Origin of the sequence: Erwinia artemisiae (assembly GCF_051400835.1) — a bacterium.
Taxonomy (GTDB): Bacteria; Pseudomonadota; Gammaproteobacteria; order Enterobacterales; family Enterobacteriaceae; genus Erwinia; species Erwinia aeris.
Genome location: NZ_JBLFFM010000004.1, coordinates 327611 through 442953 on the forward strand (window position 1 = coordinate 327611; position 115343 = coordinate 442953).

The following is a 115343-nucleotide window of genomic DNA, read 5'->3' on the forward strand; positions in this document are numbered from 1 at the left end:
AAGAAAAATGTTATCGGGCAGTCAGCCATGTTCAGGGGTGAATTTAAACTGGAAAATGCTCTGCTGCAAAGCTTTTCCGGTGGTAATACAATGCTTTTCAATGATGCGCTAAAAAAGATAATTGAACCACTTCCTGAAGATATTTCCATTGTCTCTCACGACTGGTATCTTTATCTAATCTGTTCGGCATTTGAAGGCGAAAATATTTACGATGCCGAGCCGCAAATTCTTTATCGTCAGCATGCTAATAATTTAGTAGGCAGTAATTTGGGCTTCTTATCAAGGCTGAATCGATTGATAAGCCTTTATAACGGCGAGTTTGCTAAATGGAACAGACTTAATAAACAGAGTCTTGATTTTTTTTATAACAGATTAAGTGAAAAAAATAAAATCATCATAAATAATTTTTATGCATGTCAAAACAAAAATTTGGTTGCCAGGGTAAAAGGTTTTCGGGAGTCAGGCGTATATCGCATGTCTAAAGTAGAAACGCTGACTTTCACTATGATAAATATGCTGGGAAGATTGTTTTAAATATTAATTAGATGGTGGGAAGAAATGAAAGGATTATTGCACAGGTTCTACCGATTCATGTCCAAAGCAACTATTTTTAGCTGGTATGGCATAAAATCATACCGTGATTCGGTTAAAACTAAAAGATTCCAAAACATCATTCATAAGAATGAGTTTCAGGGTGGAAACGTAATGCTGTTTGCACTTTATGAGAAAACAGCGTTACGTCCGGATACCATTGAACTGCTGAAAGAAGCCAAAAGGCAAAATATCTTTGTTTTGGCTGTAAATACGTTAAAATTAACCAGTGAAAACTACCAGCCTGAGCTTTTCGATGTTTATATCGAAAGAGATAATTTTGGCAGGGACTTTGGTAGCTATCAGGAAGGGATGAAATATTTTTACAGCAGCGGCATTGCTGATAAGTGCGATCGCCTGCTTATTCTTAATGACAGCGTCTTTTTCTCAAAGCTGGGCCTCCCTAAATTCATCAACGACCTCTTTTCGACCGAGGTTGAAGTGCTGGGCGCCACTGAAAATCGGGAGATCTCCCATCATTTGGGATCCTTCTGCATTTCAGTAACGGGCAAAATTGCCAAAAGCGCTAAATTTAAAAAGTATTGGCACGATTATAAATCCTCTAATGTCAGGCCACTGGTAATCAAAAGAGGCGAGTTTACGCTGAGCAAAGTATTAAAATCATTAGTAAGCTCGGAAGATAATTTTAAAGCTTTATATGATGTAGTGTTTTTTGAAAAAGCGCTGTCACAGGATAGTAAATTGTTCCAGGAGTATTACTACTTCCGTCGTGAGGGCGCAAGAAGCTACTGGACTAACCGCTATCTTATGGACTACTTCCAGCATGATGTGGTGCTTAAATCTTTTTATGAAAAATATATTGAAAGCATAAAAGAGAAAGCTCCGGATCTTAAATATTCTGGCTATAAAGAGCAGGATAATAAAAAAGACGACGAAGTTGATTTCGTTGATTTTGCCACCTTTATGTCAACCATAGACTATACGACGCTTCCGCATGGGCATGTCTTAAAACAGCGTCTGGCCAGTATCTACCTGGATGACTTTACGCGCGGCTCGCAGATTCATAATAACTGTATTGCCCTGCATCGTCTCGGGTTACCGATCATTAAGCTGGACCTGGTTTATCGTTCTGTCTGCAACTTCAACGATATTATTAAACTGAAAGAGCAGCTTGATCCGTCTCAACAAGATGAATTTATGACATTAATGACAAACAGACTTTCCGGCGAAAAATTCCTTTTTGGCCTGAACAGGAAAGCCTTCGACTGTGGAATTTTATAAATGAGTTTGCGAGAAAAATCACCAGGGCTCGACGATCTTATCGGCGCCATAAAATCCTTTCACGTTATTCGCGTAATGGGCGGGCAGGATATTCGTCAACGTTACAAGCGTTCCCGGCTTGGCCCATTCTGGATAACGATCAGTATGGCGGTGATGATCACCACCATGGGACTGGTATTTGGTAATCTTTTTAAAACGCCTTTACATGATTTTCTGCCTTATCTGACGTTAGGACTGATTATCTGGGGCTTTTTATCAGGCTGTATTACTGAGGGCTGCGACGCCCTCATTTCTGCAGAAGGGATCATCAAGCAGCTGCCTGTACCCCTGCACGTTCATGTTCTACGCGTCGTGTGGAAAAATTCTATTATCTTCCTGCACAACATTGTTATTTTCCCGCTGGTGCTGCTGGCCGTGGGTAAGGGCATAAGCTGGTATGTGTTGCTGGCGATCCCGGGCTTTATTCTGCTGGCGTTGAATATTTCCTGGTTACTGGTTGTTATGTCAATGATCTGCGCGCGTTTTCGCGATATGACTCAGATAATTATGAGTATTATGCAGGTTATTTTCTACTTAACGCCGGTGATCTGGATGCCTCAACTTTTGACGCACAGAGTTGGCGCTGCGCTGCTGAATTTTAATCCATTCTATCATTTACTCGATGTAGTCAGGGCACCGCTGCTGGGACAGATACCTTCAGCTACCACCTACTGCGTTACGATTATTATGGCTGTGCTGGGTATTATTTTTTCTACTTTGATGACCAGTAAATTTAAATACCGCGTTCCATACTGGGTTTAGGGATTTCAATGGCGATAATAAAGTTTGAGAATGTTGGCATCGATTTTCCTATTTTCGATGCGGCATCAAGATCTATTAAAAAGAATTTTATGAGTTTTGCCACCGGAGGCAAGGTTGGTGAAAACAATGGTAAAGTAGTTGTTTCAGCCTTAAATAACCTCAACTTTGAGATCCAGGACGGCGAGCGCGTCGGGCTAATTGGCCATAACGGCGCAGGCAAAACGACACTGCTGCGCATGTTTAGCCGAGTTTATCATCCAACTTCAGGTAAAGCGATAATCGAAGGCGATATTGGCTCGCTTATCTCGATTTCGTTGGGGATTAATCCTGAGTTTACCGGGCGGGAAAATATTTACATCCGGGGCGCTTTACTCGGCCTACGTAGAAAAGAGATTGACAGTAAAATTGATGAGATAATCGATTTCACCGATCTTGGCGATTTCATTGATATGCCCGTAAGGACTTACTCTTCTGGGATGCAAATGAGATTAGGCTTTAGCGTGTCGACTATATTTACGCCCGAAATCCTGCTGATGGATGAATGGCTCTCTGTAGGCGATGAGGGATTCAAGGAAAAAGCGGAAACCCGATTAAGCAATATTATTAATGCTACGAAAATTCTGATTCTGGCCAGTCACAGCCGCGATTTGATGGCTAAGGTTTGTACAAGGATTATCTGGCTTGAACATGGCACGGTAAAAATGGATGGCAAACCGGAAGACATTTTGCCCTTGTATTTCAAAACAAACATTAAAAAAGCGGATATGTTGGCGGAGTGACGGCGAAATCCCTGAATTCTACAGGGATTGATATTTCTTAACCTACTCATTTGCAACAAAGATTACCAATCGCACCAATCACTACCTTTCATCAGCTATCCTGAGTTAACATGTTTGCCACTTTGACACGCGGCGTCTTGAACTGACGCCGTGAGTGACCTTCAGACAGGAGTATGTAATGTCCAAGCAACAGATCGGCGTTGTAGGTATGGCGGTAATGGGTCGTAACCTGGCTCTAAACATCGAAAGCCGCGGCTATACCGTATCCATCTTTAACCGCTCTCGCGAAAAGACTGACGAAGTCATCGCCGAGAACGAAGGCAAAAAGCTGGCGCCTTACTACACCATCGAAGAGTTTGTTGAATCCCTTGAGAAACCTCGTCGTATTCTGCTGATGGTGCAGGCAGGCGAAGCGACTGACAAAACTATCGCTTCTCTGACGCCACACCTCGATAAAGGCGATATCCTGATCGACGGCGGCAACACTTTCTATAAAGACACCATTCGCCGCAACCGCGAGCTGTCTGAGCAGGGCTTCAACTTTATCGGTACCGGCGTTTCCGGCGGTGAAGAGGGCGCACTGAAAGGCCCATCCATCATGCCTGGCGGCCAGAAAGAAGCTTACGAGCTGGTTGCACCGATCCTGGATAAAATTGCCGCGCGTGCCGAAGGCGAAGCCTGTGTTGCCTACATCGGCCCGGACGGCGCTGGTCACTATGTGAAAATGGTGCACAACGGTATCGAATACGGCGACATGCAGCTGATTGCAGAAGCCTACTCGCTGCTGAAAAACGCCCTGAACCTGAGCAACGAAGATCTGGCTAAAACCTTCAGCGAATGGAACGAAGGCGAGCTGAGCAGCTACCTGATCGACATCACCAAAGACATCTTCACCAAGAAAGACGAAGAGGGTAACTACCTGGTTGATGTGATCCTGGATGAAGCGGCCAACAAAGGCACCGGTAAATGGACCAGCCAGAGCTCTCTGGATCTGGGCGAGCCGCTGTCGCTGATCACCGAATCCGTATTCGCACGCTACCTCTCCTCACTGAAAACTCAGCGCGTTGCCGCTTCCAAAGTTCTGAGCGGCCCGACCGTGCAGACCGTTTCCGGCGATAAAGCAGAGTTCGTTGAGAAAGTGCGCCGCGCGCTTTACCTGGGCAAAATCGTTTCCTACGCACAGGGCTTCTCTCAGCTGAAAGCGGCTTCCACCGAAAATAACTGGGATCTGAACTACGGCGAGATTGCTAAAATCTTCCGCGCTGGCTGCATCATCCGCGCACAGTTCCTGCAGAAAATTACCGATGCCTATGCGGATAACGCCGACATCGCTAACCTGCTGCTGGCACCGTACTTCAAGAACATCGCGGACGAATACCAGCAGGCGCTGCGTGACGTTGTGGCCTATGCCGTACAGAACGGTATCCCAACGCCAACCTTCTCCGCCGCTATCGCTTACTACGACAGCTACCGTTCAGCGGTGCTGCCAGCGAACCTGATCCAGGCGCAGCGTGACTACTTCGGCGCGCATACCTACAAGCGTACCGATAAAGAAGGTGTGTTCCACACCGAGTGGCTGGATTAAGTTTCTCCGCAGGCTGAAACAGCATAAAGTAAAACCCCACGCTCTGCGGTGGGGTTTTTTTTTGCCCGTTGCCGCTATGCTTTTAAAATATCAGCCGGGAGCGACGGCGCGATACGCTGATAATCCTGCGCGTTCAGCACCACTGATTTCTCCAGCAGTCCGGCGTTAAACGCAATCTCGCTGTTGCGCTCGCACAGCGTGGGATCGACGACGACTTTCAGCTCATCATGAAAGCTGAAGGGCGGTATCGCACCAAACACGCAGCCGGTCAGCCGATCCACTTCCGCCGGGCTGGCCAGCGAGGCGCGCAGGCCGCCGACCGCTTTTGCTACCTTGCTCAGGTCAGCCTGCTGGTCGGCAGGCAATATCGCCAGAACGTACTGTTTAACGCCGTTGCCTTTGACATGGCACACCAGCGCCTTGGCACCCTGACCGACAGCGGTGCCGCGGATTGCCGCAACTTCTTCACATTTGCCGGTGGGCTCATGCGTCATGATCTTATAACGCGCCTGCTGGCCGTCCAGCAGAGTGATTAACTTGTCAAACGTGCTCATCTTGCTCCCTTCATTAACAAGGCCGGTTTCCCGGCCTTGCTGTTTGTTGCTATACCCCGGCTCTGTTACTTATGCCGCTGACGCAGGTTTTCGATTACCGCACTCAGATTAAGATCCTGATCCTGAAGCAGCACCAGCAGGTGATACACCAGGTCGGAAGCCTCGTTAGTCAGCTCATCGCGATCGTTAACGGTGGCCGCCAGCGCGGTTTCCACGCCTTCTTCACCGACCTTCTGCGCGATGCGCTTGGTGCCGCTGGCGTACAGGCTGGCAGTATAGGAACTGGCCGGATCGGCGTGCTTGCGTTCGGCCAGCAGCTGTTCGAGCTGATACAGGAAAGCCCAGTCGGCGGCGGCAGGCGAGAAGCAGCTGCTGGTGCCGCGATGACAGGTTGGCCCAACCGGGTTGACCAGCAGCAGCAGCGTATCGTTATCGCAGTCAGGCGTGATGCTGACAACGTTAAGAAAGTGTGCCGAGGTTTCGCCCTTGGTCCACAAACGCTGTTTGGTACGCGACCAGAAGGTCACTTTACCGGTCTCCAGCGTTTTCGTCAGCGCTTCCTGATTCATATAGCCGTGCATCAATACTTCGCCGGAGACGGCGTGCTGCACGATAGCCGGCATCATGCCGTCGGTTTTTGCCCAGTCAAGCTGGGTAAGCTGTTGTTCTGTTAACACGCGCGGATCTCCACACCCTGGTCGAGCAGAAAAGCCTTCAGCTCGCCAATATTAATAATTTGCTTATGGAACACGCTGGCTGCCAGCGCGCCATCGACGTTGGCGTCGCGGAAAGCCTCAAGGAAATGCTCCATGGTGCCCGCGCCGCCGGAAGCAATTAATGGCACCTTGCAGACCTCGCGGACTTTCTGCAGCTGGGTCAGATCGTAGCCGTTACGCACGCCGTCCTGATTCATCATATTCAGCACGATTTCGCCCGCGCCGCGCTGCTGTACTTCCTGTACCCAGTCCAGCGTTTCCCAGGTTGTGACCTGGGTACGCGCTTCATCGCCGGTATACTGATTCACATGGTATTTGCCGCTTTCGCTGTCGTACCAGGTATCGATACCAACCACGATGCACTGCACGCCAAAGCGATCGGCCAGCCGCGTGATCAGCTCAGGATCGGCCAGCGCCGGTGAGTTAATCGAGATTTTGTCGGCACCGAAAGAGAGGATCTGCGCCGCGTCTTCCGCCGATTTAATGCCGCCCGCCACGCAAAAAGGAATATCGATCACTTCCGCTACGCGAGCTACCCAGCTTTTATCCACCACGCGACCGGCCGAAGAGGCGGTAATATCGTAAAATACCAGCTCGTCCGCGCCTTCCTGCGCGTAGCGCTGCGCCAGCGGCACGATATCGCCGATGATCTCATGATTGCGGAACTGCACGCCTTTGACCACCTGGCCGTCACGCACGTCCAGGCAGGGGATTATCCGTTTTGCCAGCATGTTATTGCCTCCGATACGTTGAATTTACCTTCCAGCAGAGCACGGCCGACAATCACGCCCGCAGCGCCACAGCCGCGCAGGGCACGAATATCCTCCAGCGAGCCGATGCCGCCGGAAGATTGAAAGGCGATTTGCGGATAGCGGGCCGAGACTTCACGATACAGCGCCACGTTAGATCCGCCGAGCGTGCCGTCGCGGGAGATATCGGTGCAAAGCACATGTTTCAAGCCATAAGGCCGGAACTGTTCGATAACTTCTTCCAGCGTCACGCCAGCCGCTTCCTGCCAGCCGCTGATCGCTACTTCTTTGCGGTTAGCCGCGTCGATACGCACATCCAGCGCCAGCACGATCGCCTCCGCGCCGTACTGCTTAAACCAGCGCTGCACTTCTTCGGGGTTTTTTACCGCCGTAGAGCCAACCACCACGCGCGTGGCGCCCGCCTCCAGCAGCGCCTCCACATCTTCCCGCGTGCGGATGCCGCCGCCAACCTGTACCGGCACGCCGACGCCCGCCAGCAGGGTTTTCAGCAGCGGGATCTGCCGCGCCGCCGGATCTTTCGCGCCGGTCAAATCGACCAGGTGCAGTACCTGGGCGCCCTGAGCCTCGTATTCCTGCAGGCGCGGCAGAGGATCGCTGCCGTAGTCGCGCTGCTGACCGTAATCGCCCTGATGCAGCCGCACCACTTTTCCTTCAATTAAATCCAATGCGGGAATAATCACTTACATCTCCAGGAAGTTTTTCAGCAGCTGCGCGCCAGCCGCGCCGGAACGTTCCGGATGGAACTGGACGCCGAAGAAGTTATCTTTCTGCACCGCGGCGGTAAAAGGCTCGCCGTAGTTGCACTGCGCGATGGTGCAGGCATTTACCGGCATAGCGTAGCTGTGCACAAAATAGAAGTACGCGCCGTCGGGAATGCCGCGAAACAGATGGTTGCCCGCCTGAGCGGTAATCTGGTTCCAGCCCATATGCGGCAGCGGCAGCCCGCAGTCGTTCATCTGCTCAACCGCTTGATCGATAATCCCCAGCGTGGTGACGCCGTTGCTCTCCTCGCTGTGCGAGCCAAGCAGCTGCATCCCCAGGCAGATCCCCAGCACCGGCTGGGTACAGGCTTTAATCAGCTCGATCAGCTCGCGCTCGCGCAGCTGATCCATCGCCGCCTGCGCCGTACCGACGCCCGGCAGCAGCAGCTTGTCGGCCTGTAGCACGACGTCGGCCTCACGGCTGACCACTGGCTCATAGCCCAGGCGCTGGATCGCCCATTTAACGGAGGAAAGGTTGGCGCAGCCGGTATCCAGGATCACCACGTTCATTACAGCACTCCTTTCGAGCTGGGCAGGGTATTGCCTTCCACGCGGATCGCCTGGCGCAGCGTGCGGCCAAAGGCTTTAAACAGGCTCTCCACGCGGTGGTGATCGTTCTTGCCTTTGGTTTTCAGGTGCAGCGTGCTGGCCATGGTATAGGAAAGCGAGCGGAAGAAGTGTTCCACCATCTCGGTGCTGAGATCGCCCACGCGCTGATAGCTGAACTCGGCTTTATATTCCAGGTGCGGACGGCCGGAGATATCGAGCGCGCAGCGCGCCAGGCACTCGTCCATCGGCAGCACAAAGCCGAAGCGGCCGATGCCGCGCTTATCGCCCAGCGCTTTCAGCAGCGCCTCGCCCAGCGCCAGGCCGGTGTCTTCCACCGTGTGGTGATCGTCGATATAGAGATCGCCTTTCACCTCAATATTCATGCGGAAGCCGCCGTGGGTGGCGATCTGATCCAGCATATGGTCAAAGAAGCCCACGCCGGTATTGAACTGGCTGTTGCCTTCGCGATCCAGCCAGACCTCTACTTTAATCTGTGTCTCTTTGGTGTTGCGGTTCACCAGCGCGTGACGATCGCGTTTGGTCAGCTGCTGCCCAATACCCTGCCAGTTAAGGCCTTCCTTAGAGTAGTGCAGCCCCTGAATGCCCATATTACTTGCCAGCTGCAGGTCGGTGGTGCGATCGCCGATAACATAGCTGTTAGCGGTATCCAGCACGCCTTCCGCCAGCCATGCCGTGACCAGTTTGGTTTTCGGTTTACGGCAGTCGCAGCCGTCTTCCGGCAGATGCGGGCAGATCAGCACGTCATCAAAGCGGATGCCCTGCGAGCTTAAAACCTGCATCATCAGCTGGTGCGGGCCGTCAAAATCCGCCTGCGGGAAGCTGGCGGTACCCAGCCCGTCCTGATTGGTGATCATCACCAGTCGATAACCGGCATTTTGCAGCGCCAGCAGGGCAGGGATCACGTCCGGCTCAAAGGCCAGCTTCTCCATGCGGTCAACCTGATAATCTTCCGGCGGTTCGGCGATAATCGTTCCGTCGCGATCGATAAAAAGAACTTTCTGGCTCATGCTTGCTCCATGGATGCGGACGCGCCGGATAACTTTTGCAGCGCGGAGATAACGCGGTCACACTCTTCAGCCGTGCCGACGGAGATGCGCAGGCAGCCCGCCAGTCCCGGCTGTTTGTTCTGGTCACGCAGAATAATGCCCTGATCCCACAAGGTTTTAAAGACCAGCGCGGAGTCAGTGAAGCGGGCCAGCACGTAGTTGGTCTCGCTGGGGAAAACTTTTTCCACGCAGCGGCAGTCGTGCAGATCGCTAATCAGCTTGTCACGCGTCGCCAGCAGCTCGTCGACGTGCTCTTTCATCAGGGCGACGCCCTGTTCGCTCAGCGCCTGGGCAGCGATATCGGCTACCGGCGTGGAAAGCGGATAAGGCGCGATAACTTTTAATAGCAGCGCAATAACTTCGGCGTTGGCCAGCGTAAAGCCGCAGCGCAGTCCGGCCAGCGCAAACGCCTTAGAGAGCGTACGCAGGATCACCAGGTGCGGATATTCCTTCAGCCAGCCGGTCAGCGTCGCCGTCGGGCAGAACTCTATATAGGCTTCGTCTGCTATCACCAGCGCCTTGCCGCGCGTCATCTCCAGCAGCTGGCGGATGGCCTCCGGCTTCACCAGGTTGCCGGTAGGATTGTTCGGGCTGCACACGTAGACCAGCTTCACGTCGTCAAGTTTTTCAGCAATGGCGGACAGGTTAAGCTGCCAGCCCTCCTGCACGGGCACGGTGCGGTATTCCACGCCCAGCGTTTCGGCGCTGACGCTGTACATGCCGTAGGTCGGCGGACAGAACAGCACGGCGTCTTTGCCCGGCTCGCAAAATGCGCGCATCAGCAGCTCGATGCCTTCGTCCGCGCCACGGCTGACCAGCACCTGCTCAGGCGACAAACCCGCATAGGCCGCATAGCGCTCAATTACGGCTTTCGGCTGGCACTCGGGATAGCGGTTCAGCGTCTGCTGACGGAGGTCGAACGGCACCGCCAGCGGATACTCATTGGCGTTGAGCCAGACATCGCCGCTGCCGCCAAGACGACGAGCGGACTGATAGGGCGTCAGCTGGCGCACGTTGGCGCGGGCGAGATCTTCAATCTTGCTCATTGCTTCTCCTTCAGCGCGGCAACGCGCAGCGTCACGGCGTTTTTGTGGGCGGTCAGCTGCTCGGCGGCGGCCAGGGTTTCAATGGTCGGCGCCAGATTTAAAAAGCCCTGCGGCGTCAGCTCCTGCACCGTCATCCGCTTCTGGAAATCGGCCAGACCCAGGCTCGAACAGGTCGCCGTAAAGCCATAGGTCGGCAGCACGTGATTGGTGCCGGAGGCGTAATCGCCGGCGGACTCCGGCGACCAGTCGCCCAGAAATACGGAACCGGCGCTGGTGATGTCTGCAACCAGATCGCGCGCCTGGCGCGTCTGGATAATCAGGTGTTCCGGCCCGTAGCGGTTGCTGATTTCAACGCACTGCGCCAAATCTTTCGCCACGATCAGGCGGCTGGCGGCCAGCGCCTGACGAGCCGTTTCGGCGCGCGGCAGGCTGGCCAGCTGCTTTTCTACCGCGTCGGCGACCGCTTCGGCCATCTGGCGATCGGGCGTCAGCAGGATCACCTGCGAATCGGGGCCGTGCTCCGCCTGAGAAAGCAGATCGGAGGCGACAAAATCCGGCGTGGCTGCACCATCCGCAATCACCAGCACCTCGGAAGGGCCGGCAGGCATGTCGATCGCCGCGCCGTCAAGACGCTGGCTGACCTGACGTTTCGCTTCGGTCACCCAGGCGTTGCCCGGCCCGAAGATTTTATCGACCTTCGGCACGGATGCGGTGCCCAGCGCCATGGCGGCGATAGCCTGCGCGCCGCCGACCTGAAACACCTCCTGCACGCCACACAGCTTAGCGGCATATAAAATTTCGTCGGCGATCGGCGGCGGCGAGCAGAGCACCACGCGCTTGCAGCCGGCAATGCGGGCGGGAGTCGCCAGCATCAGCACGGTAGAGAAGAGCGGGGCAGAGCCGCCGGGAATATACAGGCCGACGGACGCCACGGGGCGGGTGATCTGCTGACAGCGCACGCCGGGCTGGGTTTCAATATCCACTTCCGGCAGCTTTTGCGCCTGGTGAAATTTATCGATATTGGCCACCGCCACCGCCATCGCCTGTTTGACCTCATCGCCAAGCCGCGCTGACGCCGCCTCTATCTCTTCGCTGGTGACGCGCAGCGCCTCAACTTCGGTCTTGTCAAAAGCGGCGCTGTAGTAGCGCAACGCCTCGTCGCCTTCCGCTTTTACCTTTTCCAGGATAGCGCGCACGCTGGCGGTAATGTTTTCAGAAGCGGAGATAGCCGGACGAGTCAGCAGCACCTGCTGTTCTTCGGCGCTGCACGCCTGCCAGTCAATCGGGGTCATCATCGCTTACTCCATCATCTTCTCAATAGGCAGCACAAGGATGGAGCTGGCGCCCAGCGCTTTCAGTTTCTCCATCGTTTCCCAGAACAGCGTTTCGCTGCTCACCATGTGCATGGCGACGCGGCTCTTGTCGCCCGCCAGCGGCAGAACGGTTGGACGCTCCGCGCCCGGCAGCAGAGCGATGATATCTTCCAGACGCTCGCTCGGCGCGTGCAGCATGATGTACTTGGATTCACGTGCCTGGATGACACCCTGAATGCGGGTCATCAGCTTGTCGATTAGCTCCTGCTTGGCGGCAGGCATTTCGCCGTCGCGCTGGATCAGACAGGCTTTAGAGCGGTAAATAACTTCGACTTCACGCAGGCCGTTGGCTTCCAGCGTCGCGCCGGTGGAAACCAGGTCGCAAATGGCGTCGGCCAGGCCGGCGCGAGGTGCCACTTCGACGGAGCCGTTCAGCAGGCAGGATTTAAAAGCGACGCCCTGTTTGTCGAGATACTTTTTCAGCAGGTGAGGATAAGAGGTGGCGATACGGGCATTTTGCAAACACTGCGGGCCGGTATATTCATCATCAACCGACATTGCCAGCGACAGGCGGCAGCCGCCGAAATCAAGACGGCGCAGCAGGGCATAACGAGGATCTTCGCCCTGCGCGCGGCGGGTCAGCAGCTCTTCTTCCAGCACGTTTTCGCCGATAATGCCCAGGTCCACGACGCCATCCATCACCAGCCCCGGAATATCGTCATCACGCACGCGCAGGATGTCGATCGGCATGTTCTCGGCAAAGGCGATCAGACGCTGCTGCTGCAGGTTGATTTTGATGCCGCAGCGGGCCAGCAGCTCGCGTGATTCATCGCTTAAACGGCCTGATTTCTGCATAGCTATGCGTAAACGTTTGTTATCTAACATCGGTGCTTATCCTCTTTTCCTGTCTGCTCGATTTAACCGGCCAGCGTTGTTCATCCTTTCAGGCCCGGGCCTGCGCCCATAAAAAAAGCCCCCGGAAGGCGATCTTCCGGGGGCTTTTTTTGCGTTCTGCACCGCTGGAAGATCTGAATGTCTCCCAGCACACATCGCCTGAAAGACTAGTCAGGATGATGGTGATGATGGTGGTTGAACTGAACGCGTGTCATAGTCTTCTCAAATAGGGTTGAATGATTATTCATTTCGTGACCAATAACCTAACTCAGGACAAATGTCGGGCGCAACACTTTTTTATCATTGATGACAGATAAAAAGGCTTAACCGATTGTTGTTGACGAAAGGCTGGCGTAGTTTTAGGGCATGGTTGAGAAAGCAGGGAACAAAGATGAAAAAAGTGGCGATTGTAGGACTGGGCTGGCTGGGGATGCCGCTGGGGCTGGCGATGACGGCGCGAGGCTGGCGGGTCACCGGCAGCAAAACCACGGCTGATGGCGTGGAGGCGGCGCGCATGTGCGGGCTGGAAAGCGTGCTGCTGACGCTGACGCCGGAACTGGAGTGCGACCCCGACGATCTTGACGCGCTGCTGGACGTGGAGGCGTTGGTCATCACCTTACCTGCCAGCCGCACGGCGGAGGGCGGAGAAAATTATCTGCTGGCGGTTCAGCAAATCGTGGACAGCGCGCTGGCGGCAAACGTGCCGCGCATTGTTTTTACCAGTTCCACCTCTGTTTACGGCAGCGGAAACGGCGAGATGAATGAAGACAGCCCGCTTGAGCCGGTTACGGTAGCGGGTAAGACGCTGAAAGAGCTGGAAACCTGGCTACATAATCTGCCGGGCACCTCGGTAGATATTCTGCGGCTGTCCGGCCTGGTGGGGCCGCAGCGGCATCCGGGCCGCTTCCTGGCGGGTAAAACCGATTTAGGCGACGGCTCACACGGCGTTAATCTGGTGCACCTTGAAGATGTGGTTGCCGCTATTATCCTGCTGCTGGAAAACGGCGAAGGTGGAAGAACTTATAACCTGAGCGCGCCGCATCATCCTGCCCGCAAAGATTTTTATCCGGCGGTTGCCCGCCAGCTGGGGCTGACGCCGCCGACGTTTCTTGCAGATACGGGCGGCGGGGAAGGCAAGATTATTGACGGTAGCCGCATCTGTAAAGAGCTGGGGTTCCGCTATCGCTATGCGGATCCGGGAAAGATGCCGGTTAGTTAGTGATTAACTCGTTAGCAGCCAAAGAGAGGGGTAAGTATTTTATACTTTTACTCCTCTAATAATTTGCTACAAAAGGGGAAATTGCGTGGCCGCTTTTGCTAATTACAAAACATAGCGTAAAAATTTTATCTTTCTGCCCATAAAAATCAGAGCAAAAGAAAGTGAAAAAATAACCACCGTATTTACTAAAGGATCGATTATAGCTCTACCATGAAGCAGTAGACCTTTCTGTTCTATAATTAAATAAATGATCCAATGGGAAAGATATATGCCAAAAGAGCACTCGCCAGCTTTATAAATGAAATTGCGAAGGCTGGGTGAAATGAATTTGAAATTTATGTTCATTAGGGTGTTAAATAAAATAAAAGAGGAGATAAAAACCAGGGCGGTGGTAAAACCATAGAGTAACTCATCCGGTGCGCCCGTAACGTCCGAAGTTTTTACATTAAGCAAAAGATTTATGCCAATGATTGCAATATAGGACATTATCCCGAGCCTGATATTTATTTTCTTGTAAAAATATGGAAATGCAATCCCATATACCAACAGCGCAGGTAAAGTCATATTAAAGTGACTCAGGCCCGATATGAACTTATAATCACCACTCATTATTCTGGATAGCGGTATAAATGTAGGTGCGATAATCGAGAAGAAAAAGATAATATAAAAAAGATGGCGGAATTTTTCTTTATCATCATCGAAAAATATTTTCTTTAACGCGGGAAGAAGAAGAATGTAGCCAATAAATGATGGGATAAACCATAAGTGAAAGGCCGTGTTATCCCCAGCTAATTTTTTGAAAAATTCTGCAATGCTGGTACCGCCAGAGTAAATATAGTAGATACATGACCAGGTAATATAGGGAAGCCCAAGCCGAATCAGTTTCTGCTTCCAGTTCTTTTGGGAGTTACTATTGAAGGTAATGTAGGCAGTAATAATGAAAAATATGGGTACACAAAATCGCGTTGCCGTATAATAGATATGGTTAAAAATCCAGGCTGTATAATTTGTTCTCATCAAACTGCTATCATAAAAATGTGACATTGACATATGAATAAGAATAACGGCCAGAATAGCAATAAAGCGAAGTAACTCAATGTTGAAGTTTTTAGAATAACTCATTTAAGTACCCTGTAAGCATCATATCCATCATCCTGAACAGATTCACGGCATTCATGATCTTGTGTCCGCATTCTGTAATCATCAAAAGGAATGTCACAATTCGCTTTCAGAGTATTAATTAAATTGTTGCTTTTATGCAACTAAAATCATCAGTTTTATTTATGTTTTTTCTGGGGGCATCACACCAGGGTACCTGTTTGGTACCTAAACAGGCTATGGTCACAGCGCTAAAGCATGGATGAGGGTAAAAGTGTAGGAAAGCTTCGGTGGTAAAAATATTTTATTCTTAAGGTGTTATAGGATTATGTATCTGTATCCAGAACGATACTGCACCCTTATAAGATTATAAAGGTGCAGTGTTTATCATTTGTTATAAGGGCTCAGCTGCGGGCCTATTTTAACGATCATAACGCCGTCATGGAGGAAAACAGAACCACGATTTGGCCAGGCAGGCAGTTCGTCACCGAATTTTGAAGCGCGAGCGACCTCTTCGGCATCAGGGTGAACAAAATCCGCGATGTTAGCGCTTTTCAGCCAGGCATATATTCTGCTGTTATTACCGCCATCCCATTCAAAGAAAGAAGCACCAAAGGCGTCTGCGCAAGCAAGACGCCAGGCGTTGGCAGGAGTATAGCTACCGTAAAAAAACACTGGCGTTTTTTTAATGTCAAAATCGGGATACTTACTATAAATGGTATCAATAATCTGTAATGAAAAATGGGCATCAGCCTCTCTGGCCATGTAGTCGCTATAAAATAATTTATTTGATGAGATCGCCCCGCTAATGAGAAAAATCGCAGGGATACACGATATAAAAATTTTGTGCCGATCCAAAATAAATCCTGTCGAAACCAGTACTGCGGCAAACAGTCCTGCGAAGATTACCGGCGCCTGAATCATTGTTCTGGGTGGTAACCATGCGCCGAGGATAACATTCATGATAAAACATGAAGCGATAGTCACGATGCACAGGGTTAAAATAAGAAAGAATTGTGATCTTTTTCTTAGAGCAAGGAGGCAGATGGCCATCATCCAAAATAGAGTAAAAGGTAACGCATTCATACCGAATGGGGCATTGAATGTGAAGCAGTTATAGATATAGCTGCCAACAGTGAAAATAATCTCGCCTGGCGATAGTTTACCCCAACCTATCATGGAGGTTAGATAGCTGGAAGTAGGAATATTATAATAATAAGCACAGAGTTTAGATAACAGTGAATTAAGAATTAACGCAACCAGCGTAAGCCCTATATATATGGCTGTTTTTTTTACCAGTTGAGATAATTCTGTTTCTTTTCTGATCGCCAATATGGTAAATCTAACACAGAGTAAAGAGGCTGCAAATAAAAAAACGGATTGATAAATCGAAAGAGAAGCAATTGTCAGTACAATAAATTGCACATAGCCTTTCAGGCGATGAGCATCAAGGGTGAAGAGGGAGAGTGTTGAGAAAAGGATTGACAGAGCTACTGTATCTGACTGATTGCTAAATTGAATTTGATAAGCCAGTTGGGGTAAAGCAGCCAGCATAACAATGTATGCCGCAGACTGATATTTATTTAGTTTAAGATACAAGGCAGAAAGCACGGCTGCAACAGATAAAAAAATTAGACACAGGGCCGTAGTAAAAAAAGGAACAAAGGGCTCAGGTAATAAATAGTGTCTGATTAAAGCATGCCCCCACCGGCCCAGCATCATTGTCTGGGTGAAATTATCAAAAAACTCTTCATCAATAGAAAGAGTGAAGTGCGTCAGTTCAAATCCATACACTAATACGTAGGAGAAAAGCGCTATAAAAAAAAGATTTTTATAATGATTTAGCTCTGTAAGTGCTGAACTATTTTTATCTTTGGACAGGATCGTATTCATCATGTGCCTTTTATTTTTTACCGGACTTAATAGAGTTTTTGATTATGTATCTTGGACGTTGTTTGGTTTCAATATAAATCCTTCCAATATATTCACCTAAGACGCCAATGCCTACGAGCTGTACGCCACCCAGGAAAAGAATGGAAACCAGTAAAGAGGGATAACCGGCAACACTGTTTCCCCAAACCACTTTATCTACTATCATCCAGAGGCCATAGAGGAACGATAACATGGCAACTATAAATCCGATATAGGTCCACATTCTCAACGGGATGGTTGAGAATGAGGTTATCCCTTCAAGAGCAAGATTCCATAACTTCCAACCGTTAAACTTTGTTTTACCGGCAACACGGTCTGCCCGTATGTATTCTACAATTTCCGTTTTGCCTCCAACCCAGCTCAGAATCCCTTTCATAAAAAGGTTTTTTTCCTGCAGCAGCTTGATATTTTCTACTATTTCCCGCGTCATCAAACGGAAGTCACCTACGTTTTCTTCAATCATAGGCGAACTTATTTTATTATGTAATTTATAAAACCATTCGGCCGTTTTCCGCTTTATATGGCCATCAGAACTTCTGTCGATGCGCTTTGCCAATACTACATCGGCGCCCGCTTGCCATTTTTCTATCAGCATTGGAATAACTTCGACTGGATCCTGCAGATCGACGTCTATTGGAATAATGGCGTCACCTGTCGCAGACTCCAAACCGGCAAACAATGCGGGTTCTTTACCAAAGTTACGGATAAAAGAAATATGTTTTACAAGACTATCCTTTGCTTCAAGATCGTTTAACACGCGCTCCGTATTATCATGGCTACCGTCATTTATAAAAACCATCTCAACTTCATAATTTTCTAGCGCAGTTAAATCCCGCACGGCAGCATAAAAAAGCGGAATGGCTTCTTCTTCATTGAATACAGGAACAATTAAGGAAATCTTCAAATCTTCCTCCTAAATATAAATAGCTTTGAATAAGCAAAGCCGCAAAATAAACTTATGGCAGAGAAGGCGAGCAGGGTAATAACGGCAGGTGCATGCATTTTATCGGCGCTCCAGCCTACAATGGCTGCCATTGCACCCATAAAAGCTACATAAAGCAGGTAGCGTGAAGTGGTAGCTTCAGCGTTGAAAGTCCATTTTGCATTTGCAATAAAGGAAAATGTTACTGCCACACAAAACGCTGTTAAATTAGCCAATGACTGTTTCGGATAAAAAGCGTAGACGACAGCAAATACTATCCAGTGGATGAGAGTATTAATAACGCCCACGGAGGCGTATCTGGCAAACAACTTAAGCATTGTGCTACCCAAAAATCAAAGAGTTCGATCTTGCCATTCTGTCACTGTTATAGCAAGGATTCGTAATGGCATTTGCAGGATCATGTCAGTAAGTTGTTTAAGCAGTCTGCCGCCACGCTTAGGTTTTAATGATGGTTGTTAAAATTGCCAATTCCGTGCCTGACTGAATGCCAGGCGGTAAGAAGACAAAATTTCATTTTGTCTGGCGAAGTAGGATTTAGTGTTGAAGGCGCAATTGTAGGTGTCTGTTGAACATGGCTGCGCCTCTGGGATGCTGACAAGTAATCCCTTTGGAAAGTATCAAACCCCCAATCTGTCCCTCAACGCATACCAGGCGGCGCCCAGCGCCGTCAGAGGCGCGCGCAGGCGGCGACCGCCCGGGAAAGGCAGATGCGGCAGGCGGGCGAACGCATCGAAGCGTTTTGGCTCGCCCTGCAACGCTTCACAAACCAGCTTGCCCGCCAGATGCGTCCAGGTCACGCCGTGCCCGCTGTCGCCCTGCATATAGTAAACGCCGTTTTCCAGCCTGCCGATCTGCGGCATACGGGACAGCGTCAGCAAAAAGTTCCCGCTCCAGGCATAATCAAATTTTATTCCTTCCAGCTGTGGAAAGGTCTTTAGCAGCCTGGGCCGGATCAGCTCGTGGATGTTGCCCGGCTCGCGCGCGCCATAGCTCACGCCGCCGCCATACAGCAGGCGGTTGTCGGCCGTCAGGCGATAGTAATCCAACAGATAGTTACGGTCTTCTACACAGTAGTTGTCCGGCAGCAGCGCCAGCGCCTTATCGCGTGAGAGCGGTTCCGTGACGACGATCTGCGAGCTACAGGGCAGGCTTTTGCTCGCCAGTCTGGGTTCCAGCTGCGGCGCCAGATAGGCATTACCGGCAAAAATAACGTATTTAGCCAATACGCTACCCTGAGCCGTCCTGACGCGATGCGGCGTGCCGTAGGTCACGGCGGTCGCCTCTGACTCCTCATAAATCCTGCCGCCGTGACGGCGAATCGCCTCCGCTTCGCCCAGCGCAAGATTAAGAGGATGCAGATGACCGCCGCTGCGATCCAGCAGGCCCCCGACATAGCGTTCGCTGGCGATTTTACGCCGGATGCCCAGCTCGTCCAGCAGCTCCAGCTGATGATTGCCATAGTGCTGCCAGCGTTGGTGCTGCTGCTTTAAATGGCTAAACTGACGGCTGTTAAGCGCGGCAAAAACGCCGCCCGGCCGGTAGTCGCAGCTAATGGCGTAGCGATCGATACGGTCGCGGATCGCCGCTGCGCCTTCAAACATCATGCTGCCCAGCAGCCGTGCGCTTTCTTTGCCGTAGCGGCGCTCAATAACGTCAATATCACGGCTGTAGGAGTTAACCACCTGCCCGCCGTTGCGGCCGCTGGCGCCAAAGCCAACCCTGGCCGCTTCCAACACCACCACGTCATAACCCGCTTCGGTAAGGTAGAGCGCCGAGGAAAGGCCGGTAAAACCGCCGCCGATGATGCAGACGTCGCAGAGAATATCATCCGCCAGCCGCGGCCAGCGGTCATGAGGATTGGCCGTAGCGGCGTAATAGCTCTGCACATGTTCCATAGCTTTCTCCAACAAAAAGCGCGACGCGGCGTCAACTGGCGATCAAAAGGTGGTTGGGGTATGCGCGCTGACGATCCGGCAGGGCTGCGCAGAGGTGTTATTAAAGCTGTGGGGATGGCCGGTATCGATAACGTAGCTTTGGCCAGCCCGAAGCTGATAGCGCTGGCCGTCGACGGTTAAGGTGATTTCGCCTTCCAGCAGCGTGCCGATCTCTTCGCCCTGATGACGAATTTTTTCGGTTGTCGCGCCGGGTTCATAGGTTTCTAACATCATCGCCAGCGTCCGCTCGGGGCTGCCGTTATGGATCAACCGCAGCGATACCCCCTGGCTGCCAATATCAATCAGCTCGTTTGCCTCTATTACCACCTTTGGCCTGGCAGGCTGGACCGGCTCGGAAAAGAATTCGGAAAGGGAGAGGCCATAAACTTTTAACAGCTTCTGTAATGTACCGACGGCGGGACTGACCTTGTCCTGCTCGATAGTGCTGATGGCGCTGTGCGTCAGGCCGGAAAGCTCGGCCACGCGCCGCTGCGACAGGCCCTGCTGCTGGCGGATTTCAGCCAGGCGACGGCCGGGGGCCAGAGAAATATCGCTCATCGACGGGTTTCCTTTTGCTGCCGAAAAAACGCACGTAAAGGCGTTAATAAATAGTCTTCCTTAAGGTCAAAGCCAGCATACCCGGTTGGGTTTTGCCATGCCGGGCAGGCATCGGGAAGCGCCGTCGTCAGGGCCTGTTTGCTGAGGCTTGCCTGATACATTATTACGTCAATCAAGGGGTTGTTCGAAATAATGCCCATCCCAACTCTCCGTCCGGTTTTAGTGAGCGCGGAAAGGCAGGACGGATCCGTGCCTTATCCAGCCAATCTGGCACTCTGCAAGGCAATATGCAAAAGATTTTGCCTGGAAAATAAACTCTGTCATAACATTTGCCGCGCTGAATAGTTGACGCTATGTTAAGAAGGCGGCGCTTATTTTGAGCGGCGCGCAAACATCAGACTGAGCGAAGGCGGGTGGCATCATGACCAATATCGTCGAAGTGGAAGATTTTACGCGGCATGGCGAGCGAACCAGCGCGTTCCAGCTTGAAGTAGAAACTTATCTGGAACGCTATCCTGAAACACAGCATGTTGATGTTCTGCTTAATGATTTAAACGGTGTTTTTCGCGGCAAACGCCTCCCGATCGGCAGTTTGCTCAGGCTGGAAAAAGGCTGTTATTTTCCCGCTTCCGTCTATGCCATGGATATTCTCGGCAACACGGTGGAAGAGGCCGGACTTGGCCAGGCGCTGGGTGAACCGGATAATATCTGCTTTCCCGTCGAAGGCACGCTGACTCCCTCCGCAACCGATCCGCAGCGCCTGGCGCAGCTTTTGCTGACCATGCGTAATCAAGATGGTACTCCCTTTGACGTTGAACCCCGGAATGTCCTGAATCACCTTTGGCAGCAGTTGCGCAATCGGGGGTTATTTCCGGTGGTAGCGGTAGAGCTGGAGTTCTATCTCGTCGATAAAAAACGCGATGCGGAAGGCGCCATTCAGCCGCCGTGCTCGCCGGGCAGCGACGATCGTAACCGGCAAAGCCAGGTTTATTCGGTTGATAATCTCGACTGTTTTGCCGCCGTGCTCAATGATATCGACAGGCTGGCCAGACTGCAGGGTATTCCGGCCGACGGCGCGCTGGCGGAAGCCTCGCCAGGCCAGTTTGAAATCAATCTGCGCCATACCCGCAACGTGCTCAGCGCCTGCGATCATGCCGTGCAGCTGAAGCGGCTAATCCGTCAGGTGGCAGAAAATCACGGGATGAACGCTACCTTTATGGCAAAACCCTACGAGGCCTGGGCCGGTAGCGGAATGCACGTTCATATCAGCCTGCTGGACGCCGCCGATCATAACGCCTTTATCACCGATGACGGCAGCGATTCGCCCCTGCTGAAGCGAGCGCTGGCCGGGATGATCGATCTGATGCCCGCCTCCATGGCGCTGCTGGCGCCTAACGTTAATGCCTATCGTCGCTTTTTACCGGAAGCCTTTGTGCCTCTACAGGCATCCTGGGGGCACAACAACCGTACGGTAGCGTTGCGTATTCCCTGTGGCGAAGCGGAAAACCATCGCGTGGAGTACCGCGTGGCAGGCGCGGATGCCAATCCTTATCTGGTGGTCGCCGCGGTGCTGGCGGGCATTCTGCACGGCATCGATAATCAGCTGCCGCTGCCGTCGGCCATTACCGGCAACGGCCATGAAGCCGACGGCAGACCGTTGCCGATCAGGCAAAGCGATGCGCTGGACGAATTTGCCCAAAGCTCTCCGCTGCAAAAGCTGCTGGGCGAGCGCTTTGGGTTTGTCTGGCACAGCTGCAAACATCATGAACTGATGCATTTTGAACGGCTGATCACCACCACCGAAATCGACTGGATGTTGAAAAATGCCTGACGTTTCCTGTAAAGAAATGGCGCAGAAAGGCTTTAAAAACTTGTATTCTGTCTTACAGCCTGGCAAAATATACGGACTGTAAATGAATAACCGACGCTTAACGCGCCGGTTATTTTTTTTGCACAAAAAAACGAAGCCAAAGAGGCCGGCTCAGCCGGACTGATACACACTGACAGTGTTTTTGAGGAAATAAAGATGGGGCAACACTTCATTACGCCGGCCGCAGCCGGTAAACATCTGCGCGACGACTACGGCGCAGCGGCAGCCGTCACCTTCACGCCTGCCTGCTTTACCTTCCCAAATCAGAACAACGCTCGCATAAAGCGAAGTTTCCCTGTGGTTCAACCCAGAAAGGTTGATGCTATGGGGAGGCTGAATCATGTCGCATAATTCCCAGACCGCCGCGCCGCGCGCGCACCTGAAAAAAACGCTGACTCTGATGCCTGTAGTGATGATGGGCCTGGCTTATATGCAGCCAATGACCCTGTTCGATACGTTCGGCATCGTTTCCGGCCTCACAGACGGTCACGTAGCAACCGCCTACGCCTTCGCGTTAATCGCAATCCTGTTTACTGCGCTGAGCTACGGCAAGCTGGTTCGCCGCTTCCCGTCTGCCGGCTCGGCCTATACCTATGCCCAAAAAGCCATCAGCCCGCACGTCGGCTTTATGGTGGGCTGGTCCTCGCTGCTGGATTACCTGATCATGCCGATGATCAATATCCTGCTGGCGAAAATCTATTTTGAAGCGCTGGTGCCGGGTGTCCCGTCATGGATATTCGTGGTGCTGCTGGTTGGTTTTATGACCCTTTCTAACCTCAAGGGCATTAAAACCGTCGCCAATTTCAACAGCATTATCGTGGTGCTGCAAATGGCGGTCATGGTGGCGATTACCGGTATGGTAATTTACGGCGTGTCCCATGGCGAAGGGGCCGGCACCCTGACCAGCAGCAAGCCGTTCTGGTCTGAGCAGGCGCACGTGGTGCCTATGATCACCGGCGCGACCATTCTGTGCTTCTCGTTCCTGGGCTTTGACGGCATCAGTTCGCTGTCGGAAGAAACCAAGGATGCGGGTCGAGTGATCCCGAAAGCGATCTTTTTGACCGCCCTGATTGGCGGCGTGATCTTTATCGTGGTTTCTTACTTCCTGCAGCTTTATTTCCCGGATATCTCGCGCTTTAAAGATCCGGACGCGTCGCAGCCGGAAATCATGCTCTACGTGGCGGGTAAAACCTTCCAGTTCGGCATTCTGATTTTCTCCTGCATCACCGTGCTGGCTTCCGGCATGGCGGCGCACGCGGGCGTTTCCCGCCTGATGTATGTGATGGGGCGTGACGGCGTGTTCCCGGAGCGCTTCTTCGGCTATATTCATCCGAAGCTGCATACGCCAGCGCTGAACGTATTGTTGGTAGGCGCTATCGCGCTTTCCGCCATTACCTTCGACCTGGTGACGGCGACGGCGCTGATCAACTTCGGCGCGCTGGTGGCCTTCACCTTTGTTAACCTTTCGGTGATCTCGCAGTTCTGGATCCGTGAAGGGCGCAACAAGACGCTGAAGGACAACATCAACTTCCTGCTGCTGCCGCTGTGCGGCGCGCTGACGGTGGGCGCGCTGTGGATCAATCTGGAAGAAAGCTCGATGATCCTCGGCCTGGTCTGGGGCGCAATTGGCCTGGTCTATCTGGCCGTGGTGACGCAGCGCTTCCGCAAACCGGTGCCGCAGTACACCGAAGAGCCGATGTAACCCAGCCCGCATTTAGCGTGGTGATGGGCTAAAAAGAAGGGCGCGGTTCTGTGAACCGCGCCCTTTTTAATTGCCGCTGCCCGTAGCCGAAAAATCAGGAAACCAGTTCGCGAGCGTAATCAAACAGCGCTTTCAGCTGCGTCATCTTCGCCTTATCGCCGTCGTACTGATTAAACAGCATCTCCAGCTCCTGCACATAGTTCTGCACGCGTTCCGGGCTGAGCGCCTCACGGCGATGCTGCAACCAGCGCTTTTGCTCGGCCTCATCCAGCGTGCCGGGGAAGTTGCGCGCCCGAAAGCGGAACAGCAGCTTCTCAATACGCTTATCGTTAAAGGTCAGATCCAGCGCGGGCAGGTTTTCCGGCGTCGTTTGCCGGATAATATTCATGGCGCTGCGATCGGCGTCGCTGAAAAAGCCGTCGTAGAGCTGGGCGTCCACATCGTCAGAAGCCACAAACGGCTCCGCTTCTGCATAGAGCGCCACCACTTTTTCACGCGCCTCCGGGTGCTGACGCAGCAGCGCCAGATTATCCAGGCAGCGCTGACGATCGATCCCCAGACGCTCCGCATCTTCCGGGCGTAACGTATTGGCCGGTGCGACGACCGGACATTTATTGATATGCACCAGCTTGATCGGTACGGGGGCGGCATCGCCCAAATCTTCCCGGCGCGTGTAGAGTCTCTCACGCAGCGCATCGGCATCCAGCGCCAGGAGCGGAGAAATATCCTGGGCCAGATCGCAGGTAATCAGCGCGTTTTTATTGGTGGGATGCCAGGCGAGCGGGGCGATCCAGCTGGTATTGCCGCGCTGGGCGCCAAACATGCCGGAGATGTGCATCAGCGGCTTCATCTGCGGAATATCGATAAGCGTCATAATTTTCTGCTTGTTGCGATGGCTGAACAGAAAATCATACAGGCGCGGCTGCTTCTCTTTTACCAGCTTTGCCATAGCGATGGTTGCGTAAACATCGGACATCGCATCGTGCGCGTTTTCGTGCGCCACGCCGTTGGCTTTGGTCAGATGTTCCAGGCGAAAGCTGGGAAAGCCGTCGTCATTTTCCGGCCACTCGATACCTTCCGGCCTCAGCGCGTAGCAGGCGCGCATCACGTCCAGCAAATCCCAGCGGCTGTTGCCGTTCTGCCAGCTCCAGCCGTAAGGATCGTAAAAGTTGCGGTAGAGCAGATTGCGCGTGACCTCGTCGTCGAAACGGATATTGTTATAGCCGACGATGCAGGTATTGGGCTCGCTAAACAGCTGGTGAATACGCTGGGTGAAAGCGGCCTCGTTCATGCCTTTGGCTTTCGCCAGCTGCGGCGTAATGCCGGTGATCATCACGGCTTCCGGCTGCGGCAGATAGTCGTCTGCAGGCTGGCAGTAGAACACTTCCGGTTCGCCAATAATGTTAAAATCCATATCGGTGCGGATGCCGGCAAACTGCGCAGGGCGGTCCAGCGATGGGCTTTTCCCGAAAGTTTCGTAGTCGTGGAAAAGGAACGTAGGTTGATTGCTTTCGTTTTTCACTGTTTATCTCGGTTCACTTCTGTTTGTTGATGTGCTGAAAGCGCAAGGCTTTAGTGCTCCATTATGGTCTGATTTGCTCGCGGGCGCAGTTGCCAGCCTGACAGCTATCAATCGTTTACCAATCGTGCAACCTCACTCAATCAAGGTACGAACGCATCGATATAACAACGTGGCTAAATTCAATCTTACATGGTAAACCATAATCAGGCAGTCCTGAAGCGACGAATGCAAACAGATACGATCAAAACAGACTGTTAAAAATAAATATATGAAAATTAACTTATCAAGGAAAAATTTGCAATATCATTATTTTCATAGCAAAGAGTTATTGTGGTAAAAACTCTTTGCTTGTTCTACAGAGAGATTTAATTTTATAAAAGGAGGTTGCAGTAGCCCGGATTTATAACCGTGTTTGGGCTGGCAGGCTGACTTAAAAATTTGTCAAACCTCTCAGGGTTATAGTCCTGCAAAAATCCTGTCTTTAAAATTTTGGGTTTCGAAGTTAACTGGTCGTCACTGCTAAAATAATGAAATTCATTTAATGAATTGATGATATTATGAGTGCCTTCACAGGTGAAAATATTTACTCCCTTTTTATAAATCTCATAGTTAAGCAGACAGGTTGAAAGGGTAGATATTCCGTATTCGCAATAGGGGATAAGATCATCTGTGCAGTCCAGACCATGAAAATAGATATCTTCCTTAATGCCATATATATGAATGTTTTCCGGGAGATGCTCACGTAAAGCAGAAGTATAAGTGTCAGCATTTAATTCTGCAGGATGCGGAGACCAGATAAACATATGATTAGAATTTTTCTTAGCAAAGGAAAATACAGAGCTATAAAATTTACGCTTATCTTCTAATGAGTACAAATACCAGTTTGTATTACTGCTAATTAATGTAAAAGAGGGTAGTATACGTTTTTTAAATAGATTTTTCTTCATCGTTGGAGGATAACCAATTCCGTCCTCGCCATACCATTTTACGCGGTTTCTTGTTATGGGAGGAAGATTGATGCCTATACCATCGTAGTAAGATGTTATGTCTAAAGTGGCAGCGTCATCAATAAGATTATAGCCGGTTTGAAAAAGACCGTGCGGTACTTCATAAATTGCTATGTTGCTATCTATTGCTGTTCTGATTATTTTTTTATAAATTTCTGGCGCATTAATACTAATGTGGGGAATAAAGCAAACGAGTTTATTAAAAGCAGGAAGCATAGCAGAAACAGTTACAGCATTGTTTACCAATCTATATGAGTGGCTTTCTTCTGATGGAGTATTCTGATATCCATCATAGTAAATGAAAGATGTAAACCTGCTGTTTTCAGCCATGATCTTTGCCATGTTATAATGAGATGAATTGAGTGGCAAATATAATACATGATCTGTAGACTGACTTAGTGGGTCATATTCAGAAAAATTAGCTATAATGTTTCTTTTCATTTTAACTCCTTGCTTTTATACGACCTGTAGCTATAAAGAAAAATTCGCTAAGGCATTATGGTAAGCTTTCATACCGGTTTCAAAAGTTCTTTCCGGATTTGCTATTAAGTATGCAAGCCGATCGTACCATTCTTGTTCATTACTGCACAGCCAACCGTCGTTGTCATCCTCAATCGTGTTCACAAATTCAGTAGCTGTAGAAGCGATAACAGGGACTCCCTGAGAAGCGGCCTCAATAAATTTAATATTTGATTTAGCATTATTAAATTCACTGTTCTCTAATGGTACAAGCACAACGTGGTGCTCGCCAATAATATCCAGCATTTTTTGAAAGTGTTCATAACGGATATGTGTGGATGCAATGTTCAATGAACGAAAAAGCAATGACTGATCCTTTAATTGGCCCATGAAATTTATTTCAAATTTTCCTGGGTGTTTTTGCGCTAATTTTGTCAATACACCACTAATAATACTATAATCTTTAAGGTGTGTTGCAGTACCGGAAAGATATAAAATCTTTAGTTTTAATTCAGCTTTGATGTTAGCATTTTTATCGCTTCTTCTTGCATTATTAAAGTAACTTTTTGGTAGTTTATTTTTAATGATTGTGTATTTCTTTATGGAGGATTTGTATGTATCGGCAATCTTTTGCGTTGTACAGGTTAGCTCATCTGCTCTGATAAGTGCAGCAGAATTTAAAACTAAATCTGTGCGTAATGTATTGTAATTAGCTAAGCCTGAGCGAATTCCGCCTTTTTCATCTACATATTCGGGGAGCATAAGGTCATCAATATCAAATGTGATTTTGACATTTAAATAATAACAAAGCGTATACAGGTAAATGTTTTTTTCGCTATGGACTGGCCTGATAAAGACAACCTCACGAGCTGAGAAAATGGCTGCTACAAGATCCGTTATTTTTGAATGGTAGGGTACATTTAAAGATTCTGGCTCATTTACCATACGAAACAGGACGCGATAAAGGAATATACCGTTATCAGGCTGCATGTCTGAAATATAAACCTTTTTTCCTTCTGTCAATTGAGATGCCACATGTCTCTCTGAGATTTTGGGCGCATAGAAAACTCGCCCCTCTTTTTCACCATGGTTATAATAGTGATCTACAGCACAAGCGCCTGCTTCAAGAACATCAGGATAAGAAGAAAAGTACTTATCACTATCCAGTATGATTTCTTTTATTTTATAAAGTTCCAGGTCAGGGCGGAAAGCCTGAAGTGTGGACAGAAAGTTTTGTTCTATTATAACTTCATGTCGCTTTTTATTTAGCCATCTAAAGGTAGGTTTCATAAGGTACCTAGCTTTTTAGTTAATAAAGGAGGTTATTCTATCTCATTTTTTTTGATTACACAATGCAGGTCATTTAAACGTCTTCACCGTATATATAAAGGAGCAATGTTAGTTGTTTTATTAAGTAACGATCGATATTGCAACCTGTGTTTTCTAAATTTCTCTTTAGTTTTTTCACATGAAAATAATAATGGTTGTAATAAATAAATTTATTGAAATTAATTGAGAGGAATATGCCTGCTTACGCCTGCGGATTAGTAGAGCCCAGGGCGTTAATTTCAATTAAACACATTTTAGTGCGTGGGTATTATTCACTCTTGTAAATATCATTTCAGGTAATAATAAAAATGTATCATGTTTAGGGGCAATAACCATCCTGATTTAATTTTAGTAATGATGGAAAATTCACCAGAATGGCATGGTGAAATGAATTAATATTTTCTTGCACTTTTTTAATACGTTACGACGGCGGATCCCGTACAACAGGCTGTTTTTTTCCAGTCTATTGAGGATTTACCGTTGAAGAAGCGTCAGCTTGCAAGTATCAGCCTGGTTCTGGCCGTGGTCGCCGTAGCCCATGCTGAAGATAACCCCTTAGCTTTTCCCCTGACCGCGCCCGCTATCGACGCCGCTTCCTGGGTGCTGATGGACGCCACGACCGGTCAGGTGCTGACGCAGGGCAATGCCGACGAACGCCGTAATCCGGCCAGCCTGACCAAGCTGATGACGGGCTACGTGGTGGATCGTGCTATCGACAGCAAACGCATCAGCCGCGACGACATGGTCACCGTGGGTAAAGATGCCTGGGCCGCCGGTAATCCCGTGTTTAAAGGGTCTTCGCTGATGTTTCTTAAGCCCGGCGAGAAAGTCTCGGTACGCGATCTGAGCCGCGGCGTCATCATTGATTCCGGTAACGACGCCTGCGTGGCGCTGGCGGATTATGTGGCGGGCAGCCAGGCCGCTTTTGTCGGGCAGATGAACCAGTATGTGGTTAAGCTTGGCCTTAAAAACACCCATTTTGAAACGGTCCACGGCCTGGATGCGCCGGGACAGTACACCACGGCTGGCGATCTGGCTAAGCTGTCACGCGCCATTATCTCCGGCGAGCCGGATTTTTATCAGATGTACAGTGAGAAATCGCTGACGTGGAACGGTATTACCCAGCAGAATCGTAACGGTTTGTTATGGGATAAAACGCTGCACGTCGACGGCCTGAAGACCGGCCACACCGAAAGCGCGGGTTTCAATATCATTGCCTCCAGCGTGGACGGCCAGCGCCGACTGATCGCCGTGATCATGGGCGGTAAAAGCCCTAAAGGGCGCGAAGAGCAGGCGCGCAAGCTGCTGATCTGGGGACAGAACAATTTTGATACCGTGCAGCTGTTCCATGCTGGTAAAGAGATCGGCCATGAGAATGTCTGGTACGGCAATCCGCATCAGATAGCCGTAGGCAGCGATAAAGATGTTTATCTCTCCTTGCCTCGTGAAGACGTCAAAAAAATCAAGGCCAGGTACGTCATTGACCGCAAGGATCTTGAGGCGCCGCTGAAGCTGCATGAGCAGGTCGGGACTATCCAGCTGGTGGATGGCGACAAAGAGCTGGCCTCTTACCCGTTGGTTACGCTGAAACCGGTGGAAAAAGCGGGCGTGATTACCCGCATTACCGACTACATCAAACGCAAGCTGTAACCCCTGATGGCGATCCGCAACGGGTCGCCATTTTGCCTGTTTGTTGAGCTGCTGTTGCACCACTGTTATCGTGAGACGGCAATACGCAAAAAAGCGGGCGAAGCCCCGCAGGGCAGGGTATGATGCCGGAAAATAGCCCGCCCCTGGAGAAAGTTTTGCGTCCCGACAAGCCGCTATCGGCCTTTGAATTCACCCTCTATCGTAACTATCGCACGGTGCACGGCATTCGCATCGCGCTGGCGTTCGTGCTGACGTTTCTGCTGATCCGCCTGTTCTCTATCCCGGAAGGCAGCTGGCCGCTGATTACGCTGGTGGTGGTGATGGGGCCGATTTCCTCCTGGGGTAACGTCTTTCCGCGTGCGATCCAGCGCATCGGCGGTACGATATTCGGCTCGGTTTCGGGGCTGATTGCGCTCTGGCTGGAGCTGTGGTCGCTGCCGGTAATGCTGGCCTGGTGCACGCTGGTGATGTTTTTATGCGGTTTTCTGACGCTGGGCAAGCACCCTTATATGGCGCTGCTGATCGGCATTACGCTGGCGGTGATCTGCGGCGGCGCGCCGGGCGATATGACCATGGCGCTGTGGCGAGGCGGCGACGTGATCCTGGGTTCGGTGCTGGCGCTGTTTTTTACCAGCATTTATCCGCAAAAGGCCTATACCCACTGGCGCATCAAGCTTTCCGATTCCCTGCTGGAAACCGCTAAAATTTACCATGCCGGCTGTTCACCTAACCTGGTGGACAAGCCTCGGCTGACGCGCCCCCTGCAGCGGCTGCTGACCGGCGTGGTGAAAATGCGGTCGCTGATCGATCCCGCCAGCAAGGAAACGCGTATTCCGCGTTCGGTTTTTGAAGGTATTCAGACGCTGAACCGCAATATGGTCTGCACGCTGGAGCTGCAGCTGAACGCCTGGTGGTCCTCTCGCGAAAGCCACCTGATAATGCTGAACGCGCCTACGCTGAGGCGCACCCAGCAGATGACGGAAAATACGCTGCGCGCGCTGTCAAATGCGATAGTGGCGGGCAGCACGGACCAAATCTCCGCCAACAGCGCGGAGCTGGCGGAAATCACCCGCGAGCTGCGGCAGCTGATCAAAGCCTCCAACAGCGACGAGCTGGTGGAAACGCCGATCCACGGCTACGTCTGGCTGAGTCTGGAGATGGCCGCGCAGCTGGAAAGGCTGTCGGATCTGATGCGTCTGGTGCTGCGTAAATAAACGATTAATAACAACTTACTGCGAAAAGCGCCGGTTCGCGCTAAGATAACGCCAGTCCGACTCTACAACTAATCGCCTCGACAGCGGTTCGCCGCTACGCTGAGCGCAATGATAATAATGCCTGCCTTGCAGGCCTGAACAGAAGGTGTTTCCATGGAAAATGCAAAGCAATCCTTTCAGGACGTACTGGAGTTTGTGCGGATGTTCCGTCGTAAGAACAAGCTGCAGCGTGAAATCCACGATATTGAAAAGAAAATCCGCGACAACCAGAAACGCGTGCTGCTGCTGGATAACCTGAGTGAATATATCAAGCCCGGCATGAGCGTCGAAGCCATTCAGGAAATTATCAGCAGCATGCGCAGCGATTACGAAGATCGCGTTGACGATTACATCATCAAAAACGCCGATCTTTCCAAAGAGCGTCGTGAGCTTTCCAAAAGGCTCAAGGCGCTGGGCGAGCCTAAAGCGCAGTAGCCAGGGCTGGAGAACCAAAAAAGGCGATCGACGATCGCCTTTTTCGATCGTACAGGGCACGGCGCTATCCGCAGGGGAAAATCACTTTTCTCCGGAAAAGACTTTGCATATCAGAGCGCCTTTTACCATCATCAGTAGAGTCTTCTCCATTTCTGGCAGGCAGCACTTTGCAAATATTCCGTATTTCTCCGTTAGAGGCCATCAGGCGTACGCCCTGGTATCCTAAAAGACGTTCTTATCGGGTTCTGTTCTGGCGAGAAATCACGCCGCTGGCGGTACCGATCTTTTTTGAGAACCTTTGCGTGCTGTTGATGGGCGTGCTGAGCACTTTCCTGGTGAGCTGGCTGGGCAAGGAGGCGATGGCGGGCGTCGGGCTGGCCGACAGTTTTAATATGGTCATCATCGCTTTTTTCGCCGCTATCGATCTGGGTACCACGGTGGTGGTCGCCTTCAGCCTGGGCAAGCTTAACCGCGAACGGGCCCAGGCGGCCGCCCGCCAGTCGCTGGTGCTGATGACTATTTTCGCCGTGCTGCTGGCAATAGGCATTGAGTTTTACGGCGAGTGGATCATCAATCTTATCGCCGGTAACGCAGAACCGCGTGTAAAAGAGATGGCGCTGATCTATCTCAATATCACCGCCTGGAGCTATCCGGCCGCCGCGATTGCGCTGATTGGCTGCGGCGCGCTGCGTGGCGCGGGCAATACCAAGATCCCCATGCTGATTAACGGCGGCATGAATATCCTGAATATTATTTTCAGTACGGTGCTGATCTACGGCTGTTTCTCCTGGAAAGGGATGGGCTTTGTCGGTGCCGGACTGGGGCTGACTATCGCCCGCTATATCGGCGCGGCGGCGGTAATTTATGTGCTGGCTATCGGCTTCAATCCGCGCCTGAAAATCACGCTGAAAAGCTATTTCACCCGGCTCAACACCAATATCCTGATGGAGGTGCTGAGCATCGGCGTGCCCGCCAGTATTGAATCGGTGCTGTTCAACGGCGGCAAGCTGCTGACGCAGGTTTTTGTCGCGGGAATGGGCACCGACGTGATCGCCGGTAACTTTATCGCCTTTTCCATTGCCTCGATGATCAACCTGCCGGGCAACTCCCTTGGCTCCGCCTCAACCATTATTGTCGGCACCCGCCTGGGCAAAGGACAGCTGAAGCAGCCGGAAAGGCAGCTGCGGCATATTTTTTGGCTTTCAACCATCGGGCTGTGCGCGCTGGCGGCGTTGACGGTGCCTTTTGCGGGCATTCTGGCTTCGTTTTATACCCGCGACGAGGAGGTTATCCACGTGGTCAAAATCCTGATCTGGCTGAACGCGCTGTTTATGCCGTTCTGGGCCGCATCCTGGGTTTTACCGGCGGGGCTGAAGGGCGCGCGCGACGCCAGGTTTACCATGTGGGTTTCGCTGTTGGGCATGTGGGGATGCCGCATTGTGGCGGGCTACGGACTGGGCGTGGTACTCGGCTTTGGCGTGGTGGGGATCTGGCTGGGCATGTTTCTGGACTGGATTGTCCGTGGTATCTTCTTCTACCGCCGCATGACCAGCGGACGCTGGCTGTGGAAATATGCGCCCCGGCAGGAGCCGGCCGCTCAGGATTTGGCGCTGTCAAAAAAATAACCGGAAATCACCATGCAATCGCCTACTTCCGCCGGGTCGGAATCGCTGTTTCACCATCGCTCTTTTGTCGCTTTCTGGCTGGCCCGCACCAGCTCCAGTTTCGGTTTTCAGATGCTCTCTATCGCGGTCGGCTGGCAGATTTATGCGCTTACCGGCCGCGCCTTCGATTTAGGCTTAATCGGGCTGGCGCAGTTTCTGCCGGCGGTGGTGCTGGCCTTGCCGGCAGGGCACGTTGCCGATCAGTTTGACCGTCGTCGCGTCGTATTACTGGGGCAGTTTACCGAACTGCTGGCGATTGCCGCGCTGGCGGTGCTGACGCTGATGCACCTGACCAACGAGCTGGTGATCCTGGCGCTGATTTTCGTGCTTTCCATCGCCAAAACGTTAGAGGCGCCGTCGCTGCAGTCCATGCTGCCCGCGCTGGTGCCGCCCTCAATACTGGCGCGGGCGACGGCCGCCAACGCCGCATCGATGCAAACGGCTTCCATGCTTGGCCCGGCGCTCGGCGGCTTTTTATACGTTGCCGGGCCGCAGGCGGTCTATATCACCACTGGCGTACTCTATCTTATCTCCGTCGTGATGGTCAGCCGCCTGCGCTACGACCATGCGCCGCCGCCGCGCACGCCCGCCACCTTCGCCAGCGTCTTTGCCGGGGTGAAATTTATCCGTAACCGGCCGGACGTGCTGGGCGTCATTTCGCTGGATCTGTTTGCGGTACTGCTGGGCGGGGCGACGGCGCTGCTGCCCATTTTCGCCAAAGATATTCTGCATACCGGGCCGTGGGGGCTGGGCCTGCTGCGCGGCGCGCCAGCGGTTGGCGGCCTGCTGGTCGGCTTCTGGCTCAGCCGTCGTTCGCTGGAGCGCAACGTCGGTAAAATCATGTTTGCCTCCGTAGCCGGTTTCGGCGTGGCGACGCTGGTGTTTGCGCTCTCTGAAGAGCTGTGGCTGTCGCTGCTGGCGCTGTTTGCGCTGGGCGGGTTCGATATGGTCAGTATGGTGATCCGCGGCTCGCTGGTGCAGCTGGATACGCCGGATGAGATGCGCGGACGCGTCAGCGCGGTTAACTCTATTTTTATTAATACCTCTAATCAGCTTGGTGAATTTGAGTCGGGGATGCTGGCAGCCTGGCTGGGCGCGGCGCCGGCGGCGGCAGTCGGCGGTATTGGCACGCTGATCGTGGTCGGCCTGTGGATGGCCTGGTTCCCGAGCCTTCGCAAGCGCCAGCGGCTGCACGATCCCGTTTCTTCTTCCTGATCCCACCCTTAATAAGCGCCGTTAATGATTAACGGCGCCGTTACCGCTTTTCTCCCCCTCGTTTTTTTCGCCAGGCTGGCCGCGCCGATAGGTTATCGACAGCCTGTTTTTTCCGTGGTCGCTTCCTTTTTTCCTTATCTTTTCTGCGGGTTAAGACCAAGCGGTACGTCTCGACGGTCTGAAAAACGTGATGATTTCTTATTGCAAATGAAAACCATTATCAATAAAATCGACGCCTTGCAGTTCCTGTTTTCATGGCACTAATGATGGAAGATGATGATATGACAGGCGGTTGGGATAGCGACGCGCAGGCGAGCTGGCAGCACAAGCTGAGCCTGGGGTCGCCAGCGGTCGTGACGGAAGGTGACATCTGCACCGTCACCTTTTACTGGCGGGATCCCGCCGGAACGGAACAGACTTCGCCGGTGCGCCGGGTATGGATTTATATCACCGGCGTCACCGATCATCACCAGCAGCGCGCGCCGCAAAGCCTGCAACGCATCAGCGGCACGGCTATCTGGCAGTGGCAGGTTCGGCTAAATGCGGGCTGGCGAGGCAGCTACTGCTTTATCCCTTCCGTAAACGAAAATGATTTTCCCCCCGAGGCGCTGCAAAGTCCGCCGGACCGCGCGGCGCTGCGCGAAGGCTGGCGCAGGCTGCTGCCGCAGGCGATAGCCGATCCGCTTAATCCCCATACCAGCTGGCGAGGCGGACGCGGCCATCCCGTCTCCGCGCTGCATCTGCCGCAGGCGCCTGTGCAGCCGGGTTGGACAGAGCGCGTTGAGTTCGCTGCGCCGTGCTGCCTGACGTGGGAAAGCAAAAGGCTGGGCAATCAGCGGCGGGTATGGCTTTTCACCACTGGCGAAAGCCAGCCGGAACAGCGCCCGCTGGCCGTGCTGCTGGATGGCCAGTTCTGGGCGGAGCAGATGCCGGTCTGGTCTGCACTGCAGGCGCAAACCGATCGCGGTCAGCTGCCACAGGCGGTTTATCTGCTGATTGATGCCATCGACACGCAGCATCGCGGCGAGGAGCTGACCTGCAATCCCGACTTCTGGCTGGCGGTCCAGGAAGAGCTGCTGCCGCTGCTTGCGCAGCACGCGCGCTGGCGCGACGATCCGGTGACCACCGTGGTGGCCGGACAGAGCTTCGGCGGTCTTTCCGCCCTCTATGCCGCGCTGCACTGGCCGCAGCGTTTCGGCTGCGCGCTCAGCCAGTCCGGCTCTTTCTGGTGGCCGCATCGCCAGCGCACCGGCGAGGACGGCTGGCTGACAGAGCAGCTGATGCAGGGCCGGCTCAGCGTTGCGCCGCTGCGCATTTATCTGGAAGCGGGCCTGCGCGAACCTGTCGTTTTGCAGGCTAACCAGCGCATTTATCCGCTGCTGCAACGGGCCTGCCCGACGCTGCACTATCGCCTTGTTGACGGCGGCCACGACGCGCTGTGCTGGCGAGGCGGCCTGATTAACGGGCTGACCACGCTGTGGCAGTCTGTCCCTGCTAAATCCGGAGTTTCCGATGGAACAGAGTAATCCTTTCGATCGCCCTGAGGGGCCGTTTTTCGTGCTGCAAAATCATCTGGGCTACAGCCTGTGGCCAGCCCACTGCGCCCGGCCCGCTGGCTGGCAGCCGGCGTATGGCCCGGCGACGCAGCACGAATGCAACGACTGGCTGGCGCGCTGGCAAACGCTGACCCCGGCCCATTTTGCGGCGGGAGTCACAGCGTGAAAAGTGAAATGAGCGAGGCGCTGATGCATAAAGTGCAGCAGCAAATGATGCCGCTGGTAGCGGCGCAGTCCGGTATCTGGATGGCGGAACAGCTTTCGTCACAGGTAAATGCCTGGAGCGTGGCGCACTATGTGGAGCTGAAGGGCGCTTTGAATGAGCCGCTGCTGCGCCAGGCCGTGGTGCGCGGGATGCAGGAGGCGGACACGCTGCGGATGCGCTTTACCGAAAGGGACGGCGTGCCGATGCAGTGGGTCGATGCCGACGCTGACTTTACCCTGCCGGAGTGCGTCGATCTGCGCCACGAGGCCGATCCCGCAGCGGCGGCGCTGGCGCGTATGCAGCAGGATCTGGATCAGGATTTGCGCATCAGCAGCGGCAGTCCGATCTACCGTCATATTCTTTTTCGCCTGAGCGAAAGCCGCTGGTACTGGTATCAGCGTTTTCATCATCTGGTGGTGGACGGCTTCAGCTTTACCGCCATCACTCGTCGCATTGCGGAGATTTATACTGCGCTTTGCACCGGCAGCGAGCCGAAGCCTTCGCCTTTCGTCCCTTTCAGCGACGTGGTGGAGGAGTACGATCGCTATAGCGCCTCCGCGACCCGCCAGCGCGATGCCGCCTTCTGGAAAGAGCAGGCGAGCCAGCTGCCGATGCCCGCCAGCCTGTCGCCGCTGCCGCTGAACGGACAAAGCGCCACCACGCATCTTATTCGTCAGCATTTGCAGCTGAGCCGCGAAGATTTCCGCGAGCTGCGGGCGCAAAGCCAGCTCAGCGCGTCGGAACTGGCGCTGGCGCTGGTTGCGGTGTGGCTGGGCCGCCTCAGCGCGCGGGCGGAATACAGCGCGGGCTTTATCTTTATGCGCCGCCTGGGATCGGCCGCGCTGAGCGCCACCGGGCCGGTGCTCAACGTGCTGCCGATGGCGATACGGCTCGATCCTCAGGCCACGTTGCCACAGCTGGCGGAGGCGCTGCAGCAGCAGTTAAAAAAAGCGCGTCGCCATCAGCGCTACGACGCGGAGCAAATCCAAAGGGATATCGGCCAGCTGAGCGAGCCGCTGTTCGGCCCGGTCATTAACCTGAAAATGTTTGACTACCGGCTGGATTTTGCCGGTATCGAAGGCGTGACCCACCAGCGGGCTTCCGGCCCGGTACGCGATCTGGAAATCGCGCTCTACCCGGACGAAGAGGGCAACTTCTCGCTGGAAATCCTGGCGAACGCGGAGCGCTATCAGGCGGAAACGCTGCGTGAGCATCTTGCCCGCCTGCCGCTGCTGCTTAGCCAGTTCGCGGGCCATCCGACGCTGTCCTGCGCGCAGGCGACGCTGCTGCACCCGCGTGAGGAAAAGCGGCTGCGGCAGATTAACGATACGGCGATCGAGGTGCCGCAAACCACGCTGAGCAGCCTGATTATGGCGCAGGCGCAGCGCACCCCGGACGCGGACGCGCTGGCGGATGACCAGCATAGTTTTACCTACCGCGAGATGCGTCAGCAGGTAACGGCGCTGGCTCAGGCGCTACAAAAGCGAGGCGTGCAGGCGGGCGACATCGTGGCCGTGGCGCTGCCGCGTTCGGTATTTTTGTCGCTTGCCCTACAGGCCATTGTGGAGCTGGGCGCCGCCTGGCTGCCGCTGGATACCGGCTATCCGACCGATCGGCTGAGCATGATGCTGGAAGATGCTAACCCGCGTCTGTTAATCACCACCGAAGAACAGCTGGGCCGCTTTGCGCAGCTCGAAAATCTGCAAAGCTTCTGCTACCACCAGCCGCTGCCGACAGTGGATCTTGCGCCTGCTCAGGATCTGTCACTCCCGCACCATACCGCCTATGTGATTTATACCTCCGGCTCAACCGGACGGCCAAAAGGCGTCATGGTCGGCCAGCAGGCGATCGTAAACCGCCTGCTGTGGATGCAGGACCACTATCGATTGACTACCGACGATGTAGTGCTGCAAAAGACGCCGTGCAGTTTTGACGTCTCGGTCTGGGAATTTTTCTGGCCGTTTCTGACCGGCGCGCAGCTGGTGATGGCGCCGCCGGAAGCGCATCGCGATCCGCAGGCGCTCCAGGCGCTGCTCAGCCGTTACGGTGTCACAACTACGCACTTCGTTCCTTCCATGCTGGCGGCGTTTGTCACCGCGTTAACCGATGACGAGGCCGTGGCCCACTGTGCTTCTTTACGGCGGGTATTCTGTAGCGGCGAGGCGCTGCCGACCGATCTCTGTCGCCAGTGGCAGGACAAAACGGCCGTGCCGCTGCACAATCTTTATGGCCCGACCGAAGCGGCGGTGGATGTGAGCTGGTATCCGGCCTACGGCGAAGCGTTGGCCAACGTAACGGGCGCAAGCGTGCCGATTGGCTATCCGGTCTGGAACACCGGGCTGCGCATCCTGGATGGCAATATGCAGCCGGTGCCGCCGGGCATTGCGGGCGATCTCTATCTGACCGGCGTGCAGCTGGCGCAGGGCTATCTGGCGCGAGCCGATTTGACCGCCAGCCGTTTTATTGCCGATCCGGAAGGCGAGGGCGCAAGAATGTACCGCACCGGCGACGTGGCGCGCTGGCTGGAGAACGGCGCGGTGGAATATCTGGGCCGCAGCGACGATCAGCTTAAGATCCGTGGGCAGAGGATCGAGCTGGGCGAGATCGATCAGGCGCTGCTGTCGCTGGATAATGTGGCGCAGGCGGTTACCCATGCCTGCGTGCTCGGCAACGCCAGCGCGGGCGGCGGCGATCAACGGCAGCTGGTGGGCTACGTGGTAGCCGCGTCCGGCGAACTGGATACGGCCGCGCTACGCGAGCAGCTTAGCGATCGCCTGCCCGCGCACATGGTGCCGGTGGTGCTGGTGCAGCTGGCGGCTTTCCCGCTAAGCGCCAACGGCAAGCTGGATCGCAAGGCGCTGCCGCTGCCACAGCTGGCCCACGCCGCAGGTCGCGCGCCGGCAGAGGGTGTGGAAACCGTGGTGGCCGAAGCCTTTGCCCGCCTGCTGGACTGCGAGATCCGCTCGGTTAATGATGACTTCTTTGCCCTCGGTGGCCATTCGCTGCTGGCGATGCGGCTGGCGGTCGATCTGCGTCGCCGTCTCGACAGACCGGTGACGCCGGGGCTGATTATGGTGGCGTCCACCGTCGGCGCGCTGGCGGAAAAGCTGACGCGGCAGAGCGAAGAAGAGGCGAGCCGCGCGGGCATGGAAACCATCCTGCCGCTGCGGCGTTCGCACGGCCCCACGCTGTTTTGCTTCCATCCGGCCTCCGGCTTCGCCTGGCAATTCAGCATTCTGCAACGCTATCTGGACGCGCGCTGGTCGCTGATCGGCATTCAGTCGCCGCGCCCGCACGGGCCAATGCGGCAGGCGGAAAATCTTGATGAGCTTTGCGAGCGGCATCTGGCCACGCTGCGCGAGCAGCAGCCGCACGGCCCTTACTATCTGCTGGGCTATTCGCTGGGCGGCACGCTGGCGCACGCTATCGCGGCGCGCCTGCAGGCGCAGGGCGAAAAAGTCGCCTTCCTGGGGCTGCTGGATACCTGGCCGCCGGAAACGCAAAACTGGTCACAGAATAACCAGCTGGATGCCGAAGTGCTGGCGGAAATCGACCGCGAGCGTGAAGCCTTTATGGCCGCCCAGGCGTCGCTGCGCGAGTCGCTGGCGGCCTCGGCCAGCCAGGCGCTGTTTGGCGCTATCGAAGGCAACTACGGCGATGCGGTCAGGCTGCTGGCGACCGCGAAAAGCCGCCGCTTCGTCGGGGAAGCCACGCTGTTCGTCGCGCAGAAAACGCTGAAGCCGGGGCAGGATGCGCACACCGCGTGGGCGCCATGGCTCGACGCGCTGCAAACCTTCCCGGTGGAATGCGCGCATGTGGATATTATTTCGGCAGAGGCGTTTACCCATATCGGCCCACGCCTTAACCAACTGCTGGATCAGGCAACACAATGAAAAAACAGACCTTTATGCTCAGCCTCAGCCTGCTGAAGACGCACCCTGATTTTCGGGCGGTGTTTATCGCCCGCTTTATCTCTATCCTGGCGCTGGGCCTGCTTGGCGTCGGCGTGCCGGTGCAGATCCAGCAGCTGACCGGTTCTGCCTGGCAGGTAAGCCTGGCGGTCACGCTGACCGGCGCGGCCCTGTTTACCGGTTTGATGCTGGGCGGCGTGCTGGCGGATCGCCACGAGCGTCGGCGGCTGATCCTGTTCGCGCGATCGACCTGCGGGCTGGGCTTTATCGGCCTGTGCGTCAATGCCGCCATGCCGTCCCCGTCGCTGACCGCCATCTACCTGCTGGGCATCTGGGACGGCTTTTTCGGCGCCATCGGCGTGACGGCGCTGCTTGCCGCCACGCCCGCGCTGGTGGGCCGTGAAAACCTGATGCAGGCCGGGGCGATCACCATGCTCACGGTCAGGCTGGGTGCGGTGATCTCGCCGATGGTGGGCGGCGTGCTGCTCGCGGCGGGCGGCGTATTCTGGAACTTCGCGCTGGCGGCGGCGGGCACCTTTATTACGCTGATCCCGCTGCTGCGTCTGCCGTCGTTGCCGCCGCCGCCGCAGTCGCACGCCAGGCCGCTACGGTCGCTGGCGGAAGGCTTTACCTTTCTGCTCGGCCATCGTCTGATCGGCGGCGTGGCGCTGGTGGGCGCGCTGCTGACCATGGCGACGGCGGTACGCGTGCTTTATCCGGCGCTGGCTATTCGCTGGGAGCTGAGCGCGCAGCAGATCGGCTTTCTCTATGCTGCCGTACCGCTCGGCGCGGCCGCAGGCGCGCTGACCAGCGGCAATCTGGCACAGCATCCGCGTCCGGGCAAGGTGATGCTTTTCACCGCCGTCGCCGCTTTCGTCGCGGTAGGGCTGTGCGGCCTGATGCCTTACTGGGAGGCGGGCGCGCTCTGTCTGATGCTGTTCGGCTACCTGAGCGCCCTGAGCGCGCTGCTGCAATACACGCTGATCCAGACGCTGACGCCGGACGCAATGCTGGGCCGTATCAACGGCCTGTGGACGGCGCAAAACGTGATGGGTGACTCGCTGGGCGCGCTGCTGCTGGGCGCGATGACCACGGTGATGCTGCCCGCCACCGCCGCCAGCAGCAGCGGCCTGGGGCTGGCCATCGTCAGCCTGGTGCTGGCCGCCGCCTTCGGTTCGCTCCGACGCTATCGCCAGCCCGCGCCCGCTTCGCCGGGAGAAAGCGTAACTGAATAACATCGGGTTTTAGTCCTTCCTTGCCTGCCCTGGCGGCAGGTAATGCTGCCAAATGATGCTAATAACGGCGCAAACGTTGCGCCCGGTCGCGGCGTGGTGTTTTGCACTGTTTTAAACTGCGAAACGTTGCTTGACATCACAAAGAATTTACTTAAAGTTACGCGGTAATAATGCAAATGATAATCATTATTATACTTTTTATCGTTGTGGCTGGAGGCCGTTATGGAGACGCTTTGCGCTGATGCAGTTAAACCATCAGTTTCTCTCTCATCTGAGAGCTTTTTCTTCGCATCGCCGTGGAAAAGCTTTATCACCACTGGTCGCTTTGCCGAAATTACCTGTCCCGCCGCCGACGGCGACAACCTGCAGGGCGCTTTCCAGCAGCAGGTACGCAGCGCCTTTGCCGCGGCCAGGGCCAAAGGGATTACGCGCCCGGTGATGGTTGGCGCCATCCCCTTTGATACGCGCCAGCCTTCCGCGCTATTTATTCCTGAGCGTCATGAGGCATTCTCCCGCCAGCAGCAGCCAGAGTCGGCGCAGCAGGCGAGCTCTGCCGTAGAGCCGGTAATTACCGCGCGCCAGAACATTCCTGAACAGGCTGAATTTATGGAGATGGTGGCGAAAGCAGCGGAAGCGACCGCCCAGCCTGGCCTGGATAAAGTGGTGCTCTCGCGTCTGATCGATATCACTACCGCCGAGCCGGTGCAGGCTACGGCGTTAATGGATCGCCTGATTGCGCTCAACCCTGGCAGCTATCACTTCCATGTTCCGCTGGCCGACGGCAGCACGCTGCTGGGCGCCAGCCCGGAGCTGCTGCTGCGTAAGTCGGGCGAAACCTATACTTCGCTGCCGCTGGCGGGCTCGGCCAGACGCGATCGCAGCGACAAATCGCGCGATCTTGCGGTAGGCGAAAAGCTGATGTACTCGCAAAAAGATCGCTACGAGCACCGCCTGGTGACCAGCGCCATGTACGACGTGCTGAAACCGCGCAGCCGCTCTCTGGCGGTGCCGGACAAGCCGGAGCTGATCACCACTTCGACGCTGTGGCACCTTGCTACCGCGATTGAAGGCAAAGCCGCAGCGGCTGAGGAAACGGCGCTGTCGCTCGCCTGCCTGCTGCATCCTACGCCCGCGCTGAGCGGTTATCCGCACGCTGCCGCTTGCGAGTGGATTGAAAAGCTGGAGCCGTTTAACCGCGAGCTGTTCGGCGGCATCGTCGGCTGGTGCGATGACGAAGGCAACGGCGAATGGGTGGTGACCATTCGCTGCGGCACGCTGGCCGGAAAAAACATTCGCCTGTTCGCCGGCGCGGGCATCGTTCCGGCCTCTTCGCCGGAATCGGAATGGCGCGAAACCGGCGTCAAGCTCAGCACCATGCTGCACGTATTTGGACTGCAATAAGGCTATTTTATGACGATTTCCTATTCCCGCTGGCCCGACGATTTTGCGGCTCGCTACCGTGAAAAAGGCTACTGGCTGGATCTGCCGCTAACGGATATTTTGACTCGCCACGCCAACAGCGCGGCAACGGCGCTGATCGAAGGCGACCGTAAATACAGCTATCAGCAACTTGAGCGCGCCAGCACCCGTCTGGCGGCGGCCTTACAGCGTCGCGGCCTGAAGTGCGGCGATACCGCGCTGGTGCAGCTGGGCAACGTGGCTGAATTCTATATCGTGCTGTTTGCACTGCTTAAGCTCGGCGTGGCGCCGGTCAACGCGCTGTTCAGCCATCAGCGCCAGGAGCTGGACGCCTACGCCAGCCAGATTGAGCCTGCTTTGCTGATCGCCGATCGTCAGCACGCGCTGTTCGCCACCGACGACTATCTGCAACCGCTGCGCCAGCGCTATCCGTCGCTGCGTGAGGTGGTGCTGCGCAACGCTCGTGAGGACGATACCTCGCTTGCGGCCTTAATTGACGAGGCGCAAGGCGAGTTTGTCGCTGCGCCTTCCGCCGCTGACGAAGTCGCTTTTTTCCAGCTTTCCGGCGGCAGTACCGGCACGCCCAAGCTGATCCCGCGTACCCATAACGACTACTACTACAGCATCCGCCGCAGCGTGGAAGTCTGTTGCTTTAACGAAAAAACCCGCTATCTCTGCGCTTTGCCCGCCGCGCACAACTATCCGCTCAGTTCGCCGGGCGCCTTCGGCGTGTTTTATGGCGGCGGCCTGGTGGTGCTGGCAGGCGATCCGAGCGCCAACCTTTGTTTCCCGCTGATTGAAAAACACCAGATTACGGCGACGGCGCTGGTGCCGCCAGCGGTCAGCCTCTGGCTACAGGCGATTCAGGAGTGGGGCAGCAATCGGGCGCTTGGCTCGCTCCAGCTGTTGCAGGTGGGCGGCGCGCGCTTAAGCGAAGCGCTGGCGGCACGCATTCCGGCAGAAATTGGCTGCCGGCTGCAACAGGTCTTCGGCATGGCGGAAGGGCTGGTCAACTATACGCAGCTGACCGACGACGAGTGGCACATCTTCTCGACGCAGGGCACGCCGATGAGCCCGGACGATGAGGTCTGGGTCGCGGACGAGCAGGGCAATCCGCTGCCGCAGGGCGAAACCGGACGGCTGATGACGCGCGGCCCGTACACCTTCCGCGGCTATTACCGCAGCCCGGAGCACAACGCGCAGGCCTTTGACGCCAACGGCTTCTATTGTTCCGGCGACCTGGTCTCCATTACGCCGGACGGCTATATCTGCGTGCAGGGCCGCGAAAAAGATCAGATCAATCGCGGCGGCGAGAAAATTGCCGCTGAAGAGATCGAAAACCTGCTGTTACGCCACGAGGCCATTCTGCACGTTGCGCTGGTTTCGATGGAGGACAGCCTGCTGGGCGAAAAAAGCTGCGCCTTTATCGTGGGCAAACGTCCCGTGCGCGCCGTAGAGATCCGCCGCTATCTGCGCGAGCTTGGCGTGGCGGACTACAAGCTGCCCGATCGTATTGAAACCGTTGACGAACTGCCGCTGACGCCCGTCGGTAAAGTGGATAAAAAACGCCTGCGTCAACAGCTGGCCGCCAGCCAGACCAACTGAATTCCGGAGAAAAAATGACTATTCCTGCACTGAAAGCCTATGCGCTGCCTGCCGCCGCCGACCTGCCAGAAAACAAGGTCAAATGGACGTTTGAACCCGCCAGGGGCGCGCTGCTGATCCACGATATGCAGAACTATTTTATTAATTTCTGGGGCGAAGACTGCCCGATGATCAAACAGGTCATCAGCAATATCGCCGCGCTGCGTGAATACTGCCGCCAGAACGGCATTCCGGTTTACTACACGGCGCAGCCTAATCATCAAAGCGATAAAGACCGCGCGCTGCTGAACGATATGTGGGGGCCGGGGCTGAATAAACATCCGGAGCAGCAGAAAGTCGTAGCCGAACTGGCGCCGGAAGAGGGTGACGAAGTGCTGGTGAAATGGCGCTACAGCGCCTTCCATCGCTCGCCGCTGGAGCAGCACCTGAAAGAGACCGGCCGCGACCAGCTGATTATCTGCGGCGTGTACGCGCATATCGGCTGCCTGACCACCGCTATCGATGCCTTTATGCGGGATATCCAGCCCTTTATGGTGGCGGATGCGCTGGCTGACTTCAGCCGCGACGAGCACCTGATGGCGCTGAAATACACCGCCGGTCGCGCCGGGAAAGTGGTGCTGACGGAAGATCTGCTGCCGGTGCCGCTGAGCATGGCGCAGCTGCGCGCGCTGGTGCAACCGATGCTGGATGAGGACGAAACGCCGGAAGAGGATGAGAACCTGATCGATTACGGCCTGGATTCGGTGCGCATGATGGCGCTGGCGGCGCGCTGGCGTAAAGTTTACGTCGATATCGATTTTGTGATGCTGGCGAAAGAGCCGACGCTGGCGGCCTGGTGGCGTCTGCTGTCGCGGGAGCGCGCATGAGCCTCGATTTTACCAATAAACATATCTGGGTAACCGGTGCCGGTAAAGGCATTGGCTATGCCACCGCGCTGGCCTTTCACGAGGCGGGCGCGACGGTAGTCGGGCTGGATCTCGCTTTCCCGCAGGCCGATTACCCGTTTCAGACCGTGGAGCTGAACGTGGCCGACGCGCAGCAGGTAAAAGCGGTATGCCAACGGCTGCGGCCGGAAACGCCGCGACTGGACGTGCTGGTCAACGGCGCGGGCATTCTGCGGATGGGCGCGACGGATGAGCTGGACGTGGCGGACTGGGAAGCGGTGATGGCCGTCAACGTCGGCGGCGCGTTTAACCTGTTCCAGCAGACCATGCCGTGGTTCCGCGAGCAGCGCGGCGGCGCTATCGTCACCGTGGCGTCGGACGCTGCGCACTGTCCGCGCATCGGCATGTCGGCCTACGGCGCGTCGAAAGCGGCGCTGCGCAGCCTCAGCCTGACGGTTGGCCTGGAGCTGGCCTCTTTCGGCGTGCGCTGCAACCTGGTGTCGCCAGGCTCGACCGATACCGATATGCAGCGCACGCTGTGGAAAAGCCCGGATGCCGAGCAGCAGCGCATTCGCGGCTTCGCGGAGCAGTTTAAAGTCGGTATTCCGCTGGGCAAAATCGCCCGGCCAGAGGAGGTCGCCAGCACCATCCTGTTCCTTGCGTCCGATCAAGCCAGCCATATCACGATGCAGGATATTGTGATCGACGGTGGCAGCACGCTGGGGGCGTAATGACAAAATCTATCTGGAAGCGCCAGCTGAGTCTGGATGAGCTTAACCGCATGGGCGACGGATCGATGGTCGCCCATCTGGGCATGACCTTTACGCTGCTGGAAGAGGCCAGGCTGGAGGCGACCATGCCGGTCGATGCCCGTACGCAGCAGCCTTTTGGCCTGCTGCACGGCGGCGCGTCGGTCGCGCTGGCGGAAACGTTAGGATCGATGGCCGGCTTTTTGACCAGCCAGGAAGGGCAGTGCGTGGTCGGCACGGAGATTAACGCCAGCCACCATCGCGCCGTGACCGGCGGCCTGGTGCGCGGCGTGTGTCAGCCGCTGCATCTGGGCAGAAGCCAGCAGGTCTGGGAAATCGCTATCTATGACGACAGGGACAGGCGCTGCTGTACCGCAAGATTGACCACGGCGCTGCTGGGCTAATTTTTGGCCCGCCGCCGCAAGACAGCGCATCGGGCCGCTTTACCTCTGATCATTCAGTTACATGGAGAGAATATGAACGCTACCTTCAGCCGTGGAAAAGGCTACCTGTTAACGCTGGCGCTGTTTGCCGCCGCGATCCCCGCCCACAGTGAAACCGCTGAACCGCTGCGCCAGCCCGTTGCCAAAGGCGCTTATGAAATGGCTTACAGCCCGTCGCAGCAGGCGCTGTATGTGGCAACCTCCGGCAGCCGCCAGCTGGATAAGGGCGGCGTGGTTTACCGCCTCGATCCGCAGACCCTGGCCATTACTCAGGCGATCCACAACGACCTCAAGCCCTTTGGTACGGCAATCAACAATAAAACCGACACGCTTTTTGTCGGCAACACGCTGGACAGCACGGTCACCGCGATCGATGTAAAAAGCGGTCAGGTAAAAGGACGTCTGGTGCTGGATGCGCGTCCGCGCAGCGAAAATTTCCGTCCGCTGGCGCCGCGTGAGCTGGCGGTAGATGAAAATACCAATACGGTTTATATCGGCGGCGTGGGCGAAGAGAGCCGCATCTGGGTGGTGGATGGCGATAAGCTGACGCTGCGCCATACGCTGGAGGGCTTAGGCAAGCACGCTACCGGCCTGACGCTGGACACCGCCGCGCACCGCCTTTACGCCACCGGCGGCGATAACGAACTCTTCACTTTCGACACCGCCAGCAACAGGGTGCTTGGCAAAGTGAAGCTGGCAGAGGGCGAGCACTTCTTTCTGAATATCAGCCTGGATCCGGCCACGCATCGCGCCTTTATCACCGACTCTAAGCAGCCTGAGCTGCTGGTGGTGAACACCGAAGACGGCAAGGTCATACAGAAGGTCGCCGTGCCAAAATCGCTGGCGGTGCTGTTTAATCCGCAGCGCAATGAAATTTATGTGACCCACCGTGAGGCGGGCGAAGTCAGCATTATTGACGGCAAAACCTATAAAGTTGTCAAAACCCTTAAGGCGCCGACCCATCCAAACAGCCTTGCGCTGTCGCCGGATGGTCAGACGTTGTATATCTCCGTTAAGCAGGCTTCTTCCCGCAAACAGGAAGCCGCCGCGCCTGACGAGGTGATGCGCGTCGCGCTGTAATCCGTTGCCCCGATCGCTGACGTCGGGGCTTTATCTTTACGTTTCCGTTCAAAAAGCGACCTTGTCAGTAATGATGGTTATGTTATATTGATCATAACTACCATCACCAAGGATAAAGCTATGAGCGCCATTCCGGTTTCTTCAGGTATCGCCACGCTGGTAGGCACTCCGAAAGAGATCCAGGCCCGTTTAAATAAGTCTCAGGCCGATCGCGTATTGGCCATGACCTTTGTTCATCAACAGCCGGGCGTGGTCGAGACGTTAACGGAAAACATTATGAACATGACCGTTTCTTTGCTTGAGGTGCTGCGGGAGCGTCAGGAGCAGTCATCGCTGGAGCGGCTGGCGGAAATCATGTTGCCGTCGGCGCCGGTCTCGCCAACGCTGCTGAAAGAAGCCGCTATGCTGATCCAGGCCCGTAAGGCCGTACTGGAAAGCGGAGACTGGCTGACGGCGGCAGAAGTGGCCGGGCTGGCCGGGTTCAGCGCGCGCAACCCCAGCGCGCAGCCGCATAAGTGGAAAAAACAGCAGCAGATTTTTACCATTCAGCATCACGGTATTGATTACTATCCTGCCTGGGCCCTGGCGGCGGACACCGGGTTCCGGCCCTGTAAGGCGCTGGCGGAAATCATAAAAATCTTCACCGATAGCAAGGACGGTTGGGGAATGGCCTACTGGTTTCGGGCCGACAACAGCGCCCTGGGCGGCAGGCGTCCGCAGGATTTGTTGCTCAGCAGCCCGGAACAGGTAATAGAAGCAGCGAAAGATGAGGTAGAAGGCGTTGAACATGGCTAGCTCTGCCGATGCTTTACTGCTTCCCGCTCCCACGGCAGAGCTTGCTGTTACCCTGACGCTCCTTAACGCCGGTGAAAAGCTACACCGTATCCATCTGGATAAATATCAAGCGACGCAGTTTAATCCGGGCCTTAAAGGCAATGCGCGATTCAGCCCCATTAAAGATGAGAAAGATCGCGCTATTCCCACGCTGTATGCCGGTACGACGTTTTCCTGCGCGCTGATGGAAACGCTGTTTCACGACGTTCCGCATACCGCCGGGTTCAAAAGCATGGACAAGGCAAAGTTTACCGGCCAGCAGCACTCGGTTATTGAGGTAACGGAAGCGCTGAGGCTGGTGGATTTACGCAGCCTGGCTTTACACAAGCTCGGCCTGAAGCGTAGCCAGCTAATCGATACCGAAAAAGATTGCTATCCGGCCACCCGAAAATGGGCCGAAGCTATTTATTGCCAGTGTCCGCAGGCGCAGGGATTGCTCTGGATATCCAGACAGGATGACGCGGCGCGCGCCATCGTGCTTTTTGGCGATCGCCTCGGCGTAAAAACGCTACGGCCCACGGGCGTTTCCCGTTCTCTGCTACAGGATCACGGTACCTGGTTTAAAGTGCTGGAGCTGGCAGAACGCATAGCGCTGACCATTGTGCCCGCACGGCATTAATCGGCTTCTTTCCTGTCTGCCATCCTGCTTTTGCTTTAAAATCGTCGCTGGTACAAATCTTGTCATCAATTGCCGTTAAAACTTGCCGTTTTAAAAAGGATGAATGCAATGAAAGAAAGATTTCCGCAAGGCTTTATGTGGGGCGGCGCGACCGCCGCGAATCAGGTAGAAGGCGCCTACAACGAGGATGGCAAAGGGCTTTCCATCGTGGACGCCATTCCCGGCGGCAAGTCCCGCCTGGCTATCGTTTCCTCGCCTGATTTTGATTTCACCCTCGACCCTTCCCGCTACACCTATCCCAACCATAAAGGCATCGATCACTATCACCGCTTCCGCGAGGATATCGCGCTGTTTAAGGAGATGGGCTTTAAGTGCTATCGCTTCTCCATTGCCTGGACCCGCATCTATCCAAACGGCGTTGAGCAGCAGCCCAACGAAGCGGGCCTGCGTCATTATGATGAGGTGATTGCTACCTGTCTTGCGCACGGCATCGAGCCGGTTATCACTCTTTCCCATTATGAAATGCCGCTGCATCTCGCCACCGAATTCGGCGGCTGGAAAAATCGTGAAATCATTGAGCATTTTGAACGCTTTGCCCGGACGGTGCTGGAACGCTACGGCCAGAAAGTAAAGTACTGGATGACCTTTAACGAGATCAACAGCGCGGTACATTTCCCGATGATGAGCCAGAGCCTGACGGTAAAAACCGGCGCGCTGGATCCGCAGGCGAAGTTCCAGGCGTGGCATAACCAGTTTGTCGCCAGCAGCATGGCGGTGAAAATCGCGCACGAAACCAATCCCGCCATTCAGATTGGCTGCATGATTATCTACGCTACCGCCTATGCCTTTGACTGTAACCCGCTTAATCAGCTGGCCACGCTGAAAGAGATGCAGTCGTTTAACTTCTACTGCGCCGACGTGCAGGCAAAGGGCGACTACCCTTATTACGCCAAAAGCCTGTGGAAATCGCTGGGCGTGACGCTGGATATCCAGCCGGGCGACATGGCGTTAATCAAAGCGCATACCGTGGATTACATCGGCTTCAGCTACTACATGTCCACCACCATCAATAAAACCGCGGAAGCGGAATCCGCTCAGGGCAATCTGCTGGGCGGCGCGCGTAACCCGTTCCTGGAGGCCAGCGACTGGGGCTGGGAAATCGATCCTGTCGGCCTGCGCATCGGGCTGAATCAGCTCTACGATCGCTACCAGAAGCCGCTGTTTATTGTCGAAAACGGCCTGGGCGCCATTGATAAGCCGGATGAAAACTTCCGGGTGGAAGACGACTACCGCATCAACTATCTGCGCCAGCATATTGAAGCGATGGCGGAAGCGATTGACGACGGCGTCGAGCTGATGGGCTACACGCCGTGGGGCTGCATCGACCTGGTCAGCATGTCCACCGGCGAAATGAGCAAGCGCTACGGCTTTATCTATGTCGATCTGGACGACACTATCTCCGGCACCGGCAACCGCTATAAGAAAAAATCCTTCTACTGGTATCAGCAGGTGATTGCCAGCAACGGCAGCGATCTGGAGTAGGGTATGGGCCGTACAAGATCTGTTCTGTACGGCCCAACGCCGCCGGCGTCAGAACGATAGCCGCTCTTTTAGCTCGTTAACGAAAGAGACATCATCCAGTTCTGCGCTCAGTTCATGACGAATAGCATTGCTGAAATTACCTGAACCCTCGCAGCTGTGATGATAACCATGTGACAGCCAGTTCCAGCTACCCAGGGTGATGTAGCGTCCGTCAACAACCAGCAGTTTTTCGTGCGTCCCTTCCGGCAGGCGGATGACATTCTCTTTACCCAACTGGTCGCAATACTCTGCAACCAAATCGTTATCGTTATCTTCGCCCCGATCCAGCCGCTGATGATGATAGCCATAACAGACTTTTACCGTTATGCCGCGACGCTGTGCGGCCACCAGCATCGCTAATTCCGGCCGCTGCCAAAGGCCGCCGCGTCTTATCCATGGCGTTACTACCAGCAGTTCCTGTTCGCAAGTGGCCGCCTTAGCGGCAAAAGCCGCAATGTGCTCACAATCTTTATAGTATCGCTGTAGCCGTGGCGTCTGGCTTATCCGTTCGAAATCGGGGTGTTGGCTACCTTGTTCAAGGAGAAAATCATCGGCCAGCGTTTGCGCCACTATTGCCAGATAGCCACCAGCCTGCTTCAGGCGGCGGTAATTTCCCACTACGATAAATTGTTGCCTGGCTCGGGATACGACGACGTTCAGCATATTGGGCGCATCGTTCTGAAAACCTTCTTTATCCAGAGGATGAAAAATGACCGGACTATAAATAATGACTTCAAAACCTACGCCCTGAAACTGATGAACTGTCCCGATACAGTTTTTTTCCCAGTGGTTCATTCTTTTAGCAAAACGTTGGACCAGTAAAGACTTTTGATTGCTGTAAGGCGTCACAATGCCTACGTCGGCGCACAGGTCGTAACCTGCGTCTTCAAGTTTATCCAGCAGCTGGCCAATGGCTTCCGCCTCATCGAGATTGGTATTGGCGACGCGGCCTTTCTGGCCTTCCACGCTGTAAAACATCAGATGATGACCGCCCGCCTTTTCAAAAGCCTGGGCTATTCTTTTATCAGGTGGCGCCGTTTCTACCGTGACGCCTTGATAGCCCGCCACGCGCGTGAACAGCCTGGCGATAGGTAACTGACAGCGGCGATGCTCGTCCAGAATTATACCATTGCCTATATCGCCAGCACGGCCGGTAGCGCTGCCAGCTGCCCGATGATAGGCGGTGACGGTGGCAGGCGAGACTCGCTCATAAAGGAGATTATTGGTAGCGAAATGACGCTGGCGTAACAGCTGTTGCGTTCCTTCAGAAAGCGTACGGATAGGTTCGATTTGCAAAGGATCACCTACAATCATCGCTTTTTCGCTGCGGCTCAGTAACGGTACCAGCGACTCTGCCGAAATCATGCCCGCCTCATCACAAAGCGCCAGTGCCCAAGGCTTATGGCCTTTCAGTTCGCTGAGTTTAGCGTATCCCGCCATTTTGTAAGCGGAGACCAGCGTGGTCGCCATGATCGGATAAACCAGCGACAGCGCGCTATAAAAATCATCCAGCCTCTCCAGCCAGCGGTAGTAGCCTGCGCCTGTTTTCTGACGAGATATAAGCGCGCGCCAGTGCGTGACTACCTCTTCCAGATCGTGTTTACGTTTCAGCTGTTCCTGCCAGAGATAACCTGTAGCATCTGCAAACATTTCACGGTGTTGTCGGATAAAGCGTTTACGTAAAATGTCGCACCAGCTGCCTTCAGGATAACGCTGCGCATGTTCGTCGATGTAGTGCTGCGCCAATTCAACCCTGCGCTGTAACGTCATTAATTCAGCAATTTCTTTTTCCAGCGCGTCCAGGGTTATCAGTTCTTCAGGATCCGGTTCAGGCGTCAGCAACAGCTTTAGTAACTGAACGGCTTCTTTGTCTGCCGATAGGTTTGCGCCAGCGTCTGCCAGTTCGACTAGCTGCTGGTGGGAAAACTCAATAAGCATCATTCGCTGATAGCTATCAGCATAGCGTGCGCGCATCTTATCGCAGCGAGTCTGATATTTGCCTGTTAAAACACGCGCCAGTAAATGTCGGATGCCCTGGCGTGGATAATCATGGTAATTTTTTTCCAGCACTGGGCGCAGCGGGTCGTCCAGCCAGGCGACGATAGATTGCCAGTTATGCGGCAGTGGCCAGGTTGACTCAATCTCCATGGCCAACTGCCATGCCTGCTTACGCCGCCGTTTTGCTTCAATAAACGCCTCTTTTTGTAGCTCAATAGCCAAATCAAGCGAAAAGAGATCGTCAGACTGCGTGACCAGCAGAGGAGGGAAATTGGCTGCCTTGACGAAAAAGTTCGCTACTTTCGTTGCTAAAGCAGCCTTTACTTCCGTGATATCGGTCGTCGGGAATCCACAGTCGCTTATACTCTGTAACGTGCAGGCCTTATGGTTAATATATTCTTGATAACACGCGTTAATTTGCTGGCGGTGCTGGTTTAAACTTTCCAGAAAGGCCTGCTGACGTTCCGGCTCATAGCTTCCCTGTCGCCAGCGGTCTATTAATCTTTCCAGGCGAGAAAATTCTTGTTGTATCTGTTTATTTGAGCCGCCCTGAAACCATAGCCAGTCAAGATTCTGAGTAACCGGATCTTTACGAAGATCGTCGATAATATTTTCTACGGCTTTGATAGCCGTTGAGGTCACCAGCATACCGCAGTTGCGATCCTGACCATCGGCGATGGCGAGAGCCCGCTCTACGAGCTTTTGTGCAATCAGTGATTTAAAAAGCGTGGTTTTACCGGTGCCTGGGGCGCCCTGAACTGCGATCAGCCGCTCCTCCTGATTTATCGCCTGTATCGCCTGCATCTGGCCATGGCCCAGAGGATACTTTTGCTCAAACAAGCCATGGGTAGGCAAATCAAAACAGGCGGGAGCTTCATCCGCTGAATGCTCATAAGTCAAATACTGTTCCAGCAGAGGAAAAGTCCCCTCGGGCTTATCGCAGAGCCACTGATAATCCTTACCGTCGCGTTGGGTAGTAAAATCTTCATTATGTAACGGCGCGATAAGAGCATTGAAAGCCGTTTCAGGCGTCTGGCGCTGTTGACTAATCCACTGTAGCAATCCCTCAAAAGCAGCGTAAAAACCCTCATACTTATGGCCGGTCAGCGCGCTGACGATGCTCATCATATGCCGGTTTTCTCCCAGCTCTGCCAGCTCAATAGAAAACGTATTGCGGAACGCAAAAGGGAAGGCGCTGACCTGCTGACCATCATTTACCGGGATCAGCAGCGTATTGTCTTGCGAGGTAAAAAAGGATTTAGGAACAGGGAAAGAGAAAAGCGGCAGATATTTCGCATTAGCGTTACCATTTTCTGCATCAACGCAGCGTATGATGGGGAAAAGAAAGCTAATGGGTTCGATATGACTGATATAACCTTTATCATCATACTTAACGAAGCGTCGACGCCAGCTTTCGGCCATTTCCGCAGGGATAGTCAGGCGGACGCCGGACTCTTCGTCGCGGCAGTGCTGTCTGGTAATAAAAAGCTGTTGATATTCGTGCACCTTACTCGCAGGTATTTTACTTTTTTCTGCGCCACTATGCTGGACATAGTCTTGCCAGGCAGTAAGGATAAGGTTAGAAGTATTATTCATTAGAAGAGGCAAATCCTTGTAGGTCTTTGTCCTGTCAAATTGCATTTCAGGCAGAATATCACAAAATAACAGCGGCTTTCAGCCCGCAATTTTTTTTAGCGCGCTGCGGCTTTATAGCTAAAAGGTAAGGGGGATTTATACAAGCGTGCAGAGAAGCCACGCTATCGCAGCAAGCAAAAGCAAAAAGCCTGCTTACGTTTTTCACGCAGGATTTTCAAATCAAACCCTCTGCCTGAACCCGACCCGACGATACAAGAATTCATTGTTCTGCGGGCTGAAATATAAGCAAAGCTTGGAGTAAGGCTTACATTCACGCTATGTCGGATTGTTGCTACGAAAACGCTTACTCACAAGGATGAAAAGCGTCGTTATCGATAGTGAATGATTGGCGGCATTCTGGCAGACCACGGCTTAGGCCGACGGATATAGAATCCGGGCGTGCTGACCTCTCAGGCGAATGCAGCAGCAGGCTTGACGATAACGGCCCAAATGAAAATGCGAAACAGCAAAAAGCCCGCTCAGGTAACCCTGAGCGGGCTTTTCAAATCTGGCTCCTCTGACTGGACTCGAACCAGTGACATACGGATTAACAGTCCGCCGTTCTACCGACTGAACTACAGAGGAATTGTTGGAACGGGGCGCATAATATCTATAGCGATTTGCGATGTCAAAGCCTGTTTGCACTTTTTTCGCTGACTGCTGCATTAATCGGCAATTAAGCGGCGGGCATCGCCCGACGCGAAAAACGCCGTCGGCCAGGCTTTGCGTAGCGCCTCGCAATCCGTGAATGTAACCGCTGAATAACGCAGCAATTTTCGTCAGCATGATCACGTTTATTTCATTTTCACATTGTTCAGACGGATTTTGAAATATACATTCCATCGACGCGCCTCGTTCACCCGTAAGGAACCCCAATGAAAAAGGTCAGGATAGGTTTGATCGGCACCGGCTATATCGGACGCTGCCACGCGATTGCTTATGCGCAGGCGGCCACCGTCTTTGCGCTGAAAGGCGAGATCGTGCGCGAGATGGTGGCGGAGGTCAGCCCGGCGGTCGCCAAAGCGCAGGCCGCGGCGCTGGGTTTTGCCCGCTGGACAGGGGACTGGCGCGAGCTGGCGGCAGACCCGGCGATCGACGTGGTGGATATCTGCGCGCCCAATTTTCTGCACAAAGAAATGGCGCTGGAGGCTATCCGCCACGGCAAGCATGTCTATTCTGAAAAGCCGCTGGCGCTGAGCGTGGCGGATGCCGAGGAGATGACGCGGGCCGCCGCGCAGGCCGGGGTGAAAACGCTGGTGGGCTTTAATTATATGAAAAACCCTACCAGCCAGCTGGCGAAAGAGATTATCGCCAGCGGCGAGATAGGCGAGGTGGTGCATTTTTACGGCACGCATAATGAAGATTATCTCGCCAGCCCGCAGGCACCGCTGGACTGGCACTGTCAGAAGGCGCTGGCCGGGCTGGGCGCGCTTGGCGACCTGGGCGCGCATATCGTTAATATGGCGCATTATCTGGCAGGCGAAATCCGCGAGGTTTCTGGCGATATGCAGACGGTGATCGGGCAACGTCCCGATGCAAAAAATCCCGCCGTGCTGCGCGAGGTAGAAAACGAAGATCAGGCCAGCGCGCTGCTGCGCTTTGCCAACGGCGCGCACGGCGTGATTGAAACGTCGCGTATCGCCTGCGGCAGCAAAATGGGGCTGACCTACGTGGTGACCGGCACGAAAGGAGCGATCCGCTACAGCCAGGAGAGAATGGCGGAACTGGCGCTTTATCAGCATGAGGACGCCGCCGGACGACAGGGGTTTAAAACCATTCTGACCGGCCCGGCGCATCCTGATTATGCTGCCTTTTGCATTTCTGCCGGACACGGCATCGGCTTTAACGATCAAAAAACGGTGGAAATCCGGGATCTAATCAACGGCATCGCGGCGGGCGATCCGATGTGGCCAGACTTTGCCGAAGGGCTACAGGTATCGAAAGTGTTGGAGGCGATAGCCGTTTCTGCGCTGGAGCGTCGCTGGATTGAGGTGCAGGGCACGTCCCGGTTTTAATGCGGCGTTTTTATGCTTTTTCGCCGGAGATAAGAATGACCACTTTAGCGATACCAGCTGCTGGCTTTGGCGACATCAGTCTCTGACAGGCGGAGGCTTCTACCTCCGCCCTGTTGCTCAGCGGAACGGCGGCTCGTTAAAGGTGCGAAGCTTACGCGAATGCAGCTTATCGCCCTCCGCGCGCAGCAGATCTATCGCGCAGATGCCAATCTGTAGATGTTCAGAGATCGCGCCTTCGTAAAAACGGTTAGCCTGGCCGGGCAGCTTGATCTCACCGTGGATCGGCTTATCGGAGACGCAGAGCAGCGTGCCGTAAGGCACCCGAAAGCGATAGCCCTGGGCCGCGATGGTGGCGCTTTCCATATCCACCGCTACCGCGCGGCTGAGGTTAAACCGCAGAGCGGAGGCGGAATAGCGCAGCTCCCAGTTGCGATCGTCCGTCGTCACCACCGTGCCGGTACGCAGGCGCTGTTTAACTTCTTCGCCCGGCATGCCGCTAACCTGTTTGGTGGCGTCAAACAGGGCGCGCTGCACTTCGGCAATGCTCGGTACCGGAATATCGGGCGGCAGTACCGCGTCCAGCACGTGATCGTCGCGCAGGTAAGCGTGAGCCAGCACGTAGTCGCCAATCGTCTGGCTTTCACGCAGGCCGCCGCAGTGGCCAATCATCAGCCAGGCATGCGGACGCAGCACCGCCAGATGATCGCAGATGGTTTTCGCATTGGAGGGGCCAACACCGATATTAATCAGCGTAATGCCCTGGCCCTCTTTGGCAATTAAATGCCAGGCCGGCATCTGGTGGTTTTTCCACGCCAGGCCGGAAATAGTGGTCTGGGGATCCGGCGTTTCGGCAGTCACGCAGATATTGCCCGCGCAGGAAAGCGCTTCGTAAGGCGAATCCGGATCTGCTATCTGCTCGCAGCTCCAGCGCACGAATTCGTCAACGTAGCGGGTGTAGTTGGTAAACAGCACCCACGACTGAAAATGCTCGACCGGCGTGCCGGTATAGTGACGCAGTCGCGCCAGTGAAAAGTCGGTGCGCAGCGCGTCAAAATGCGACAAAGGGAACTTTTCGCCCGGCTGGTAAAGGCCGTCCGCGTTCTCATCGCCAATTTGCGCCAGCTCGGTAGTCGGAAAATGCTGCGCCAGCCCGGCGCTCATGCTGCGATCCAGCCCCAGGTTGGAGCCGTCGATAACGTAAGGGAAAGGGATCTCCTGCTGCGAAGGCCTGACTTCCAGCGTTACCGGATACTCGCTGCAAAGCATGGAAAGCTGTTCGGAAAGATAGTGGCGAAACAGCGCGGGGCGGGTGATGGTGGTGGCATAGCTGCCGGGGCGGGTAAAACGGCCAAAGGCGCGCGACAGCTTGTGGCCCGCCGCATCACCCTGCCAGCTGACGCGCAGCTCCGGGTAAACAAACAGGCCGGCGGCGCGGCTGGCCGCATCCGGCAAGGTGCCTTCGCTGACATAGGTGGTAATCGCCTGGCGCAGCGCGCTGACCGCTGCCTCGTACAGGGCATCCAGCTTATCCAGCGCCTCGTCTACGGTTAATCCTGATGGTGGCCGCGTCATAAGTCTCTCCTGGGCGGTTATTGTTTTCTTAACAGCATGTTAGCTGAAATAAAGCGTGCGCGCTCAGGCGCAGTCTGAATTCATCCCCACAGGGGATAATTTGCGCTACGCTGGTAGCCCCGAACGTTAATAAGGGGAATGGGATATGGATAAGCATGAGCACAGGGAAAAAACGATCGGCGTTCTGGTTATCGCGGCCGGTCAGGGACAGCGGTTTACCGAAGCGGGTGGCGCAACCGATAAGCTCCAGGCGGCGTTCGCCGATGCGTCAGGGCAGGTAAAATCGGTGTTTGTTCACAGCTGCCAGGCGGCGCAGCAGAGCGGCCTGCCGGTATGCGTGGTGACGCGGCCCGCGCAGCAGGCCATTCGCGACTACTGTGAGCAGCAGGGCATTCCGACGGTGCTGGTGGAAAATACCCGCATGGGCGAATCGATCGCCGCCGGCGTTCGCCAGACGGCGGCATGGGACGGCTGGCTGATCCATCTGGCCGATATGCCCTTTATTTCTGCGGCCACGCTGCGGCTGGTAGCCAGTAAAGTGGTTGAGGAGGGGATCGTGCGTCCCGTTTTTCGCGCCAGTCCGGGGCATCCGGTGGGGTTTGGCCGCTGCGCTTTCAGGGCGCTCAGCGCCTTGACCGATGAGCAGGGCGCACGCAGCCTGCTGGTGCAGTTTCCCCTGTATACGATTGAGCTACAGGATGCGTCAATTTTGCAGGATATCGATCTGCCTTCACAGCTGCCAGCAGGAGAGAGCCCTGCTGTCGCTCAACGATCGGGTTATGCGCCAGGCGCTGAGCTGGACTAAAGATCGGCCCGTCTGGCTCTGTATCGTCATCAAAACCTGGGGATCGTCGCCTTGGGCAGTGGGATCGCTGCCGATCGTTGACGGGGGCGGTGCGGTTTGCGCCGGTAGGGCTGGCGATCGGCAGCAAAACGCCAGCCGAAACAGCGCTGGCGCCGCATAAAAATCGCGGGCCGTTTGCCAGCCCGCCTGCGGTTATAACAGCTTGTCCTGAGTGATGGGTAAATCGCGGATGCGTTTGCCGGTGGCGTGCCAGACCGCATTGGATATGGCGGCCGCCACGCCGACGATCCCCAGCTCGCCGACCGCTTTGCCGCCCAGCACGGTAGCCAGGTAATCCGGCTTGCCAACGTCAATCGTGGTCAGTTCAGGGATATCCGCGTTGACCGCTATCAGATAGTCGGCCAGGTTGGCGTTGGCTATCCAGCCGTCGCGATCGTCTATCTGTCCCTGCTCCAGCAGCGCCTGGCCAATGCCCATTACCATGCCGCCAATCCACTGGCTTTCTGCCAGCTTAGGATTGTAAACCCGGCCGGAATCAAAGGCGCCGACCATCCTTTTGACCCGCACCGTGCCGAAGTCTTCATCTACCGCGACTTCGACAAAGATAGCGCTCCAGCTGTGAGCCGACACGCCGCCATCGGTAGGCGGCAGCATCATAGTGGAAGTACGATCCGCTTTGTTGCGATCTTCCTCGCTGGCGGTTTTATCGAAGGTATCCTGATGCGCCACCAGCTTTTCGCGGCCGCTAAGCTTCAGCAGCTCGGCAAAGCTAATCCGTAATCCCGGGCTGTTGCTCAGCCAGAGATAACCGTCGGCCAGCGAGAGGGCGGAAGGCGGCTGCTGCCACAGCGGCGATTTCTCCGTGGCAGTCGCCAGCGTTATCAGCCTATCGCGCAGCGCCTGCGCGGTCTTATGCACCGCGCCGGTCAGCAAATTCGCCAGCTGCGAACCGCCCGCAACCGGCGCACGGGGCAGCAGCGTATCGCCAAGCGACACGGTGATGCTTTCCGGGGCAACCAGCAGCACGTCCGCCGCCGTCTGCGCCAGAATAGTGTAGGTGCCCGTGCCGATATCCACCCCGCTGCTCTGCACCTCAATACTGCCGTCAGCGGACAAAACAATCTGCGCCTCGCCGGGCGTACGGCGTACCGGATAGGTACCGGAAGCCATTCCCCAACCGATCAGCTGGCGGCCTTCGCGCAGGCTGCGCGGCTCAAGAGGACGTTTACTCCAGCCAAATGCGTCGGCGCCCTGTTGATAAGCCTCGCGCAGCTGGCGAGAGCTCCAGGGGATCCTGGCCTGCGGATCCTGCTCCGCATAGTTTTTCAGGCGCAGCGCCAGCGGATCCATTTTTAGCGCCCACGCCAGCTCGTCCATTGCCACTTCCAGCGCAAAGGCGCTCGGGTTTTCGCCCGGCGCGCGCATCCAGCTTGGATTGACGGTATTCAGGTGGATCAGCTTGTGGTGCGATAAAAAGTTTGGCGAGGCGTACATCAGCGCCGTTACGGAATTACAAGGCTCCTTGTGCACATCGTTCAGCGCGGTTTCGTTCCAGCTGTCGTGCACGATAGCCTGTAACAGCCCGTCACGGTTGGCGCCCAGCGCCAGCTGCTGATGCGTGCGCGGCCTGCCGCCGAAAGCGGTAAAGGTCTGCGGCCGGGTCAGCGCCAGTTTAATCGGCCGGTTAAGCTCGCGCGAGGCCACGCAGGCCAGCGCGCTATGCGGCTGTATCCCGCCTTTGCAACCGAAGCCGCCGCCGACAAAGGGTGAAATCACGCGCACCTTGTCGTGATCTATCGCCAGCCATTCCGATACTACCTGACGCGCGCCGCCCGGCCACTGGCTCGGTTCCCACAGCGTCAGGCTGCCGTTTTGCCAGTGCGCGATACAGCCGTGCGGCTCAATGGGCGAGTTATATTCTCTGGGCGTGGTATAGATGCCGCCTACCTGCACCTCCGCCTGGGCCAGCGCGGGGATGGCGTCGCCCCAGTCAATCGTTAACGCATCCACCGTTTCTGGTTTAGCGTTGGGGTGGGTCGGATGCACCACAGGCGGCTGTTGTTCATATTCCGTCTCAATTAGCGCGGCGGCCTCGGTGGCCTGCTCCAGCGTTTCGGCCACGACCAGCGCAATATGCTGACCGTTCCACAAAACCTTATCGTCCTGCAACGGCAGAAAAGCCTGCGCCGCCGCGCCGCCTTCGCCAAAGGTTTTGGCTGAATGAATGGTTAATCCGCTTTCGTGGTTATACACCGCCAACACGCCGGGCGACTGGCGCGCTCGCTCGGTATGCATCGCGGTAATACGTCCATAGGCGATGGTTGACTGAACCACTACCGCATAAGCGAGATTATCCAGCGATTTTTCGACAGCGTAGGTCGCCAGCCCCTGAATTTTCAGCCTGCCGTCGGCGCGATCCAGCGGGCTGCCTAAAGCCTGCTGACGACCGATCGATGACGTTTCGAGCGTGCTCATACCAGACCTCCCACGGTCATCAAAGCCCTGGCGATAACGCGAGGCGCAAGAATAATTTTGTGCCCGTTATGCTGGCGGGCAATGGCGCCTTCCGTCACTTTTTCCGCCGCTTTGCGCAGCGTTTTCTCCTCCAGCCGCTGGCCTTTCAGCGCCTGCTCTACCTGGTAAGCGCGCCAGGGTTTGGTTGCCACGCCGCCCAGCGCGACGCGTACCTCTTTGATGGTCAGGTTATCTTCTTCCATCTCCAGCCCTACGGCCGCGCTGGCAGCGGCGAATTCGTAGGAGCTACGATCGCGCACTTTAAGGTAGTGCGAGCGGGCCAGCGCGGCGCTACGCGGCACCGTCAGGCTGACGATCATCTCGCCAGGCGCGAGCTGGTGTTCAAGATCGGGACGATCGGACGGCAGGCGGAAAAAATCGGTAACGGGAACGGAACGCAGTTCGCCCGCGCTGTTTTGCAGGTTCAGCACCGCGTCGAAAGCGGTCAGCGCCACCGCAAAATCGCCGGGATAGAGCGCGATGCAGCTGTCGCTGGTGCCCAGCACCGCATGATTATGATTCAGGCCGTTCAGCGCGGCGCAGCCGGAACCGGGGTTGCGCTTGTTGCAGGCGGACCAGGCCTGCGGATCGCGAAAATAGCTGCAGCGGGTGCGCTGTAGAATATTGCCGCCCAGCGAGGCCATATTGCGCAGCTGCGCCGAGGCGGCGAGCGAAAGGCTTTCCGCCAGCGCGGGCGCAAAAGTTTTTACCGTTTTGCTGTCGGCCGCCTGGCTCATCTTTACCAGGGTGCCGAGCGTCAGCTCACCGTCGCTGAGCGTAATATCATGCAGATCCTGCAAATGCGTAATATCCACCAGCGTGGCGGGACGCTCGACGCCGCACTTCATCAGATCCAGCTGCGTCGTGCCGCCGGCGAGAATGCGCGCCTCTGGCTGGCTGGCCAGCGTCGTGGCCTGGCTGACGTCGGTCGCGCGTTGATAGTTGAACGATCTCATGATGTGGCCTCCTGGCTCAGGCTGGCCGCCGCGTCCTTCACGGCTTTGACGATATTGGGATAGGCGCCGCAGCGGCATAAATTCCCGCTCATATATTCGCGGATTTCGTCATCGGAACGGGCATGACCTTCTTTGATGCAGGCGACGGCCGACATAATTTGGCCGGAGGTGCAATAGCCGCACTGGAAGGCATCGTGGCGCAGGAAAGCGGCCTGCACCGCGTGCAGCGTCCCGTCCGGCGCGGCCAGACCTTCAATGGTGGTAATATCTCTGCCCGCCGCCTGGGCCGCCAGCGTCAGGCAGCTCAGCACGCGTTCGCCGTCGATATGCACGGTACAGGCGCCGCACTGCCCCTGGTCGCAGCCCTTTTTCGAGCCGGTTAAACCAATGTGCTCCCGCAGCGCATCCAGCAGGGTAGTGCGCGGATCGACCATCAGCTGACAGCTTTCACCGTTGACGGTGAGCTGCAAAGGATAAAGTTGAGTCATTGTCGTCTCCAGATTGGGGAGGTCACTGACAGTGTGCGCAGCGCTTACTCATGTCGACACTGCCTCATTGCTCGAAATACAGGCACGCCTGAAAAGGTGAATGCGATCGCTCTTTTTAGAGGAGCGTATCGGAAAGATAAGGATAGTCAGAATTGGGAAAAAGGGGCGCGGCAGTTTGCAGGCGCAACGGCTGCATCGTTGATCCCTGGGTGCGGGGGTTAGCGTTTAACGGTATGATTGGTAAATAATTTATTTTTCCTGTACGGGGAATGGCATGAAAAAATACGGCTACCCGCGGCTGTTCTTCTGGACTTGTTTTTTTGTCGCGGCGCTGTTTCTGTTCTGCTTATGGAAAAACATCGTCTGGCAAAATACGTGGGGCAATCCGCGTTCGCTGCGGCTGCTTTGCCTGCTTTCCGTGCTGGCTACCGTCGCGCTGTTTAGCTGGCTCAGGTTGAAAAATGTCGTTAAGGGCCTGCGGGTGCTGGCAGGGCTGTTTATTCTCTCTTTATTTATTATCACCGTTCCCTGGTATACGACGATCTACTTAACGGCACATCATGAAAGCCGCTATACAATCGCCGCCCATTGGGTCGCTGGCGGTCGCCGCAGCTGCTCCGGTATGGAAATTCGGGAGCCTGCGTTAAAGCAAAAGATTACGGTCTGTCATCCTGATGGCGGTACGCCGTCTGCAGAAAATCTTATCGTTTATAAAAGAAGCAACGGCTATGGCATGGTTATCCGGGCAGCCTGGGCTTTCTGACTTTAGCCGCAGTGGCGAATGTGCAGGTGTCGCTGGTGGCGTTATTCACGCGCGGGGATAAATTTCCTTCGCCCGCTGAATAAATACGCCCGGCAGCATTCTGACCATCAGGCTGAAAAAAGGCGCGAGGGTCAGCCGCAGCAGGCCGTTAGAGAAGCGATATTTCACCGCAAAAGTCACGGTGCAGGTTTCTTCTCCCGTGGCCTCAAAAAACCAGTCGCCCTCAAACTGCGACAGAAAGGAGCCGCTCACCAGACGCAGATGCAGCGAAGAGGGGGGATGGAAAGTTGCGCGGGTGGTCAGGCTGAGCTCGGGAAACTGCTGAAAGCGCAAACCAATGCGCACCAGTCTGGCGTCCGGTTGATTATCAAGGATCTCGACCTGCCGACACCAGGGCAAGAAGTCAGGGTAAGCGGCAACGTCGGCGACAAGGTTATACATCTGGCTCTGGCTGAAATTAACCTGAATACGTTTTTCAAAAGTCGTCATCTTAACCCTTAGCCCGGCTGGCATTGCGCGCAGCCAATGTAGCCGCTGCACAAGGCTAATAAGTTACTTTCCAGCGCTTATTGATCGACCGCAAAAGAATCCGTAACAGACGAAGATAACGCTTCGCCTTTTGATTTTCGGAAAGGCGTCGGCACGCTATTTATTACTCAGGGTCACAGGACAGGCGTCTCCCTTACGGCGACGGCTTCAGGTTAGGCGGCACAGGCCGAATGCGTTTTGCGAGCCGCGTCTTATTGCGATGCAAGCGCGTCAGGCTTGCCTCTTTTCTCAGGAAAGCGCCTCTGATTTCGGCCAGTCGGTAGCGGCACGTCATCAAAAAAGGCGTCATTATAGTTTTACACCTATATAGGTCTGGAGCTATATTGACGGAGGCCGCGTATGTGGTTGCTCAAAACAACGGACAGGTTTGACTGGTGGTTCAGCACGCTTCAGGAGCACGAAAGGGCAGCCGTACTGGGTTCGCTGCTGGTGCTACGGGCAAGAGGGCCGGGTCTGCCGCGCCCCAGGGTCGACAGCATTCAGGGTTCGCGCTACAGCAATATGAAGGAACTACGCGTGCAGTGCGGTGGCAAACCGATACGGATCTTTTTCGCTTTCGATCCACAGAGAACCGGCGTGCTGCTTTGTGCGGGCGGCAAAACAGGCAATGAAAAGCGTTTTTATCGCGTGATGATCCCGATAGCCGATCGGGAGTTTACTGACTATCGGCATAAGACCAGAGGTAACGTATGCGTACATTAGAACAGATGCTGGCGGAAGAAGAACCGCACGTCGTGGCAGAGGCGGAAAAGCTCGCCGCAGAGATCCAGCTGGATATTCAGCTTGCTGAACTGCGCGAGCGGGTGCAGAAAACCCAGAGCGAGATGGCGCAGGCGCTGGGAGTAAAACAGCCTACCGTGGCGGGCATGGAAAAGCCGGGCCGCGATATCAAACTTTCCACGCTGAAACGCTATATCGAAGCGGCAGGCGGCAAGCTGCAGCTCAGTATTGAGCTGCCGGACGGCTCGCACTATGGTTTTAAGGTTTAAAGCCCGTTGAAAAAAGGGCATAGGCAACGGGTCAGCCAGCCGTTATTATTTCCCCCTCTTTTTTCAGGGGTAAAGGCAGGGAGGCAGTAGCTGGCGGCATGAACAAGAAAGCCACAGGGCGCGCGGCGTCCAGATATAACGTCTACCGGGGCAGTGCGCAGGGAGGCCGGCGTGAAAGCTGATGCCGCTATCCCGCCCCGGCAACATGTGTTTCGCTATGCGCCGTTCAGAAATCTTTTTCTGGCCCGTTTCCTTACGGTGCTGGGCAACAGCATTGCGCCCGTTGCGCTGGCTTTTGCCGTGCTGGATATCGGCGGCTCCGCCACGGATTTGGGGCTGGTGGTGGCGGCGCGCTCCATTTTCAACGTCGCTTTTCTGCTGTTCGGCGGCGTGCTGGCGGATCGCTATTCGCGCAGCCTGGTGCTTTTTTCCTCCTCTGCCGTGGCCGCTCTGTCTCAGGGCGGGGTGGCGTGGCTGGTACTGGAAGGGATGGCGACCATCCCGATGCTGGCTCTGCTCAGCATGGTAAACGGCGCGGCGGCCGGTATCGCGCTGCCCGCGTCTTCAGCGCTGGTGCCGCAAACCGTCCCCTCGCCAACGCTGCGTCAGGCGAACGCCTTTATTCAGGTGGGCATTTATATCGGGACGGTGCTTGGCGCGTCGTCTGGCGGCGTGCTGACCAGCGCGGTAGGGCCGGGCTGGGGGCTTACCGTCGACGCGCTGGGGTTTGCCGCCGCCGCGCCGCTCTATCTGTGTATCCGTATTGGCTGTCGGCCTGTGGATCCGTCCGGTAATCTCTGGTTGGATCTGCGCGACGGCTGGCGCGAATTTACGGCGCGTGCCTGGGTCTGGGCGGTTGTGGCGCAGTTTGCAGTGGTGAACGCCGCTTTTACCGGCATGGTAATGGTGCTGGGGCCGGTGATCGCCGACGCGTCTTTTGGTCGGGCGCGCTGGGGCATGATGATTGCGGCGCAAAGCGTCGGGTTGATCCTCGGCTCCTGCATCGCGCTGCGCTGGCGACCGCAGCGCGCTATGTTTATCGGCGTCATGCTGGTGGCGCTTTGCGCCGTCCCCATTTTGCTGCTGGCGACCGGCGCGACGGCGCCGGTGCTGATGGGCGGGTTTTGCCTGGCAGGCATTGGCTTCGGGCAGTTTGGCGTGGTCTGGGCACATGCGCTACAAACGCATATTCCGCGTGACAAGCTGGCGCGCGTTTACGCTTATGACGCTATGGGGTCGTTTGTCGCTATCCCCGTTGGCGAGCTGGCCGCCGGGCCGCTGGCGATGCACTTTGGCAACGCCAGGGTTTTGTGGGTATGTGCCGTCGCGGTAATGATAGCGACCGCTGTCACCAGCCGGATACGCGCTGTTCGCCAGCTGTAAAAAGGCGGCGACCCCAAAAAGATCTATCTTCTGCGCGTCTCCAGCCAGGTGCTGATGAGTCTGAAAACCTCGGCGGGATTTTCATATAAAAAGAGGTGGCCGCCTGTAACAGCTTTCATTTCAATATTGTCGGCCTCGCCGGATTTAAGGCTGTAGGCCGGCTTGATAACCAGATCCTGTAGGGCATAGATGGAAAGACAGGGGACGGCGCAGAAAAACGGCGGCTGACGTATCAGGTGCGCCATCGCGCCCAGCTGGTTTAGGCAGGCGGCTGCAGAAGGCGGATCGCGTAAAAACGCTTCCCTTAACGTTGCCATCAGCGCCATATCATTTTTTGCCGCCGGACTGAGTAAATTCCAGGTAGCGATCCGATAAATATCCTCCATCGGCAGGGTAAACAGGTACGCATTAAAGGCGGCCGAGCTGGCATAGCAAAATCCGTCATGATCGGCCGGATGACAGCTGCCCAGTAAGACAAGCGAATCAACAGCATCAGGATAATGGCTGGTAAAATACTGAGCGGCAAAGCCGCCCATAGAATAGCCGATAAGCGTGACGCTACCTGCTTTCCGGCCGATCAGGAAAGCATTCAGATAAGTATTAAAGGCGTCGAAAGCGTTGCGGCCATCTTCCTCATCCGCAATCCCATCAATGCAGTAAACGCGGTGATTTGTAAAACAGCGGGCCAGCGGAACAAGGCTCCAGGCGCCAAACATATAGCCCGCCAGGATGATAACGGTATTGTCGCCCTCGGCGCTGATTTCATGACACCGCATCAGAAAATCTGCTCGGCCTGAGGCTGCGCGGCAACCACATTAAACAGCTCCATCAGCGTTACCGCAGAGTAAAATTTTTCCCTGTCGATCGCCTGCGCGGGGCAGCGGGCGCGCGCCATAAAATCTACCAGCACGCGGGTTTTTAAGAGTGAATCCAGCCCAAGATCGATCTCCAGATGCAGTTCGCCGTCGCTTTCCTCAACGGGTTCCAGGCTGTATTTATTAATGCAATCGATCAGAACCTTATGCGTTGCTCTGTCCGTCGGCGAAGCTGAACTCGCTATATCCCTGTCCGCAGTCGGCGTTATCACGTTCGTTAACTGTTGCCCGAAAGAGTCGGCCAGTCGGGCGATGGTATCTTCCTCGAAAAACAGCGAGTCATAGTTAAAGGAAACTTCCAGGCTCTCGCCATACTGTATGGCCATCACGTCCAGCGCGCCCGCCAGATTCGTTGTCGCCAGATAATAGCGGTCGATATCAAAATTCTCGTGTCGTAAAGGAAGCGAGGTGGTGCCATAGAATGAAAAATAGAGGTTGGTCGGCATACTTTTACGCAGAGCGAGAGCAAAAGCGTCATCGTTCAGGCGAGCAGGCAGAAGCGACTTTTTAATCGATGCCGCATTTCTCCTGGCCATCAACTGATCCACTTCGTTCCCCATGCACGCCAGGACATAACGCTGCAGATCGGTAAAGCGCTGCGCCGGGGGCTTTGCTTCGTGATCCTCACGTTGCGTATGCATTAAAAAAGCCTGAGCAAAACAGCCGACCCTGTTTTTATCCAGGCTTTGATTATTATGCTTTCTGCCGTGGGTGGGGATCTGTAACAGCAGCTCGTCCACGTCCGGCTGGGAGGCTAAAAAGCTGTCAACGAAACAGCCCGTGAGCCAGGAAAAAAGCGAAATTCTGTGAGCGGTAAGATAGCGATTAATTTTGTGCAGCGCCGCAGCAGGCACGCTCTTCTGGATTGTTTTATAACACCCCTTGCGATGCTGCAGGGGCCTGTTGTCAGGGTTCCAAAAAAAGCGTCTGGTAAGGACGGTTTCAGCATATTCGCGAGTAAAGGGCGAGCTGGTTTCTTCGCAGACGGCGTAATTATCCAGATGCGTTTTATCCTGGTAATATCTTTCCTGAGCGGAAAGCGTGACCAGGCCCGGCCGATCCAGCAGGGCAAGGTAACGATTGAGCAGAACGTCCACGCCGAGGCCGTCAGCGAGCATATGTTCAACCGCCAGAAGCACGGCGTAACGCTGCTGCGAAAATTTAATAACGCACAGCGTATGGCTGTTTTTATTCAGCGTGTTCATTTCCGCATTTAACAGCGTCTGGAGATTTTCTTGTATGGCCGCTTCAGGCGACAAAAGCTCGCTGTTGATAAAGCGGAAACAGTTTTCGTCAGGCAGCCGATCGTCAAGCGTCAGCACCAAAGGCTCAGGTTTTTCACCCCGATAATCCACGCTGATATTCATTTCATAACTGGTGCGTACCCATGCCGACCAGGCAGAGGAAAATGCGTCTTGACTGATAGCCGCTGGCGATTGCAATGTTACGCCGCTACAGACGACGGTATTGCCGCACAGGTTATTCCAGACGGAAAAAAGGTGTTGCGATGGCGTAGGCGTCATCACGATGCTTTTGTCGGCTTTGTTACTTAACATGTTTTATCTCGCTGATTTATTATAACCAGACGTCTTCAACGTCAGGGCGAATAGCGGCATCAGAAAAGCGCGGCAATGGCCTTTCTGTCATACTTTCCATTCGCTGTCCGCGGGAAAGCATCCTCGATAAATATAAATCTGGCCGGGATCATATATTTGGGTAAAACGGTTGTTAAAGCGTTGCGCAGCTCCCTTATTTCAACGGGCCTGCTGGTTTTTAATGCCATGCCGATAAACGATGCTGTTTCATCGCTTACGCAGCTGTAAATGGCCACCGCTTCTTCAACATAGTCAAGCCGTAGCGCATTGGCTTCAACTTCACCCAGCTCAATACGATAACCCATATGTTTTATCTGGCTGTCTTTGCGACCGACATAATAAAAAAGGTTGTCTTCACCAATAAAAGCCAGATCGCCCGTTTTATACAGAAGATCGGTAAAATTATTATGGGCTGGATTCTGTACAAAACTTTCTGCCGTCTTTATCGGATTGCCTAAGTAGCCACAGGCCACGGACAAACCTCGCACCCACAGTTCGCCGCTGCTGCCCGGCTGCCGACTCAATACGCCTTCATCCGTACAGATATACATTTCCATATTCGCGCGCGGCCGGCCAACAGGAACAGACTTTTGCTGCGCATCAGGGACAGCGTCAATAATGTGATAGGAACAATCGACGGTAATTTCCGTAGGGCCGTACATATTGGTAAAGCGAATATGAGGAAAAAGCGTCATCCAGTAGCGCAATACCGCAACGGGTAAAACCTCCCCGGCACACAAAATTTGCTTCATGGCAGGCAGCATATCGGCCTGCAGGCGCCGGGTCTGTTGCAGCATTGACAGCACGGAAGGGACGCAGAAAAATACGCTGATCGCTTCTTCACGGAGCCAGCCAGCGAGACGGGGGATCATCATATTCACGCTTTCAGGCACCAGATGCAGGGTGGCGCCTGTTTTCATGGCGGTATAAATATCAAACGTGGAGTTATCAAAGTAGAGCGGCGCATGGTTGGCAATTTGATCGTCCGCGCTCAGTCCATAGACCTCCACGCACCAGTCAATATAGTCAATGATTGCGCCATGCGGGATCATTACGCCTTTGGGCGTCCCGGTCGATCCTGAGGTAAACAGCACATAAGCAAGATCCACTGAAATAGTATTGTCGACGGGACGAGTTGGCCGGCTGCTGTCAAAGTTAAACGTGTCGATATTAATAATTTTGATATGCTGACCAAATTTATTAAAAATTTCAGACGCGCGGTAAGCGCTGTACTGATTAACAATCACTATTTTTGCCTGGCTTTCCTGAAAAATGGCGGCCAGCCTGTTTTCGGGCGTATTGTAATCCAAAGGAATATAGGCCGCTGAAGCTTTTACAATCGACAGCAGGGATTTAATGGCGCCAACAGATTTTGGCATATAAAAAGCGACCATATCGCCTTTTGTTACGCCACACGTCTGCAGGTGAGAAGCAAAAGCATCGGTAAAATTATCCAGTTCTTGCCAGGTGACGGACTCAGTGACTTCATCATCATGATATTTTACCGCTATTTTATGCGGAAAGCGCTTAGCCGAATCAGTAAGATAATGCTGAACTGCATTGACCATTATTTAAACCTTTCAATCAGAGAAACAAATCGGCAGAGTTAACCCGCTGTTTTTTATCACAGGGTCAGGCAATAACTTTTTACCAATCCAGGATCGGATAACGAGGAGGTCAGGATCCGGTTCCTTATTCAGCGTTTCCGCATCGTAGCCTGCCGCACCGGCGCAATAGACGACTGTCCCCGGCTCCCTGCCGTCAAATATATCGGTCGGCACGGCTTTTCCGGCGGCAATGGCTTCAGCCAGCGCGCAGACGATTTTATTAACGATAAGCTCTTCTTGCCCAAACCAGGCCGCGAACTGTCGTTCCTGAAACAGCGTGGCGTTCAGTAATTTTCTGATGACGCCCAGCGAGGCCGGAATAATTTTGGGCTGCAACGACCACTTATCGTACAGGTCGCTATAGGCCATAGCGTAAGCCAGACGTTCGTTGATAGCGTCCGGTTCGCGCGGCATATGTTTTTTCCATTTCGCCACCAGGAGCTTGAACGTGAACTGATAGCGTTCTAACTCTTTGGCCTGGATAAGCCATGCGGGACTTAACGCCGCAAGGCTTTCCGGCAGCGACGCCAGCGCCTGAACGAAGGCGGTGGGCAGCTTCGCCATCGCGCCCTGTGGGGCAAGCTGTAGGCTGCCGACGGGTAATAATGATAATAAATCTGCGCTGCTCAGCGCATAGCGCTCTGTCGCCGCGACCACCCCTATCGGGCAAAGCAGCAGGTTCAGCACGTGCGGGCTGTTATTGAGGCTGGCTTCACTCAGCAAGGGCAGGGTCGTCACGGGGCGTAGCCGTTCCGTTTGGCGTTCGCTCACCCAAAAAGCGCTACGACAGAAGCTGCCTTGTACCGGGTCAGGGCGCCACGGCTTGCCAGCCAGCCAGCTTGTCAGGTTACGTGGCGGGCTACTGTTATCTTCACAGAGATAAAACCCCGCGGGCAGCGGCTCTGTGGCTATGGCTGGCCGCGATGATGCCCGCCACTCGCCTAAAATAATATGGCCGTTTGCGCCGCCGGAGCCAAAAGAACTGATGCCGGCAATCCGTCGCGGCACTGCTGTCCATGCCTGCCGCTGCCGGGCGATCTGCAGCTGAGCAAGCCTTTCGGCAACCAGAGGATTCAGCGTCTTTACCCAATGATTTCCGGGAATAGCGTTAAAGCGAAACATCAACAGCGTCTTGATAATGGCTGCCAGGCCGGCCGCCGCTTCCGTATGGCCAATTACTCCCTTAACGCTGCCGACCTGGCAGGGATGATGGCCATAGACATGCGCCAGCGCTTCAATTTCCAGCGGGTCGCCTAAAGAGGTGCCGGTGCCGTGCGCTTCGAGATAAGACACGGCCTGGGCAGGAAGATCGGCATCGGCGAGCGCCAGGTTTAGCAGTTCGATTTGCGCCGCTACGCTGGGCGCGGTGGGCGACACTGCCCGATTGCCGTTATGATTTCCGGCCATCCCTTCAATCACGGCGTGAACAGGGTGATGCTCTTTCAGCGCCCGCTCAAGCGTGGTTACGCAAAGAGCAGCGATACAGTCGCCGGGCACGTAGCCGTCCGCCGTGATAGCAAACGGCGTACAGCTGCCGCTGCGTGAGAGCATTCCCGCTTTGGCAAAGGCATAATATTTTAACGGATGCAGGTTCAGGTTGGCGGCGGCGACGATAGCATAATCCGCGCCGTTTTTTACCAGCTGAGCACGGGCGTCGGACAGCGCCATAAAGGAAGCGCTGCAGGCGGTATTGATCGCTTTACTCTCGCCGGTAAAACCAAAATGTTGGCTGATGCGGTTGGCTAACAGCGCCTGATAATTACCAAACACCGTACCCGGCCCAACGGGTAAATCGCTCAGGAGCTGGTTGTGCATATTTTCACTGTCCATGCACCCCACTGAAACCGAGACCCGCTTCTCCGCCAGCGCGCTGGCGGACAAACCGGCATGGGCCAGCGTCTGCCCGGTCACGTGTAATAGCAGCAGCTGTTGCGGATCGACCGTAGCGTGTTCTGTCGCCGGGAACTCAGGCCAGATGGCCTGTTTAGCGCCGGGAAGATCGATAGCCGCCATCCATTTCGCACTGCTTTTGTTACGGGCGAACCTGTCTTCACTGTAGAAATCCGCCAGCGGCCAGCGATCCGGCGGGATCTCAGTGAAGGTGTCTTTTTCCGCGCAGAGTAAATCCCAGAGCGCTTCTGGCGAATCGGCCTGAGGGAAAATGCCGGCATAGCCAATGATGGCAAGCTTATCGGTGACGTTTGCTGGCATTATCCACCTCAAACCATGTTCTGGCGACGTTAATGTAGCTTTGTGAACCGATCATCATATGCTGTCTGCCCGTCTGGATATCCCTGAGCACCCGCTCAAGCGGATTACGCCGCGCAATCGCCGCCGTACCCATCTGGCGATAGGCGATCTCAGCGATTTCGGCGCAAATCTCGTTGGCAAAGGTTGCCGCTAAACGTATCTCATTTTGCGTCTGGCGAAGGATGCCGGCGGTCTGCTCTACTTCGCGCTGAGCCTTGGTGGTGGCCGAGGTTAAAAAAGCCTGGGCGGCCTGCAGCCTGGCGGCGGATCTGGCCAGATCCAGTAAAAAGGTTTCTTTTCTGGCTAACGGCTGGCTTTCATTTGCGCGCAGCGTTTTTCGCGCCAGCAGCAGCATTTCATCGATCGCCCGCTGCGCCATTCCTAAAGCCCAGCTGCCGTGTGAAACCGCAGATATTTCCGTGATGCCGATACGATGCAGCGCGCCGCCGCGTAAGGATTCCGGATCCTCAAAGCGATAGCAAAAAGCGGCGGGAATAAACAGATTTTCGCAGCTGTAGTTAATGCTGCCGGTGCCGCGTAATCCGGTAGTGTCCCAGTGGCCGGAAAGCGTCAGCGACTGACGAGGAATAACGGCAATCATTATTTCCGGTCTGCCGTCCAGATCCTTAACGACTTCGCTGTTGTCGACCTGGATAAAGCCAGCGACTGCCCAGTCAGCATGATGGATACCGCTGCCGAAAGCCCACTTGCCGGTCAGCGTATAGCCACCTTCGGTTACTCTGCCGCGGCCGTTTGGCTGGTACTGCCCGGCGATAAGGGGGAAGGCGCCGTCGGCGAAAACCTGCTGCCAGGCGGAGGGCTGCAAATAGAGCGCACAGTGGGTTGTGGCCAGCACGTAGGCGATGGATAACCAGCCGAACGAACCGTCAAGGGCGGCGCAGGCTTTCCAGAGATCGATCAGTTCGGCGGCGTCGGTGCAGTTTCCGCCCACCGGTTGCGGACAGAGATGCTGCCAGATACCGCAGCGGTTAGCGACAGCTATGGCTTCGGCAGGCATCTGTCCCGCCGTCTCGGCTTCATCAGCTAAGGTACGCAGCGTAGCCTGATGAGAGTGCATACGCTCTTTGATTTGTTGGCCTGTTTGATTCACTGCATTTTCCCGGTGCGGAGAGTTATCTGACCAATACGGTCTGAATGACAGAATTGATATTATTAACGGACTCGAAACTTTGAGCGTTTAATGCCGTATGGGGAAAACGAATAGAGAAATTTTCCTCCAGTGCGATCATTAACGTAACCGCCTGCAGCGAGGTCATACCCAGATCATAAAGGTTATCTTCGTTCTGCAGAGAAGTGGCGCCGAGTAGTTCAGACAGGTTTTCAGTAGCGATAGTTTTTATACGCTCGGTATACATCTGTTTTTCCTTTTTATCGGTTAATGTAACGATTCTCTTAATCTTTCCAGCAGCTGCACGCAGCGCTTCTCGTTTTCCACTATGTCTGCAATCAGCGTCAGGTTACGTTGCAAAATAGCGGGTTTACCCTGGCTGACCGAATAGAGATGGAATACCTCGAACGAGCGCCACAGATCGCCTGTTTTATTATAAATTTCAATTAGTTCTTTAAAGCAGGACGGCTGCGCTTGCGCCGCCGGATGGCCGCCATCCAGCAATGCCTGTAAAAAGCGAGCGTTGGCATAACGTTCACCAAAACAGCGTTCAGCCCAGGGAATAATAAAAGCGCGATCGAAGCTCAGGAGTTCAGGATAACGTTGCTGAAACTTGTCAAGAGCAGCCAGGCCGGCATGGCTCTCGCTGGAATAAAAATGCGTTAATATTCTTTCCAGATCGGCTTTAATATCAATCTCAGCCAACGCAACGACGGGGGGGATTTTGGCCAGATGAAACAGATGGCAGCTGCCTTTTGAACGGATAAAATAGTCCGCGCTTTTTTTCAACTCTGTTTCTGCAACGTAAGACTGGCCTTGTTTGCGCTCAAGCAGTCCAAACTTTTCTGTTTTCTCTGCATAGCCATTAACAATACAAACGCTTAAAGAGTGCCTGATGCCATAATTAACGCTCTCTGGCAAATAAAAAGGGTCGAAAATGCAAATAGCATGATCCCCCATATGGTGCAGGCGCTGTATTAATCCCGTCGCGTCAAAAACCATTTCTAAAGAAATGGCGACGCCGCATCTTTCTCTGATCCTGTTAACCACGCGGTCGGTCATCATTTCAAGACTGTCGTTACATCCCCATGCCGTATCTATTCCAAAGCTGGAATGGGTAGGGGTGAACGCATTACTTTCGATGTTTTTAAGATAAAACTCATGTTCAAAATGGGAGAGTGAGAAATTATCAGCCAGCTGATTATGTTGGGCATAACATTCAAGGGTAGCCATAAAACAATTAATATTTTCTGTTGAAGGCAGGGTGGCGTAGTGAATAAAGCCACCATCCTGAACGGACTGGTTCATGGGCTTGTTCTCTGGTTTATCCGTCGCTGATTTTGCCAAAAAAATATCAGATGAGGAAATCAGTGTCCAGATAGTTCAAGAAAATAATTTAATGTTTACAGCGGCAATCCGGTATGTTAGAAAAAAACAGGCCGCAGTAATTCAGCGGGGCAAAGGGCGAGACGCCTTAAAAATTTCCAATAAATCAAGGTATTGCTTTAGGGTCTTAATTATTTCTCTTTGCGAATTAATAATCAGCAACAAAATAATCATTAGAATTTATTTATGTTTTGAAAAATATTCAATTGTAAAGTGAAAAAAATTCTTATGTGTAGAGCCGGTGGTCGACGCTGGCGGCAGGCACGGAAGTAAATTATGGCCCTGGCGAAGAGGCTTAATAACAAAAAGAGAGGAGAGCACTAAGGAAAATCCCAAAAGATATTTCGCTGAATACCCGACGCCTGCAAGGCCGTTGTGCTTTCTTTTTCTAAATTTGCTGTTTTAAGGTTTTTCCTGGTTCTGCCAGGCAGGTAATTTAAAAAAACAATGCCACCCAAAAAATGAGTGCATAACACCTTCGTAAACGAATTAAGGATGTAACGTGAACAACATGTTGATACCTGTATTAAGCATGATGGAACATGCAAAAAATCGGCCTGATAATATTGCGTTGACTGATGAAAATAGTGAATTAACATGGATGCAGCTGCATAACACAGTAGTAAATGTGGCAAAAAAGATTGCGCCCGTGCTGAGCGTCGGGAAAGAAAAGCGGGTAGCGGTTTTCTTTGATGGTTCAGCAGAAATGGTGATCGCGATCCTGGCGGTACAGCTGGCAGGCGGCGCTTATATTCCCCTTGAGCCTAAGATCCCCGACGTACGCATTGATGCCATTTTTGACGCTTCCTCGCCGGCCCTGATGCTGACCGACGGTAAAAATCGTCAGGCTTGCGAGGCTATCGCAGCCCGGCTGGCTGTACCGTTGGCCGTCATCGATGCGCAGTCTTCCCAGCCCGTCACAGAGTTGCAGGGTTACAGTGCCGCCGGAGACGCGCTGCCGTCGTTAACGCCGCAAATGCCCGCGGTCGTTTTCTTTACCTCCGGCTCTACCGGCAAGCCTAAAGGCGTGGAGCTCAGCCATATTGGTTATCAACGCTGGTTTGAAGGCGTGCAGGAGCTGATGGCGGTTAAGCCGGACGACCGCGTGGCTTTAACCACCAATCACAGTTTTGATCTCTCGCTGGGAGAGATCGTGCTCAGCCTGGTCTCCGGCGCCGCGCTTTATGTCCCTTCGCAAACGGTGGTGCGCGATCCTTTTTCGCTGCTGCCCTGGCTCGACAGGCACAGCATCACCATCTGGCAGTCTGTGCCCTCGTTAATGCGGCAGATCTTGCACTTCTTTCCGCAAAGCGACGCGTTACGTACGCTGCGAATTATGATGTTTTGTGGTGAACCTCTTGAAGTATCCCTGGTGGCCAAATTTCGCGAGGCGTTTACTCATACCTCAGCGCAGCCACTAAATCTTTACGGCCCTGTGGAAGCTTCCGTTCAGGTCTCCTGGTGCTGGGCCTATGAATATCTGCACAGCGCATTAACCGTGGTGCCGCTTGGCAAGCCGCTAAAACATGCGCAGATCCAGCTGGTTGATTTTGGCGAGGGCAGTCAGGAAATACAGGTCAGCGGGGAACATCTGGCCTTGCGTTATCTTGACGAGGAGAAAACGCGGCAGGCATTTATCGACCACGATCCGTCCCGGCCGCGCTATTACCGCACGGGGGATATCGGCGCGTTAAACGACAACGGCGATATTGAATATCGTGGACGCGTGGACGATCAGGTCAAGATTAACGGTTACCGTATTGAGCTTAGCGAGATTGAAAAAAATATTACGGCGCATTTTGCGGCAAGCGATGCCTGCGTCATCCCGGTTTTAACAGAGGATCGTTATGAACTGGCGGCCTTTGTGGTTGCTGAAAACCATGACAGTAAAGCCTTACGGCGAACGCTGGCCGAAACCCTGCCGGTTTATATGCTGCCCCGCCGCGTCTTTTTCCTTGATGCGTTGCCTCTGACAAGCAACGGCAAGCGGGATAAGGTCAGGCTGAAAACGGAGTATCTGTCATGAAAATGGGGGCGATAGGCTACGAACTCGGCGAGTTTCCCGTGGCGCTGGAAGACAACGTTTATCTGGCTAATGCGCGCAAGAGCCAGCTTTTTCTGAGAACCATGGGATTTGGCCACTACCATCGTACTGAACGTACGCTTGGCGCCTTATCGGAATGCGCCATTAAGAAAAGCTTCGCCAGGGCGGGCATTACCGCCGCGGAGGTCGATATCGTCATTTATGCTTCCAGCACGTTTGGCGATCGGCACGGGGATGTCATTGATAAAGATGTAGCCAGCTGCCTGATTAACTGCGGGCTGGAGCATGTTTATCCCATCGGCGTTTATCTTTCCCAGTGTAATAACTTTTTTGCGGCGCTGGATATCGCCGCTCAGTATCTCAAAGGCGAAGAGGGTAAAACCGCGCTGTTGGTGTTTGCCGACAGGGTGCTGGATGAAACCACAAGATTCAAAAATCTGGCTATTAACAGCGATGCGGCCGTGGCCTGTCTGGTGTCGACCCGCCCCGATAGTGAACTGGAATTCGACGTCAAGGGCATCAGTAAACGAACCCGGCTGACGACCGGAGACATGATTGACCCGGTCAGTAACGCTATGGATCGCGAGATCCATAACAGTTATCTGGAAGGGATCCGTTACGTTTTTGATGACGCGCTCACTCAGGGACAGCTACAGCCGGAGAGCCTGCAACAAATTATTTGCCACAATTTCAGCTATAGCGCCCTGCGACAGATCGCCAGCGCCATTAGCCTGGACGATAGTCTGTTTTACAAAAATAACATACCGGTATTTGGTCACGCCTATACCTGTGACAGCTTGATCAATCTTGACAGTTATTACCATGAAAACAATTCCGCTGTAGATCATCAGAAGCATATTGCTGTTATTGGGACAGGATTATATTTCTGGGGAATGGTGGTTTTAAAACCGATAAAAAAGGAAAAAGCATGATCGCTAAAGAGACGCTACTGGACATCTGGAAAGACACCGCTCAGCTCAAAGAGATCGATCCGGACAGAACGCTGTTTGACCTGGGGATGGATTCAATAAAAGTCATCGATATCTCAGAATCTATTTTCAAATTAAGCGGCATCCGCCTCGAGTGGGAGGAGTTTAACATTACCTCTTCGCTGAACGAGGTGTATGACCTGCTGAAGGTTAAGGCGGCGTAATTTTATAATAAGGGCGACTCTTATCGCCCTTCCTATTTAAATCAGGGCGTTATGAGCAATCACATCGTAAGACTGGCCGTTGAGCATCACCAGGCAGGTTTAGTGGCTATTGAAAAGCAGGACAGCGCATTACAGCTTTGCTACAAAGATAAAGAGCAACGTATTGAATGGAACGTGCCCGAACCCCTGATAGCTGTCGGCAGCGAAGAGGGGCATCTGTGTTTTACATTTAGCCTGGCGAACGACGCGCAGCTAAAGAAAAAGCTTTATTTTAACGACGGGGCGTTTGGGTTTCGCATCCCGGATGGGATCAGCTATTTTCTGACCTGTGAAATAGCAACATTTCCCTTCTCTTTTTTCCAGGCGAGAGAAGGTTCCTGCATTACCTTCATTCATCCTGCGGCCACGGTTAATTTACAGGTTCATATAGAGAAAACCGTTTGTGAAGATGCGGCGACGAAGAAATATTTTACTGACTATACGCTTATCAGTGGTAACTTGCGGAAAACCTGTCGATTGTACGCCGGTGACGATATAGTCATTGGCGAATACTGGCTTTGCCAGAGTCCGAAGGCGACGTCCTGGCCAGTTTTTTTGATCAATAATCACGCTATGGATAAACAACAGGTAGCCCGTTTGTGTCCTTAGCAATTTAAAATTCAAGTATGTGGTATGGAAGCGTGATGGTATGAAATTCTTTTTAAAAGGCACGGCGGGCAGGTTGTTTATCATAAACGGACTCACCGCTCTCTCTTATGCATTCATATTACCTGTAATGAGCACGTTTTTAGTCGAGGGGCTAAAGGCACAGCCGACTTTTATTACGCTTTACAGTATTGGTTTTGCCACCTCGGGGATCGTTTTCAACCAATGGATGGGGAAAATGGTGGATCAGGGGCACAGCAATAAAAAGCTTTTTATCTGTTCCCTTATCGCTATCTTTTTGTCCGCCTTAGCTTTTTTATTATGTCACAACGCCTGGCAGGCCCTGTTGACGGGCGTTTTTCTTATGGGGCCGGGCAACGCTTCTGTACCGCTGCTGCTCTCTATGATCCGGCACTACTCCGTTAACGCCGGGGAAAACGCCACGCGTCTTAACAGCCAGATGCGGGCAGGCGTGTCGCTGGTGTGGATTGCCGGCCCGGCGCTGGCCTTTATTATGGCCGATGCCTTCGGATTTCGGTTTAATTTTATCGCCTCGGCTTTGCTGGCAGGCTGCGTCATTATTTATTCTGTCTTTATGCTGGATCCTGCGCAGGTGCAGCCCGTTAAGTCTGCTGTAAAAGAGGTCGGCCGCCGCGCCGTTCCGGCAGTGGTCTGGTTATTAGGGGGCGTAATCGTTTTATCTAACCTCGCAAACCATCTTTATATTACGGCGATGCCGCTTTATATCCTGCGCGAAATAAAATTACCCGGCTATTTCCCCGGCCTGTTGCTGGGAATGACGGCTTTGCTGGAGATCCCGGTGATGCTTATCGCATCAGGATTATCCGAGCGCTACGGCAAATTTAAAGTCATGCTGGCCGGTTTTTGTTTTGGTCTGGTCTATTACTCGCTTCTGCAGCTGGCGGACTCCATGGTCACGCTGCTGCTGCTGCAGTGTTTTAACGCTTTATTTTACGGGGTCTTTGTCGGGTTGGGCGTGACCATTATTCAGGAAGCGCTGCCGGAAAAAAGAGGCTTTTCCTCCGCGTTCTATTCCAACGCAATGCGGGTAGGCATGATGATCGGGACTTCTCTTGCCGGCATCCTGGCGCAGCTATATAGCTTCAGGGTAGCGCTGTTAGCGCCTGTGGCATCCATTTCTTTGGCCGCGCTATTAATACTATGGGTAGCATTATCTTCTGCCTCCCAAAAATTAGACGTTGCCCGTTCAAATGATATCTGAACCGACGTTATGTTTGTGCGCGCCGCCTGGTACCGAGCCACGGGCGGCCTCTTTTTGACAGAAGTTGCCATTTAATGAGGGAAAGATGGAAAGGAAAACGTTAGTGCTGGTGGCCTGTGGTAAAGAATTATACAGGAAGTACCTGCTGGAACAGATTGCTTCTGAATACCACGTCTGGCTTATTTCTACCGATGAGGTCACCTGGCAAAAACCGTTAATCCAGGGATCGATAAAGGTGAGCGATTACGCTTTTGATGCGATCGTGACAGCGGTGGATAATCTTAAAAAAGATTTCCCTGTTCATGGCCTGATATGCTGGGACGAAAGATTTATCATGGTAACCGCCGACGTTGCCGGGCATTTTGGCCTGGCCTCAGCAGGCAAAGAGGGGATCAGGGGGTGTCGGGATAAATCCCTCTCCCGACAACGATTATCCGAGGCGGGTCTGCTACAACCTAAAAGCCGTTTATGCCATACGCTGGCGGAAGCACAGGCTTTTGCCGACGCTATCCGCTACCCGCTGGTGGTAAAGCCGCGTGGCATGGGAGGCAGTATTGGCGTGGCGCTGGTAAAAAACCCGCAGGAACTTATTTTACGTTTTAATGAAGCTGATGCTGTCAGTCATCAGGGGGCGGCGGATTTTCAGAACGGCGCCGTGCTTGAAGAGTATATTGACGGGCCGGAAATTAGCGTTGACGGCAAGATAATCGATGGATGCTACCAGCCCATGTTTGTGGCAAGAAAGCGCATCGGCCTTGAACCGCATTTTGAAGAGCTGGGGCATACGCTTAGCTATAACGATCCGCTGCTGAGCGATGAAAATTTACTTACCGTGCTGGCCTCGGCGCATCAAGCAATTGAATTTAAAAATGGCGTAACGCATACCGAGTTGAAAATAACGCCGAAGGGTTTCCTGATTATCGAAATCAACGGGCGTCTGGGTGGCGATCTGATCCCCTGGCTTGCCACGCTTGCGATGGGAATAGCGCCCGGATTGATTGCGGGCAGGATTGCCTGCGGCGATCCCGTCGATGCCGTCGTGCCGAAAAAAAATCTCAATGCGGCGATTAGCTTTAAATATCCGGAATTCGATATGACGGTGGATGGGGTTACGCTGCCAGCGCCGGAAATTACCCGGGATGCGCAAACTTATTGCGTACAGCTGGCTTATCCGGGCGATAAACTGGCGCTGCCGCCGTCCGGCTACGTTGCCCGCGCGGCTTATTCATTGTCTGTTTTTAACGAGAGCGTAGAGGGTGACAGGCTGTGCCGACAGCTGCTGGAGGCGGTGACGGTTACCGGCTCGCCGCTTACCGAACCCGTACTTTGAACGGAAAGCCTGCTTTTGCCGGCAGGCTTGCCAAATCGGTTTTTCACCGACGCCGCGCCGGTGAAAAACCGCCGACAAAGCCTTAAGCGACGGCCTGTTCCGGCAACCGCATCAGTCCGCCAGTTTCTCACTCAGCCCGGCTGAAGCGGGTTTTTTCCATTGGGATTCCAGCTCTTCCAGCGATTTGCCTTTGGTTTCCGGCACAAACTTCCACATAAACAGCGCCGCCAGCAGCCCCATCACGCCATACAGCCAGTAGGCGAAACCGTTGTTGAAATGCGCATTGAGCGTGCTGTTTTTATCCATCATCGGGAAGGTCCAGGAAACCAGATAGTTTGCCACCCACTGCGCCGCCACGGCCAGCGACATCGCTTTACTGCGGATGCGGTTGGGGAAAATTTCCGCCAGCAGCACCCAGCAGACCGGCCCCCACGAGATGGCAAAGGACGCCACGTAAAACAGCATTGCGCCCAGCGCCACCACGCCGGACATTTTGCTGTAGAAAGCGGTGCCCAGCGTAAACATGCCGATCGCCATACCCAGCGCGCCGATAATTTGTAGCGGCTTACGGCCAAAATTATCCACCGTCATAATGGCAATAGTGGTAAAAATTAAATTAATGACGCCCACAATGATAGTTTGTAACAGAGCAACATCCGTACTGGAGCCAACAGAGCGAAAGACCTCCGGCGCATAATATAAAACCACATTAATACCAACGAACTGCTGAAACACGGAAAGCATAATGCCAATAACAATGACGCCAGCGCCAAAAGAAAACAGCGGAGCGCTTTTGCTGGTACGGGTATTAACCGACTGTAAAATATTCTGTAGCTCTTTCTGGCTTTGCGCTTTACCAAAAAGCTTCTCCAGAATGGCGGCGGCTTTATCATTCATACCTTTGGCTGCCAGCCAGCGCGGGCTTTCCGGGACGGCAAATAATAAAATGAAAAATAATAAAGAAGGAATGGCGCCGGAAAGAAACATTAGCCGCCATCCCATCGTATCCAGCCAGTCGGCATTGCCGGACAGCGCAATGCTGTAATTCACGCAATAAACTAACAGCTGCCCTAAAATAATAGCGAACTGATTACAGGCAACCATACGGCCACGAATTTTCGCCGGCGTAATTTCCGCGATATACATAGGGGAAACCATAGAGGCCAGGCCTACGCCAATCCCGCCGACGATACGGTAGATCACAAATTCGCTGAGATAGCCCGACAGGTAATAAGGCACGCCGCTGTCAGTACCGACGGCGCGGTGGCCGATTTCAGGGAAAGCTGAACCCAGCGCCGATAAAAAGAACAGCACGGCAGCCACCAGCAGCGTTTTCTTTCTGCCAAAGCGGGCGCTTAACGGGCCGCCCAGCACGCCGCCGATAATACAGCCGATCAGCGCGCTGGCGACGCAAAAGCCCAGCAGGGAGTTGGCCGCCGATTCGCTTAATCCTCTGGGCGAAATAAAAACTTTATCCAGGGAGGAAACGGTGCCGGAGATCACCGCCGTATCATAACCAAATAATAACCCGCCTAATGTCGCCACCAGCGTGACAGAGATTATATAACGATTGTTGGCCTTCATCTCGGATGCTATTGCCATAACAAACCTCTTGGGTAGAAAGGAACAGGATAAAACGCGTTTATATTTGGAGGTAAGACGGATGCTTTTTATAAACTTCCACGCGTTTATTTTTTGAACTCCCTATGTCGCGAGGTAAACATAATCTTCCTGACCCGCCAAAGAAATTACAATTTTTTGTAATCGCTATGCCCGTTTTGCTTTTTATGAGAGGGATCACGGGTGTCTTCGTTCACGCCGGTAGCAACTTTGTGACTAAGGTCATGGTTGGGATATTACAGCGCCGCTTTGTGAAATTTTATAATTGAGTGTCGCGCTTTGTTGTTTGCATAGTGACGGGGTTCCCGCTAATTCCTGAACATATCTTTAAGGATAATGACCATGGCAGACTATTTCGATCGCATTACCAAAATTGCTTATGAAGGCAGCGACAGCCAGAACGATCTGGCCTTTCATTTTTATAATCCGGATGAAGTCATTCTGGGTAAAACCATGAAAGAACACCTGCGGTTTGCCGCCTGCTACTGGCACACCTTCTGCTGGGCCGGCACCGATATGTTCGGCACGGGCGCTTTCGATCGGCCCTGGTTTAAGGGCGGTGACGAGCTGGAACAGGCGAAAGCGAAAGCGGACATCGCCTTTGAGTTTTTCGATAAGCTCAACGTGCCGTTTTACTGCTTTCACGATGCCGACGTGGCGCCTCAGGGCCACTCCGTCAAAGACTACCTGCATAACTTTGCGGTGATGACGGATATCCTGGCGGAAAAACAGCAGCAGACCGGGGTGAAATTGCTGTGGGGCACGGCGAACTGTTTTACCCATCCACGCTACGGTGCGGGCGCGGCGACCAGTCCGGACCCGGAAATCTTTGCCTGGGCCGCTTTGCAGGTTAATGCGGCAATGGCCGCCACGCAAAAGCTGGGCGGTGAAAATTATGTGTTGTGGGGCGGTCGTGAAGGGTATGAAACCCTGTTAAATACCGATCTTAAACAGGAACGTGCGCAGATTGGCCGGTTTATGCAGATGGTAGTGGAGAACAAGCACCGCATCGGTTTTACCGGCACCTTGCTCATCGAGCCAAAGCCGCAGGAGCCAACCAAACACCAGTATGATTATGATGTGGCAACCGTTTATGGCTTCCTGAAGGAGTTCGGGCTGGAAAACGAAATCAAGGTCAACGTAGAGGCCAACCACGCGACGCTGGCCGGGCACTCCTTCCAGCATGAAATTGCCACGGCGGCAGCGCTGGGCATTTTTGGCTCTGTGGATGCCAATCGGGGTGATTTGCAGCTGGGCTGGGATACCGATCAGTTCCCGAACAGCGTGGAGGAAAACGCGCTGATTATGTATGAGATCCTGAAAGCGGGCGGCTTCACCACCGGCGGACTGAATTTCGATGCCAAAGTTCGTCGGCAGAGCACCGATCCTTACGATCTGTTCTACGGTCATATTGGCGGCATGGACGTCATGGCGCAGGGCCTGCGGATTGCCGCGCGTCTGATCGAAGAAGGGCGGCTGGAGCAGGCGCGCGAAGCACGCTACGCTGGCTGGAAGGGGCAGCTGGGCCAGGACATTCTTGCCGGGAAATTCTCTTTGCAGGAGCTGGCGCGCTATACGGAAAAATCAGCGTTCTTTCCGGAACACCGCAGCGGCCATCAGGAGCGGCTGGAAAATATTGTCAACCAGGCGCTCTACCGCTAGTGTCTTTTAGCTTCATGCCAGAGGAAGCGACGCATGTATATAGGAATCGATCTGGGTACGTCCGGCGTAAAAGCCGTATTGCTGGACGAAAACAACGCGGTATTGGCCAGCCACACGGAGAAGCTGACCGTCTCACGGCCGCATCCTTTGTGGTCGGAGCAGGATCCGCAGGCATGGTGGCAGGCCACCGATCGGGTGATGCTGGCGCTGGCCGCACAGCGGTCGCTGAAGGCGGTTCGGGCTGTCGGGCTGACCGGGCAAATGCACGGCGCCGTGCTGATGGGACGACAGCAGGAGGTGCTGCGGCCCGCTATTTTGTGGAACGACGGCCGCAGCGCGCGGGCCTGCCAGCAGCTGGAGGCAAGCGTGCCGGATGCGCGAAAGATCACGGGCAATCTGATGATGCCGGGCTTCACCGCGCCAAAGCTGCTATGGGTAAAAGAGCATGAGCCGGCGATCTTTAATCAGATAGCGCATGTTCTGCTGCCGAAGGATTATCTACGTTGGCGGATGACCGGCGATTTCGCCAGCGATATGTCCGACGCGGCGGGCACGATGTGGCTGGATGTCGGCAAGCGCGCCTGGAGCGATAAGCTGCTGGCCGCCTGTGGACTGACGCGCGACCAGATGCCGACGCTGTTTGAAGGCAACGAAGTCACGGGACAGATAACCGCAGAGCTGAGTCAGCGCTGGTCGCTGCCCTCTGAGCTGCCGGTGGTGGCGGGCGGGGGAGATAACGCCGCCGGCGCGATTGGTGCCGGGATCTGGCAGCCGGGCCAGGCGATGCTGTCGCTGGGCACTTCCGGCGTCTGTTTTGCGGTCAGCGAGCGCTTTCTCAGCAATCCCGACCAGGCGGTGCACAGCTTCTGCCATGCGTTGCCCGACACCTGGCACCTGATGTCGGTGATGCTCAGCGCCGCTTCCTGTCTGGACTGGGCGGCGCGGCTGACCGGGCAGCCTTCGGTAGCGGCGCTACTGGCGCTGGCCGAAAAGGCGAAGCCGGGAGATAAATCGCCCTGTTTTCTGCCTTATCTGTCCGGTGAGCGCACGCCGCATAATAATCCTGATGCTACCGGCGTGTTCTGGGGCTTCACCCATCAGCACGGTCCGGAAGATCTGGCGATGGCGGTGCTGGAAGGCGTCAGCCTGGGGCTGGCGGAAGGAATGGCCGCGCTACAGGCGACGGGCGTCAGGCCGGCGGCCGTCACGCTGATTGGCGGCGGGGCGCGCAGCGCGTTCTGGCGGCAGCTGCTGGCCGATATCTCCGGCGTAACCATGGAATACCGCACGGGCGGCGATGTCGGCCCGGCGCTGGGTGCCGCCAGGCTTGCCCGCATGAGCTGTCATCCGGGCGTTTCACCGGCGGAGCTGTTGCCGGTGCTGCCGCTGGAGTCCCGCTATACGCCCCGCGCCGATCGCCATGACTTCTACCGCCAGCGACAAAGGCTGTTCAGCGCGCTTTATCAACAAACCGCCTCGCTTTAAGGCGCGGCCATAGCTTATCGACAAGCCTGGCGTTCTGGCAGCAACGCCACCGCTTTGCTTTAAGGGGCAGTCAGCGGCTTCTTCGCGGTAACGGGAGGAAGCCGCGCCGCATTTTTTTGATCGCCCGAGCAGACCTGACGGTTGCTCCCCCCAATCCCTTGTCTTTACAAAAAAACTCTTCATATTGAAGCGGTCGCTTTAGTTTCAGGGTCTGAATATGAAGAAAAATGAGGCTCCCGCCAGGCACGCCAGGATTTCGCTGCTGTTCAACGCTAACAAAGCCTATGACCGCCAGATCATTGAGGGGATAGGCGAGTATTTTTACGCCTCGCAGTGCGACTGGGATATCTATATAGAAGAAGATTTCAGCGTTCATCACCTGAACGAGAACATTCTTTCCGGCAGCGGTATTATTGCGGACTTTGACGACGCGCAGCTGGCCGCACAGCTTAGCCAGATCGCTATGCCTGTTGTGGGCGTGGGCGGCTCCTACAGTAATCGGGAAGACTATCCCGGCGTCAGCTATGTCGCCACGGACAACGAGGCGCTGGTGGCTGCGGCTTTGCATCATCTTACCGAGAAAGGCATTGAGCGCTTCGCTTTTTTCGGCCTGCCCGCCGAGGCAGGAAAACGCTGGGCGCAGGAGCGGGCCGCGGCGTTCCGGCGTTTGACCTGCGATATGGCCTTTCCCGGCATGCTTTATGAAGGCATGGTCACGGACAGCAACACCTGGGAAACGGCCCAGCAGAAGCTGGCCGAATGGCTGCATTCGCTGCCCGCCCATACCGGCATCGTCGCCGTCACGGATGCCCGCGCCAGGCACATCCTGCAAACCTGTGAGCATATCGGCATTGCGGTGCCGGAAAGCCTGTGCGTGATCGGCATTGATAATGAAGAATTAACTCGATATCTGTCGCGAATTTCGCTCTCTTCGGTAGTGCAGGGCACGCGCAGAATGGGATTCGAAGCGGCCAGGCTGCTGGACAATCTGCTTTCAGGCCGTCGCGTAAGTAGCGAACCGGTGATAATCGCCCCGGAAAGCGTAATTGCCCGGCAGTCTACCGATTACCGATCGATTATCGACGCTATGGTGGTGAAGGCGATGGGGTTTATCCGTAAAAACGCCTGCCGGGGCGCCACCGTTGAACAGGTTCTGGAAGCGGTCGGCACCTCTCGTTCCAATCTGGATAAAAAATTTATGACCGAGCTGGGCACCACGATCCATAAGGTGATCCAGGATGAGAAATTTGCCAGAGCGAAGGAGCTGCTGGAAACCACCTCGCTGCCGGTGGCCGAAATCAGCCGTCTGTGCGGTTACAGCACGCCGCAATATTTTTGCACCGTTTCACGGCAAAACCTGGCTATGACGCCGATAAAATATCGCAGCAGCCGGAACGGCATGACGAGGGCGTAACAGCGTAGCGCTTGTTCCGTCACAGGCAGCAGCTATGGTTAAAAGGCACATATCCCTGGCATGGAGAGGCGAATGAAAATTAACGAGCTGATTGCTGCAAGACTGGCGCTGACCGCAGAGCAACGAGAACAAACCCGCGCGGCCCTGGCGCAGGGTGAGCAGGCCGAGCCGGATCGGCGACGCGCGCAGCGCTATGCTTTTCAGCAGCGAACCCGGCAGAGCCTGATTATTGGCGAGCGCGATCTGCTGCCGGTTTCTTTTTTGCAGCAGGGCCTGAGTTCGGCGCGGGCGGTAGGGCTGATCCGCAAAGACGGCATTCCTGAGGGCAGCGGCTTTCTGACCCACGGCGGCCTGTTTATCACCAACCATCACGTGCTGCCTGAACCGCCTGCTTCAGGCACGGTGACGGTACAGTTCGGCTTCCGTCAGAGCGAGACCGGCGAAATTAGCGACGGGCGGCTTTACACGCTGGATGCAGAGCGTTTCTGGCTGACCAGCCCGACAGAGGCGTTCGACTGCACGCTGATTGCGCTGGGCGAAGCCCTTAGCGGCAGCGGGGAGACGCCGTTGCCGCTGGCGCTTAACGATCGCAACGATAAACATGCGCTGGGCATCAGCCTGAACCTTATCCACCATCCGGGCGGCGCGCCACAGCAGCTCACGCTGCGTAATAATGCGCTGCTGGCGCGGCACGAGCAGTTTCTGCATTACGAAGCCGACAGCGAGGGCGGATCGTCCGGCGCGCCCGTGTTCAACGACGGCTGGCAGCTGGTGGCGCTGCACCACGGTGCCGTTGAGGACGGCGAAAAATGGGTTAATGAAGGCATACGCCTCAGCGCCTTAACCGACTGGCTGAAAGGCGAGCTGCCGCAGCTGTCCGCCGATATGCAGGCACAGCTGATGCAGGCGTTAACTTCGGACGCCACGCCGCTGCGTCCCGTCGCCAGCGCCGCCGCGCCGGAGAGCAATTATGGTAATCGTGATGGTTATCAGGCCGATTTTCTTGCCGGTACGCATATTGATATGGCGGAGATTATCGCTCCGCGCGCGGCGGAAGTCGCCCCATTGCGCGACGGCAGCAAAGGCGCAGAGGCCAGGCTCGACTATCAGCACTTTTCTCTGCTGATGAGCGGTGAGCGGCGGCTGGCCTTTTTTACCGCCACCAACATTGATGGCGCGAGCTATATCAATATCGATCGCGACAGCGGACAGCCTTCGCTGCTGCCGGAGGGCGACCGCTGGTATGAAGACAGCCGCATCGACAGCCGTTTCGTCACCGGTCAGGCGTTTTACAGCGAGTTCAGCCGCTGGTTCGATCGGGGCCATCTGACCCGCCGCAGCGATCCCACCTGGGGCAGCGCGGCCGAAGCGGTTCGCGCCAATAAAGATACTTTTCACTTTACCAACTGCTCGCCGCAGCATTTCCGCTTTAATCAGAGTTTGCAGTACTGGCAGGGCGTTGAGCGCTACATCCTTGAGTCTGGCGTCCTGCAGTCAAAGCAGCGGATCAGCGTGCTGACCGGGCCGGTGCTTAACGAGCAAAGCAGGCAATATGCGGATTTAGCGGTGCCGCTGATGTTCTGGAAGGTCGTTTTGCGCATCGGGCCGCAGGGCAAGCCACAGGCTACGGCACTGCTGGTGAGCCAGGATAAATTGCTGGACGAACCGCGCCGCGTATTGCCGCAGGCGCAGCCGGAAGCGGTGCCCAATGTGGATGAATACCGGGTTGCCGTCAGCGCGCTGGAAACCCTGACCGGGCTTGATTTCAGCGCTTTCCGCGCCTGGGACAGCTGGCAGCCGGACGCCGCGCTGCTGGCGGAGCCGTTACCGGCGAAGCTGATTATGACGTGGCGGGATCTACTGTAGCTGATGGCGGCTTGCCGCAAGGCAAAAAGCCCGCTGTAAAAGCGGGCTTTTTTAAATCGAAACCTTATTTCGCCTCGTCTTCCTGAACGAGAATACGCGAGCGGCTAACAGCCAGAATCTCATCGGCCAGAGCAGAATCATCAGGGCAGGCACGTGACAGCACCAGCGCGCCGACAAGCTGTGCAAGGGTAGCAAGCAGGTCGGCACGGGTTTCGGCGCTTGCCTGCTCTTCATGCGCTAAACGGGCCAGATGGTTTTCAATACCCGCCGCAAATACAGCCTTAATTGATTCAGGCTGACGCGCCGTATCGGCCGCCAGCGCCGAAATCGCACACCCTTTTCCCATCGCATCCCGATGCTGCCGTGACAGATAGTGTTCAACAAATTGTTCCCGACCGGCGCCTGAAGCATTCTCGGCGGAGCGCGCAAAACCGCAGCCCAGCGCCTCTGCCATCAAATCAGCTTTGGAACCAAAGTGCTTGTAGAACCCACCGTGGGTTAAACCGGCGGCTGACATCAGCTCCGCAACGCCCACACCGTCGTAGCCCCGCTCGCGAAACAGCTCCGAAGCCGTTTCGACAATGCGCCTGCGGTTTTCACGAACCTGCTCTTTCGACACCTTCATCGGTTTACCCTTTCCACCTGTCATTTCCACGCTCAGTATACATTGATGACGATCGTAATCAAACTGATTGACTTTTTAGATTACGATCACCATCATTAATTTGCGTCATCGGACGTTTATTGGCAGGGGAAGCGCCAGCACCTGTTTCCCCCCTGTGGGCCTCGATGGCGCCGCTAACGCATAACCTTGCCAGCGCCCGATTCTGTCTGTATCGCCTGGCGCCGCTCTCATTTATTTTTTAACAGAGAAGAATAACTTATGACCCAATCGACAGTTCTTATTACCGGCGCTTCTACAGGGATTGGTGCTGTATACGCGGAACGGTTCGCCTCACGGGGCCACAACCTTGTGCTGGTCGCTCGCGACAAGACAAAACTGGATAGCCTTGCAGAACGTTTGCGTCATGAAAGGGGGATTTCCGTCGACGTTCTGCCTGCCGATCTCACCCAGGCAGAGGATTTAACGGCTGTCGAAGCTCGTCTGCGTGATGACGCGCGGATCGGTATTCTTATCAATAACGCGGGCGTCGGCCAGTCGGGTAACTTTATCGGCCAGCAGCCTGATGCGATCGAGCGGCTTATCGCGCTTAACATAACGGCGCTGACGCGACTGGCCAGGGCGGCAGCGGCACGCTTTGTTGAAGCTGGTGAAGGCGCAATCGTCAACATCGGCTCCGTTGTCGGCCTGGCCCCTGAATTTGGCATGTCGGTTTATGGCGCGACCAAAGCCTTTGTTCTCTTTTTATCGCAGGGGATGGATCACGAGCTCTCTTCCAAAGGCATTTACGTGCAGGCGGTGCTTCCTGCCGGAACCTATACGGAAATCTGGCAGCGGACAGGCATTGATACCCGCACTTTGCCCCAAATGATGGAAGTGGGCGAGCTGGTCGATGCCGCGCTGGTTGGCTTTGACCGTCGGGAACTTGTCACCATTCCGCCTTTACAGGATGCGGCGCGCTGGGACGCTCTTGATGCTGCCCGTCAGGCTCTGATGGCGGATATCAGACAGGCGGAAGCGGCGGAGCGATATAAAGCGCTTTAGCCAAAGCGAGGGAGCCAGCAGGACGAGGCAATATCCCTTGAGTTGTTTTGTCGGCGCAGGGTCTTTTTCTTTTCACGGAAAAGCCATGCGCCGGCGAAATTACCCGGCAAAGCCGAAATAGCCTCAGCTTGCCAGGAAAGAATATTTTCGCAACCGGCCGTTGCAGGTAAATAATAAATGAATAAAACGATGAAAGCCTTCACGTTTAAACGCTATGGCAAACATCCTGAGCTGGGGTTCGAAAAAGTCGATTATCCAGCGATCAACGCCAATGAAATTCTGGTAAAAATTTACGCGGTGGGGCTGAACCCCATAGATAATATGATCCCCACTGGAATATTTAAGCCGGTTCTGCATTTTAAACTTCCGGGAATATTGGGGAGCGACCTGTCTGGCGTAGTTATTGCGGTGGGCAAGCAGGTCACGCGCTTCAGGCCAGGCGATGAAATTTTTGCCAGCCTGTTCGACAGTGGAACAGGCTCTCTTGCCGAATTTGCAGCCGTGCCTGAAAGTGCAGCCGCCTTAAAACCCGCAAATCTCGATTTCGTGCAGGCGGCGTCGCTGCCGATGGTAAGCCTCACGGCCTGGCAGGCGCTGACGGAGCGGGGCAGACTGCGGCCGGGCCAGAAGATTTTCATTCCGGCAGGCTCGGGAGGCATTGGCACTTTTGCTATCCAGCTGGCTAAGCACCTGGGCGCCACGACGGCCACGACTACCAGCACGGCTAACGTCGGGTGGGTTAGTCAGCTTGGCGCCGATAAAGTGATAGATTATAAACAAGAAAAGTTTGAAAACGTTTTAAGCAGCTACGATATCGTTCTGGGCACCCTCAAAGGCGATACGATTGAAAAATCCGTGCAGATCCTTAAGCCTGGAGGACAGATTATTTCTCTCGTCGGGCCTTTAGATGCCGCCTTCGCACGGGACAGAGGGGTAAACTTTTTTCTGACTTTTGTGATGAAAATGATGAGCCGAAAAATCACGCACCTCACCAAAAAACGACGTCTGACCTATTCTTTTCTTTTTGTTCGCCCGGAGGGGGAGCAGCTGACCCAAATTGGCAAGCTAATAGAGGCTGAACAAATCAAACCAACGATCGACAAAGTATTTTCCTTTGCTGAAACAAAGAAGGCGCTGGCCTGGCTTGGCCAGGGACATGCAAAAGGGAAGGTGGTGGTTACGATGCAGGCGTATTCAGATACCGAGCCAGCGGCCGGCCGTTAAAGAATGAACAAGGGCAGCCGCCAGTCCATTCCCTTCGCGCAGAATACCTGACGGCACAAACGCAAAAAGCCCGCTTAAATTTCTTTAAGCAGGCTTCTCTAATCTGGCTCCTCTGACTGGACTCGAACCAGTGACATACGGATTAACAGTCCGCCGTTCTACCGACTGAACTACAGAGGAATTGTTGGAACGGGCGCATAATATCCAGAGGGCAGAGGGATGTCAAAGCCTGATTGCACCTTTTTAACCGGCTGCTGAATAAATCAGCATTTTGTTGAAATTTCCTCAGGTTAGAAGGTGTTCCTCATCGCTGTTCTTTGCGGAATGCTCCGCAGGTCTCTGACAAATGGCAACAAGCATAACAGCCGTTTACGTCAGAATAATTACGTTTATTTCATTTCGTGGTTGCCGCCTCTTATTTTGAAATATGCATTCCATGCACGCGCTTCGCTCACCGGCAAGGAACAAGAATGGAAAAGGTCAGAGTTGGACTGATTGGTAGCGGCTATATCGGACGCTGCCACGCAATTGCTTATGCACAGGTTTCCACCGTTTTTTCGTTAAAGGGGGGAAATGGTGGCGGAAGTGAACCTTGAGGTGGCGAAACCGCGGGCTGCATTGCTGGGGTTCAAACGGTCAACAGGCGACTGGCGTGAACGGGTTGCCGAGCCTGAGAGAGATGGGGTGGATATTTGCGCGCCCAACTGCCTGCACAAGGAGATGGCGCTGGAAGCGATTCGCCACGGTAAGCACGTCTTCTCAGAAAAACCGCTGGCGCTGATGTGGCTGATGCCGAAGAGATGACCCGGGCAGCAGAGGCGGCAGGAGTAAAAATGCTGGTGGGAGGGACAGGTAAAGCCACAATACCGGGTGAAATATGATCTTTACAGACGAGGGGCGGGTAAAGCCCCAATATCGAATGAGACAGGCTCTGTTCAGCAACAGATCATGACGCATTACTCAGTAGATAACCTTCAACTGTCATTTGTGAGGCGCTGTAAGCCTTGTGGTAGTCGTTGAAAGAGTGCAGCTTTCCATCGCTTATCACTAAAAAGCGTTTGCAGACCTTTTCAATAAGACTACGATCGTGCGAGACCAGAAGCACAGTGCCGTTAAACTCTGCTAACTGACGTTCAAGGGCCTCTTTACCTGAAATATCCAGATGGTTAGTGGGCTCATCCAGCAAAAGCAGATGACTGTTGATAAGGGATATACCTGCAAATAATAATCTTGCTCTTTCTCCCCCACTCAATGTTCTGACTTTACTCTGCAGACGTTCCCAGGGGAATCCGGCTTTAAGTAACGCCTGCTTCAGCTGCTCATTATTGGCATTCACGCGCGACGTACTGCAGAAACTGAATAATGCATTCATCATATCCAGCTCGCTATCCACGCCATTTTGCAGCTGATCGTAATAGGCCATCACCGTCGAGTCATGCAGCGTAATGGCCCGATCCCGTTCCAGATAACTCTTCCAGATAAGCTGCAGCAGAGTCGACTTACCCATGCCATTGGCACCGATTAAAGCAATTTTTTCTCCTGGCTGAATCAAGAGCTCATCTATTGCGTACAGGATTGTAGTCTGCCCTGGCGCTCTGACCATGACCTCATTGCAAAACAGGAGTCGTTTTGCCGGCAGCATTTGTCCGGGAAAGGAGAGATTCCAGGGATAAGGCTCTGGTAAAGTATTTTGCTCAAGCTTGAGTTTGTCGACACGTTTGAACATGGACTGCGCTTTTCTTGCCGAGCTTTTACTGTGCTGCTCTTTACCCCACACCGCCAGCTGACGCGCGCTGGCTTCAATGCGCTCAATTTCGTTTGCCTGATCCTGATATTGCTGCTGGCAGGCAAGATCGCTTTGTTCGTGCTGCACTAAAGCTTGCGTGCAGGGGAGTCGATATTGATGCACGCCGCCATTAGCGATAATCCAGGTACTGTTGGTGACAGTATCAAGCATGCGGGTATCATGGGAAACCAGAATTAAGCTTCCACGCCAGTCTGCTAAAAAGGTTTCAAGCCAGATTAACGTCGGCAAATCAAGATGGTTTGAAGGCTCATCAAGTAAAAGAACATTGGGAGCAGAGAGCTGCGCTCTACCCAGTAACAGGCGCGTCTGCTGGCCACCGCTAAGTTCTGAACACGGCGTGTCACGCTGGGTAAGCCCCATACCAATATTTTCAAGAATAACTTCAGCGCGCCAGCTTTCACTTATGCGCTCATCAGTTTCTAAAACATCAAGAAGAGCCTCTTCTGGCGTCAAAGATAATAAGTGCTCTGGAAAACGCTGTTCCACCAGATAATAACGTAACGATTTGGCGTGAGTAACCTGGCCTGAACTCGGCTCCAGCTTCTTAGTCAACAGCTGTAGCAGGGTAGACTTACCGGCACCGTTGAATCCAACTAAGCCCACCTTTTCAGCGGAGTTTAATGAAAGAGAGACATCGCTAAACAACAGATGGGTTGCATTATGGTAACTCAACTGATTAGTTGAGAGGAAAACTTGTTCTTTACGATTCACGAAGATCCCCTTTACGATAAAAAAGCACAATCACAATGCCCGCTAGCGCAAGAACCGACTGAGTCAGGTAAACCCCCTGCGAGGATAAGCCATTCCCTTCTTTTGCCATAAGAAGATACATGGCAAGAATAAGTATTCCCGACAGACCGTTAAAAGTAGCCTGAAGTCTCCCCTGATACTCAGGCTCACAGTGAAGTTGTGAAAGAGATATCGACAGGGCCCAGCTGGAAATCCCAAAACCAATAAGGAAATAAACCGGGAATACCAAAATAACAGCATCATTTACAGAGAGAATATATAAACCGCCAGCCATGACCAATAAAAGCAAGGCCAGCGTTTTCCTGATGCTGGTTTTTTTACAAAGCACAGGTGATAAAAAGCCGCCGGCCAAAACTCCCAGCGAATAGAGCGCTTCATAAAGGGCAAATACTCGTGTGCTCGCATGCAGCACTTCACGAGTATAAGGAACTAAAATAATAGGAATAGTCATCAAAAGAACCATTATTATCATCTGGCTCATATAAGGCATAAAAAGCGCAGGCTTACTTTTAAAGTATCTCAGCGAAGAGGTATAGCTATACCACCAGCCTTCACTTTGTTTATTTGCGCTTTCTGCCGTTGCTACCGTACGCATGGCAAGGTTGAAAAGGCCAGCGATAATAAAAAGTATACCACCGATAAGCAGCGTGCCTTTGATGCCTGCTACAGCCAGTATGAAGCCACTTAAACCCATTCCCATAATAGTGCCGAATTCGTAAACCATATCAATGGTCGCATTAGCGCTAACAAGCTCCTTTTCAGGCACGATACTTTGAATAAAAGGCACCGCGGAAGGCATGTAAAATGAGATAAACACCCCAAGCAGAGAGCACAAAATCATCAGATCTGGCTCAATATTCATTTCCCACATCAGGACCCATGCAACGATAACCATCCCCCTGACCAGATTTGAGATAATGATTTGTGCTTTACGATTGTAACGATCGGCAAGCAGGCCAAATAAAGGGGCGAAAAGGATACTGGGCATCCAGATGCAAAACATCATTATCGCCACGCCTTTAACAGAGTTGGTTTTGTTATAGGCCAGCCAGGAAAGCGCAATATAATTTAATCCGTTGCCAAAAGTGGCAAAAAGGCCGCTCACGGTGAAAAACAAAAAATTCTTGTTTTCAAACAGTGCCAGCCGTTCCTTTACTTCTGCTCTAAACATTCTCTTACCCCAATGACCGGAATCCATTACACAACCAGTTAATTCTGTCGCCGAAATAGCCACGTTTTTTCGCTGCTGACTGCACTCTTTGTATCAAGGCCGGCATTTGAGAGATGGCATCATCCAAAAAGGCGGTCATATTGTACAGATTTACTGTACTATGAATGAAGGTCACCGAGCATTCAATCGTTTTTGCCTGATGCCACCAGTGCGCAGGAAAGTAAAGAAAATCACCGGGATGAAGCACTACGCACTCAAAAGGAATACCCAACGCTTCGAGCTCGTATGTGCTGTAAAATTTACCCTCTTCAAGCGCATACTGCGGTGCCACTAACGTAAATTCTTTTACGCCCTGCAACTGTCCGACAATGCCGTTCACGCTGAGCATATCCTGATGCATGCTGGTGACTGTTTCAGGCGCAGACATCAAAATCCAGGGTGCAAGAACCAGCTCGCCTACTAACGATTTCTCAATATTATTTAATGTAATGGCTTTGGGCACGGTGAAACTGTCGTTAAGTGATTTTGCGTGGGAAAGATGTGGCTGCCATGACCAGTTACCCATGCCTTTAACGCCAGATTGAATACGCTTGATATAATCACTTACCGTAATTTCCACTCTGCCCGATTTATTTATTCCTTCCTCAATAAATATCTTATCGCTACCGTAATTTTTCTCAATAAAAGAAAAATTGCCCTGCGTAAACAATGGCCAGTGAAAACAATACTCATGAATAAGAAAACATGTACCTGTCAAATCATTAATGCGGCAGTTTTCCAAAAATGCTTGCTCATTTTTAAATAATTGCACTGGCTGCATCCTCTTTCTGAAATTGAGATAAGACCAAACACATTTCTTCTGCTATGCTATTGCCTTGTGCCGTAAGGAAATTCTTATGGTCAAACTGCGCCAGTGTCTCCTGCAATAACAGCGATGCTTTGTTAATATTGACGGCGGCAGACTGCTTATGTGCTCCTGGGAAGGTAAGGTTTCGCATATAAAAAATAATGCGAGTTAAAACAAATGCAGCATGAAAGACCCCGTTGGCAGGACGGGGTTGATCACGAAAAGGACTTTTCAGGTAAGTTCCTGTCGATACAAGGGGATCGAGCAGTTGCTTAATATAGAGTTCAATATGAGACATCTCGTGAATAATATTTTCGACATAATCAGATAGCGTCCAGTCTTCTTTAGGCGAGATAACAATAAGACCTAAAAAAAGCACGGAACTGGTTGCTACAAGTGAGTCGCAACTGACAACAACAACACGACCAATAAGATTCCTCAAGGTATAATCCATCACGGCACTGTTGGTAGAGAGCAATTCAATCGCTGCCAGAATATTTTCTCTGTAACTGTTCATTGCAGAGTAATGTATTGCCGAGAATTTTTCATTTTGACGTTGCATTTCCGCAGCAACTGATTTCAGAACTGCCTGATAATCGTCACGATTGGCTGCCTGATAGCAAACAACCTTTTCGGGCCAGGGAGCGTAGGCGTGGTTTTCTGTAAGGAAATTAAGAATGGTTTGTTTTTTATTACAGGCAACAAATTGACGCCAGAGTGTACACTCTTGTTCAACAACTTCCCGGTTTAAATATATGGAAAAAATATCTCTTTTAGTTATTGTCATAGCTTATTTCCCCCATTGTAATCATGCTGACAGGATTATATATTTTTCTCACATTAATCAAGTCGGGTTTGCTAAAAGGATAAAAAAGGCTGGTAATATTGTTAGCCAATATTGCACTCAGCAGTAAATTAGTGGATGCGATAGATCCTGTTATAGGTTTTGTTACTGCGTGTGAACTCTTCTGCAAAAGGCTAAGGAATTCGGTTTTGGCCGCTTCAGTGGTTAACAGAGGGCCTGCTGTAATAGTATCGTATCCTGCAGATCCAAAGATAACCGGGACTTTGTGGCGCATAGCATATTCAACGATGTAGAGGGATGACTTAATGGCAGGCGTATCGATAGCGGATACCAGTAAATTAACATCATCAGGGAGACAATGCAGATCTTCTGAGCAGGTAATTTTACGCTCGTATAAAGAAACGTTGACCTCAGCATTTATTCTGAGCAATTTATCTTTTAAGCACTGCACCTTGCTTTTGCCAATATCGGCAGAATCATAAGCAAACTGGCGGTTCAGATTACTTATCTGAACTTTATCATAGTCGATCAGCGTGAATTTTTTGATCCCCGATGAGGCCAGACACAGCCCTACATTTGATCCTGTTCCACCGCATCCAATCAGGGCTATATGGATATCATTCTTGAAGCTAAACGGTGAGTGTAACGTTCCTAAATGAAAATTAAGGAAATCATAGGTTTTCTCTAAAACGGTGCCACTATATTTATTTTCCGACAGTACCAGCAAATTCAAGCTGCACATTGTTTTATAAAGTGCATAGCAGCAATCATCTTTAAGCCACGACTGTAATTCTGTCTCGTCCAGGCCTGTTTCAAGCCTGGTTAAAAAATATTCCACCTCAGGCCCAATAATGTCGGTCATCTGGTAATTTTTTTTACCCAAAAATATGATTTTATCATCGGATCTTATGATCGAGGCATTCAGTTTAATTTTCACTCACGGTTTCCTTTATGAGAACCTTACGTCCCGGAGCATATAAGGTGTTTTCCAGAATTGAACTGTGACAAAAAAAACCAGTGGGAAAGATAAATAACGGAAGGCTAAGACACTGCTCCCGCAAATAAAAATCAATAGCTTTGAATATTTCTGGTTGTTGAGATGATAGCGCTTCAGTAAAAAGCAAGGAATACAGCTTTTTTATTTTCTCAAATTTTACATGACTCGTAGATACATGACTCAAATCAGATCGAATGATTTGTACAGGATTTCGCTGAGGAATTTTACGAATTTCAAAGCGTAAATGGGATTCGGAACGCCAGTAGCCATATTTGTCCTGATGTTTGCGGACCTCAATATTAAAGCAAGAGAGTTGTTCAGCAATATCTTCAAGAATTTCATCATTTGGATAGAAATCTTCGTAAGATATGTCGATAACAAAGCTGTTTTTTGAGTAGGTGATAGTATCCCTGAGCGGATGATAAGAACCATCAAAATACACAGACATCCATGACGTAACCGGCTTTAATATATTGTCGTAACGTGCTGCAATTGAGCTGCGATTAATTTTACAAGTTAAAATTTCTTTGACGTAGTCTGGCAGTTTATCAAATTTTCTTCCGGGAGAAAGTATCATCATTAAGTTCCCTTCAGCAGCCACAAAATTTTGCTTAGCCGTGAAGGTACGGTAATTTTTCAGGTTAACGGCAGTGTTGCAACTGACATGCACTTTACCGTCAAAAAAGGCCTCGCCGTTCGGATCTTTTTCAACCAGAAGATAATTGATTTTTTCCACATTAGGCAGGTGCTTATCAAGTGTAAAATATTTATTAGCAACCAGCTGATAAACGTTATCCTGTTTTTTCAAAAGAATATAAGGTCCGGCAGAAACGTCATCACTATGCTCGTGTTTGGGAGAGAAATTCAATAAAGATAAATACTGAATAATAAAGGGGTCATACCATGAGGTTTGAATAGTGAAGCTGTGGTCATTATGGATTTCTGTTTCTGAACCCAGTTTCGCTACAGATGCAAGGATCTTATTATAACGATTATTCTCATCATAACAGATATGTCTGATCGCCCGCACATAATCCGCAGCTTTCACGTTATCGCCATTACTCCAGAATAAATCTTTTCTGATAGTTATTCTGAGGGAGTCAGCCGTCTGTTGGAAGGATTCGGCACCTAAGAGCTCGACTTCGCCCTTTTCCAAAGAGAATAACGGGAGCGCAAGCTTGCTGTAAATTTGCTCTCCGCTGTAATCACAGATCGACCAGATATCTTCTTTATAAGGGAAAACATCAACAGCGATATTTAAATTATTCATGATATTCAGGCCGTTTACCTAAGCGGTTGTCTTAATCATCTCTTCATACATTTTTTGTTTTCTAAGCAAGATCTCTATTTTTTCTTTAGTGTAAGAGACCTCCTCTATAATAGAATTCCTGACTTCATCCGATATTTTTAATTTATTTTCTGTAAGCACTTCGAGGTAATCATTGAAAGCAATGTCACTCTCATTTGAATCTCGGGAGATATAGGAGTGATAATTTTTATAAAATCTTATGGCATGCTGTCTGGAGGTAAAACCACCTGTCACCATGATATTATCCGTGTCATTACGGATTTCATGTACCCATCCAGTCGGCACGTAGAGAATAGTCCCGGGAGTAAGAGTGAATTCAACAATCTCAACGTTCAATTCATCCAGATGTGCTACGACTTCCTCATTAAATAATGAAGTCCCCATTTCAATATGGTGACGATGAAGTGGAGATATAGCGCGGAATGTTTTTTGACCTTCAATCATCATTAACCATGCGCTGGTTGAAAAACAGTCAATGTGAAGATCGCAATTTATTCCTTTTTTTCCAAAAAACACCCATCGTCTGCGGAATTGCATTCTTTTTGGCAAACGATCGATGAAATCATCCGGGTGGAATTTTGGAAAAAAGATATCTTCGTCCAGCCCAGGCAAGCTTTTTTGATAACTCCAGCCTGTCATATAGGGGCATTGCTCGCCATTTTTCATCAGATCAATGTATTCTGATATTGAAATCTTTCTGGTGATGTTTGCCGGATCCTCTAAGTTATCACTTACCTGACATAATATCTCGCTACAGCGCGCTTTAAAAAATTCAAAACTCCATTTTTTATAGGCAGGCATGTCGCTGTTCAAATTTGCATACTGCACGGGCTGGGTCTTATTGAAAAATGTTTCTTCAAACTGGTGGTTTTCAACACTTGCGACATCTTCAACATGTGGCCGGAATACGCTCATAGAGAATTCTCACGATAAGTTATAAATTTAAGTTCTGGGGTTGCCCCCAGAACCCGACGATCTTATTAGCAGCGGTGAGTTGCTAATAACAGTTCGTTATCCAGTTCAATCTCAGCCAGCTGTACATTTTCAATTTTTAATTCAACATCAAAATCTTGAGTCTCAGTTGGAGATACATAAGAACGAAACTCTTTGCTTTCGAAATCATTCATGGTTATTGCTCCTGTAATTTGACTTGGATTGTTGTTAAACAAAAATGTAAACGCAGTGATCTTTAATTAATGTAAGGAAAATTAAGTAAATGTCACCGGAGATTTAAAAGTAATTTAATTTGATAATTTTATGTTAATACATTTTTATGTAAGTGTGAGTGCTATCACAATAAATCATTGATTATTGATTAGTAAAACTGGTGTTTATCTTTTATGGAGAGAATGTGCTCTTTTCAACTAATTGATAATTATGTTGTTTTTTGTTGGTCAGGATTTTATTTTTCTTCTGAACTGCTAAAGGTGTAGAAATGTTGAATTGTTACAGTTCATAATTTCTTATGGTTATATATTAACCTTTTTGAGGTTTTCATCTCGATTATTGACGATTTTCCATAAGAAAAAGCGATGGCGTTCAGGTATGAAACCTGAGCGAGAGAAAGAAAAGGCCCATAGCTTGCAGCGAAAACTATTGCAGCGTCCACCCTGGATCGGCATACACCCAATCTTGCAAAAGCACGAATGATCCTGCGTAAGATTGCTGCAACCCTTAGCCGGTTGCACACTCCGCCTGTTACAGGAATGAGCCCAACCTGTGTCGTAATCTATTGGCTGACCAGTAAATTTTTACTCAGAAGAGGTTGGGTTCAGGCGCACTTACGCAGGCGCAAAGCGCCGATCACCGATGCTGTATTCAGAAACGCTTTGCCTTGCCATAGCCCCCGGGATCGGCGGCTGCAGCCTGTTCATATTTTTCAATAGTTCGTCGGGTACTGGATAGGGATGAGGCAGACATGACGTCAAAAGGTTTCGCCGCCCGGGCGGGATCGTCAGTGAAGCGGGTACTGGGATCTTTCGCCAGCGAGCGTACGTCATAACGTCCGGGTTCCTTCGCCCGCGCACTTTCTACCATATGTTTGACAAATTTTTTCCCCACTGGCGGATAGGTAGTCGAGGTTAATATATCCTCGATCTCCGCCATTGGCATGGTACGTACATGGCGCAGCGCCCACTGGGCGTGCGGATCGGGGCGGGGATCGTTTCGCTGCTGGATAACGTCAAGCCTGCCCGGATCGAGCCTGCTGTTCTCCAGCGTGGTCACAATCGGCAGATGTTGCCAGGCATCAAGCACTACCGGATCTTCCTGACGTTTGTCTCCTAACAGCACCAGGACGTGGTCATTATTGTAGAGAGTATTAAACACGGGCTTATTGGCTCCTCTGGCCGCCACTTGCGTGTAGGCCAGATCGGCAAATTCCTGACAGTGTCCTCCTTGCACTCTCAGGGCGCTGTGTCCACTCGCATAAGCACGATCCAGGCCTGTCGCCGCGTCAGGAAACCGTTGTGTAAAGCGTTCACTGGCTTCATGACTAAAGCGGTCTGCAGCGCGCACGGCCATGATACCGCGCATCGCACTCTCTCCCTGATCGGCAACGAGCGGCAACCACTGATTACCACCACGCCCTAATTGCGTACGCACTTCCTGTTGGACTTGCGCCGCCAGATCCATGCTTTGCAGCGTCTGTGGTGAAACCACCCTGACCTGATGCTGAAAGGGGCCGGATGCCTGCATTTGTGTCGCGCTGAGGCTCTGATGAGCGGGCTGGCTCTGCTGGGTCTGGCGGCTGCTGCCAGAAGAAAATATACGCATCATAATCCGACTCCGACTTCATCAGGAAGGTGCTGGCTGATAATGCCCAGACGCTGTCCCAGCGTATGAGTATAAAAAGCCATATTTTCGTACAGGGCAATCAGGGCCTGAGGATCTGCCGTGTTCATCGGCAAACGCGACCATATCACCAGTTCGTCACTGTTTGCCGAAGCCGCCAGCACAATGGGAGGGAACTCTTCGTTCATCAAATTTGCCTGCAGGAGTTCCCAGAGAAGCTCAGTGGTAATGTCATTAGCCGTCCTGAAAGGAAGCAGGCAGCTAAAGGTGATGTGGTTACCGGGATAATGCAAAAGCCTCAGCGATAAATCTGACCACATCACTAACTCAAAGGCTTCTTCATCGCCCCGCATCTCAGGCGTTAGCTTGAGGTAATTGAACAAGGGAATAAGAGCACTACTAAAGGATGTTGACATAAAGCTTCCTTTTTATTTGTCTCAGGTAGCAAACCGGCACGGCAAGTGCAGTCCGATCCGACTTCACTGCAAAGTAAGGAAGAGTAAGTGAACAGAAAAACCGCCTGGTTCCTTACGCTGTGGAACAATTGCGAGCAGATGTGATGGGGTTAAAATAGTCGAGTTGATAAAGGGGAATTATCTGGCCTGTCTCTGCCCGTTTGCCGGTTAAATCTCTGGTGGCTTCACTGCCGGATACAGTCCCATGAACGGCCACTTGCCAGAAGGATATTGGGATGAATAACACTGAACAGTATAAATTCATTTAAAAGCGGCATACTGCGCGCAAAACCAGGTTTATAAATTATCCAGTCTGCAAACCAGCTACCAATCGGCTAACGAGAGAATGCTTAATCTTTGGCGGCAGCGCCATGCAGTCAGCACTTTACCGGCAGCCTTTTGGCACGGCACCCTGCTGAGCCAGGGCGCAGAGTTTTTACCCGAATCACTGCATAATCAGGGCGAAACCAAAATTGATGAAAACGCAACGCCGACAGGTAAAGAGTAAAAGACAGAACAAGGTCGATAAGCAAAAAGCCCGCTTAAGTTTCCTTAAGCGGGCTTCTCTAATATGGCTCCTCTGACTGGACTCGAACCAGTGACATACGGATTAACAGTCCGCCGTTCTACCGACTGAACTACAGAGGAATCGGTTTCGATGGGGCGCATAGTAACGGCCGCGTCCGGGCGTGTCAAAGGTCGAATGCCATTTTGCCGCGCGTTCGGCCGCAAAATCAGCAACCCGCTCTGTTTCTCGCCCGTTCGGGCAAAATTCAATCTCTTGCGCCAGATCGCACTTTACGGCGAATGCCTTGCTGATGTTAGAGGTGTGTCAAAATTTTGTTGTTTGCCGTTTTTAAAACGTGCGTTTCGGTGCTTTTATGTAAAAAGTTTCAAAAATGTTAATTATGGAATAATTGCACTGATCAGTCAGTCGGCCGCTATATGTCGAAGCGATAAAGACTGAAAAACTAAATTAAGCTTTTGATAAATATTGTTAATAACCAGGAGCAGTCTGACTAAGACATTGCTTTTTCACCACTTAAAAATGTTATCCAGGCACCGGTGAAGTTGTGTGAATGTAAAAAATATCTTTCATTCGAGGTCCAGCCAGCCGCACAAGCTAATCACATAAGGGCTCTATCATGAAAAAATTCGTTGCAGGGTTACTGTTAGTCTGTTCGCTGCCTGCTGTCGCGCTGGCAAAAGATCTCCAGATGGGTGTCTCAATGGCACTGTTTGACGACAACTTCCTCACCATCGTTCGCAATTCTATGCAAAAAGAACTTCAAAAAGAAAACGTTAAAGGGCAGGTAGAAGATGCCAAAAACGATGTTTCCCAGCAGCTACAGCAGGTGCAGAACTTTATCGGGCAGGGCGTGGACGCCATTATCGTCAATCCGGTCGACACCAACGCGGTTAAACCGATTATGGATCAGGCCAGCAAGGCGGGCATCCCGCTGATTTTTATTAACCGCCGTCCCGCAGCCGAACTGACGGGCAAAATGGCCTATGTTGGCTCCAACTCGCAGCTGGCGGGGCGTTTGCAGATGGAAGCGCTGGCTAAACAAATGAATTACAAAGGCAACGTCGCCATCCTGTTAGGCGATCTGGCCAATGAATCGACGCGTGAACGTACCAAAGGCGTGAAAGAGATTGTTGCGAAATATCCTGGTTTAAAAATCGTTCAGGAGCAGACCGCGAAGTTTATGCGTAACGATGCGGTAGATGTGGTCAGTAACTGGCTCACCGCTGGCGACGATATTCAGGCGATCGCTGCTAATAATGACGAAATGGCGATTGGCGCGCTTCAGGCGCTGGGAAAAAACAGCGACCACGTGCTGGTGGCGGGGGTTGACGGCACGCCGGACGCGCTGCAAATGATCAAAAACGGCAAAATGGTCGCTACCGTTTTTCAGGACGCAAAAGGCCAGGGCGAGGGGGCGGTACAGGCGGCGGTGAAGCTGGCAAAAGGTGAAAACGTGGAATCGAACGTCGATATCCCTTTCCAGCTGATCACCAAAGAAAACATGGCGAAGTTTACCAGCCTGAACCAGAAATAGCCGGGGTGCATCATGACCGCATATGCGCTTGAAGCCGAAGGCATCAGCAAGTTTTTTCCTGGCGTAAAGGCACTGAACAACGTCTCTTTACGGGTCAGGCCCGGCAGCGTACACGCGCTGATGGGCGAAAACGGCGCGGGAAAATCCACGCTGATGAAATGCCTGATAGGAATTTATCGCCCGGATGAAGGCTTAATCCGCGTCAGGGGCGAGGCGGTAGCGTTTCAGGACACGCTGGGCGCGCTGCGCGCAGGCATTTCGATGATCCACCAGGAGCTTAACCTGGTGCCTCATATGACGGTGGCGGAAAACATCTGGCTGGGCCGCGAGCCGATGAAATATGGCTTTGTCGATCACGGCAGCCTTCATCGCCAGACCCGCGAGTTGTTAAGCAAGCTGAACATTCTCCTTGCGCCGGACGATCTGGTGGGCGATTTGAGCATCGCCTCACAGCAAATGGTAGAGATCGCTAAAGCCGTATCCTGGAATGCGGATGTGGTGATCATGGATGAGCCAACCTCCGCGCTGACTGAAACCGAGGTTTCGCATCTTTTCGCTATCATTCGCGATCTCAGAGAGCAGGGTAAAGCCATCATCTATATCAGCCACAAAATGGATGAAATCTTTACGATTACCGATGAGGTCAGCGTATTTCGCGACGGTGCCTGGGTCGGTAGCAGCGCGACGGCGGACTATACGCGGCAGTCGCTGATTACCCAGATGGTCGGGCGCGAGCTGACCCAGCTTTTTCCCAAGTTCAACACGGCCATTGGCGAAGAGGTGCTGACGGTACGTCATTTACAGCGTAAAGGCGTGTTTGATGACATCAGCTTCGGCGTGCGCCGTGGTGAAATTCTGGGCGTGGCGGGGCTGGTCGGCGCGGGCCGCAGCGAGGTGATGGAAAGCCTGTTTGGCATGACCAGCCCCGACGGCGGCGAAATTCTGATAGACGGCGTGCCGGTAAAAATAGATTCGCCTGCCACGGCGATAGAAAAGGGGCTGGCTTTTCTTACTGAAGATCGGAAAAAGTCCGGGCTGTTTCTGGTGCTGTCGGTGATGGAAAACATGAGCATCGTCAATATGCCGGAATACAGCAGCCGCGCGGGCTTTGTCAGTCATATCCAGATGGCGAAGGACTGCATGGAGCAGATCCGTCGGCTGAACATCAAAACGCCCACTATGGATCAAATCATCAATAACCTCAGCGGCGGCAACCAGCAAAAGGTGCTGATCGCCCGCTGGCTGCTGGCACAGCCCAAAGTCCTGATCCTGGACGAGCCGACGCGCGGCATCGACGTGGGCGCGAAAGCGGAAATTTACCGGCTAATCAGCGAGCTGGCGAATCGCGGCGTCGCCATCATCATGGTTTCTTCTGAACTGCCGGAAATACTCGGCATGAGCGATCGGGTGATGGTCATGCACGGCGGCCGCATCACCGGCATCCTCAATAAAGAAGAGGCCGATCAGGAATCCATTTTGTCACTGGCGTCTGAATAAGGGCTGAAACCATGAGCGACGTAAAAATGAGTGGCCAACAGCCGTCTTCGGCAACGTTTTTAAGCAGTTTTAAGGGAAAGATGCCGAAGGATACCGGCATTTTTATCGTGATGGTCGCCATCGCGCTGATTTTTGAAGCGGCAGGCTGGTACGTGCGCGATCAATCGTTTTTGCTTAATCCAAACCGGCTGGTGCTGATTATTTTGCAGGTTGCCATTATCGGCATTATTGCGGTCGGCGTGACCCAGGTGATTATTACCACGGGGATTGATCTCTCATCCGGCTCGGTGATTGCTTTAACCGCCGTGGTGGCGGCCAGCCTGGCGCAAACCTCCGACAGCCTTTCCCCGATGTTCCCGTCGCTGGTCAATATGCCTGCGGCGGTGCCGATCGTAGCCGGGGTCGGCGTGGGGTTGCTTTGCGGGGTGGTGAACGGCGTGCTGATCACTAAAACCGGTATTCCGCCCTTTATCGCCACGCTGGGCATGATGGTTTCCGCGCGCGGGCTGGCGCAATACTACACGCAGGGCAACCCGATCAGCTTCCTTTCCGACAGTTTTACCGCCATCGGCCAGGGCGCAATGCCGGTAGTCATCTTCCTGGTCGTCGCGGTCATTTTCCATATCGCGCTGAAACACACCCGTTATGGCAAGTACGTTTACGCCATTGGCGGCAATATGACCTCGGCGAAAGTTTCCGGGATTAACGTCAATAAATACCTGGTGATTGTTTATACCATCGCGGGCGGGCTTTCCGGCCTGGCTGGCGTAGTCCTGGCGGCGCGCGTCAGCAGCGGCCAGTCCAGCATGGGCATGTCCTATGAGCTGGATGCGATTGCCGCCGCCGTCATCGGCGGCAGCAGCCTGATGGGTGGCGTAGGGAGGATTACAGGTACGCTGATCGGCGCGGTGATTTTAGGGCTGATTAAGAGCGGCTTTACCTTTGTTGGCGTGGACGCCTACGTTCAGGACATTATCAAAGGCATTATTATCGTCAGCGCCGTTTCAGTGGATATGTACCGCAATCGTAAAAAGCGCTAGCGGGCAGGAGCCAGGCCGGCCCCTGTATTCCTCTCAGCCGCCGCTTTTTTATGCCATGTAAACGTTACCATGCACAGCCTGACAGCATATTTTGCACCTCATCGGTGCAGGCAAGCGGTTGGTGAAAGCATTAAAAAAAAGCGCTACTCCTTTAGAGGTAATCAGATTCTCTTATTTTACCGGCGCTTAGCCTGAAACAAATGGGCTGAAAGCGCAGCCGGAAGTTTCTGGCACGTCACTTGCAATTCTTAACCCGCACCAGAGTGAAAACTTATTTTTTAGCGCCAGTAACAATGGCGTCCCGTGACGGAGGCAAAATGAACTTAAGACGACTGAAATATTTTGTAAAAATCGTCGATATTGGCAGCCTGACCCAGGCCGCAGAGGTGCTGCATATTGCGCAGCCTGCGCTCAGTCAGCAGGTTGCCACGCTGGAGAACGAGCTGGACCAGCAGCTGCTTATCCGTACCAAGCGCGGCGTGACGCCTACGGAAGCCGGGAAGATTTTATACGCCCATGCCCGTACCATTTTACGGCAGTGCGAACAGGCGCAGACGGCGGTGATCAACGCCGGGCAGACGCTGACCGGTCAGGTTTCAATCGGTCTGGCGCCGGGAACCGCCGCCTCTTCGCTGACCATGCCTTTATTGCAAACCGTGCGCGAACAGTTTCCGGAAGTGCTGGTTTACCTGCATGAAAACAGCGGCGCATCGCTAAACGAAAAAGTGATGGATGGGCAGCTTGATATGGCCGTACTTTACGACCGCGCGCCGTCCGCCGGCATCACCAGCCTGCCGTTGATGAAAGAAGAACTTTATCTGGTTGGCGCAACCGACTGCCCTGGACAAAACATCGATTTAGCCGACGTGGCCAAAATGAACCTGTTTCTGCCGCGCGACTACAGCGCCGTGCGCAAACGCGTTGACGAAGCGTTTTCGCTGCGCCGCCTGAGCGCCCGCATTATCGGCGAAATTGAATCGATCGCCACGCTGACCGCCGCCGTCTCCAGCGGCATGGGTGTCACCGTACTGCCGGAATCCGCAGCGCGCGCGCTGGTCAGCTCCACCGATGCCTGGATGGCGCGCATCAACAGCCCAACGCTGAACCTGCCGCTGTCGCTGAACGTTTCGGCGCGCTCGCCGCTTTCTCCTTCTGCGCAGGCGGTAAAAAATATCCTGCTGTCGCTGCTCAACAAACCGACGATTGAAGAGCGTGAACTGATGCTGGTGAGCTAATGCCTTTCTGCGGGCGCGCGTCGGCGCGCCTCACTCCTATATCGCTAAAAAGCATATAAAACCTCTTTTTATTATTTGTTGCTATCAATGTGCCTTATTAACATGGCTGAAACCAACAGATAACAGAGGGAGAGGCGCACGTGAATTTTCAGCAACTTAAAATCATCCGGGAAGCGGCACGCTGCGAGTTTAACCTGACCGAAGTGGCTAATGCGCTCTTTACCTCCCAGTCAGGGGTCAGCCGCCATATACGCGATCTGGAAGATGAGCTGGGCGTGGAGATCTTTATCCGTCGCGGCAAGCGGCTGCTCGGCATGACCGAGCCAGGCAAGGCGTTGCTGACTATTGCCGAACGCATCCTGGATGAAGCCGGAAAGGTGCGCCGTCTGGCCGATGTCTTTACCAACGAATCCAGCGGCGTGCTGACCATCGCCACCACGCATACCCAGGCGCGCTATAGTCTGCCAAAGGTGATCAAAGCGTTTCGCGCGCTCTATCCCGGTGTTCGCCTGGAGTTAAATCAGGGCACGCCGCAGGAGATTGTCGCCATGCTGATGGCGGGCGAAGCCGATATCGGTATTGCCAGCGAACAGGTCGTCAATAATCCGTCGCTGGCGGCTTTTCCCTGGTTCAGCTGGCATCATGCGCTGCTGGTGCCAAAGGGGCATCCGCTGGAGCAGGAGCAGCCGGTTTCGCTGGCGGCGCTCAGCCGCTATCCCTTAATTACCTATCGCCAGGGCATTACCGGCCGTTCCCGCGTTGACCGCGCCTTTCATGCCGCCGGGCTGACGCCGGATATCGTGCTCAGCGCGCAGGATTCCGACGTGGTAAAAACCTATGTCGAACTTGGGCTGGGCGTGGGCGTGCTGGCGGATCAGGCCTGCCAGCTGGATGCGCAGGCCGCGCTGACCCGGCTGGAAGCCAAACACCTGTTTGAATCCAATACCGTCTGGCTGGGCCTGAAGCGTGGGCAGCTACAGCGCAACTACGTCTGGCAGTTTCTGGAACTGTGCAACGCCAACCTGTCGCTGGAAGAGATCAAGCGCAAGGCGCTTTCCACGCATGACGCGGTAGAACCGGTGCTGGATTTTCAGATTTAAAATTTCAGAGGCGTCCCGAAGAACAGCAAAGAAAGCCGTTCGCCCGGCAATATTGCCTTGTTTTTGCCCCTGGGCTTGGGTAGCTTGCGTTCGGTGTCGTGCAGCAAAAATTTTTTATGGTGGGGTTTTATTCATTGGATGCGATCCATAGTGGTAATAGCCTTTAGCGCGCCTGGCCAGGCGCGCTATCGCCGTACAGCATGTTATTGAAAGCAAAGCGGCGGGGCGATCGCACAGTTAACACTGCCAGCAAGTAAATCAACGGCGAACGACTATGCTGTAAAGCAGGTTTATCCACCAGGGGGTTGTATGGTTGTTGCTAAAAGAACGCTGCCTTTTGCTCTCCTCGCTATTTTATTGACCGGCTGTGCCAGCAAAACCGCCGAGCAGTCGCAATATTCCGGCTTTTTAGGAAATTATGCCGAGATGAAACCGGTAAAAACAGCAAGCGGGCATGAAACGCTGCGCTGGATTGCGCCCGATTATCAGTCAGATCGTTATACCAGCCTCTATTTTGCGCCTGTTACTTATTATCCTCGCGCGTTACCCAACAGTCGGGTCTCTGCCGCCACGCTGGAGCAAATCCGTAGCTATACCGAATCCAGTCTTAAAAGCGCGCTGGCCGGGCGTAAGAAGATTGTCGACACCCCTCAGCCTGGCGGTCTGATAGTGAAAACGGCCATTACTGCCGTAACCGCTGAAAACAAAGATCTCCAGTTTTATGAGGTGGTGCCGGTCGCCGCCGTGGTAGCAGGCACGATGGCCGCCACCGGGCATCGCAGCCAGAACGCCGAGCTATTTATCGAGGCGGAAGCGATTGATATTGCTACCGGCAAGCCGGTTATTAAAGTTATCCGTAAAGGTTACGGCAAAAGCGTGGCGAACGGCGCTGCGCCAATCACCCCGACGGACGTGAAGGGCGCTATTGACGATATGGTGAAGGATGTGGCGACGTTCTCAACGCCCTAGTGAGAAGCGCCGATGGTCTGACAGGATGACAGAAAAAATTATCGGGCCACGATACGGCCCGATAGCCGTCTCCCAATAAGCTCCGGCTTATTTAACGCATAAAATTTTGTCGTGCCATGCATGGTATCATCCGGCCGCCGTATAACTTTTCTCGCCTTACCTGAATGCTGCTATCTCCGCCCGTAGCATAAGCCTGCATCGCGCACGGCTGCGCGTTCGCAGTATAAATCTGCAATACAAACGTCTGAGCACCCACAGCATAAACCTGCATCGCGCACGGCCGACCACCGATCGCCTGAAAGCGCTTCGCGCACGGCTACGCGTCTGTAGCATAAACATGCGCCACGTACGGCTGATTATTCGCAGCATAATATTTTGTTTTGCCGCGCAAATCTTCTCGCCGGGTCGAGCGGTCGGCCTGTTAAGGCAGCATCCGCTGCGCGGCTTCCTTTAGAGTAAATACAGACAACCAGAGGGGAAGATATGTTTACTCAACGCTTAAAGGATCCGCAGCTTTTAAAACAGCTGGCCTGTTTTGACGGGCGCTGGCAGGCGGCAGGCAGCGGCGAAACGCTGCCCGTGCTCAATCCGTCCACCCGTGAGCTGCTGGCGACCATTCCGGCGCTGGGCGCGGAAGAGACGCAGCGCGCCATCGCCTGTGCCGACTCGGTGCGGCAAAGCTGGGGCAAAACGCCCAACGCGCAGCGCGCGCTGCTGCTGGAAAAGTGGCATCAGCTGATACTGGAAAATGCGGACGATCTGGCGGCTATCATGACCGCAGAGCAGGGCAAACCGCTGGCGGAAGCAAAAGGGGAAGTGCTCTACGGCGCGAGCTTTGTGAAATGGTTCGCGGAGGAAGCCCGGCGCATTTACGGTGAAACCATCCCCGCGCCGTCCGGCGACCGCCGTATCCTGGTTATCAAACAGCCGGTTGGCGTTGCGGCGGCTATTACGCCGTGGAATTTTCCCATCGCGATGATCACCCGCAAAGTGGCACCCGCGCTGGCCGCAGGCTGTCCGATTATCGTCAAGCCTTCGGAGCTGACGCCGCTTTCCGCGCTGGCGCTGATGGCGCTGGCGGAGCGGGCGGGTTTCCCACCGGGCGTCCTACAGGTGCTGACCGGCCTGCCGCAGGCGATTGGCGCGGCGCTGACCGGCAGCCGCACCGTGCGTAAAATTTCTTTTACCGGCTCCACGCGGGTCGGCCAGCTGCTGATGCAGCAGAGCGCCGACAGCATCAAGCGGCTGAGCCTGGAGCTGGGCGGCAACGCGCCGCTAATCGTGTTTGACGATGCCGATCTGGATATTGCCGTCGCGGGCGTGATGGTCAGCAAATTCCGCAACGCGGGACAAACCTGCGTGTGCGCCAACCGCATACTGGTGCAGCGCGGCATCAGCGCCCGCTTCAGCGAACGGCTGCTGGCGGAAGTCGCGAAGCTGAAAGTCGGTGACGGCTTCAGCGAAGGCAGCACGCTGGGGCCGCTTATTAACCAGGCGGCGGTCGACAAGGTTAATGCGCATATCGATGATGCGGTAAGCCACGGCGCGACGGTGCTGGCCGGCGGCATAGCGCCGCGCGACGGCACCTTTGTCGCGCCGACGGTGTTGGTGAACGTCACCTGCGCCATGCGTATCGCCCATGAGGAAACCTTTGGCCCGGTCGCGCCGCTGTTTGTTTTTGATACGGAAGAGGAAGCGCTGGCGATGGCTAACGATACGCCTTACGGCCTGGGCGCCTACTTTTTTACCGAAGATCTGCGCCGCGCCTGGCGGGTTGGCGAAGCGCTGGAGTTCGGCATGGTCGGTCATAACACGGGCGCTATTTCACTGGAGGTCGCGCCGTTCGGCGGCATAAAAATGTCGGGGACGGGTCGGGAAGGCTCTCGTCACGGTATTGAGGAATATCTTGAAATAAAAGCGTTTCATTTCGGCAGCCTGAATTAATCCCGGCTGTTATCGCGCCTGCCTCCTTCTCTGAGGCGGGCTTTTTTATATTTAAAGCGCACGCAATTTTATAAATTCATTGCCGTTATGGTGCAAATTTCTACGCCGCCGCTCCGTGCTGGTGCGTTTATAAAATACGCAAAATCAAGCGGTTATATGCGCGTCATTTTTACCCCCGATGACGGCATAAAATTTTTTTCACGCGGCTTTTACGCATTTTTATTTCCCCAGCCGTTGGCATACTTTCTGCATAGAGTAAATAAGTGGATAAAAGGCCGGCTTAATCAGCCCGTTCCCGCGCAATATAAGGATGGCTCCATGTTGAGTTTTGATCCCGATAAAATCGCTTTACCGCAAGGACATTATATTAACGGCGAACACCGTAAAGACGGCGGCAGCCTGTTTACCGTGCGTCGGCCTTCCGATGGCCGTACGGCTGGCGAACTGGCGGAAGCCAACGCTTCGCGAGTGGATGAGGCGGTACGGGTAGCGGATCGCGCCGTCAGAGAGAGCGGCTGGGCAAGCTGTCCGCCTCGTCAACGCGGGGCGGTATTGCGGCGCTGGGCCGATTTGATCCAGGCCGACACCCGGCTTCCGTTGCTGGAGGCTCTGGGATCCACACGCCCTATTTATGACGTTATTCATCACGAGATCCCTTTTACTGCTGAAGCCATCCGCTTTTACGCGGAGTGTGCGGATAAATATAGCGGCGATTTGTTACCAACGCGTGACGCCAGCCTGGGGATGCTGATCCCTGAACCTTATGGCGTGATCGGCGCCATTACCCCGTGGAACTTTCCGCTGTCGATGGCCTCGTGGAAGTGCGGCCCGGCGCTGGCGGCGGGCAACGCGGTGGTACTGAAACCTTCCGAGCTGACGCCATATTCCACCGTGCGTTTTGCCGAGCTGGCGGTGGAAGCCGGGCTGCCTGCGGGCGTACTGAATATCGTGCAGGGCAGCGGCGCGGTAACCGGCAGCGCGCTGGTGGCCCATCCGCTGGTACGCAAGGTGTCGTTTACCGGATCGACCCTGACCGGCGCGCGCATTATGAGCGACGCGGCGCACCACGGCATGAAGCCTGTGACGCTGGAGCTGGGCGGCAAAAGCCCGCAGCTGGTTTTTGACGATGCGGGCGAGGTGGCGGAAGTAGCAGCGCGTATCCTGCGCGGCTTTACCGCCAACGGCGGCCAGGCCTGCGTAGCGGGCACCCGGCTGATCGTTCAGCAGGGTATAGCGGAGGCGCTAATCGGGCAGCTTATCAAGCTCTGTCAGGGCTTCCGGCCAGGCGTGACCTGGGATGAAAGCAGCCGCTATGCGCCGCTGATCGACCGACGCCAGGCGATGAAAGTGCAGCAGGTGATTGACGCCGCCGTGCGCCAGGGCGGCGAAGTGCTGACTGGCGGCAAAAGGTTTGAGCAAACGGGCGAAGGCTACTTCTGGCAGCCGACGCTGCTGAGCCACGTCGCGGTCGACAGTCCCGCCGTGCAGGAGGAGATTTTCGGGCCGGTACTGACCGTGCAGGTTTTCAATACGGAAGAAGAGGGGCTGGCGCTGGCATCCCATCCTACCTACGGCCTCTGCGCGGGCGTTCATACCAAAAGCCTCGATCGTGCTTTACGGGCAATCCGGGGTATTGCGGCGGGCACCGTCTGGGTTAATCGCTACGGCCGCTCCGGCGACTTCATTATTCCCACCGGCGGCTTCCACGGCTCCGGCATCGGCAAGGATCTGGGCCGTCAGGCCTTTGAGGCCTGCCAGCGTTACAAAAGCGTACTGATCGATTTCTGACTCTTCCCGTTATCAAGAGGATGCATCATGAGCGTGTTTAAACCGAAATTTATCACTTTCGACTGTTACGGCACTCTGATTAACTTTGATATGGCCGGCGCGGCAGCAAAACTGTTCGCCGATCGCGTCAGCCCGGAAAAAATGCAGGCCTTTACCGACGACTTCGCCAGCTACCGGATGGATGAAGTATTAGGTGCGTTCAAACTCTATCCCGACGTTGTGGGTAACGCGCTGTATCGCACCTGCAATAAATGGGGCGTGGAGTGCTCGGACAGCGACTGCGCGGCGATCATGACCGCCTGCGCCAGCTGGGGCCCGCATCCTGACGTGCCG

101 protein-coding genes, 3 tRNA genes, 1 pseudogene and 1 other annotated feature (2 of these 106 running past the window's edge) are annotated in these 115343 nt (G+C 53.8%); of the genes and pseudogenes, 57 read left to right on the forward strand and 48 right to left on the reverse strand.

Annotated features, from left to right (window positions below; translation table 11 throughout):
* The 5 genes from ACMGEE_RS11965 to gnd form a co-directional block, all read left to right on the forward strand.
* Positions 1-534, forward strand: partial view of a glycosyltransferase family 2 protein gene (locus ACMGEE_RS11965; protein WP_436830080.1) — the 3' portion only. Its footprint begins 408 nt before the window's first position; the window shows 534 of its 942 coding nt (coding positions 409-942); its start codon lies off the left edge, out of view; it ends in the stop codon at positions 532-534.
* A 57-nt stretch (positions 535-591) separates the two neighbouring features.
* Positions 592-1833, forward strand: a complete 1242-nt coding sequence (locus tag ACMGEE_RS11970; protein ID WP_436830081.1) for a rhamnan synthesis F family protein — start codon at positions 592-594, stop codon at positions 1831-1833.
* Positions 1834-2634: an ABC transporter permease gene (locus ACMGEE_RS11975; protein WP_436830082.1), complete on the forward strand. Its 801-nt coding sequence runs from the start codon at positions 1834-1836 to the stop codon at positions 2632-2634.
* Positions 2635-2642: 8 nt separating this feature from the next.
* A complete protein-coding gene (locus tag ACMGEE_RS11980) occupies positions 2643-3413 on the forward strand; it encodes an ABC transporter ATP-binding protein (RefSeq protein ID WP_436830083.1) in 771 nt (256 codons plus the stop codon).
* Between the two features lie 178 nt (positions 3414-3591).
* A complete protein-coding gene (gene gnd, locus ACMGEE_RS11985) occupies positions 3592-4998 on the forward strand; it encodes an NADP-dependent phosphogluconate dehydrogenase (RefSeq protein WP_253460110.1) in 1407 nt (468 codons plus the stop codon).
* 74 nt (positions 4999-5072) lie between these two features.
* Here the strand turns inward: gnd and ACMGEE_RS11990 are convergent, their stop codons facing one another.
* The 10 genes from ACMGEE_RS11990 to hisL form a co-directional block, all read right to left on the reverse strand.
* Positions 5073-5552: a YbaK/prolyl-tRNA synthetase associated domain-containing protein gene (locus tag ACMGEE_RS11990; RefSeq protein WP_436830084.1), complete on the reverse strand. Its 480-nt coding sequence runs from the start codon at positions 5550-5552 to the stop codon at positions 5073-5075.
* 65 nt (positions 5553-5617) lie between these two features.
* Positions 5618-6229 (reverse strand): bifunctional phosphoribosyl-AMP cyclohydrolase/phosphoribosyl-ATP diphosphatase HisIE, encoded by a 612-nt coding sequence (gene hisIE, locus ACMGEE_RS11995; RefSeq protein ID WP_436830085.1) that lies wholly within the window; start codon positions 6227-6229, stop codon positions 5618-5620.
* Positions 6223-6999, reverse strand: a complete 777-nt coding sequence (gene hisF, locus ACMGEE_RS12000; protein WP_301251098.1) for an imidazole glycerol phosphate synthase subunit HisF — start codon at positions 6997-6999, stop codon at positions 6223-6225. The genes hisIE and hisF overlap by 7 nt, the downstream gene beginning before the upstream one ends.
* Positions 6981-7718, reverse strand: a complete 738-nt coding sequence (gene hisA / locus ACMGEE_RS12005; RefSeq protein WP_253460121.1) for a 1-(5-phosphoribosyl)-5-[(5-phosphoribosylamino)methylideneamino]imidazole-4-carboxamide isomerase — start codon at positions 7716-7718, stop codon at positions 6981-6983. The genes hisF and hisA overlap by 19 nt, the downstream gene beginning before the upstream one ends.
* Positions 7719-8309, reverse strand: coding sequence for an imidazole glycerol phosphate synthase subunit HisH (gene hisH, locus ACMGEE_RS12010; protein ID WP_253460124.1), 591 nt, complete (start codon positions 8307-8309; stop codon positions 7719-7721).
* Positions 8309-9376 (reverse strand): bifunctional histidinol-phosphatase/imidazoleglycerol-phosphate dehydratase HisB, encoded by a 1068-nt coding sequence (gene hisB / locus ACMGEE_RS12015; protein WP_125288106.1) that lies wholly within the window; start codon positions 9374-9376, stop codon positions 8309-8311. Before hisB ends, hisH begins: the two co-directional genes overlap by 1 nt.
* Positions 9373-10461, reverse strand: coding sequence for a histidinol-phosphate transaminase (hisC, locus tag ACMGEE_RS12020; protein ID WP_436830086.1), 1089 nt, complete (start codon positions 10459-10461; stop codon positions 9373-9375). The genes hisB and hisC overlap by 4 nt, the downstream gene beginning before the upstream one ends.
* Positions 10458-11753: a histidinol dehydrogenase gene (gene hisD / locus ACMGEE_RS12025; protein ID WP_394148572.1), complete on the reverse strand. Its 1296-nt coding sequence runs from the start codon at positions 11751-11753 to the stop codon at positions 10458-10460. Before hisD ends, hisC begins: the two co-directional genes overlap by 4 nt.
* A gap of 6 nt (positions 11754-11759) precedes the next feature.
* Complete coding sequence (gene hisG, locus ACMGEE_RS12030; protein ID WP_125288103.1) at positions 11760-12659, reverse strand: ATP phosphoribosyltransferase; 900 nt, start codon at positions 12657-12659, stop codon at positions 11760-11762.
* A 79-nt stretch (positions 12660-12738) separates the two neighbouring features.
* Positions 12739-12860 (reverse strand) — a sequence feature (His leader region).
* Positions 12836-12883, reverse strand: coding sequence for a his operon leader peptide (gene hisL, locus ACMGEE_RS12035; protein ID WP_100396937.1), 48 nt, complete (start codon positions 12881-12883; stop codon positions 12836-12838). It overlaps the preceding feature by 25 nt.
* A gap of 176 nt (positions 12884-13059) precedes the next feature.
* Between hisL and ACMGEE_RS12040 the strand changes: the two genes are divergently transcribed.
* Complete coding sequence (locus ACMGEE_RS12040) at positions 13060-13887, forward strand: SDR family oxidoreductase (protein ID WP_436830087.1); 828 nt, start codon at positions 13060-13062, stop codon at positions 13885-13887.
* 102 nt (positions 13888-13989) lie between these two features.
* Here ACMGEE_RS12040 and ACMGEE_RS12045 read toward each other — a convergent pair whose 3' ends face one another.
* From ACMGEE_RS12045 to ACMGEE_RS12075, 7 genes are all read right to left on the reverse strand, one after another.
* The gene (locus ACMGEE_RS12045; protein WP_436830088.1) at positions 13990-15009 is read right to left on the reverse strand and encodes an acyltransferase; all 1020 of its coding nucleotides are present in this window, start codon (positions 15007-15009) and stop codon (positions 13990-13992) included.
* 363 nt (positions 15010-15372) lie between these two features.
* The gene (locus ACMGEE_RS12050; protein WP_436830089.1) at positions 15373-16881 is read right to left on the reverse strand and encodes a glucosyltransferase domain-containing protein; all 1509 of its coding nucleotides are present in this window, start codon (positions 16879-16881) and stop codon (positions 15373-15375) included.
* Positions 16882-16888: 7 nt separating this feature from the next.
* Positions 16889-17821, reverse strand: coding sequence for a glycosyltransferase family 2 protein (locus ACMGEE_RS12055; RefSeq protein WP_436830090.1), 933 nt, complete (start codon positions 17819-17821; stop codon positions 16889-16891).
* Positions 17818-18177, reverse strand: coding sequence for a GtrA family protein (locus ACMGEE_RS12060; RefSeq protein WP_436830091.1), 360 nt, complete (start codon positions 18175-18177; stop codon positions 17818-17820). Before ACMGEE_RS12060 ends, ACMGEE_RS12055 begins: the two co-directional genes overlap by 4 nt.
* Positions 18178-18477: 300 nt before the next feature.
* On the reverse strand, positions 18478-19755 hold the full coding sequence (locus ACMGEE_RS12065) for an NAD(P)/FAD-dependent oxidoreductase (protein ID WP_436830092.1): 1278 nt from the start codon (positions 19753-19755) through the stop codon (positions 18478-18480).
* Positions 19756-19797: 42 nt separating this feature from the next.
* The gene (gene puuR / locus ACMGEE_RS12070; protein ID WP_301251083.1) at positions 19798-20352 is read right to left on the reverse strand and encodes an HTH-type transcriptional regulator PuuR; all 555 of its coding nucleotides are present in this window, start codon (positions 20350-20352) and stop codon (positions 19798-19800) included.
* Positions 20349-20552 (reverse strand): hypothetical protein, encoded by a 204-nt coding sequence (locus ACMGEE_RS12075; RefSeq protein WP_253460152.1) that lies wholly within the window; start codon positions 20550-20552, stop codon positions 20349-20351. Before ACMGEE_RS12075 ends, puuR begins: the two co-directional genes overlap by 4 nt.
* Before the next feature lie 221 nt (positions 20553-20773).
* Between ACMGEE_RS12075 and ACMGEE_RS12080 the strand changes: the two genes are divergently transcribed.
* Together ACMGEE_RS12080 and ACMGEE_RS12085 are read left to right on the forward strand one after the other, a co-directional pair.
* Positions 20774-22183 (forward strand): glutamine synthetase family protein, encoded by a 1410-nt coding sequence (locus ACMGEE_RS12080; protein WP_436830093.1) that lies wholly within the window; start codon positions 20774-20776, stop codon positions 22181-22183.
* A gap of 379 nt (positions 22184-22562) precedes the next feature.
* Entirely contained in the window at positions 22563-23924 is a 1362-nt protein-coding gene (locus ACMGEE_RS12085; RefSeq protein WP_253460155.1) for an APC family permease, read from the forward strand.
* Between the two features lie 94 nt (positions 23925-24018).
* On the opposite strand, the gene sbcB is transcribed toward ACMGEE_RS12085, so the two are convergent.
* The 3 genes from sbcB to ACMGEE_RS12100 all read right to left on the reverse strand — a co-directional run bounded on the left by sbcB (position 24019) and on the right by ACMGEE_RS12100 (position 28202).
* Complete coding sequence (sbcB, locus tag ACMGEE_RS12090) at positions 24019-25446, reverse strand: exodeoxyribonuclease I (RefSeq protein ID WP_253460158.1); 1428 nt, start codon at positions 25444-25446, stop codon at positions 24019-24021.
* A gap of 371 nt (positions 25447-25817) precedes the next feature.
* The gene (locus ACMGEE_RS12095) at positions 25818-26894 is read right to left on the reverse strand and encodes a hypothetical protein (protein ID WP_436830094.1); all 1077 of its coding nucleotides are present in this window, start codon (positions 26892-26894) and stop codon (positions 25818-25820) included.
* 30 nt (positions 26895-26924) lie between these two features.
* Positions 26925-28202: a glycosyltransferase gene (locus tag ACMGEE_RS12100; RefSeq protein ID WP_436830095.1), complete on the reverse strand. Its 1278-nt coding sequence runs from the start codon at positions 28200-28202 to the stop codon at positions 26925-26927.
* Between the two features lie 519 nt (positions 28203-28721).
* Between ACMGEE_RS12100 and dacD the strand changes: the two genes are divergently transcribed.
* The 18 genes from dacD to ACMGEE_RS12190 all read left to right on the forward strand — a co-directional run bounded on the left by dacD (position 28722) and on the right by ACMGEE_RS12190 (position 50540).
* Positions 28722-29891 carry a serine-type D-Ala-D-Ala carboxypeptidase DacD gene (gene dacD, locus ACMGEE_RS12105; protein WP_436830096.1) on the forward strand — a complete coding sequence of 390 codons (1170 nt, stop codon included), beginning with the start codon at positions 28722-28724 and terminating at the stop codon, positions 29889-29891.
* Between the two features lie 155 nt (positions 29892-30046).
* Positions 30047-31105 carry an FUSC family protein gene (locus ACMGEE_RS12110; protein WP_370734462.1) on the forward strand — a complete coding sequence of 353 codons (1059 nt, stop codon included), beginning with the start codon at positions 30047-30049 and terminating at the stop codon, positions 31103-31105.
* A 153-nt stretch (positions 31106-31258) separates the two neighbouring features.
* Positions 31259-31579, forward strand: a complete 321-nt coding sequence (locus ACMGEE_RS12115) for a DUF496 family protein (protein WP_253460215.1) — start codon at positions 31259-31261, stop codon at positions 31577-31579.
* A 167-nt stretch (positions 31580-31746) separates the two neighbouring features.
* Positions 31747-33204, forward strand: a complete 1458-nt coding sequence (locus ACMGEE_RS12120) for an EmmdR/YeeO family multidrug/toxin efflux MATE transporter (protein WP_253460217.1) — start codon at positions 31747-31749, stop codon at positions 33202-33204.
* Positions 33205-33216: 12 nt separating this feature from the next.
* On the forward strand, positions 33217-34458 hold the full coding sequence (locus tag ACMGEE_RS12125) for an MFS transporter (protein WP_253460220.1): 1242 nt from the start codon (positions 33217-33219) through the stop codon (positions 34456-34458).
* A 281-nt stretch (positions 34459-34739) separates the two neighbouring features.
* Positions 34740-35984: an enterochelin esterase gene (fes, locus tag ACMGEE_RS12130; protein ID WP_436830097.1), complete on the forward strand. Its 1245-nt coding sequence runs from the start codon at positions 34740-34742 to the stop codon at positions 35982-35984.
* Positions 35971-36180 carry an MbtH family protein gene (locus ACMGEE_RS12135; RefSeq protein ID WP_125288080.1) on the forward strand — a complete coding sequence of 70 codons (210 nt, stop codon included), beginning with the start codon at positions 35971-35973 and terminating at the stop codon, positions 36178-36180. Before fes ends, ACMGEE_RS12135 begins: the two co-directional genes overlap by 14 nt.
* 8 nt (positions 36181-36188) lie before the next feature.
* Complete coding sequence (locus tag ACMGEE_RS12140; protein WP_436830158.1) at positions 36189-40112, forward strand: enterobactin synthase subunit F; 3924 nt, start codon at positions 36189-36191, stop codon at positions 40110-40112.
* Complete coding sequence (entS, locus tag ACMGEE_RS12145) at positions 40109-41365, forward strand: enterobactin transporter EntS (protein WP_253460226.1); 1257 nt, start codon at positions 40109-40111, stop codon at positions 41363-41365. The genes ACMGEE_RS12140 and entS overlap by 4 nt, the downstream gene beginning before the upstream one ends.
* 222 nt (positions 41366-41587) lie before the next feature.
* Positions 41588-42766, forward strand: a complete 1179-nt coding sequence (locus ACMGEE_RS12150; RefSeq protein ID WP_436830098.1) for an isochorismate synthase — start codon at positions 41588-41590, stop codon at positions 42764-42766.
* Between the two features lie 9 nt (positions 42767-42775).
* Positions 42776-44389, forward strand: coding sequence for a (2,3-dihydroxybenzoyl)adenylate synthase (locus ACMGEE_RS12155; protein WP_394148461.1), 1614 nt, complete (start codon positions 42776-42778; stop codon positions 44387-44389).
* Positions 44390-44403: 14 nt separating this feature from the next.
* Positions 44404-45255 (forward strand): isochorismatase family protein, encoded by an 852-nt coding sequence (locus tag ACMGEE_RS12160; protein ID WP_436830099.1) that lies wholly within the window; start codon positions 44404-44406, stop codon positions 45253-45255.
* Positions 45252-46004 carry a 2,3-dihydro-2,3-dihydroxybenzoate dehydrogenase gene (gene dhbA, locus ACMGEE_RS12165; protein ID WP_253460237.1) on the forward strand — a complete coding sequence of 251 codons (753 nt, stop codon included), beginning with the start codon at positions 45252-45254 and terminating at the stop codon, positions 46002-46004. Before ACMGEE_RS12160 ends, dhbA begins: the two co-directional genes overlap by 4 nt.
* On the forward strand, positions 46004-46426 hold the full coding sequence (locus ACMGEE_RS12170; RefSeq protein ID WP_253460240.1) for a hotdog fold thioesterase: 423 nt from the start codon (positions 46004-46006) through the stop codon (positions 46424-46426). The genes dhbA and ACMGEE_RS12170 overlap by 1 nt, the downstream gene beginning before the upstream one ends.
* Before the next feature lie 72 nt (positions 46427-46498).
* Positions 46499-47545, forward strand: coding sequence for a 7-bladed beta-propeller protein YncE (gene yncE / locus ACMGEE_RS12175; protein ID WP_436830100.1), 1047 nt, complete (start codon positions 46499-46501; stop codon positions 47543-47545).
* Between the two features lie 120 nt (positions 47546-47665).
* The gene (locus ACMGEE_RS12180) at positions 47666-48340 is read left to right on the forward strand and encodes an antitoxin Xre/MbcA/ParS toxin-binding domain-containing protein (RefSeq protein WP_253460245.1); all 675 of its coding nucleotides are present in this window, start codon (positions 47666-47668) and stop codon (positions 48338-48340) included.
* Entirely contained in the window at positions 48333-48998 is a 666-nt protein-coding gene (locus tag ACMGEE_RS12185; RefSeq protein ID WP_253460248.1) for an RES family NAD+ phosphorylase, read from the forward strand. The genes ACMGEE_RS12180 and ACMGEE_RS12185 overlap by 8 nt, the downstream gene beginning before the upstream one ends.
* A 108-nt stretch (positions 48999-49106) precedes the next feature.
* A complete protein-coding gene (locus tag ACMGEE_RS12190; protein ID WP_436830101.1) occupies positions 49107-50540 on the forward strand; it encodes a glycoside hydrolase family 1 protein in 1434 nt (477 codons plus the stop codon).
* Between the two features lie 48 nt (positions 50541-50588).
* Here ACMGEE_RS12190 and ACMGEE_RS12195 read toward each other — a convergent pair whose 3' ends face one another.
* A complete protein-coding gene (locus ACMGEE_RS12195; protein ID WP_253460255.1) occupies positions 50589-54173 on the reverse strand; it encodes an AAA domain-containing protein in 3585 nt (1194 codons plus the stop codon).
* A gap of 548 nt (positions 54174-54721) precedes the next feature.
* Positions 54722-54797: transfer RNA gene (locus ACMGEE_RS12200), tRNA-Asn, on the reverse strand.
* A 290-nt stretch (positions 54798-55087) separates the two neighbouring features.
* Here ACMGEE_RS12200 and ACMGEE_RS12205 point away from each other — a divergent pair.
* The gene (locus tag ACMGEE_RS12205) at positions 55088-56227 is read left to right on the forward strand and encodes a Gfo/Idh/MocA family protein (RefSeq protein WP_394148451.1); all 1140 of its coding nucleotides are present in this window, start codon (positions 55088-55090) and stop codon (positions 56225-56227) included.
* A 117-nt stretch (positions 56228-56344) separates the two neighbouring features.
* Here the strand turns inward: ACMGEE_RS12205 and ACMGEE_RS12210 are convergent, their stop codons facing one another.
* The gene (locus ACMGEE_RS12210; protein WP_301251040.1) at positions 56345-57799 is read right to left on the reverse strand and encodes an AMP nucleosidase; all 1455 of its coding nucleotides are present in this window, start codon (positions 57797-57799) and stop codon (positions 56345-56347) included.
* A gap of 145 nt (positions 57800-57944) precedes the next feature.
* On the opposite strand from ACMGEE_RS12210, the gene ACMGEE_RS12215 reads away from it, so the two are divergent.
* Both ACMGEE_RS12215 and ACMGEE_RS12220 read left to right on the forward strand, forming a co-directional pair.
* Entirely contained in the window at positions 57945-58604 is a 660-nt protein-coding gene (locus ACMGEE_RS12215) for a nucleotidyltransferase family protein (protein WP_301251039.1), read from the forward strand.
* The gene (locus tag ACMGEE_RS12220) at positions 58579-58764 is read left to right on the forward strand and encodes an XdhC family protein (protein ID WP_253460269.1); all 186 of its coding nucleotides are present in this window, start codon (positions 58579-58581) and stop codon (positions 58762-58764) included. Before ACMGEE_RS12215 ends, ACMGEE_RS12220 begins: the two co-directional genes overlap by 26 nt.
* 32 nt (positions 58765-58796) lie before the next feature.
* Here the strand turns inward: ACMGEE_RS12220 and ACMGEE_RS12225 are convergent, their stop codons facing one another.
* Genes ACMGEE_RS12225 through ACMGEE_RS12235 form a run of 3 tightly spaced genes read right to left on the reverse strand, consistent with a single transcriptional unit; the run spans position 58797 to position 62562 of the window.
* On the reverse strand, positions 58797-61079 hold the full coding sequence (locus ACMGEE_RS12225; protein WP_301251037.1) for a xanthine dehydrogenase family protein molybdopterin-binding subunit: 2283 nt from the start codon (positions 61077-61079) through the stop codon (positions 58797-58799).
* Positions 61076-62074 carry an FAD binding domain-containing protein gene (locus ACMGEE_RS12230; protein ID WP_301251036.1) on the reverse strand — a complete coding sequence of 333 codons (999 nt, stop codon included), beginning with the start codon at positions 62072-62074 and terminating at the stop codon, positions 61076-61078. The genes ACMGEE_RS12225 and ACMGEE_RS12230 overlap by 4 nt, the downstream gene beginning before the upstream one ends.
* Positions 62071-62562, reverse strand: coding sequence for a (2Fe-2S)-binding protein (locus ACMGEE_RS12235; RefSeq protein WP_125288063.1), 492 nt, complete (start codon positions 62560-62562; stop codon positions 62071-62073). Before ACMGEE_RS12235 ends, ACMGEE_RS12230 begins: the two co-directional genes overlap by 4 nt.
* Before the next feature lie 274 nt (positions 62563-62836).
* Between ACMGEE_RS12235 and ACMGEE_RS12240 the strand changes: the two genes are divergently transcribed.
* The gene (locus tag ACMGEE_RS12240; RefSeq protein ID WP_436830102.1) at positions 62837-63325 is read left to right on the forward strand and encodes a hypothetical protein; all 489 of its coding nucleotides are present in this window, start codon (positions 62837-62839) and stop codon (positions 63323-63325) included.
* A 45-nt stretch (positions 63326-63370) separates the two neighbouring features.
* On the opposite strand, the gene ACMGEE_RS12245 is transcribed toward ACMGEE_RS12240, so the two are convergent.
* The gene (locus tag ACMGEE_RS12245) at positions 63371-63814 is read right to left on the reverse strand and encodes a type II toxin-antitoxin system RatA family toxin (protein ID WP_436830103.1); all 444 of its coding nucleotides are present in this window, start codon (positions 63812-63814) and stop codon (positions 63371-63373) included.
* Between the two features lie 399 nt (positions 63815-64213).
* Here ACMGEE_RS12245 and ACMGEE_RS12250 point away from each other — a divergent pair, with 399 nt between their 5' ends.
* The 3 genes from ACMGEE_RS12250 (at position 64214) to ACMGEE_RS12260 (ending at position 66246) form a co-directional block, all read left to right on the forward strand.
* A complete protein-coding gene (locus ACMGEE_RS12250; RefSeq protein WP_436830104.1) occupies positions 64214-64576 on the forward strand; it encodes a type II toxin-antitoxin system RelE/ParE family toxin in 363 nt (120 codons plus the stop codon).
* Positions 64564-64863, forward strand: coding sequence for a transcriptional regulator ProR (gene proR, locus ACMGEE_RS12255; protein WP_436830105.1), 300 nt, complete (start codon positions 64564-64566; stop codon positions 64861-64863). The genes ACMGEE_RS12250 and proR overlap by 13 nt, the downstream gene beginning before the upstream one ends.
* A 171-nt stretch (positions 64864-65034) precedes the next feature.
* A complete protein-coding gene (locus tag ACMGEE_RS12260; RefSeq protein WP_436830106.1) occupies positions 65035-66246 on the forward strand; it encodes an MFS transporter in 1212 nt (403 codons plus the stop codon).
* A gap of 23 nt (positions 66247-66269) precedes the next feature.
* Here ACMGEE_RS12260 and ACMGEE_RS12265 read toward each other — a convergent pair whose 3' ends face one another.
* From ACMGEE_RS12265 to ACMGEE_RS12295, 7 genes are read right to left on the reverse strand one after another with little or no spacing between them, the layout of a single operon-like run.
* The gene (locus tag ACMGEE_RS12265; RefSeq protein WP_436830107.1) at positions 66270-67022 is read right to left on the reverse strand and encodes an alpha/beta fold hydrolase; all 753 of its coding nucleotides are present in this window, start codon (positions 67020-67022) and stop codon (positions 66270-66272) included.
* Entirely contained in the window at positions 67022-68677 is a 1656-nt protein-coding gene (locus tag ACMGEE_RS12270) for a hypothetical protein (protein ID WP_436830108.1), read from the reverse strand. Before ACMGEE_RS12270 ends, ACMGEE_RS12265 begins: the two co-directional genes overlap by 1 nt.
* Positions 68678-68736: 59 nt before the next feature.
* Complete coding sequence (locus tag ACMGEE_RS12275) at positions 68737-70284, reverse strand: amino acid adenylation domain-containing protein (protein WP_436830109.1); 1548 nt, start codon at positions 70282-70284, stop codon at positions 68737-68739.
* 12 nt (positions 70285-70296) lie between these two features.
* On the reverse strand, positions 70297-72534 hold the full coding sequence (locus ACMGEE_RS12280; protein ID WP_436830110.1) for a beta-ketoacyl [acyl carrier protein] synthase domain-containing protein: 2238 nt from the start codon (positions 72532-72534) through the stop codon (positions 70297-70299).
* Positions 72512-73684 carry an acyl-CoA dehydrogenase family protein gene (locus ACMGEE_RS12285; protein ID WP_436830111.1) on the reverse strand — a complete coding sequence of 391 codons (1173 nt, stop codon included), beginning with the start codon at positions 73682-73684 and terminating at the stop codon, positions 72512-72514. The genes ACMGEE_RS12280 and ACMGEE_RS12285 overlap by 23 nt, the downstream gene beginning before the upstream one ends.
* 22 nt (positions 73685-73706) lie before the next feature.
* Complete coding sequence (locus ACMGEE_RS12290; protein ID WP_312042752.1) at positions 73707-73949, reverse strand: phosphopantetheine-binding protein; 243 nt, start codon at positions 73947-73949, stop codon at positions 73707-73709.
* A 20-nt stretch (positions 73950-73969) separates the two neighbouring features.
* On the reverse strand, positions 73970-75010 hold the full coding sequence (locus ACMGEE_RS12295) for a hypothetical protein (protein ID WP_436830112.1): 1041 nt from the start codon (positions 75008-75010) through the stop codon (positions 73970-73972).
* Here ACMGEE_RS12295 and ACMGEE_RS12300 point away from each other — a divergent pair.
* The 7 genes from ACMGEE_RS12300 to ACMGEE_RS12330 all read left to right on the forward strand — a co-directional run bounded on the left by ACMGEE_RS12300 (position 75009) and on the right by ACMGEE_RS12330 (position 81503).
* On the forward strand, positions 75009-75305 hold the full coding sequence (locus tag ACMGEE_RS12300) for a hypothetical protein (RefSeq protein WP_436830113.1): 297 nt from the start codon (positions 75009-75011) through the stop codon (positions 75303-75305). The genes ACMGEE_RS12295 and ACMGEE_RS12300 overlap by 2 nt on opposite strands.
* Before the next feature lie 318 nt (positions 75306-75623).
* Positions 75624-77114 (forward strand): amino acid adenylation domain-containing protein, encoded by a 1491-nt coding sequence (locus tag ACMGEE_RS12305; protein ID WP_436830159.1) that lies wholly within the window; start codon positions 75624-75626, stop codon positions 77112-77114.
* The gene (locus ACMGEE_RS12310; RefSeq protein WP_436830114.1) at positions 77111-78064 is read left to right on the forward strand and encodes a beta-ketoacyl-[acyl-carrier-protein] synthase family protein; all 954 of its coding nucleotides are present in this window, start codon (positions 77111-77113) and stop codon (positions 78062-78064) included. Before ACMGEE_RS12305 ends, ACMGEE_RS12310 begins: the two co-directional genes overlap by 4 nt.
* Positions 78061-78285, forward strand: a complete 225-nt coding sequence (locus tag ACMGEE_RS12315) for an acyl carrier protein (protein WP_312042755.1) — start codon at positions 78061-78063, stop codon at positions 78283-78285. The genes ACMGEE_RS12310 and ACMGEE_RS12315 overlap by 4 nt, the downstream gene beginning before the upstream one ends.
* 51 nt (positions 78286-78336) lie before the next feature.
* On the forward strand, positions 78337-78933 hold the full coding sequence (locus ACMGEE_RS12320; protein WP_436830115.1) for a hypothetical protein: 597 nt from the start codon (positions 78337-78339) through the stop codon (positions 78931-78933).
* A 40-nt stretch (positions 78934-78973) separates the two neighbouring features.
* Positions 78974-80173, forward strand: a complete 1200-nt coding sequence (locus tag ACMGEE_RS12325) for a sugar efflux transporter (protein WP_436830116.1) — start codon at positions 78974-78976, stop codon at positions 80171-80173.
* Positions 80174-80258: 85 nt separating this feature from the next.
* On the forward strand, positions 80259-81503 hold the full coding sequence (locus ACMGEE_RS12330; protein ID WP_436830117.1) for an ATP-grasp domain-containing protein: 1245 nt from the start codon (positions 80259-80261) through the stop codon (positions 81501-81503).
* Positions 81504-81614: 111 nt separating this feature from the next.
* On the opposite strand, the gene xylE is transcribed toward ACMGEE_RS12330, so the two are convergent.
* Positions 81615-83105 carry a D-xylose transporter XylE gene (gene xylE / locus ACMGEE_RS12335; RefSeq protein WP_253460290.1) on the reverse strand — a complete coding sequence of 497 codons (1491 nt, stop codon included), beginning with the start codon at positions 83103-83105 and terminating at the stop codon, positions 81615-81617.
* Between the two features lie 360 nt (positions 83106-83465).
* Here xylE and xylA point away from each other — a divergent pair, with 360 nt between their 5' ends.
* From xylA to ACMGEE_RS12355, 4 genes are all read left to right on the forward strand, one after another.
* Positions 83466-84785 (forward strand): xylose isomerase, encoded by a 1320-nt coding sequence (gene xylA / locus ACMGEE_RS12340; protein WP_436830118.1) that lies wholly within the window; start codon positions 83466-83468, stop codon positions 84783-84785.
* Positions 84786-84818: 33 nt separating this feature from the next.
* Positions 84819-86270: a xylulokinase gene (xylB, locus tag ACMGEE_RS12345; RefSeq protein WP_436830119.1), complete on the forward strand. Its 1452-nt coding sequence runs from the start codon at positions 84819-84821 to the stop codon at positions 86268-86270.
* A gap of 217 nt (positions 86271-86487) precedes the next feature.
* Entirely contained in the window at positions 86488-87684 is a 1197-nt protein-coding gene (locus tag ACMGEE_RS12350) for a XylR family transcriptional regulator (RefSeq protein ID WP_301251031.1), read from the forward strand.
* Between the two features lie 72 nt (positions 87685-87756).
* Positions 87757-89550 (forward strand): DNA/RNA non-specific endonuclease, encoded by a 1794-nt coding sequence (locus ACMGEE_RS12355; protein ID WP_301251030.1) that lies wholly within the window; start codon positions 87757-87759, stop codon positions 89548-89550.
* 64 nt (positions 89551-89614) lie between these two features.
* Here the strand turns inward: ACMGEE_RS12355 and ACMGEE_RS12360 are convergent, their stop codons facing one another.
* Positions 89615-90175 (reverse strand): TetR/AcrR family transcriptional regulator, encoded by a 561-nt coding sequence (locus tag ACMGEE_RS12360; RefSeq protein WP_369895673.1) that lies wholly within the window; start codon positions 90173-90175, stop codon positions 89615-89617.
* Between the two features lie 258 nt (positions 90176-90433).
* Between ACMGEE_RS12360 and ACMGEE_RS12365 the strand changes: the two genes are divergently transcribed.
* Together ACMGEE_RS12365 and ACMGEE_RS12370 are read left to right on the forward strand one after the other, a co-directional pair.
* Complete coding sequence (locus tag ACMGEE_RS12365; protein WP_369895674.1) at positions 90434-91216, forward strand: SDR family NAD(P)-dependent oxidoreductase; 783 nt, start codon at positions 90434-90436, stop codon at positions 91214-91216.
* A gap of 189 nt (positions 91217-91405) precedes the next feature.
* Complete coding sequence (locus tag ACMGEE_RS12370; RefSeq protein ID WP_436830160.1) at positions 91406-92440, forward strand: NADP-dependent oxidoreductase; 1035 nt, start codon at positions 91406-91408, stop codon at positions 92438-92440.
* A gap of 104 nt (positions 92441-92544) precedes the next feature.
* On the opposite strand, the gene ACMGEE_RS12375 is transcribed toward ACMGEE_RS12370, so the two are convergent.
* Positions 92545-92620, reverse strand: a tRNA-Asn gene (locus tag ACMGEE_RS12375).
* Positions 92621-92910: 290 nt separating this feature from the next.
* Between ACMGEE_RS12375 and ACMGEE_RS12380 the strand changes: the two are divergent.
* A pseudogene (locus ACMGEE_RS12380) lies at positions 92911-93285 on the forward strand (Gfo/Idh/MocA family protein); the annotation flags it as partial.
* Positions 93286-93386: 101 nt separating this feature from the next.
* Here ACMGEE_RS12380 and ACMGEE_RS12385 read toward each other — a convergent pair.
* From ACMGEE_RS12385 to ACMGEE_RS12430, 10 genes are all read right to left on the reverse strand, one after another.
* Entirely contained in the window at positions 93387-94958 is a 1572-nt protein-coding gene (locus tag ACMGEE_RS12385; RefSeq protein ID WP_436830120.1) for an ABC-F family ATP-binding cassette domain-containing protein, read from the reverse strand.
* Positions 94948-96195 (reverse strand): MFS transporter, encoded by a 1248-nt coding sequence (locus ACMGEE_RS12390; protein ID WP_253460311.1) that lies wholly within the window; start codon positions 96193-96195, stop codon positions 94948-94950. The genes ACMGEE_RS12385 and ACMGEE_RS12390 overlap by 11 nt, the downstream gene beginning before the upstream one ends.
* On the reverse strand, positions 96173-96979 hold the full coding sequence (locus tag ACMGEE_RS12395; RefSeq protein ID WP_253460314.1) for a JmjC domain-containing protein: 807 nt from the start codon (positions 96977-96979) through the stop codon (positions 96173-96175). The genes ACMGEE_RS12390 and ACMGEE_RS12395 overlap by 23 nt, the downstream gene beginning before the upstream one ends.
* On the reverse strand, positions 96966-97802 hold the full coding sequence (locus ACMGEE_RS12400; protein ID WP_436830121.1) for an aKG-HExxH-type peptide beta-hydroxylase: 837 nt from the start codon (positions 97800-97802) through the stop codon (positions 96966-96968). Before ACMGEE_RS12400 ends, ACMGEE_RS12395 begins: the two co-directional genes overlap by 14 nt.
* Entirely contained in the window at positions 97789-98757 is a 969-nt protein-coding gene (locus ACMGEE_RS12405; protein ID WP_253460320.1) for a ThiF family adenylyltransferase, read from the reverse strand. The genes ACMGEE_RS12400 and ACMGEE_RS12405 overlap by 14 nt, the downstream gene beginning before the upstream one ends.
* Positions 98747-100087 carry an ABC transporter substrate-binding protein gene (locus tag ACMGEE_RS12410; protein ID WP_253460323.1) on the reverse strand — a complete coding sequence of 447 codons (1341 nt, stop codon included), beginning with the start codon at positions 100085-100087 and terminating at the stop codon, positions 98747-98749. Before ACMGEE_RS12410 ends, ACMGEE_RS12405 begins: the two co-directional genes overlap by 11 nt.
* A gap of 18 nt (positions 100088-100105) precedes the next feature.
* A complete protein-coding gene (locus ACMGEE_RS12415; protein WP_301251025.1) occupies positions 100106-101041 on the reverse strand; it encodes a cupin-like domain-containing protein in 936 nt (311 codons plus the stop codon).
* 65 nt (positions 101042-101106) lie between these two features.
* Positions 101107-101253 carry a hypothetical protein gene (locus ACMGEE_RS12420; protein WP_436830122.1) on the reverse strand — a complete coding sequence of 49 codons (147 nt, stop codon included), beginning with the start codon at positions 101251-101253 and terminating at the stop codon, positions 101107-101109.
* A gap of 691 nt (positions 101254-101944) precedes the next feature.
* Positions 101945-102904, reverse strand: a complete 960-nt coding sequence (locus ACMGEE_RS12425) for a hypothetical protein (protein ID WP_253460330.1) — start codon at positions 102902-102904, stop codon at positions 101945-101947.
* Complete coding sequence (locus ACMGEE_RS12430; protein ID WP_301730408.1) at positions 102901-103335, reverse strand: CesT family type III secretion system chaperone; 435 nt, start codon at positions 103333-103335, stop codon at positions 102901-102903. Before ACMGEE_RS12430 ends, ACMGEE_RS12425 begins: the two co-directional genes overlap by 4 nt.
* 385 nt (positions 103336-103720) lie before the next feature.
* Between ACMGEE_RS12430 and ACMGEE_RS12435 the strand changes: the two genes are divergently transcribed.
* Positions 103721-103882 (forward strand): hypothetical protein, encoded by a 162-nt coding sequence (locus ACMGEE_RS12435; protein ID WP_436830123.1) that lies wholly within the window; start codon positions 103721-103723, stop codon positions 103880-103882.
* Positions 103883-103946: 64 nt separating this feature from the next.
* Here ACMGEE_RS12435 and ACMGEE_RS12440 read toward each other — a convergent pair.
* Positions 103947-104022: transfer RNA gene (locus ACMGEE_RS12440), tRNA-Asn, on the reverse strand.
* A 497-nt stretch (positions 104023-104519) separates the two neighbouring features.
* On the opposite strand from ACMGEE_RS12440, the gene ACMGEE_RS12445 reads away from it, so the two are divergent.
* From ACMGEE_RS12445 to ACMGEE_RS12485, 9 genes are all read left to right on the forward strand, one after another.
* Positions 104520-105437: a sugar ABC transporter substrate-binding protein gene (locus tag ACMGEE_RS12445; protein ID WP_253460345.1), complete on the forward strand. Its 918-nt coding sequence runs from the start codon at positions 104520-104522 to the stop codon at positions 105435-105437.
* Positions 105438-105449: 12 nt separating this feature from the next.
* Complete coding sequence (locus ACMGEE_RS12450; RefSeq protein WP_253460348.1) at positions 105450-106934, forward strand: sugar ABC transporter ATP-binding protein; 1485 nt, start codon at positions 105450-105452, stop codon at positions 106932-106934.
* 26 nt (positions 106935-106960) lie between these two features.
* Complete coding sequence (locus tag ACMGEE_RS12455; protein WP_370734459.1) at positions 106961-107974, forward strand: ABC transporter permease; 1014 nt, start codon at positions 106961-106963, stop codon at positions 107972-107974.
* A gap of 317 nt (positions 107975-108291) precedes the next feature.
* Positions 108292-109209 carry a nitrogen assimilation transcriptional regulator NAC gene (gene nac / locus ACMGEE_RS12460; RefSeq protein ID WP_253460354.1) on the forward strand — a complete coding sequence of 306 codons (918 nt, stop codon included), beginning with the start codon at positions 108292-108294 and terminating at the stop codon, positions 109207-109209.
* Positions 109210-109349: 140 nt separating this feature from the next.
* Positions 109350-110309 carry an HTH-type transcriptional regulator Cbl gene (gene cbl / locus ACMGEE_RS12465; protein WP_253460357.1) on the forward strand — a complete coding sequence of 320 codons (960 nt, stop codon included), beginning with the start codon at positions 109350-109352 and terminating at the stop codon, positions 110307-110309.
* A 309-nt stretch (positions 110310-110618) separates the two neighbouring features.
* The gene (locus ACMGEE_RS12470; protein ID WP_436830124.1) at positions 110619-111278 is read left to right on the forward strand and encodes a DUF3313 domain-containing protein; all 660 of its coding nucleotides are present in this window, start codon (positions 110619-110621) and stop codon (positions 111276-111278) included.
* A 483-nt stretch (positions 111279-111761) separates the two neighbouring features.
* Positions 111762-113222: an NAD-dependent succinate-semialdehyde dehydrogenase gene (locus ACMGEE_RS12475; RefSeq protein ID WP_436830125.1), complete on the forward strand. Its 1461-nt coding sequence runs from the start codon at positions 111762-111764 to the stop codon at positions 113220-113222.
* Between the two features lie 318 nt (positions 113223-113540).
* Positions 113541-115010 (forward strand): aldehyde dehydrogenase family protein, encoded by a 1470-nt coding sequence (locus tag ACMGEE_RS12480; protein ID WP_436830126.1) that lies wholly within the window; start codon positions 113541-113543, stop codon positions 115008-115010.
* A gap of 27 nt (positions 115011-115037) precedes the next feature.
* Positions 115038-115343, forward strand: the beginning of a protein-coding gene (locus ACMGEE_RS12485) for a haloacid dehalogenase type II (RefSeq protein ID WP_436830127.1). The gene runs 363 nt beyond the window's last position; 306 of the gene's 669 nt are visible here — the first part of the coding sequence; its start codon is at positions 115038-115040; its stop codon lies off the right edge, out of view.

Bases quoted from the DNA above. Each gene is read 5' to 3' on its own strand.
- hisG (WP_125288103.1), bottom strand. From the start codon at position 12,659: ATGTTAGATAACAAACGTTTACGCATAGCTATGCAGAAATCAGGCCGT.
- ACMGEE_RS12430 (WP_301730408.1), bottom strand. From the start codon at position 103,335: ATGTCAACATCCTTTAGTAGTGCTCTTATTCCCTTGTTCAATTACCTC.
- ACMGEE_RS12350 (WP_301251031.1), top strand. From the start codon at position 86,488: ATGAAGAAAAATGAGGCTCCCGCCAGGCACGCCAGGATTTCGCTGCTG.
- hisC (WP_436830086.1), bottom strand. From the start codon at position 10,461: ATGAGCAAGATTGAAGATCTCGCCCGCGCCAACGTGCGCCAGCTGACG.
- ACMGEE_RS12290 (WP_312042752.1), bottom strand. From the start codon at position 73,949: ATGTATACCGAGCGTATAAAAACTATCGCTACTGAAAACCTGTCTGAA.
- ACMGEE_RS11990 (WP_436830084.1), bottom strand. From the start codon at position 5,552: ATGAGCACGTTTGACAAGTTAATCACTCTGCTGGACGGCCAGCAGGCG.
- hisH (WP_253460124.1), bottom strand. From the start codon at position 8,309: ATGAACGTGGTGATCCTGGATACCGGCTGCGCCAACCTTTCCTCCGTT.
- ACMGEE_RS12400 (WP_436830121.1), bottom strand. From the start codon at position 97,802: ATGACAATAACTAAAAGAGATATTTTTTCCATATATTTAAACCGGGAA.
- ACMGEE_RS12060 (WP_436830091.1), bottom strand. From the start codon at position 18,177: ATGCTTAAGTTGTTTGCCAGATACGCCTCCGTGGGCGTTATTAATACT.
- ACMGEE_RS12225 (WP_301251037.1), bottom strand. From the start codon at position 61,079: ATGAGCACGCTCGAAACGTCATCGATCGGTCGTCAGCAGGCTTTAGGC.
- dhbA (WP_253460237.1), top strand. From the start codon at position 45,252: ATGAGCCTCGATTTTACCAATAAACATATCTGGGTAACCGGTGCCGGT.
- ACMGEE_RS12100 (WP_436830095.1), bottom strand. From the start codon at position 28,202: ATGAAACCTACCTTTAGATGGCTAAATAAAAAGCGACATGAAGTTATA.
- proR (WP_436830105.1), top strand. From the start codon at position 64,564: ATGCGTACATTAGAACAGATGCTGGCGGAAGAAGAACCGCACGTCGTG.
- entS (WP_253460226.1), top strand. From the start codon at position 40,109: ATGAAAAAACAGACCTTTATGCTCAGCCTCAGCCTGCTGAAGACGCAC.
- ACMGEE_RS12280 (WP_436830110.1), bottom strand. From the start codon at position 72,534: ATGCCAGCAAACGTCACCGATAAGCTTGCCATCATTGGCTATGCCGGC.
- ACMGEE_RS11980 (WP_436830083.1), top strand. From the start codon at position 2,643: ATGGCGATAATAAAGTTTGAGAATGTTGGCATCGATTTTCCTATTTTC.
- ACMGEE_RS12075 (WP_253460152.1), bottom strand. From the start codon at position 20,552: ATGGGCATTATTTCGAACAACCCCTTGATTGACGTAATAATGTATCAG.
- ACMGEE_RS11975 (WP_436830082.1), top strand. From the start codon at position 1,834: ATGAGTTTGCGAGAAAAATCACCAGGGCTCGACGATCTTATCGGCGCC.
- fes (WP_436830097.1), top strand. From the start codon at position 34,740: ATGACAGGCGGTTGGGATAGCGACGCGCAGGCGAGCTGGCAGCACAAG.
- ACMGEE_RS12270 (WP_436830108.1), bottom strand. From the start codon at position 68,677: ATGTTAAGTAACAAAGCCGACAAAAGCATCGTGATGACGCCTACGCCA.
- ACMGEE_RS12190 (WP_436830101.1), top strand. From the start codon at position 49,107: ATGAAAGAAAGATTTCCGCAAGGCTTTATGTGGGGCGGCGCGACCGCC.
- hisD (WP_394148572.1), bottom strand. From the start codon at position 11,753: ATGACCCCGATTGACTGGCAGGCGTGCAGCGCCGAAGAACAGCAGGTG.
- ACMGEE_RS12095 (WP_436830094.1), bottom strand. From the start codon at position 26,894: ATGAAAAGAAACATTATAGCTAATTTTTCTGAATATGACCCACTAAGT.
- ACMGEE_RS12435 (WP_436830123.1), top strand. From the start codon at position 103,721: ATGCTTAATCTTTGGCGGCAGCGCCATGCAGTCAGCACTTTACCGGCA.
- ACMGEE_RS12390 (WP_253460311.1), bottom strand. From the start codon at position 96,195: ATGGATTCCGGTCATTGGGGTAAGAGAATGTTTAGAGCAGAAGTAAAG.
- hisF (WP_301251098.1), bottom strand. From the start codon at position 6,999: ATGCTGGCAAAACGGATAATCCCCTGCCTGGACGTGCGTGACGGCCAG.
- ACMGEE_RS12170 (WP_253460240.1), top strand. From the start codon at position 46,004: ATGACAAAATCTATCTGGAAGCGCCAGCTGAGTCTGGATGAGCTTAAC.
- ACMGEE_RS12235 (WP_125288063.1), bottom strand. From the start codon at position 62,562: ATGACTCAACTTTATCCTTTGCAGCTCACCGTCAACGGTGAAAGCTGT.
- ACMGEE_RS12185 (WP_253460248.1), top strand. From the start codon at position 48,333: ATGGCTAGCTCTGCCGATGCTTTACTGCTTCCCGCTCCCACGGCAGAG.
- xylA (WP_436830118.1), top strand. From the start codon at position 83,466: ATGGCAGACTATTTCGATCGCATTACCAAAATTGCTTATGAAGGCAGC.
- puuR (WP_301251083.1), bottom strand. From the start codon at position 20,352: ATGAGCGATATTTCTCTGGCCCCCGGCCGTCGCCTGGCTGAAATCCGC.
- ACMGEE_RS12305 (WP_436830159.1), top strand. From the start codon at position 75,624: ATGGAACATGCAAAAAATCGGCCTGATAATATTGCGTTGACTGATGAA.
- ACMGEE_RS12125 (WP_253460220.1), top strand. From the start codon at position 33,217: ATGCAATCGCCTACTTCCGCCGGGTCGGAATCGCTGTTTCACCATCGC.
- ACMGEE_RS12240 (WP_436830102.1), top strand. From the start codon at position 62,837: ATGAAAAAATACGGCTACCCGCGGCTGTTCTTCTGGACTTGTTTTTTT.
- ACMGEE_RS12220 (WP_253460269.1), top strand. From the start codon at position 58,579: ATGCGCCAGGCGCTGAGCTGGACTAAAGATCGGCCCGTCTGGCTCTGT.
- ACMGEE_RS12150 (WP_436830098.1), top strand. From the start codon at position 41,588: ATGGAGACGCTTTGCGCTGATGCAGTTAAACCATCAGTTTCTCTCTCA.
- ACMGEE_RS12135 (WP_125288080.1), top strand. From the start codon at position 35,971: ATGGAACAGAGTAATCCTTTCGATCGCCCTGAGGGGCCGTTTTTCGTG.
- ACMGEE_RS12325 (WP_436830116.1), top strand. From the start codon at position 78,974: ATGAAATTCTTTTTAAAAGGCACGGCGGGCAGGTTGTTTATCATAAAC.
- ACMGEE_RS12475 (WP_436830125.1), top strand. From the start codon at position 111,762: ATGTTTACTCAACGCTTAAAGGATCCGCAGCTTTTAAAACAGCTGGCC.
- ACMGEE_RS12300 (WP_436830113.1), top strand. From the start codon at position 75,009: ATGGGCTTGTTCTCTGGTTTATCCGTCGCTGATTTTGCCAAAAAAATA.
- ACMGEE_RS12140 (WP_436830158.1), top strand. From the start codon at position 36,189: ATGAGCGAGGCGCTGATGCATAAAGTGCAGCAGCAAATGATGCCGCTG.
- ACMGEE_RS12480 (WP_436830126.1), top strand. From the start codon at position 113,541: ATGTTGAGTTTTGATCCCGATAAAATCGCTTTACCGCAAGGACATTAT.
- ACMGEE_RS12420 (WP_436830122.1), bottom strand. From the start codon at position 101,253: ATGAATGATTTCGAAAGCAAAGAGTTTCGTTCTTATGTATCTCCAACT.
- ACMGEE_RS12365 (WP_369895674.1), top strand. From the start codon at position 90,434: ATGACCCAATCGACAGTTCTTATTACCGGCGCTTCTACAGGGATTGGT.
- ACMGEE_RS12180 (WP_253460245.1), top strand. From the start codon at position 47,666: ATGAGCGCCATTCCGGTTTCTTCAGGTATCGCCACGCTGGTAGGCACT.
- ACMGEE_RS12230 (WP_301251036.1), bottom strand. From the start codon at position 62,074: ATGAGATCGTTCAACTATCAACGCGCGACCGACGTCAGCCAGGCCACG.
- ACMGEE_RS12205 (WP_394148451.1), top strand. From the start codon at position 55,088: ATGAAAAAGGTCAGGATAGGTTTGATCGGCACCGGCTATATCGGACGC.
- ACMGEE_RS12445 (WP_253460345.1), top strand. From the start codon at position 104,520: ATGAAAAAATTCGTTGCAGGGTTACTGTTAGTCTGTTCGCTGCCTGCT.
- ACMGEE_RS12195 (WP_253460255.1), bottom strand. From the start codon at position 54,173: ATGAATAATACTTCTAACCTTATCCTTACTGCCTGGCAAGACTATGTC.
- yncE (WP_436830100.1), top strand. From the start codon at position 46,499: ATGAACGCTACCTTCAGCCGTGGAAAAGGCTACCTGTTAACGCTGGCG.
- xylB (WP_436830119.1), top strand. From the start codon at position 84,819: ATGTATATAGGAATCGATCTGGGTACGTCCGGCGTAAAAGCCGTATTG.
- ACMGEE_RS12355 (WP_301251030.1), top strand. From the start codon at position 87,757: ATGAAAATTAACGAGCTGATTGCTGCAAGACTGGCGCTGACCGCAGAG.
- ACMGEE_RS12115 (WP_253460215.1), top strand. From the start codon at position 31,259: ATGGAAAATGCAAAGCAATCCTTTCAGGACGTACTGGAGTTTGTGCGG.
- ACMGEE_RS12370 (WP_436830160.1), top strand. From the start codon at position 91,406: ATGAAAGCCTTCACGTTTAAACGCTATGGCAAACATCCTGAGCTGGGG.
- ACMGEE_RS12045 (WP_436830088.1), bottom strand. From the start codon at position 15,009: ATGAGTTATTCTAAAAACTTCAACATTGAGTTACTTCGCTTTATTGCT.
- ACMGEE_RS12155 (WP_394148461.1), top strand. From the start codon at position 42,776: ATGACGATTTCCTATTCCCGCTGGCCCGACGATTTTGCGGCTCGCTAC.
- xylE (WP_253460290.1), bottom strand. From the start codon at position 83,105: ATGGCAATAGCATCCGAGATGAAGGCCAACAATCGTTATATAATCTCT.
- ACMGEE_RS12085 (WP_253460155.1), top strand. From the start codon at position 22,563: ATGTCGCATAATTCCCAGACCGCCGCGCCGCGCGCGCACCTGAAAAAA.
- hisB (WP_125288106.1), bottom strand. From the start codon at position 9,376: ATGAGCCAGAAAGTTCTTTTTATCGATCGCGACGGAACGATTATCGCC.
- nac (WP_253460354.1), top strand. From the start codon at position 108,292: ATGAACTTAAGACGACTGAAATATTTTGTAAAAATCGTCGATATTGGC.
- ACMGEE_RS12315 (WP_312042755.1), top strand. From the start codon at position 78,061: ATGATCGCTAAAGAGACGCTACTGGACATCTGGAAAGACACCGCTCAG.
- ACMGEE_RS12415 (WP_301251025.1), bottom strand. From the start codon at position 101,041: ATGAGCGTATTCCGGCCACATGTTGAAGATGTCGCAAGTGTTGAAAAC.
- ACMGEE_RS12320 (WP_436830115.1), top strand. From the start codon at position 78,337: ATGAGCAATCACATCGTAAGACTGGCCGTTGAGCATCACCAGGCAGGT.
- ACMGEE_RS12275 (WP_436830109.1), bottom strand. From the start codon at position 70,284: ATGGTCAATGCAGTTCAGCATTATCTTACTGATTCGGCTAAGCGCTTT.
- ACMGEE_RS12160 (WP_436830099.1), top strand. From the start codon at position 44,404: ATGACTATTCCTGCACTGAAAGCCTATGCGCTGCCTGCCGCCGCCGAC.
- ACMGEE_RS12450 (WP_253460348.1), top strand. From the start codon at position 105,450: ATGACCGCATATGCGCTTGAAGCCGAAGGCATCAGCAAGTTTTTTCCT.
- ACMGEE_RS12360 (WP_369895673.1), bottom strand. From the start codon at position 90,175: ATGAAGGTGTCGAAAGAGCAGGTTCGTGAAAACCGCAGGCGCATTGTC.
- ACMGEE_RS12215 (WP_301251039.1), top strand. From the start codon at position 57,945: ATGGATAAGCATGAGCACAGGGAAAAAACGATCGGCGTTCTGGTTATC.
- ACMGEE_RS12245 (WP_436830103.1), bottom strand. From the start codon at position 63,814: ATGACGACTTTTGAAAAACGTATTCAGGTTAATTTCAGCCAGAGCCAG.
- ACMGEE_RS12425 (WP_253460330.1), bottom strand. From the start codon at position 102,904: ATGATGCGTATATTTTCTTCTGGCAGCAGCCGCCAGACCCAGCAGAGC.
- ACMGEE_RS12080 (WP_436830093.1), top strand. From the start codon at position 20,774: ATGACCAATATCGTCGAAGTGGAAGATTTTACGCGGCATGGCGAGCGA.
- ACMGEE_RS12065 (WP_436830092.1), bottom strand. From the start codon at position 19,755: ATGGAACATGTGCAGAGCTATTACGCCGCTACGGCCAATCCTCATGAC.
- gnd (WP_253460110.1), top strand. From the start codon at position 3,592: ATGTCCAAGCAACAGATCGGCGTTGTAGGTATGGCGGTAATGGGTCGT.
- ACMGEE_RS12265 (WP_436830107.1), bottom strand. From the start codon at position 67,022: ATGCGGTGTCATGAAATCAGCGCCGAGGGCGACAATACCGTTATCATC.
- ACMGEE_RS12040 (WP_436830087.1), top strand. From the start codon at position 13,060: ATGAAAAAAGTGGCGATTGTAGGACTGGGCTGGCTGGGGATGCCGCTG.
- ACMGEE_RS12295 (WP_436830112.1), bottom strand. From the start codon at position 75,010: ATGAACCAGTCCGTTCAGGATGGTGGCTTTATTCACTACGCCACCCTG.
- ACMGEE_RS12470 (WP_436830124.1), top strand. From the start codon at position 110,619: ATGGTTGTTGCTAAAAGAACGCTGCCTTTTGCTCTCCTCGCTATTTTA.
- ACMGEE_RS12210 (WP_301251040.1), bottom strand. From the start codon at position 57,799: ATGACGCGGCCACCATCAGGATTAACCGTAGACGAGGCGCTGGATAAG.
- ACMGEE_RS12410 (WP_253460323.1), bottom strand. From the start codon at position 100,087: ATGAATAATTTAAATATCGCTGTTGATGTTTTCCCTTATAAAGAAGAT.
- ACMGEE_RS12250 (WP_436830104.1), top strand. From the start codon at position 64,214: ATGTGGTTGCTCAAAACAACGGACAGGTTTGACTGGTGGTTCAGCACG.
- ACMGEE_RS12310 (WP_436830114.1), top strand. From the start codon at position 77,111: ATGAAAATGGGGGCGATAGGCTACGAACTCGGCGAGTTTCCCGTGGCG.
- ACMGEE_RS12330 (WP_436830117.1), top strand. From the start codon at position 80,259: ATGGAAAGGAAAACGTTAGTGCTGGTGGCCTGTGGTAAAGAATTATAC.
- ACMGEE_RS12455 (WP_370734459.1), top strand. From the start codon at position 106,961: ATGAGTGGCCAACAGCCGTCTTCGGCAACGTTTTTAAGCAGTTTTAAG.
- ACMGEE_RS12050 (WP_436830089.1), bottom strand. From the start codon at position 16,881: ATGATGAATACGATCCTGTCCAAAGATAAAAATAGTTCAGCACTTACA.
- ACMGEE_RS11970 (WP_436830081.1), top strand. From the start codon at position 592: ATGTCCAAAGCAACTATTTTTAGCTGGTATGGCATAAAATCATACCGT.